The following is a 114,729-nucleotide window of genomic DNA, read 5'->3' as shown; positions in this document are numbered from 1 at the left end:
AATTACCAGGCACTTGCTAAGTTGGGATTACGTTTATAAGAGGCTTAGGTCTGAAAATATAGAATATGAGGAGTCAGGTTGGTACGATGGTCAAACATGGGAAAAGACAATAGAAATGAGAGAAAAAGATCTTTTAACTGCTCAACATGATATCAAACCTATCATACAATTATTGAAAAAATCAATAATAATTGCCAGTAGTTTATTTATCCTTGTATTTGGCATGTCTGAAATCCTTTCAATAACATTTAGATAAATAATAAAGTGAATATAATTAATAAAATAAAACCAATTAAGGTTCTTTTAAAAAGAGGTTCATCTACTGAATCTGTTCATAATGCTCATGCTGTTGTTTGTGACATAAAAGGTAGAAAACTTATGGGTTGTGGAAACTCAGGTTTTGAAACATTTATACGTTCATCATTAAAACCCTTTCAAGCACTTCCTTTTATTACAAGCGGAGCATTAGAAAAATTAAAAATCGGGGATAAAGCTTTAGCAATTGCATGCAGCTCCCATCAGGGAAGCTCACAACAGGCAAGAGAGGCTTTCAAAATCATTTGGACATCGGTGAATGAAGTAAAAGATCTACAATGCCCAATTCCAAAGGGTCGAGTAAGCAAACTTCAACATAATTGCTCAGGTAAACACGCTGCATTTCTTGCTACTTGTAGAAAAATGGATTGGCCTATTTCTACTTATTTATCCAAAAATCATCCCATTCAAAAGGAAATTTGCAGAAGAATTGGAGAAATACTTGAAATACCCCCAGAGGAACTTATTGCAGCCAGAGATGATTGTGGTGCTCCTACCTTCCTTCTGGAAATAAATCAAATGGCACATCTCTACGCGAGCCTGTGTGGATCTAACAATCCAGATTTCGAACAGATAGTAAGAGCAATGATCAAACATCCTTCGCTTATCTCAGGAGAGGGAGGATTTGACACTGAATTAATGAAAAGATCTCATGGTCAAATCATCAGTAAGGGAGGCTCTGAAGGAGTGCAATGCATTGGAAGAGTAGGGGAAGGACTGGGGCTTGCCATAAAAGTTGAAGACGGATCAAAAAGAGCTAAACATGCCGTAGCAATTCACTTACTCAAACAGCTTGAATGGGTCACTCCAACTGGTCTTAAAGAAGTTGAGGAAAGTGTGTTTCGATTAAGCCCTGGTGTTGAATTGGAAGTAATCGGGGGCTTAAATTTTCAAGAAAACGAAATACAAGCCTAGATAATATGCAGTAAACATGTATCCTTAATAAGTCGTCGCGGGGTAGAGCAGTCTGGTAGCTCGTCGGGCTCATAACCCGAAGGTCGGGAGTTCAAATCTCCCCCCCGCCACCAATTAAAACAATTTAAGTAAATTTATAAAGTAACTTTTTTCATATTGTCTTCAATTCTTTTGTAAAGTAGTTAGGTTATTAAGCTATGAGCACTGTAAATATTATTAAAATATTAAGACATAAATAAAGTCATTCCCAATTTAGGATTGATACATAAATCCAAGGATATTGAGAATATACAGAATACATAAAGGAGATTTTTTTTCTAAATGTAAATTATTATATTTATTTTTAAATTCAAAATTAATAATTTTAATTATAAATAATCATAATGGTAATTGTTTATTCTCTAGGGTGTATTTTAAAAGATGTCCATTTCAAAGCTTATTGTACAATCTCATAATTCTGAAAAACAATAACTTCGGTCAAAGCTTTCAATTAGTTTAGTTTGATATCGGTTACTCTAATAAGTAAAAGATCCTTAAAAGATCAATATTTACTTGCGAATGCAGGTATAGATAATTAAAAATAAAAGTTCTTACAATTTATATTTTAATAAAAATAAACTAACAAATTTCTCTCTATATCATTACCATGTTTTTACAGAAAATAAAATCACAAAATAATCTAAATAACTAATCAGTCAATTTTTTAACTTCTAATTTGCTATTTTTTTCAGAAAATTCCATGTTTCGTATTAGATTAAATTTTTCCTGATGTTATTTATAAATTGTGATCAAGAAACTAATTACTGTATCCAATCAATAATTGAAAGATTCTCATAAAAATTAGTAAAATATAAAGTTTATTATGAAGATTCAGAAAAAACCTGCCAATCGATAAGGCTTGCTGAGATATTTAGCATTTATACCTATTGCAAATGCAATCTCATGGATGCATTTTTAATGTAAATCATTAAAAGAATGAGTCCACTCCCAGAACTAGTAAAAGCAACCCCATCAGGAGGAACTATCCACAAATATAGTCTTACGGGTGGGAAAAGTAATTTCATGAGATTCCTCGGATGCTATATGGGCTCTTGCAAATTCTGTAATGATATTGAAGAAGCAGACGCATACGTAAAAAGCCAGGAAAGCCAGGTTTTCGTAAAATAACCAAGCTTCTATACACTAAAAGCTTAAATAAAATTTAACTCTATATCTCTCCATACATTTTGTAATACCTTTAGTAACGTTGTGATAAAAGTGCTTGTATAAAAAAACCAGTCAATGCTAGATATGAATATGCCACAAAAAGTAATCCACTAACACACACCTGGTTTTTTTATCTTATTTTAATGGACCAGCTTGCTGTTAAAGCAGGATTAATTTTATGAGTACAGAAGGATTTAAAAAATTAGACAAAGTAAAGTTTGCTAATAAAGCTACTTTGAATACTGAATTGAATGAAAATAAATCATTAAAAATAAAAAAAGAGACTTCTAAAAGACCATCCAACCAACTAAAAGGCTCATTACTTGGTTGGTACTCAGTTTTAAGCAGTGATTCTCTTTCAAATAGTCAATTATATTCCTTTACAATGTTTAATGAACCTCTTGTGATCTACAAAGACAAGGAGGGAAAAGTTAAGTGTATTAAAGATCTATGTCCACACAGAGGTGCGTCATTCATTCAAGGTCAAATAATAGAGGGGGAACTAGTCTGCCCTTATCACGGAGCAAGATTTTCACCAAATGGCGAATGTACGAATATTGACAGAATTACATGCAACCACATAGTTGACACAAACTACGATAACTATGCAAAAAAAATTCACCTATACCAATATCCATGTATTGAAAGAGCTGGTTATATTTATATCTATTACACAGGGACCGCAAAAACAAACCTAGATGAATTCACAATAAATTCAAAATTAGAAGAAGCTCTACCAGAAACCTACGGTTTTGATATTCCTGACTATAAATATGAAGAAGTTACAGTAGATTTTAAATGTGATTGGTCTCGAATTATAGAGAATCATCTTGATATCCTACATATTTTTTGGGTACATGGTGATACAATTCCAGATAAAGACGTAAGCAAAAATGTTATTACAAGTTTTGATCAAGAAATCATAAGAGATGAATATCAAATAGAAAGCAAATACAACCATAAAGATAAGGCTAAGGGAGAGTTCATTACAATAAAATTTATTCCACCAGGAAGAGTAATAATTTATAAAGGCACACCTAATACAGCACGTTATGTTCAAGTACTTGATCACATACCTCTTGCAAAAAATAAAGCAAGGGTAATAGTTAGGCATTATAGGAAATTTCTTAAGAATAAGATTTTTAATAAAATAATTCTCTTTAAGCAGTTACAACAAAGAATATTTTATAAAGTCTTTAAAGAGGATTATATGATACTTAGGACACAAACCTTTAATCAGCAAATGGGGTATATAGAAAAAGATAATGTTAAACTACTTGGAGAGGATAAAATGGTTCAATATTATTGGGACTGGTTGCAAAATGCCCTAAATAAAGATAAGCCATGGGAATTACATCCAACAACAAAAGATACCAATACGATTCATGATGATATAGGTATGCTATATCCACCTGAAAATCCAATTTTAGCTGACAAAAATATAAAATCAATTCGTTTCAACCTAATATTGAGAGCTTTAATACCTGTGGGTATAGTTTTATTGATAATATAAATTTTTTAAAGATTTAGAATAGAATTTTGGATCAAAAAAAATGGTTAGAAATAAAAAATCTTTCTGTTACAAGGAATAATAATTTTCTCATTAAAAATATTAATCTGGAATTGTTCACAAATGAGATAGTTACTATCTTAGGACCAAATGGTTCTGGCAAGTCAACTCTGCTGAAATTAATTACGAGAAGTATTCATCCAATAGTTAAGAAAGATGCAACTATAAAAATATTTGGACGTGAGAAAATAAATATATGGGACCTTCGAAGAAAAATATCTATTGTAAGTGATGAAATTAATTTAAGAATAAAAAAACATTTAACAGTAAATGAAATAATAATGTCGGCTTTATATGGAACAGTTGGATATTCAAATAAATTAACTCCATCTAGACAAGATCTAGAGAAACTAGATAATCATTTAAAGCTATTTAATATTAGTTCAATTGCCAAAAAAAAATATTCTGAACTTTCAGATGGTAAAAAACGCATAGTATTAATTTCGAGAGCTTTAATAATAAAACCAGAGATCTTAATTCTTGATGAACCAACTATAAACCTAGATTTAAAATCATATTTTGAGTTGTACGAATTTTTGAATAAATTGTATTATAATGGAACAACTATAGTAATGGCAACAAATAAATTAGAGAGTATTTTAAAGAATACTACAAGATTGATCTTTATAAAAAATGGAGAGATAATAGATAATGGAAAACCAGAAGAATTATTAAAAACAACAAAGATAAACCAATTATTCAACACGAATCTTGAATTAATTAATATTAAAGGTAACTTGAGATTAATTCCCAAATAAATCTAAGTGAATAAAATTATAATTATGAAAACAATTAAAAATATTAAAAGATATTTTACCCTTTTATTTTCAAAGACATTAATATGGGAATTATTATAAAAGGAATTATCGCTTGGTCTTCCACATTTTCTGCAAATAAGTTTTCCAGCTAGAGCCCGATCTGATATCAAACCATAACCTCCACAAAAGCGACATCTATTATTCATCAAATTAATTAAATAACATTATGCAATTTTAAAAATTTTAAAGGCTCTTCCATTGTTTCAGAATAATTGAGTAAACTTTGTGGAAAAAATTTATAAATCAGTTCATTTTCTGCATTGAATAAAAATGTACCTCCTCGCTGGGGAAGAAAATTAGTGTTTCCAACATATATTCTCCAACTTCCAATTATTTCCACCATGTTTATTAGCCTGAAAGTTGCCAGCTCAAAAGGAGCTAAATTATTTTTATGATTAAAGTTTCTAAATAATTGTCCTTTAAATTTGGGCAAAATACCAATTTTTATTGTCTTATCATTTGAAAAAATTGGTTTGGCCTTTCTATCACCAAGATAACCTCTGAAAACTTCCTTCAAAGTTCCAGGTGAATTAATACCTGCACACATAAGTAAAAGATTTAGAAGTCCTCCGCAATAAAATTTATTTCCGTCATTTAAACCCAATGAATTGTGAATTTTGTTGTCCTCTACGGAGTTAATAAAAATTTCAGGAAAACCAGTGAAATCAGAAAATCTTTTCTTAGAGTCCTTGCCTCCAATACCAATAATTCGAATACTTACGCCATTAATTTCTAGCAAATCAAAATGTTCAGCAAGAACCTGTGCATATTCAAAGCTATCGAAATCAGCAAATGAACCCACAAGAACTACTAGCTTGAAACCTTTTTTATGAAAATCTTTTTTGCAATTAATATTATTCTCAAGACATTTAAGGTAATTCATTCTTGATTGTTATTTTCTTAAATTTCATTGTCTCAGATTGGAGTTTAGCAATAATTATTATCGATTTTTTTTAACTTGTGAGTTCCTTACCAGAACAAGGAACAAAACAAAGTGATTTGTAACAACATTTCAAGTAACAGATGTAGCTTGAAATATGTACAAAACCTACAAATTTAATAAGCATTGTGAAGGTATCTCGTACTTCCGTAACTATGAAATATCCTCATAAGGCCCTTTTACGTTCTTTCTCGTGCAGACCTACGGGAATCCTAGCGTTACCTATGACTGGTACGCGGGTAATTCAGGAACGGCCAACCGCTCAGGAAAATTTATCGCTGCGCATGCTGCCCATGCTGGCTTGATGATGTTCTGGGCAGGTGCGTTCACACTTTTTGAGCTAGCTCGTTACGACGCTTCTGTCCCCATGGGGAATCAGAATCTAATTTGCTTGCCTCACCTTGCAACTCTTGGAATTGGTGGAATCGAAAACGGTGTCATCACTGAGCCATACGGTTGCACAGTAATTGCTGTTCTTCATCTAATTTTTTCTGGCGTTCTAGGTGCCGGAGGAATCCTTCACTCAACAAGATATGACGGGGACCTCGGTAACTATCCAGCTGGAAGCCGTCCCAAAAAGTTTGACTTTGAATGGGATGACCCTGACAGATTGACATTCATTCTTGGACATCACCTAATTTTCTTGGGTCTTGCCAACGTTCAATTTGTTGAGTGGGCTCGAATTCATGGAATTTGGGATAGCGCTCAGGGTGTTACTAGAACTGTTCAGTACAACCTTGACTTAGGAATGGTTTGGAACCATCAAGCTGATTTTCTCCAAATAACAAGCTTGGAGGATGTCATGGGTGGCCATGCTTTCCTTGCCTTCTTCTTGATGATTGGTGGAGTTTTCCACATAATCACTAAGCAATTTGGTGAATACACCGAATTCAAAGGAAAAGGACTTCTATCCGCAGAAGCAGTTCTCTCATACTCCCTAGCAGGCGTGGGCTACATGGCCATCGTTGCTGCTTTCTGGAGTTCCACAAACACAACTGTTTATCCAACTGAGTTCTTTGGGGACGTCCTAAAGCTCCAGTTTGATTTTGCTCCCTATTTCATTGACACTGATTCATCGCTAGCAGCAGACGCTCATACAGCGCGTGCATGGTTGGCTAATGTTCATTTCTATCTTGGCTTCTTCTTCATCCAGGGACACCTCTGGCATGCTCTCAGAGCCATGGGATTTGACTTCAAACGTGTTGGTAAGGCGTTCGACAACATGGAGAACGCTAAAATCACTGGAAATTAAGCAATTAATTTTTCCAAATCACAAGAAAAAGCCCCGTTTTTCGGGGCTTTTTTTTTTCCTTATCACAAACAGAACGCAAAACAATAACAACCGATCAATAAAATGTTGAATTACTTACATAAAAGACCCATAATCGTATATTTTGCTACTAAAAGTTGAATCATCTAGACAAATAGTCTCAACAAACTTATTGTTATTGAGAATCGCTTGCAAAAAGACCCTCTCAATGTGTAAGTTATCAACAGTTAACAAGCTCTAACAGGCTGAGTAAATGAGCTTCCGCTTCCTAACTGACACATCATCTGCTGTAAGGATGGCGACGGGACAGTCCGTTCTTATAGATCCCTCAGCACGTTCAGGGAATGCTTGCCTAGAAGTTATTGAAGGCATTGCGAGGGTTTACTGCCCATGTGAGGAAACTGAGGGAATGACGCTTGCATTCCTTCAAGCTGGAGATCAACTAAGAACAGACAGATTGTGCAGTGAAGGTGTCTGTGTAGAGGCTTTAACATCACTTTGCTTCAGAAGTGATGCAGAAATAAATGAAACTGGTGGATTTGATGCTGTAAATGAATGGACACTTCAACTACTACGAATAAGACATTTAGGCAATGCTGAACAAAGATTGCAAGCACTATTTGCTTTACTCGTAAATCGACTGGGTAGACGCTGTGGAAATTGGTGTCAGCTACCTTTCCGATTGACTCACGAGAGAATAGGTGAGCTTATTGGCTCCACTAGAGTTACATCAACCAGGTTGATTTCTCGCCTGAGATCTGCAAATTTATTAGTAGCGCCATCTGGAGAGCAGACCTTAAGCCTTGCTCCAACCTTTATAGAATCATCTCCTTTAACAGCATAATGATTGAGTCACTTCCATACTCAGATTCTATTATCGCTAATCTTTGTGCTGAGCTCGATTTTATAAATAATCGGATTAACTATATTCATAATGCATTAAAAACCTCCAAAAACGCATCACTAATTAACCGTTTAAAAAATGAGCTTTATAGTCATAATTTGAGAAGAAATAGAATAAATAAAATTTCAAAGACAATAATTGATAGCAGTAATTCATTAACTTTGTCTATGCAATTTCTTCAAGAAATCCTAGTTAGGTCCTACAAAAACGCAAATAATGTTAAAAATTTCAACTGAGCCGAGCCAATCATCATCGGTCAAGCAACTCTTTGTCGATAATGAATAATGCGGAAGGGTTATCAGCAGCTAATTTAATTTTACCAATTAAGTAAGCAAACTCATCCTCTGATTTTATTTGATCTTCTATTACTGGATCTAAAAAAACATTTGTTCGCGTGTCATTAGCTCTTTCTGCAAGTGAATAAAGTTGTTGCACTGAGGTTGTTACATCAGCTTCCATTTGAAATGACTCAGTAACAACATCAAGGGCGGATGCAAAGTTCAATTTAGGAGCTGGAAGCTTGTCTAAACTGACAGATTGACCTCTCGCAATCAAATATTTTGAGAAATTACTGGCGTGTTCTTGTTCATCCTTAGATTCATGCTCGAAGAATTTTGAAAACCCGCGTAGTTCTCTTTCTGCAAACCATAATGCTTGAGCGAAGTATTGGGCGCTTGCTAACCTTTCAATAGTGATGTGCTCAGAGAATGCCTCGAGTATTGCTTCATCCATAGGATGGGCAATTGCTCGTCCCGAGGGGCCTTTCAAAAGGTCGATAGAGCGCTGAGTTAATTGGTCCATCTGATTTAATCCACTAAAGAGAGGCTTACGCCTGTATTAAATGATACATCAAATCATATAAAATGGTGCAATTTAGCTAAATATTTCAATCGAGAGTGAGTCTCATTAACCTTAAGTAAAAAATTTAATTAACCCAACATCTATCAACACCAGGAAAAAGTAAGATTTCCTGTTTATCTAAAAAAGAAACCTTGCATGGTTGTCCAATTTTCAAGCCTAGGCCATTATTATGCTTTACTCGCAGAAAGGTTTCATTAACTTTTACAGTGACAATCCATTGATTATTTAGATATTCCAATGATCTAATAACACAATTTGGTGACTCTGAAGTTTCAATCTTTATATTAAAGATATCGAACATAATATACTCGTAATTCTTTTTCATTAAATCCTCTTTTTTAATCGGTATCAAAGTACCAATTTGAGTAAAAATTTCTTGATCTATTATTTCCAAAGGTAGTAAATTTTTCTGAAAAAGAAATTCTCCAATAAATGAATTTGTAGGAGAATTGATGAGTTCATTTGTCGTACCACATTGACAAAGTTCACCTTTGTTAATTACTGCAACTCTGTCACAAATAGCTAGAGCCTCATGGGAATCATGGGTAACAAAAATACCAGTAGCAGAACAAGTTTTTAAAACGCTGGAAAGCTCGTTCCTAAGTCTAATGCGAACTGTTAAATCAAGACTATTGAATGGTTCGTCAAGAAGAATGATAGAGGTGCCAGGTGCAAGAGCTCTTGCAAGAGCCAATCGTTGTTTTTGCCCACCAGAAAGTTCATGAGGATAACGATCCTTAAAATCCTGAAGCCCAAGTAATTCAAGAAGCCATATTGCTCTATTTTTATCATTTGCTCTTGAAAGGCCAAAGCACACATTTTTCCAGGCGTTCAAATGAGGAAAAAGAGCATAATCCTGGAAAACCATTCCAACATCTCTTTTTTCAGGAGGCACGACCTTAATTGGAGCTGAGATTTCTCTCCCATTAAGTGAAATACTTCCCTGCGAAGGTTTTTCTAATCCTGCAATAAGCCTGAGCAAAGTGGTTTTACCACACCCTGAGGGGCCTACAAGGCCTAAAAGTTCACCTCCTCTTACGGATATATTTATTGATTTCAAAGTAAACTTATCTGCATTTCTTGATCCATATTTATGCCAAAGATCTTTTATGACTAGATGATTATCTCCCACAAGAGTTATACTGAATGTAATTTATTATTATAGGATTCTAAAGAACACATATTAAAATAAAATTATAATTTAAACATCATAAATCAATGAGTGTAACTTATTATACTTATGAGAACACCTTAATACAGTTTTGAAATTAAAAATGAAGAAAAGTGAGAGAGCTATTCTAATAATAAAACGATTAGAAGAACTTTATCCAAAAACCCCAATTCCTTTAAACCACATAAATGATTTTACATTCCTAATAGCTGTATTACTTAGTGCTCAAACAACGGATAAAAAAGTAAATGAAGTATCTAAGGATTTATTCCAAAAGGCTCCAAATCCAAGAAAAATGATTGAGCTTGGTCAATCAACAATATATAATCATATTAAACAACTTGGTCTAGCCAAAACAAAAGCTAATAATGTTTATAAACTATCTAAAATTATTTATACAAAATTTGATTCAATAGTTCCATCAAGTTTTGAAGATTTAGAATCATTGCCTGGAGTTGGTCACAAAACAGCAAGTGTTGTGATGGCTCAAGCCTTTGATGTACCTACATTCCCCGTTGATACCCATATTCATAGATTAGCTCAAAGATGGGAGTTAACTAGAGGAGAAAATGTAAAGCAAACAGAAAAAGATTTAAAAAATATTTTTCCAAAATCAAAATGGAACAAGCTTCATTTACAAATAATTTTTTATGGTAGAGAATACTGTACTGCGAGAGGCTGCAATGGGAAAATTTGTTTTTTATGTCGGGAACTTTTTCCTAATAGAAAAAAACCCAAAATATGTAAAAAAGCATAGTGCACAAATAAATTATTTTAAAAATAATGCAATTATTAACAAGATGAGCTATAAATAACAAAAAGTATTTATTACTAATGAGGATAGGAGTTTCAGGGGCTTCAGGAAAAACAGGCTACAGAATAGTTGAAGAAGCTTTGGTAAAAGGTTACGAAGTCGTGCCAATATTTCGTAAAAACTCCTTGATACCTAAATCATTAAGAACGCTTGATAAACGATCAACCTCCCTATTTGATAAACATGAACTTGATGAAACGTTAAAGGGGCTAGATATTTTAATCATCGCAACGGGTGCAAGACCATCTGTAGATTTAATATCTCCAGCAAGAATAGATGCATTTGGAGTCATAAATCAAGTCGAAAGTTGTAGGAGAGTTGGTATAAAAAGAGTGATATTAGTGAGTTCTTTATGCGCTGGGAAAATTTTTCATCCACTCAACCTATTTGGTTTAATACTTTTTTGGAAAAGAATTGGTGAACAAAAACTTGAAAGCAGTGGATTGGACTGGACAATTATCAGACCTGGAGGTCTAAGTGATAAAGAAGAAAATTTAGATAAAGAAGGAATTATTTACTCAGGTATGGATACTCAAAATGAAGGATCAATCCCAAGAAGACTTGTTGCACGATGCTGCATTGAATCAATCGATACAGACAAAGCTGTAGGTAAAATCATTGAAATCACAAGTAATACAGAACACCTAAATAAATCCTTAAAAAGTTCGCTTTGAATCTATAGTTAAACTATTGACTCCATTTTAAAATATGAAAACCAACGCAAAAATTGATGCGTTGCAATTAATGCTTACAGATTTAAGAACTCGCAATGAATCAGTTAGGCATAAAGCAGCTTTTAGGGGGTGTCAGCCAGAATTCCAATTATTGGTAACAAAGTTAATACATCAATTGGAACTGGAATTAAAGCAACAAAAGAACGAATTAAAGTAAAAAAAATGTAGAAAGGAGTTTGACAATATATTCTCAGCCAAGTTCTAAGCATGCTAATCCATATACTTGATTCATAGAAACCTTGGGCTTATTCCCCCTATACATGCGATATGTATGAGAAATTTCTTTAAACCCAAAACCCTTTAACAAATATGTTACGTATGGATTTGAACCTGGAGCATCAAGGAGAATTTGCCCAGAATGTGAAGTCAACAAATCACTTAGGATAATTTCTGCCAGTGGTGGAGTATCAGCAAGAAGAGGTCCAATTCTCCAGCCATTTTTCTCAGAAAGTAAACAAGGTCTTATTCGACCAAATCCATGGCAATTTTGATTATCGTCAACCAGAACTGATACATTGCCCTCAATGTGATCAAGCCAGTCAGATAAAAAATGAGGTCTCGGAGAAGGCTCCCTGTTTGCATCATAAAGCTGAACATTATTTGACTTAACTGATTTACCATCAAGAATTCTCAGATTCTCAAAATGCTCATCTTCATAAATCTTTTTAGTACCACATTCTCCAGAAAAATTACATTGCCAACGAGTCGTAATTGAGGAAATCCTAAATCCCCAATTTTGATAATCTTCTATTCGGGAGGTGGCCGCTTCCAAACCAATCAAAGGAGTATTTTTTAAATATTCAAGAGCATGTTTCCAAAGTTCTAACCCATAACCTTTACCTCGATATTCCCTCCTAACAATAAAAAGTCCAATAAAACCATAGTTAGGGTTATAACGCACACCCGCGATACAACCTATGGGAATGTCATCTAAGCACCCAATCCAAATACCTTGTTTATCAGTATTTCTGTAAATATTGACATCTCCCACTCCTGGAGCAAAACCCTCTGTTCTTGCCCACTCGGTAATTATAGGTATATCTATTGATGATATTGGTCTTATCTGAAATAAGGGATTCACAAGCGAAAAATCAAATTTTTTAACATATACACAATAATTACAAAATAGAAAATATGTTGATTTGCAAGGGAAAAAATTTAAATTTAAAATGAGATATTATTTAGTTACTTAACAACTAAATAAGTTTTCCATCCTCAGAAAGTTTAATCAAATTATCATAACCACCTATAAATTTATTATCAAAAAATATTTGAGGGAACTTGTAGTATTTACTTCTTTTATAAAGAGTTTTAAAATCATCATCATTGTTTATTTCATGAACATCAAATTTAAGACCTAGATTATTAAGAAACCTTATAGCTCTCTTTGACCAAGGACAATTTTTCAAAATGTAAACTTCGATAAATACTTTTTGATTGGTTATTGAAGAATGCTCAGCTTGAAAAAAAGAAACATTTGAAACTGAATAATCACAACCCAGTAATATATCAACATTTTTAGCTACAATAGTTCCTTTTAAGATATGACCTCCAAAAGCCTGACAATTAGAATTAGAAACACATAAATGTAAATGAGCCTTGTCATTAGTAATAAAACCATTAAGACTTAAAATTTCCAATTCCTCCTCAACTATTACAGGATCTTTTTGACCAGGACATTCAAAAGTTGCTCTTGATAAATTACCAACAATGCTAAGAACAAAAAAGTCTTTGTTCTCGTTTTTTGATATAGTTAGTAAAGAAGACAAAAGATCTCGACCTGAGGATATTTTGAAGGAAAGTGATTGCATTTCTCTTAAATTAATATTTCCATAAGAAAAAGTATTTATTAATAACTATGACTTATCCAAACGTTTAACAATATAACTCATCGAAACTAAGGAAGCTAAAAAAACAAGCAGTAAGAAATAAGTCACAGGAATAATATAAATATTGACTATTATTACACTATTCTGTAATTTTATCAAATAGGTTTATTTGTTGTATTATTTTAGAATATTTATATACTAATATAGTTTTAAATCCTCAATTTTTTAAATCATTACATAATGTTTAACTATGCGATATTTTCTAACTAGAAATAAAATTTCATTATCAAGGCAATTAGCAAATATTATTACTATGCTTCGCCTATTTTTAGCATTACCATTAATTTACTCTTTTTATAGAGATAATCTAAGTCTTGCGTTTATATTAATTATTGTAGGAGCTTTTTCAGATATACTTGATGGATATTTTGCAAGGAAAGCCGGTGGAGGCTCTCAGTGGGGGGCAAAACTAGATCCCCTAGCTGATAAGATCTTAATTTTTATTCCAATAATTTGGCTTACAGAGAGTGGAATTATACCTTTTTGGGCCACTTGGCTTTTGTTTAGCCGAGAGCTCATAATTTCAACCTGGAGAGCTCAGCAAATTAGCGGTGGGCCAGCTTCATTGTTTGGAAAATCAAAAACAGTATTACAATTTACTAGTATATTATTAATGATCTGGCCCTCTACTTTAGGTGGCTATTATTACTCTAACATACTTAATAATCTTGGTTATATATTATTTTGGCCCTCATTATTATTGGCAATTGTATCTGCAATTAAATACCTAGATTTGAAAATATCTCTTCATCGCGACTGAAATCTGGATCAACAGTTGGATTTTTTTTATAATCATTTAAGTAACTATCTTTAAATCCATCTAATAAATTAAATTCAGGTTGCCAACCCAGATCTTTCTCTAGGGAGGCTATGCTTGTGTAGAAATTCTCTATCCTCAGAGGAAAAACTTTTCGTTCTTTAGAATTTAGTTTAGATGGATCGAAATAAATAAATTTCATGTTGTCAATATTTTTATTGCATACCTTACATGCAATCTCAACAATTCCATTAAAAGTTATTCCTTTCTTCCCAGAACAATTATAAATTTTATTTTTGGTATTTTCTTGTCTTAATGACAAGGCCATTGCAGAAGCAAGATCATTTACATGGCCAAGTTGTGTTATGGTTTCTCCATTGCCTGGAATTGGTATAGGTCTATTATTAATAATTCGATCAAAGAACCAACGTTCAATTGGATTATAATTACCAGGACCATAAATATATGTTGGGCGGAAACTTGTAAAGGGAATATCATTTTTGTATAGCCAATTTTCTGTCTCTGATTTTCCTATGTGTCTACTTTCAGGATCAATCTCAGAATCTTCTTCTAAGGGAATTTCAGAGCTTTTTTTATAAACACCTGCAGAACTAACATAAATGAGTCTATTAGTTGGAACTTTTGCAGATTCAATTAACAATTTTGTATCCTCAAGACTTCTTCCAGATGTATCAATAATTACGTCAAAATTATTTCCAGATAATAATTTAAGATCATTGTAGTTCTTTCTATCTCCTCTAATATGTTTAACACTTTTGGGTACTGGAAGTTTTCCTCTAGTAAAAAGAATTAGTTCATGACCATCTGCACGCAATTTTTTAACGAGAGACTTCCCAATGAATCGGGTCCCTCCCATGACGAGAATTTTCAAAGTTTTAAAGCGACACCTATATTGAAGCAATTAATGGGAACACCCATTAAAAACATTTACATGAGATTATTAATATGAGAACTAAATTATCTGGAATGGATGTTATCCCTGCAATAGATCTTCTTGATGGTAATTGTGTTCGACTTGAACAAGGCAAATACGACAAGGTATCACAATTCAATAGTGATCCAGTATCACAAGCACTTACATGGCAGAGGAAAGGGGCCAAGAGATTGCATCTAGTTGATCTTGATGGAGCAAAGACTGGTCAACCCATAAATGATGCTTCAATTAAAGCTATATCCAAAAATATCGACATTCCGATTCAAATTGGAGGTGGCGTTCGTTCTATTGAACGAGCACAGCAATTATTGGATTATGGAATTGATAAAGTAATTTTAGGAACGATAGCAGTTGAGAAACCTATTGAAGTAGCTCAAATTGTTGAAAAAAACCCAGGAAAAATAATTATTGGGTTGGATGCAAATAATGGGAAGGTTGCAACGAGAGGATGGACTTCAGAAAGTTCAATTAAAGCTGTTGACATGGCTGCTAAATATTCAAAACTACAAATTTCATCGATAATATCAACTGACATATCAACAGATGGTACCTTATCTGGTCCAAATATTGAATCACTTAGATCGATCGCAAATTCAAGTAAGAAGCCGGTCATAGCTTCTGGCGGCATAGGGTCAATTGCTGATCTTTTATCACTTTCTATTCTCTCTGAATATGGTGTAACAGGAGTAATAGTAGGTAGAGCCCTTTATGAAAGGAAATTTGAATTGGAGGATGCTATTGAGGCCTTATCAAATATTGATATCCAAGATTCCAATCAAAACAATGATTATATAAGTTGAGATTTAGATTCAATAACAAATCTCCACACATATCTGTTTTACTACTGGATTACTCAGAGAGAAGTCGTTACATTTATATTTAAGGATTACTTGGTGACTTGTTTGAAAAATGAAGAGGCAAAACAAATACTTTTACTTGCACCAGCACTATTGGGTGAATCATTAGAGTCTCAATTAGAAAAATCAGGAGAAAATATACAGGTGTCATTATCGGCTGAGCAATTAATAAGGCACCCAAACTTGGTTATTTGGTACTTCGATAACAACGAAATCCCTGCTTTTATCAATGATGAATTAATTCGTCTTAAAGAGAAATGGTTTCCTTCTCCAATACTTTTAATTCTTCCAAAAAATCTGAATCTTAGAACTGAACAACTTTTAGATTTAGATTGCAAAGGTATTATTCAAGAGCCAAGTCTAAAAGTTCTAAAAGAAACTATAGAGTTATTAATCAATGGTGGAAGAGTGGTAAAGCTCAATGAAAACAAAAATGAAAATGACAAATCCAATAAACTTAATGTAGGACTAGGGCAATGGCTTCTATTATCGGGCGTTTATCAAATCAATGAAGAAATATCAATTATAAATAATCAATTAACAATAAAATCTAACAATTTTTTTAAGGAATTTATATTAGAGGGGAGAAAAAGGGAACTTAATCAAGCAAAGAATCTTCTACATATATTTTGGGGTAATACGAAATATAATATGAGCAACAATAGGCAAGATAAAAAATTAAATACATCATTCGGTTACAAAACTGAAATAACAATAGATATAGAAAATCCCTATGCAGTACTTGATCAAATATCTAGCAGAGTAAACTCATCAATAAAAAAAGATCTTATTAATAACTCTGGCAACTTATTAGCCCTAGAAGCATTAAGACCAAAACATAAGTCAAAACTGCTGATTTCTATTTTTGAGCAATTTGAATTATTAATTAAAAAAATTAAATCTAAAAACAATACTGATATTGATAGTGTTCTTATCTGGGAAGAACTTCAGACAGAACTTAGAAAAGAATCAATAAGAAATTTAATAGGTCAATATGTGAGAATTAATTTTGAAGGTGAGGATGTTAGTTTCGATGAAAAGATTATATCAATGATTGACTTAACTGCCTCAGACGAAGAGTTACCGAAGCCCGTTCAGATGATTTCTGGTTTAGTAAACAATAAACCAATTGTCGTTAATGGTATTAACTTACCTCCTGAGGACCCAAGAGCACTTATTCTTCTTGAAAAATTGGTTATTAACTGGTTAGTAAGAACAGCTGAAATCATAAGCGCTGAATTTATTAATGCAAGTGCAGAATGGCCTGAAATAAGACAATTAATACTTTCAGATGAATTTATCTCAACGCGTGAATTAGACAGATATCGAAATCAGCTTAATAGTCAAGCCCAATTACAGAATCTTATACAAAGACCGATAAACTTATATGAAAGTAAAAGAGGACTCTTCACTTTCTCAAATAATGAGATTAAAGTAATTTATATCAATGAAGCAAGAGATAAAGAACTTGAGGAATTGTCCTGGATACCTAAGCAAGTTGCACTTTTAATTGAATTAAGAGATGCCCTTTCACCTCAAATACAAGCATTAGTTAAATATATAGGAGATATTATGGTAATAATCCTTACCAAAGTAATTGGTAGAGCTATTGGCTTAATAGGAAAAGGAATAGCTCAAGGTATGGGTAGAACCCTTTCAAAAGGATGAAATTGAATAAAAACTTCCCATACAATCCAAATTAAATTAAAACAAATTCATGAAACTAATTTTTAAAGGATTAATCACAGTAATTTTGATAATTTTTTCATTTTTTTCGAGAGTAGATGCTGCTCTTGATAATGACGATTATGAAGGCAATATATTTACAATAGTTACAGGTAATGGTGCTTTAGTTCCTCCTCAAACAACTTTAAAAGAAGCGTTACAAAACAAAAGAACATCAGTTTTAGTATTTTATTTAGATGATAGTAGAACAAGTAAAGCATTCGCACCAGTTGTATCAGGAATAAAATTACTTTGGCCTACCCAAATTGACTTAATACCTTTAACAACAGATGAACTACAAAATCAAAGAACCAAAGATAATTCTAATCCAGCGTATTATTGGAAAGGGAAAATCCCCCAAGTAGTAGTACTTAATGGAGAAGGTGAAATTGTTCTTGATGAGGAAGGTCAAGTACCAATTGATAAAATTAATGATGCAATATCTCAATCTACTGGACTTGAAGCACCTAACTTTACTGTAAGTATAAAAAGTTTTAATGAATACAATAGTGAAGCAGCAAAAGATGGTTATGCTGATCCAAGGAAATAAACTATATAAATATATAAATGAAGGTATGATTAATAATAAATGATAGAAAACTCCTCCTTTTCTTGAGAATATGATTATCTTTATATTATTATTAATTCTTATAGTTTTTTTTAGTTTTCTTGAGGTCTTTCATAAACTCAAACCAAACTCTCCTCTTCTATTATCTCCAAAGAACTGGTCGATGGATGAAATGAATAAAGGGATAAAGATATTTGGTTATTTAGAAATTATTAATCCACATAAGAGAATGGAGGTTATGATTCCATATATTGAACTTAAAGCTACTATTTTAGGAAAAAAATCATATATAATAAAAAATATAAATGTTAGATTCATACCAGATATTGACAAAGAACTCATAAGAAATGATAATTATTTGACCTCATTTATTATAAAAAGCAACTCAAAAGTTAATATAAAAGTTGAAGCAGATATTGAACTTGATTTTTTTATTGATGAGCAAAAGTACGTAGATTGTGTTTGGATTGATATCAACTGGCAAAACTACGGCCCCTTTGGTTTACTTAATCGTGAATTTAGTTTTGCTATCCCAAGTGAAATTGATATTAACAATACGGATATGGATCAACACAAATGGATTGAATTAAATGGTTTGAAAGTTCTACCTATTAAAACTCACTTACTAGGAATACTTGATGATCCAGTTGATGTAGTAAAAAACTACTGTAAAAAAATTATTCAACCTGGAGACATCATTACCATAGCTGAAACTCCATTGGCAATAATGCAAGGTAGATATTTATCACCCACAAATATCAATATTTCATTGTTAGCAAGAATACTATGTCAATATTTTCATCCTACTAGCAGTCTTGCCACGGCATGCGGAATGCAATCATTAATAAATATAATAGGTCCTTCAAGAGCATTGGTTTCATTTATTATTGGAGGCCTTTTTAAAATAATTAAGTTGAAAGGTGTTTTTTATATTTTAGCTGGAGAACAAGCAAGATTAATAGATGACATAACAGGAACAACCCCTCCCTATGATAAAAGAATTGTTCTCGGACCAATCAAACAAAATCAGATATGCTATGAATTAACTAAAACATTAGGTATTGCATCAGCAATAGTAGATGTTAATGATCTGGGAAGAATCAAAGTACTTAATAGCAGTAAAAATTGCGATGTATCTATCATAAAAAAAGCATTGAAAACAAATCCTGCGGGAAATGCCAACCAAAAAACTCCACTAGTTTTAATTAGAAAATCAGATAATCATTCACAAAAACTTAAATAAAGGAATAGATTTACATGAAGAGAAGAAATGATTTTGTTTAATTCTGAAAACAATTTTCTAAATATTGAACCACTGAGGGCCAAGCATTTGCCAATGCTGGCCTCAATTAAGCAATCAAAAAGAATGGGATGGATGCAAATCATGTTACTAAGGACCTGGTTAGCAGAAGCAGAGGACAAATTACAAGGGTTAGTTCCAAAGCGCCAGCCAAAATGCATTGTGGCCACTGAAAAAGATAATTTAATCGCTCTAGTTGTAATCCAGCCAAATAATCCAAGAGGAACTTGTTGGTGTGTAAGTTTGCCTGAATTTATAAAAGAACCAACTGAATCATCAAAAGGTGAAGTGCGTAAATTACTTTTAAAAGAAGCAATGAAAACAGAGAATAATATCGCGAAAAGTTGGATAGTAAGATGTCCATCTTTAGAGTCAGATCAATTAAGTCTTTTAAGAGAGTTGGGTTTTCAGCCGTTAAAAATAGTTAAAAATTGGAACTTTATAAATGATAGATTTTTAAATATCTCACTCTCAGATGACAAAAACTCTAGATGTTGGGACTCACTAAATAAAACAAATGCACCGGCATTGTGGAAGCTTAAGAAAAGATCAGAATCCGTACTAATTCGCGAAATACTTGATGGCCACTGGACAGACTTACTTTACAAGAATGAACCAGAGAATATTGTTTTACTTAATAACGACAAATCAAGAAGAGATGCTTTTCTGGGGTTTATTCAACCGTTATGTTCTGAAAATATTGTTTCATTAGAAATCATCCGAGATATTGCATGGGATGAAAGATTAAATAAAATTATACCTATTATTTTAAATTCACTTTTTAAAATTCAATCTGAAATTACATTAGAATCATCAACTGATGATGATCAATTAAACAAAATACTTAAGAATTATTGTAAAGAAGATTTAAATGAGTTTGTAATATTGGGAAAAACATTACTAAAAAGAAAATCAACAAGCAAATTAGCCTCACGGAGCAATTCATTGGAGTCAATTCTTGAGGGCTTAAAACCAAATCAACCGCCTCTACCAACACCTACAAAATAATGAAAAATATTTCAAAACCAAAACCTAAATCAGTACTGAGTTTGGATATTGGCAAAAAACGCATTGGAATCGCAGCCTGCGATCCACTAGGAATAACAGTCTCTAGGCTGCCGGCTCTTTTCCGAAATAATTTTGACCAAGACCTCAAAAAATTGAAATGTCTTTGTAACAGAAGAGATGTGCAAGGACTTGTTATTGGTCTTCCTTTGGATGAAAAGGGAAAATCAACAAATCAATCAGAATTTTGCAAAGAGTATGGAACCCGTTTAGCTTTGTCTTTAAAATTACCAATAGCTTGGGTAAATGAACATTCCTCAACATGGCAAGCAAAACAAAATCTATCTGTAAAAAACGATCGTTCAGGCAAACTAGACAGTGAGGCTGCTGCTCTGTTACTAGAACAATGGCTCCTCGAAGGGCCTGAATTTAGAATTGATAGATAGAGGGCATCCATACCTTCATTTCAATTTTTACCAGCTCAAACCCAAATAAAGGACAACACTAAATGTCTAATTCAGACTCAACAAACAATAACGATCAAGTCCCCACTCTTCTTCTTAAGGACAGCACAGGTAGTGATTTATTATGTTTTCTTGAGCAAATTGTTCCTATTGAAAATACTGAGTACGCACTTCTAACTCCAGTCGACACTCCCGTATCTCTTTTTAAGTTAAAAGAAGATAGTGACCCAGAACTTATTGAAACTATTGAAAAAAGTGAACCTATTCTTGAGGTTGCTGACGTTGTTTTACAAGAATACGATCTACAATTAATTCGATCAGCTCTAACACTTACTGTCTCAGGAGAGTTGGAAGAACCAGAAGCTGAAGAATTTGATGAAAATGAAATGAATGATGAATCTGAAACTTATGAACTTCTTGTAAGTTTCAAGGTAGAAAATGAAGAATATGGCCTTTACATACCTCTCGATCCTTTTTTTATTGTAGGGAAGATTGAAAATAATCAAGCAAAACTTGTTGAAGGAGATGAGTTTGACAGAGTTCAAGGAAAAATTGAAACTGAACTTGAAGAAAGAGGTCTTTAATCTTTATGTATAATTATCTTTTTAAGCCTGACTGGGATACTCATTTACTTTTAAATGAAATTTCTATTTCTCATTTAACTAAATTAAATTTAAAATATTTAATATTGGATGTTGACAATACAATATTATCTAGAAGAACTTTAATCATTCCCCAAAAAGTTAAACATTGGATTTTTGACTCCAAAAAATATTTCAAATTGCACTTAGTAAGTAATAATCCATCTGAGAAACGAATAAGAAATATTGCTAATCAATTAGAATTAGATTTTACTCATAGAGCATCAAAGCCCCGCAGAGATTCAACTTTAAAAGCATTAAAACGAATGAATTATCAAGAAAAAGAAACCTGTATAATTGGGGATAGAATTTTTACAGATATAATTTTAGGTAACCGATTAGGTATATACACAATTTTAGTTAAACCAATAAAAAAAGATGGATTGCCTAATAACAAAAGTATTACACAATATTTAGAAAGATCAATCTCATCATTATTATCAATCATTTAAAATGAGCGTTTGGGTTATAAAAATAGGTACAAGTCTTCTTAGAGGTGCTAATGGTTTTAGCACAGCAGAAGTCATTGAGAATATTTGCAGAAACATCGCAGAAACTAAAAACAATGGGCACAAAATAGTTGTTGTATCCAGTGGTGCAGTTGGTCTGGGATGTAGTCTTTTATCAATAAATGACCGCCCAGAGGAAATAGTTTCTTTGCAAGCGGCGGCTGCAGTAGGACAAGGTTATTTGATGAGCTTGTACGATAAATCAATGAAAAAGTTTGGATTCAATGTAGCTCAAATTCTTTTGACAAGATCTGAATTAAGCACTCAGAGATCTTATAAAAGTGCAACGTTAACATTGAAAAAGTTACTTGATTGGGGCGTATTGCCAGTTGTCAATGAAAATGATTCTGTTTCAAATGAAGAATTGAAATATGGCGACAATGATACTCTTTCAGCCCTAGTGGCAGGAGCAATATCAGCAGATCAATTAATACTTTTAACTGATATAGACAAACTTTATTCATCTGATCCAAGAATTAATAAGTCGGCAAAACCAATAACCGATATTCATCATCCCAATGATTTAAAAGATTTTCAAGAAAACTCAATCCATAAAAGTGATTGGGGTACAGGGGGAATCAAAACTAAACTTGAAGCAGCAAAAATTGCAACACAAAGAGGAATAAAAGTGCATCTTGCTGATGGAAGAAATCCAAATATTCTGAAAGAACTTTTCAATGGATCTAGAGGAGGTACGGTTTTTCATCCAAGCCCAAAACCTATTGGCAACAAAAAAAGTTGGCTAGCCAACGCTTTAAAGCCAGTAGGTTCGATTTTTCTTGACGATGGAGCAACAAATGCAATACAAAATCAAGGCGCTTCATTACTTCTTGTGGGGGTAAAAAAAATAAATGGTGAATTCTCTGCTAATCAACCAGTAAAACTCATTAACACTTCTGGTAAAGAGTTTGCTAGGGGAATATGCTCGTTAAGCAGTGAGCGAATTAAAGAGCAGCAATCGAGTCAACAACTCTCTGTAAAATCTCCGATAGTTATTCATAGAGATGTGTTGGTTCTAACTGACGACAATTTATTTAGATCAACTTAATTATTTTTCCGAAATCTATGCAAATGTATTTCAGCCAACTTATAAAAAAACTAAAACTTGGGGATTCAGGGTACAAATACTCCCAGCATAATTTAGATCCACAATTAAATGAGGGCGCATCAATCAATAATGCATGTATTGGGCAAATTACTTTTTTAGAGTCCGCATCAAATTTAACTGTGGAATTCAATAAAACAGGTGCTTCAGCGATACTAATTCCTGATGATAATAGTATTAAAGATAAGGCTTCGGAGATGAGAATAGCTTGGGCTAGCTTTGAAAATCCGAAACTTGCTTTTGCGGAAGCTTTAGAAATCTTAAAACCCAAGATTCCACCCGATTCAGGTATTCATCCCTCTGCAGTTATTGGTAAAAATGTAACTATTGGAAATTCCATTTATATTGGTGCCAATGTATTTATTGGAGATAATTGTAAAATTGGAGATAATACTGTTATTCATCCTGGTGTTGTTATTTATGAAAAAGTTAATTTGGGTAAATCTAACGAATTGCACTCAAATTGCGTAATTCAAACAGGATCTAATTTAGGGGATAACTGCATAATTCACTCTAATGCTGTGATTGGTTCTGAAGGTTTTGGTTTTGTTCCAACAGAAAAAGGATGGAGGAAAATGCCACAAACTGGGTCAGTTATTATTGAGGATAATGTTGAAATTGGATGCAATTCAAATATAGACAGGCCATCAGTAGGAGAGACCAAAATTGGGTCAGGGACTAAAATCGATAATCTTGTTCAGATTGGGCATGGAGTGGTTATCGGGAGAGGCTGTGCAATGGCATCTCAAGTTGGTATTGCTGGAGGGGCAAAAATAGGAGATGGAGTTATTTTGGCTGGTCAAGTTGGTGTCTCAAATAGAGTTGTGGTAGGCAACAGAGTTGTTGCCAGCTCAAAATGTGGAATACACACAGACATTGGGGAAAATATGGTTATCAGCGGATTCCCTGCAATTCCGAATAAACTGTGGTTAAGATGCTCGGCTAATTTCAAAAAGCTACCTGAAATTGCTAAGACATTACGTAAACTAAACGAAAGTTTTAATGCTAATCAACAAAACTAAATTCACTCAATGAAGAAATATTCAATAACCGTTCTTTCTGGAGATGGAATTGGACCAGAGATTACAGAAGTGACCACAAATCTTTTACTTAGCTTATGCAAAAAACATTCTTTTGATATTAATTTCAACTACAAACTTCTTGGGGGTGTTGCAATTTCAGAAACAGGTTCTCCACTTCCAGACGAAACTCTTAAAGCTTGCAAAGAAAGTGATGCAGTCTTAATGGCATCAATAGGGGATCCAAAATTTGATAATAATCCTAGAGATAAACGACCTGAGACTGGTCTTCTTAAATTAAGATCAGGTCTAAACCTATTTGCAAATATTCGGCCAGTAAAAATTCATAATGCTTTAATTGATTCAAGCTCACTTAAATCAGAAATAATAAAAAATGTTGATTTAATGGTAGTTAGAGAACTTACTGGAGGAATTTATTTTGGAGAACCTAAGGGAAGAGTTAAACACAAAGATACAGAAAGAGCTTTTAATACAATGTCTTATTCAACACCAGAAATAGATAGAATTGCAAAAATTGCTTTTGATTTAGCCACTAATAGAAAGAAAAAAGTTTGCTCCGTAGACAAAGCAAATGTTCTTGACGTAAGTCAACTTTGGAGAGAGAGAGTTAAATCAATCGCAAATGGTTTTCCAAGCATAGAACTCTCAAACCTATACGTAGATAATGCTGCTATGCAGCTAATAAGAGACCCCTCTCAATTCGATGTTATTTTGACTGGAAATTTATTTGGAGACATAATCAGTGATGAAGCAGCAATGCTTACAGGATCAATTGGTATGCTTCCCTCTGCCTCACTAAGCGAAAAAGGTCCAGGTTTATTTGAACCAGTGCATGGATCTGCCCCAGACATAGCCGGAGAGGATAAAGCTAACCCCATCGCCATGATTCTCTCGGCAGCCATGTTATTGAGAGTTGGTCTAAGTGAAAACGAGGCGGCTTTGGATATTGAGAATGCAGTAGAGGAGGTACTTGCTGGTGATTTCAGGACACCAGATATTGCCTCAGAAAACTCGAAAAAAGTTGGTTGTAATGAAATGGGTAAACTAATAACCCAAGCCCTTTCAACTTTGTAACAGTACAAAAAAATTAAAGTGTCTACTTTATTTGAAGATTTGGACATGTGACCTGCGAAGATCTTTAGGTCTGATTTCAAAGAATAAATGTCCAGGTCACATCCAGTTGTTGCTGTCACCGGTTCCTCAGGAGCAGGAACAAGCACTGTAAAAAGAGCCTTCGAACACATTTTCGCACGTGAGGACATTGTCCCCGCTGTTGTCGAGGGTGATAGTTACCATCGCTTCGAGAGAATGCCGATGAAAAAAGCTATGGCAGATGCCCTAGCTAAAGGTGAGAATTTTTCTCACTTTGGCCCTGAGGCTAATCTTTTCAATAAACTAGAGGAACTTTTCAGAACTTATGGAGAATCTGGCACGGGACAAAAGCGTTATTACTTGCACAGTCAAGAAGAGGCTGATGAACACAACTCTCGACTAGGAACATCTTTAACAGCTGGTCAATTCACCCCGTGGGAAGATATTCCAACAGGTACCGATATTCTTTTTTATGAAGGACTTCATGGTGGAGTTGCAGGCGATGATTATGACGTAGCGTCTTTAGCGGATTTATTAGTTGGAGTGGTACCTATAACAAACCTTGAATGGATCCAGAAAATACATAGAGATAATGCAGAGAGGGGTTATTCAGCTGAAGCAATTGTCGACACGATTTTGAGGAGAATGCCTGATTACATAAATCACATTTGTCCTCAATTCAGTAAGACTGATATCAATTTTCAAAGAGTTCCAACCATAGACACTTCAAACCCTTTCATTTGTAGAAATATACCCACACCAGATGAAAGTTTCGTAATTATTCATTTCAGAAAAGGTGCAAGAGAAAAATGGGGAATTGAATTCCAACACTTACTAGGAATGATTCATGATTCCTTCATGTCAAGTCCTACAAGTATTGTTGTAAACGGTGGAAAAATGGGATTTGCGATGGAATTAATACTTACCCCAATTATTCATAAAATGATTGAGGATAAAAAAAAGGGTTGCTGAAATAAATTAACCAGATTAATGTAAATAATAAAAGCCAATACTAATAGGAGTTTCTTGCTGAAAATATACTTGGAGATTATATTTATAATATTAATTACAAAGATATCAATAGACGATATTAAAAGATTATCAATAGCTGAAAAAGATTGTAATATGGGCATTTTTATTGGGTTTTTATTTCTTTATTCGAATATAAATGAATATAATTGGTCATCTTTTTCATCAGAAATTATAAATCATCTGATTTATTCAATTTCAATTATCCTTCTAATGATTTCAATAAAGGAAATATCCAAGTTTTTTACTAATAAAGAATGCTTAGGTATTGGTGATGCAAAGTTAGCTTCAATGTGTTCAATATGGCTGGGTCTTCAAGCTGTTTCTTTGGTATTGATACTGTCCTTTATCTCAGCTGGCTTATTTAGTTTTATCAGAATGAGCTTTTTTAAAACAAAACCATTTAGTGCAATTCCATTCACACCATTTATTTCATTTTTTTCATTTTTAATGTTGCTTTTAGGTGAAAATTGGTGGATTCGAAGCTGGGAAGCCCTTTGGGGGCTTTAAATAGAAAAAGATATATTTTTATCGTGTCTCTTTTTGACTGGTTTGCAGATCGACGCAAGGGCCAATTCGTTGGGAAGGTGATTCAGGAAACTGATGAAGGCGACGGGCTTTGGGGTAAATGCCCAGAATGCAGCCAAGTCGTTTATAGGAAAGATTTAGCGGCTAATGCCAATGTATGCAGTAACTGCGGCCATCACAACCGAATAGACAGTGCAGAAAGAATTAAATTAATTGCAGACCCAAATACATTTATCGCAATAGATCAAGATCTGTCACCAACTGATCCACTTGGCTTTAAAGACCGCAGAGCTTACGCTGATCGTCTTAGAGAAAGTCAATCAAGCACAGGAATGAAAGATGGGGTTGTTACGGGAACTTGCAAAGTTGAAAACATCAAAATCGCTTTAGCGGTAATGGATTTTCGTTTTATGGGCGGATCTATGGGATCTGTTGTGGGAGAAAAAATAACTCGATTAATTGAGAAGGCTACTCAAATGAGAATTCCATTGTTAATAGTCTGTGCCTCTGGAGGAGCAAGAATGCAAGAAGGGATGCTGAGTCTCATGCAAATGGCAAAAATATCTGGAGCACTTGAGCGTCACAGAGAAGCCGAATTACTTTATATGCCACTTCTTACCCATCCCACAACAGGGGGAGTTACTGCTAGTTTTGCAATGCTTGGAGACTTGATCCTTGCTGAACCAAAAGCCTTGATAGGTTTTGCAGGTCGAAGAGTTATTGAACAAACCTTGAGAGAAAAATTACCTGAAAATTTCCAAACGGCTGAGTACCTTCAAGAGCATGGTTTTGTTGACACAATTGTTCCGAGAACTCAATTCAGGAAAATATTTACCAAAATATTAAAAATACATGGAAATCATCCACTAGAGGATAAAAATTAATGACCTTAATAAAAAAACATTTGGATACTGTAAGAAATTATTTCCTTATATTTCTTTGCATATGTTTCACTATATTTTTTCAACAAAGTTCAGTAGAGGCAATCACCAACAATTGGGTTTATGTTCCTAAGAGTGAATTTGGTAGACAAGCCTGGGATAAGAACAGCTATAAGAAAAATCAAGATGGAATAATTAGAGTTTTGAGTAAATATGAACCTAAAGGTAGTGAAATTACAAAAGAAATTTTATACACAATGGCTATTGATTGCCCAGGAAATGCCTTTAAAGATATTTCTGTCAATGAAATAAATAACAACTCCTCTGAATGGAATAGTCCAAATGGAGATCAATTAATACAAGATGTAATAGACCAAGTTTGTACCTTTAAAAATTAAAATGGAACCAAATCAAGAAGTAGGAGTAGGGATTGCAGGATTGGGATTTGGAGAATCGGTTCACTTACCAGCATTGAGAAGCAACCTGTTGTTGAATCCAATTGGAATTTGGCACCACAGGCACTCAAGACTTATTGAATCTTCAAAAATCAACAAACTCATTGCCTACAAAAACTGGGAAACTCTTCTCCAAGCAGATGAAATAAAAGCAATCATTATCGCAACACCACCAGCAGCAAGATTTGAATTAGCCAAAAGTGCTCTTGAGGCTGGCAAACATCTATTGCTTGAGAAGCCAATTTCCTTAAATTCTGCGCAAGCTGAGGAGCTAGCACGTTTAGCAATTAAAAATAGACTTTCTGTTGCTGTCGATTTTGAATATCGAGCAGTACCCCTTTTTATGCAACTAAAAAAAATAATCGAAAATAATAAACTTGGAAAAATATGGTTAGTAAAATTCGATTGGATAATGAGCAGCAGAGCAAATCCGAAAAGAGAATGGAATTGGTATTCAAATAATGAGGAAGGAGGGGGTGTAACAGGAGCTCTAGGTACTCACGCTATTGATATTTTGCATTGGCTGATTGGTCCTACAGAAAATCTTTCATCTCAATTCTCGACTTCAATTTCTGAGAGAATAGAGAGTTTTACAGGAAAACCTAGAAAGGTTTCCAGCGAAGACACATGTCTTGCTCAACTCGAATTATGCCAAGCTTCGTCAAATTCCTTGGTTCCCGTTCAATTAACATTGTCTTCAATTTGCAGACATGGACGTGGATGTTGGATTGAAATTTACGGAAGCGAGGGGACTGCGATTCTTGGTAGTGATAATCAAAAAGATTATGTACATGGTTTTGGTCTGTGGACCTCAGATAAAGAGGGGCCTTTAAGACAAATTTCGCCGGACAAAGATTTTCTTTTTAAAAGAAGCTGGTCAGATGGAAGAATTGCTCCTGTAGAGAGAATTCAAAACTGGTGGGCAGAAAGTATCATTAAAGGCACTCCCGTCATCCCAGGACTAGCAGAAGGAATTGAGAGTCAAAGAGTTTGCGATGCCATTTATGAATCCGCCAAAAACGAAGTAAAAATAAACCTAAATAAATTCATAACCTAAATAAAGACTATTTCTTCGACATAAAATTCCTCAAGAGAGCAAAGGTTTTACGACGAAGGATACAAAGCAATGTAATATTTTATACTTAAATAAAAGTCATTCTATGGAAAGATCTTAAGGAAAATTTTCTGGCAGAAATGGCACTTAGTTACTACGCGGAAGAGCTCAAAAAAACAGCGTCAACAATAGCCCGTCCAGGCAAAGGAATCCTGGCAGTTGACGAATCAACCAAAACAGTTGGTAAAAGATTAGCCTCAATAAATGTTGAGAACTCCGAAGACAACAGAAAAGCTTACAGAGGAATGCTTTTCACAACTGAAGGTCTTGGAAACTTTATAAGCGGAGCAATTCTCTTTGAGGAGACACTTTTTCAAAGTCATCCTGACGGAGAGCCTATGGTGAAAAAATTAGAAAAACTTGGAATAATTCCAGGTATTAAAGTTGACAAAGGCCTACGCCCACTTGCAGGCGGTCATGATGTAGAAACATTTTGTAGCGGACTAGATGGTCTTGTTGAGAGAGCTGCTGACTATTACGAACAGGGAGCACGTTTTGCTAAGTGGAGAGCTGTTCTTCAAATTACAGATGATGGGTGTCCAACAAATCTATCCATTCAAGAAAACGCCTGGGGGTTAGCGAGATATGCTAGATCAGTTCAAGAATCTGGTTTAGTGCCAATTATCGAACCAGAAATACTGATGGATGGAGCTCACAATATTGAAAAGACCGCTGCCGTTCAAGAGCAAGTTATTAAAACCGTTTATAAAGCTTGTCAAGAGAATGGGGTACTTCTTGAGGGTACTCTCCTTAAGCCATCGATGACCGTGCCAGGGGCTGATTTCACTCCCAAAGCTGATCCTCAAAAGGTTGCAGAAATGACAATCAGAACAATGGAACGTTCTGTTCCTGCAAGTGTTCCTGGTATTGTTTTTCTTTCTGGTGGCTTGAGTGAAGAGGCTGCTTCAGTTTACTTAAATCTTATGAACAAGATTGAGCGAAAGGCTAAATGGAATGTTTCTTTTTCATACGGAAGAGCTCTTCAGCATTCTTGCCTAAAAGCATGGGCAGGTTCCAATAACGATGCTGGACAAAAAGCTCTCATTGCCAGAGCACAAGCCAATTCAGAGGCCTCAACCGGTTCCTATGTGCCCGGATCACAGCCTTCATCAGACGAGGCGCTTTTCGTAGCAGGCTACAAATATTAAATAGTAAATAAGAGGTGATTCAAAACAAAATCACCTCTTTTTACTCAATCAAAAACTTAAGTATTCCAACACCATCGGTTGATCCAATTAACGGATCACATGCACGTTCTGGATGAGGCATTAAACCCAAGACATTTCTCTTTAGATTAGAGATCCCAGCTATGGCGTTGATTGACCCATTAATGTTCTGATCATATCTGAGAGCTACCAAATCATTATCTAAGAGAAATTTGAGAGTGTCTTCGCTGCATTGATATCTACCTTCACCATGAGCAATGGGCAAATTTATTCCAGTTTTATCTGTGTAGTTATTAAACCAGGGCAAATAATTACTTGAAATTGATAGAGACACATCCTGACAAATAAAATTAAGATTTTTATTTCTAGTAAGTGCGCCAGGGAGTAAACCAAGCTCTGTGAGAATTTGAAATCCGTTGCAAATCCCAATAACTTTTCCACCCTTAGCAACAAAATCTGGCAGGCATTGCAAAACAGGAGCAAACCTGGCAATAGCTCCACATCTTAAATAATCTCCATAACTAAACCCTCCTGGCAGCACCAATGAATTTATTCCATCCAAATCCCTACTTTCGTGCCAGAGATATTTAGTTTGAACTCCTAAGCATCCCTCTAGAGCCCATTGAACATCTCTATCGCAATTTGAACCAGGGAAAACAACAATACCAACCGTCATAAACTAATAATTAATTTGGGTTTTTCGGAGAAAGTTCCAAGGACCAGTCCTCAATAACGGTGTTAGCAAGCAACTTATCGCTGAGCAACTCTAAATTTTTTTTGGCTTCAGTTTCATCCTTTGCTTCTATCTCTAGATCAATAATCTTTCCAATACGCAATTTTTCTATCCCTCTAATCCCCAACTTGCTAGCAGCAGCTCTGCTAGCCTCACCAGCTGGGTCCAGTACTGATGATCTTAATCTGATAAAAACTTTTGCTTGAAAAATTTGCAATTTACATAAAAGGATAGAAAAACTGAGTCAAAACATATCCTGAAGTATTTTCGGTAAAAGATCCAAGAAAATCAAAGTGTAATTTTTTCACTGTTTAAAGTGAATCCTCTACCAAAACAATCAAGACAAGTCCGATAACAGTTAGGATTTGATTTAGTGTATCCACTACCACCACACTTGGTGCAATTGGAATGCTGTTTTTCTGAATCCTCCATTTTTAAATAGGTAGATTGTTCAGAGAGGGAGGTGCTCACAACAGTTGTAATCAAGAGAGACTTGGCGATGGATCTTGTGTTGAATTCCTCATCGCCCCTATACGTTCGCTGGTAATACAAAAATAAACAACCCGAAGTTAATATAAATTTTTAACTTTCATAAATTTTATACATATCAAATTTTTTGCTTAACTCCTTTTGAATCCCAGACCTGAAACTCAAAACAATAAGTTCCAAGCCAGCATCCTGAGGTTTCCAAACATAATCAGGAGCTTTTTCATACCAACAATTAAATCTAGACCCAACCATTTGCACCTGTTGTGGATATATTTTTCCTTTAACCCAATTTCTCCCTTTTATTCTGATTATTTGGTACTCTTCGACAAGTGATATTAGTAATTCTTTTAGTTCAGTTGAATCAAACGAAAAATCCTTTTTAAAATGATAACTAAAAACGTCTAAATGATTATGATGATGGGATTCTTCTGGCTTTACTCGGGTGTTATTAGAATGCTGTAAACCGATTAATAAGCTTGGTTCTATTTGTCCATTTTGCATGGGTAATATTTGAACTTCAGGCTTAACTATTTTTGAAATTTTTACCTTTATATCATCGAATAACTTTTTAGAAATAATATCTGACCTACTAATCAAAACCAAATCAGATTCCAATAATTGATCATTAAATAATTCATTAAGCGGGGTTTTGTGGTCAATATTTTCATCTTCATCTCTTTGTTTTTCAAGGGCAACTAAATCCCCAACTGGACTACCCAAAGATAAGGCCTCTCCATCAGCAACGGTAATAAGTCCATCAACATATATTTGTGAACGGATTTCAGGCCAATCTAAAGCCTTAAGCAATGGTTGAGGCAAGGCAAGTCCACTGGTCTCAATAACAATACCTTCGATATCGTTATTTAATGACAAAAGTTTTTGCAAAGTGGGGAGAAAGTCTTCTTGAACAGTGCAACAAATACAACCGTTATTTAGCTCTACAAGTCTTCCCTCTAATTCACTTTCAGGGCAAAAACCACAACTCTCAAATAGAGCACCATCTAATCCAATACTTCCAAATTCATTAACAATTACAGCAAATTTACTCTGGCCTTTTTGCAAAAGATGCCTGATAAGTGTGGTTTTACCTGATCCCAAAAATCCAGTAATTATCGTTACTGGCAACCTTTTCTTTTGTTGATTCATATATTCGGCTAACAACCAAGACTATAGGTAGTTTCTACTCCTGTTGACGAATTAGTTCCCTCGGCAATTGAACAAAGTTGTTTTTGTTGAATCCTACTGATAACAGCATCCGTAAAGTCAGCACCTGATATTTGAGAATTTGTAAAACTGCTCTCCATTAAAAGTGCTCCATTAAAATTAACATCACTTAAATTTGCATCCTCAAAATCACTTGCATAGGCAAGTGCGTCACTCATATTTGCTCCATGCATATCAGCTCCTTTTAACTTGCTGTTATTGAATACAGCTCCAGTTAAGTTTGATTCACTAAAATTGATCCCTTTCAAATCAAATTTTACGAATTCATTACCGCTGAGATCCTGACCATGCATATCTTGGGTAATCTGGAGTTCTTCCTGATTTCTTATTTCTGGAGGCCTTTTTGCTGAGACATCAGGGGTGTTGTAAAAAAACAAACCCACAAATATGAGGGAAAGGGAAAACCTCAAAAGAGATTTAAAAAATGAAGCTGTTTTTGCCATTTGCATAAAAGAGGCCATGAGCCAGTAATTTATTTATTTACGTTATGGCAAATATTTGCCAATACGCGATAAATGACTATGACATTAAAAATAATTGTCCCACCTCATCCGCTGGTTGGTCACTGGTTAACAATTTTACGATCTGCATCAACGCCTTCTCCTATTTACGAAACAGGTCTAGTCCAACTAGGCAAATGGTTGACCTATGAGGCCATAAGAGATTGGTTACCACTAAGAAATGAAAAAATTGAATGTGCGCATGGACTAACCGAGGGGAAGGTAATTGAAACGCGTGTTCCTTTGCTAGCAATCGCCAATATTCCAGCAGGTGTTCAATTATGGCAGGGTGCAAAAGAACTCCTCCCTAATGCAACTCTATCTATTGGAGAAGGAGTCCCCATAGCAATTGAAGAAAATGCGGGAATAATTATTTACTTTGATCAAATAACAACAGGCGAGGTGCTCATTAAACAACTAAATATTCTCCAAAAACAGAACATTCACCCAAAAAGAGTAAGAATCATAACTTGTCTGGCCTGCAGTCTAGGATTGAAAAAAATAGGAGAATTATTTAAGGAGATAACTATTTACGCTGGGTGTATTGATCCTGAATTGGACAAAGAGGGAAATATTATTCCAGGAATTGGAGATCCTGTTAAACGAATTAACACCAGAATTACTCCACCGAACTAGGATTTGAATATAGATATTTAAAATTATGAGTCCGTACAAAGAATCTGCTCCAAATAGTTTCGGCTCTCTGATAAGTGGAGCTATTCTTGGTGCTGCAGGCCTAGCTTGGTGGCTACTGTCTGAGGCAGAGCGAAGACAGGAGAATAGGAAACAAAAAGCAATGCTTTATGCACCTAGGATTCAGGATGGATCAGAGGCCCTAGAGACAATTCAATCAACAATTAATGATAAAAACAACGAGAATCTTGAACAAAGAGTTGAGCAATTAAATTCCGCTATTGCGGATGTAAGAAGGCAACTTGAAGAACTTGGAGAAAAAACATGAACTTATTTTTTTTTACAAATAACTTTGAGAAAACATGCTGAGATCAAGCGCAATAACAAAAGGAATTCAACGATCACCAAACAGGGCAATGCTTCGAGCAGTTGGCTTTGGTGATAACGATTTTAGCAAGCCAATTATTGGAATAGCCAATGGATACAGCACAATCACGCCCTGCAATATGGGACTCATGGGGTTAGCTCGCAAATCAGAAGAGGCATTGCGTAACGCAGGTGCAATGCCACAACTTTTTGGAACCATAACGGTAAGTGATGGAATATCTATGGGAACTGAAGGCATGAAATATTCTCTTGTCTCACGCGAAGTTATCGCAGATTCCATAGAAACCGCTTGCAATGCTCAAAGTATGGATGGGGTACTTGCTATTGGTGGATGCGATAAAAATATGCCTGGTGCAATGCTCTCAATAGCAAGAATGAACATTCCATCAATTTTCGTTTATGGAGGAACAATAAAGCCAGGCAAACTCGATGGAGCTGATTTAACTGTTGTCAGTGCTTTTGAGGCAGTTGGTCAACTCACTAGTGGAAAAATTGATGAAGAAAGGCTGCTTGCAGTTGAAAAAAATGCGATCCCTGGTGCTGGTAGCTGTGGGGGAATGTTTACGGCCAATACTATGTCAGCAGCAATTGAAACTATGGGACTAAGCCTCCCTTACAGCTCAACAATGGCCGCTGAGGACGAAGAAAAAGCCACAAGTGCAGCAAAAAGTGCGGAGGTTTTAGTTGACGCTGTCAAAAATAACATCAGACCTCTGGATATACTGACCAAAAAAGCTTTTGAAAACGCCATCAGTGTAATTATGGCCGTTGGTGGATCTACCAACTCAGTTCTACATCTTTTGGCAATTGCCAGGACGGCAGGGATAGATCTTTGTATTGATGATTTCGAGAGGATACGACAAAAAGTACCTGTAATTTGTGACTTAAAACCAAGCGGTAATTACGTAACAGTTGACCTGCATAAAGCTGGCGGAATACCCCAAGTAATGAAGCTTTTATTGGATGCAGGTCTCATACATGGAGATTGCTTAACTATTGAAGGAAAAACCATTGAAGAAAATTTAAGAAATATTCCTTCAGCTCCAATGGATAATCAGAAAGTTATTAGACCTGTGAATGACCCTATTTATAAAAAAGGTCATCTCGCAATTTTAAAGGGTAATCTCGCCTCTGAAGGAAGCGTCGCAAAAATAAGTGGTGTCAAAACTCCTGTACTTACAGGTCCTGCAAGAGTTTTTGAAAGTGAGGAAGAATGCTTGTCTGCAATTTTAAATAATAAAGTTAATGCGGGAGATGTAGTCGTAGTTAGATATGAAGGTCCCGTGGGTGGTCCTGGAATGAGAGAGATGCTTTCTCCTACGTCCGCTATCGTTGGACAAGGCCTAGGAGAAAAAGTTGCTTTGATAACTGATGGAAGATTTAGTGGAGGTTCCTATGGACTTGTTGTAGGACATGTAGCTCCAGAAGCGGCTGTCGGTGGAACAATTGGTCTTGTAAAAGAGGGCGACAGCATAACGGTAGATGCTCATCAAAAACTTATTCAATTAAATGTAGAAGAATCTATTCTTGAGAAAAGAAGACTTGAGTGGAAAAAACCCACTCCTAGATATAAAACTGGAATCCTTGGAAAATATGCACGCTTAGTAAGTAGCTCAAGTAAGGGTGCTGTCACAGATCAAATAAACGATTAATCATTAAGTATCCAGGAAAATCTTGATCTCAATCTTCTAGCAAATGCCTCAATCTGAGGTGCTCTCTCTGGAGCAGTATTACATCGCTTACCTGAATTTGGTTCCATCCAAACAGAGTGTTTCCCCTGCCAAAGGATTGGCATAGAGTGGCTGGAATACCAACCAATTGTGATATTTAATTCATCGCCGCTCCGATACATCTCTAATTCCAAATCATTCTCAAAAAAACGTTCTCCATTAGCATCTCTACATTCAATTCGAAGTGTTAAGTCAGAAAAAATATCAAGGCCATCAATTTCTGGGAAAGCATCGCTAGACAACAAAACAGAATGTCTCCAAGGTTTTAAGCATAAGTCTGCAGATTTTGCGACCTCAGAGGTTATTTCATCGAAAATATTATCCATAAACATCAACATACCGCAGAAGAATAGTTATTGATCCAGGCTTAAATCCATAATTAAGTTCTCCTGGTAGAGCAAATTTAGAATGAAAAATTTGAAAGCGAGTTATGGACTCAGACAAAAAAATACAGAATAAAACCTTTTTTGCCCCATAGCCCTACAAGATACTAATAGAGCCTTGAAAGGATTTTTTACAGTTGTTGCCCCTTTTTTTCTTTGTGGGAAAGCAAGCGACCCATTTAAGACCATGAGGAACATGTTCAAAAGATTGCGATCTATTCCAACAAGTAACCGGCGCTTTAATGTCAGTCCATACCAATCAATAAAAAACTTGAATCCCTAAAAGTTTTTTTAAATTTAAAGGGGGACAGAATATTGGCGAAAGACAACTTACAAATCCACCCTCACCTCACAAATTTCACCATTAAGAACCAACCCAGCAGATATAACTTCACATCCTGCATTACTGGATCCTCCAATTTTGTTGTCATTGGGGTTTTCCAATCAAAAAAATCTTTATGACAGATTTTTTTAAACCCATCTAAAAGCCTCACTGACAGATAAAAAAAATTTTAATAAGGTAGTTAAACAGCATCTAAATCGGTCAATATCAAAATTTCATCTTTTGGCCTAACTAATTTCGCAGGTGTTCTAGCATCAGACTCGGATGGATCTAAAAGTCTTTTAAGGGCAATTTTTTTTGATTTACCACTTACTACAAAAATAACTTTCTTTGAGGCACTTAGTACCGGGTGAGTCATTGTTATTCGTTCTTGGTTATTTCCAACGCCAACAGCTGTCCATTTGTTTTTAATTTTTATTGCTTCACTTCCAGGAAACAGGGAAGCAGTATGACCATCATCGCCAAGTCCAAGAACCAATAAATCCAGTGAAGGTGGAGATCCAGAACATTTCTTGAGTAGGAGTTCTTCAAAGAAATTGGCACTTTCCTCTGGATTTGCCAAATCAGTAGTTGGAACAGTATTAAAAATTGCTTGTGAACCAGGAGATTTTGCCAGAAGTGTGTTTCTGATCATTTTTGTATTACTCATATCACTGTCATGAGGAACCCATCTTTCGTCTCCTAGAAAAACATCTACTCTTGACCAATCAATGCAGCTTTCTGAAAGAAGCGAATAGATTGTTGAAGGAGTCCTTCCTCCTGACAAAGAAATCTGAACCCTCTCTTTTGTATTTAAAATATTTTTTAAATAATCAGTAATTAATGTTGCTGCAAAAAAAGACAATTCACTTTTATCTTTAAGAGTTTTCAACTTGTAATTTGTCATAAAAATAAAATTTCAATCAATCCATTCAGTATGAAAAGAGCCTTCCATATCTACTCTTTCATAGGTATGTGAGCCAAAGCAATCTCTCATTGCTTGGACTAAGTTTTGGGGCAACCTCGAGGTTCGATAGCTATTTAGATAATCAAGTGTGCTACTTAGACAGGGGACAGGTATTCCTGCATTGACTGCACCAGAGACAACAGCGGTCAATCCAGGCAATCGATCATTTACTTGTTTGGCAAACCAAGGGTCAACTACTAAATTTGATAATTCTGGATCGATACTGTAAGCATTTTGAATATGCTTTAGTAATCGAGACCGTATTATGCAACCTCCCTTCCAAAGCTGAGCAATGGATTTCATATCCAATTTATAGTCATACTCTTTTGAAGCAAGATTTAGAATATCCATTCCTTGAGCGTAAGAGGCAATAGTTGCTAAAACTACGGCATCCATCAAAAGTGGCATACCATTCTCTGGAATACCCATATCGAAACTTATTGATTGCTCTGATTTGATTATTAGGGCAGCTTTTTGTCTTTGATTTTTCATCGAACTCATCACACGCCCATTCAAGGAGGCATATATGGTTGGAACAGATGCTCCCAGTTCAAGTGCACTGATAACCGTCCATAAGCCAGTTCCTTTTTGGCCTGCTTTATCCATAATTTTTTCGACTAGATCTTTTCCATCTGTTGGGTCCTTTGTTCTTAGACATGCTTCAGTAATTTCAACTAAGTAAGAATTAAGCTCTTCAGTCTTATTCCAAAAATTAAATACATCAGCCATCTGATCGCCATTCATCCTCGAAACTCTTTTCATCAAGTCATAAGCCTCTGCGAGTATTTGCTCTATCCCATATTCGATTCCGTTATGGACCGTCTTTACAAAATGTCCCGACCCTCCCGGTCCCACATATGAAACGCAAGGACCATCTTCTACTTTTGCAGCCATTTTGTTAAGGAGACTTTCTATGGCGTCATAGGAGGCCTTTGTACCGCCTGGCATCATACTTGGTCCTTCAAGAGCTCCCTTTGCTCCGCCAGAGACGCCCATACCTATATATCCAAAACTTTTACTCTCTAGTTCAGAAACTCTTCTCTCAGTGTCAGAAAACAGAGAATTACCTCCATCTATGAGTAAGTCTCCCTCTTGAAGGTAAGGAGAAATACTCTTGATGACTGCATCAGTAGCACTACCAGCTTTGACCATCATTAATATTCGTCTGGGACGCTCAAGCTTGTCTACAAACTCCTGAAGATCTCTTGCACCCTCAATTGACTTTCCATAACCTCTGCTAGACAAAAAATCTTGTGTTTTTGAGTAAGTACGATTGTAAACAACACTTGAGAAACCATTCCTTTCAGCATTGAGTACTAAATTCTCTCCCATCACTCCAAGACCTATCAAACCAAAGTGTGCCTTGGACATCGTTTCATAAATCTTTTACTTGAGTAATTGTGCCGATTGATGAAACGATGCGCTTAATTTAATGGCTCAATGTCAGGAATGAAAAATTAATAAAAAAAAATAAGATTTTTCTAACCGCTCAAAAACCTTGACTCCACTGCTAAAAGTTAAAAAAGACTTAAATCACAGTTCCGTCGGGAATGCTCGCATTTTTTACTATCACAACGATTCCGTTCCTAATGTAAAAGCCCTTTTCTGCTCTATCTGCCTCTTCAATGTGATCTTTGTTGACGATATTGACGTTGTTACCAATTCTTGTGTTTTTATCAAGAATCGCTCTTTTGACAGTTGTACCAGTTCCAACACCCAAGGGAATACCACCTCCACTTCTAAGAGCAATTCTTTCTTCTGAAGACTCAAAAAAATCTGATCCCATAACTAAGCAATCCTCTAGGACAACATCACTCTCAACCCTGCTACGGACGCCAAGTACGCAATGATGAATACTGCATGATTTGAGAATTGACCCCTCACAAACAATTGAATTTGTAATTTGAGCATCAACTAATTTCGATGGTGGTAAATATCTCTGACGGGTGTAAATCGGAAATTTTTCGTCATAGAAACTAAATGGAGGTGTTGGTTGTTGAGTTAGGGCTAAATTAGATTCAAAGAAAGCTCCAATAGTTCCAATATCCTCCCAATAATCATCAAAAACATAGCTTTTTAATTTGTCGCCCCTTTTCAAAGCCTCTGGTATAACTTCTTTCCCAAAGTCGGTATATGTAGGATTTTTATTTAATAAATCAAAAAGAGTTGATCTACTAAAAACATATATCCCCATAGAGGCTAAATATGGTCTCTCTATTGCTGACTCTGGCTCTAAACCAAATCTAGATGTATCTACTGCCATTGCTTTAAGCAGGTCTCCTGAGGGCTTCTCTTTAAATTCTTTTATGTTCCCGTCTTCATCTGTCCTCATAAGACCAAAGCCTTCAGCTTGCTGAGCATCAACTGGCAAAGCTGCGACTGTTAAATCCGCGCCACTAGCTCTGTGATGCTCAACAAAAAGGCTGTAATCCATTCTGTAGAGTTGGTCTCCCGAAAGAATCAAATATTCATCAACATCCCACTCTTGAAAAAGCCATTGATATTTTCTAACAGCGTCAGCAGTTCCCTCGAACCATGTAGGGCTCTCAGGTGTTTGTTGAGCCGCTAAGACCTCTACAAACCCTTGTCCAAAAGGAGCGCTCAGATTATAAGTTTGACTAATATGCCTATTCAAAGAGGCACTGTTGAATTGCGTTAAGACATACATCTTTGTGATGTCTGAATTAATGCAATTGCTAATTGGAATATCAATTAAGCGATATTTTCCTGCAAGAGGAACAGCAGGCTTTGCCCTCATTTTAGTGAGAGGATATAACCTTGAACCCTTTCCACCTCCGAGAATGATTGCTAATACTCGCTTCATTCCTTCCTTTTTAATCAGCGTTTCCGTGCAAACTTACTGGACTACGTGCCACAAAGGCGAGAAAAATAGAGATACTTTATAAGACTCGTGAGTTTTGAAATAAGACAGAATATTTTTTAGCTCAAAAAAAAACACCACAACGCTAAAGATCAAAGAGGTTTTCGACTATTTTTAACGACTCCAAACGATCCGACCTAGATTGCGGAGCCCTTAATTTAGTTACAGGCTCATGCAATATTTTATTGATAATACCTTTACTAAGAGCCTCAACAACTTTACGTTCTCTGGCTGAGAAATCAGGTCCCATTCTGCTTAGAGCTTTTTGTAATTCCTCCTTACGAATAGATTCAAGCGACGATCTGAGGGAATTAATTATCGGAACAGCCTCTAAGCTTTCCCACCATTCAAGAAAAAGTCTTCCTTCCTCTTTAATCAAACCCTCAGCTTGGAGTGCAACTTTCTGCCTCGCTTCTTGATTACGAGCTACAACTTCTTGAAGATCATCAACATCATGAGATTCAATACCAGAAATACTTTTGACGTCAGAGGAGATATTTCTAGGTACTCCAATATCAATCAAGCGAAGATTTCCACCTAAGGAGATTGTCTTCAACCTCGAAGCGTCAATAATGGGTTTGTCTGATGCGGTGCTTGTAAAAACCAAAGAAGATTCTGACAAACAACGATCTAGATCATCCATCAAACGGCATTCAATGTCTAATGCTGAAAAATCAGCAGCAAGTTTTAAGGCTCTATCTTTTGATCTATTGACTAAAGTTAACTTCGAACAACCTTTTGACTGTAAATGCTGAATCAATAATCTACTCATTCTACCTGCTCCAACTATTGAAACCTTCTCACTTTCAAGATTGGCCAAGTGATCTCTTCCTTGAGATTGACCTAATTTAAGTTGAGCAAGTTCTACAGCGGCTGAACTGATAGATACCGCTCCGGTTCCTAAATTCGTTTCGCTTCTTACGCGTTTTCCAGTGCTCACAGCTTGAGTTAGTAGCCTATTTAAGATTGGACCCATGGATTTGTTTTCTTGACCCAATCTCATCATTTTTTTTACTTGAGACAAAATTTGTCCTTCACCTAGCACCAAACTATCCAGCCCAGACGATACTCTCATCAAATGTGCAACTGCCTCTTCTTGATTGAAATTAAATAAATGAGGAAAAAGAACATCTTCATCCAAACCAGAATAATCTCTAAGAAATTCCTTGATAGCTAAAACGCCTTTATCCTGCTTTTTAACCAAAGTATATATTTCTAACCTATTGCAGGTACTTAAAATTGACACTTCAATTACCTGCTCTCTTTCTTTAAGAGAGTTGAAGGATTCTTCAATTTTTTGCTCGGAAATACTAAGTTTTTCTCGGACCTCAACTGGTGCCGTTCGATGACTTAGACCGACGACAGCAATGTGCATAAATCTCTCTTGAATTTTTTTACATCAAGTTCAATTTAAGCCGATGCTTTGAGCACCTTCTTTAATATGAACTGTGTTTGTAAAACGGGCAGAATTGTCAAGTGTACTAATAATTAGGCTACTTGTTCTCGTGCAATCAGGTTCGAACTTAACTCCGTTAAACAAAAGTCCATCTGTTATTCCACTACCAGCAAAAACCACATTATCTCCGGATGCAAGTTCATTTGATTCATAAATCTTGTCCACGTCAGTTATTCCCATTTCGTTCAGACGCGAGATATTACCTTCTTTTGTGTAATCTGCCCACTCTGTGGTCTGAGCAATAGCAGGATCGTAAACCAATTGTCCTTGAAAATGTCCTCCAAGGGCTCTCATAGCAGCTGCTGAAATCACTCCCTCGGGAGCTGCTCCAATGCCCATAAGGCAATGAGTTCCAGTGCCTGCAAATCCACAAGCTATGGCTGCTTGAACATCGCCATCAGATATAGGCTGAACCCTTGCACCAGTTGAACGAATCTCACTGATTAGTTCTTTGTGTCTTGCTCTGTCCATTACAACAATGGTCAATTCATCAATTGATAAACCCAGACAATCGCTGAGGATATTTATGTTTTCCGTTGCAGACTTTCTAATGTCAACCTTACCTTTAGCAGCTGGGGGGGCCGCTAATTTTTTCATGTAAAAATCTGGGGCATTGAATAAGCCTCCTCTATCTGAAGCAGCTAAAACGGCCATAGACCCGCGCTGGTTATTTGCACATAGGTTTGTTCCCTCACAGGGATCAACAGCAAAATCAACTCCTGGGCCATTACCTGAGCCAACCTCTTCTCCAATGAAAAGCATTGGAGCCTCATCTCTCTCTCCTTCACCAATGACAATTCTGCCTTTCATCTCTATCTGCCCCATTCGTTTACGCATTGCTTCAACGGCGGCAGCATCTGCCTCATCTTTTTTGCCAAGACCAGTTAATTGAGCCGAAGCTATTGCAGCTTGTTCTACGACTTCGAGGATTTCTTGAATGAGTGTGCGATCCACTGAAAAAGGGGGTTTAAGAAAATTACAACCTCAATAAGATTTAAAAATACGAAAAACCGTAAAATTTAAATCAGTCGAGGCGGGGACAACTTTATCAGTGCAGCCTCACATAATACGAAGGTCCTTCAGATTTATAGAATCTGTATACAAGATTTTTATTTTCGATGAGCACGTCAAATCAACCTTCAAATTCCACAAATCACCGACCAATACAAATAATTCCATCAGTCTTGCCAGCAGACTGGGCAAATATGGGTAAATGTGTAAAAGATCTTGAAGATGCTGGCGTTGACAGGATTCAATTTGATGTGATGGACGGAAATTTTGTCCCTAACCTCACCTTTGGTCCTGAAATGATCTCAGCTTGCAGAAATTACTGCAAAGTTCCTTTTGAGACTCAACTTATGGTTAGTCAATACAACTGTGAAACAATGCTTGAGGACTACGTAAAGGCGAGTAAGGGCCCTAATGGAGAACCTGGTGTTGTAATTGCGCATGTTGAAGCAAATGTTCACTTGCACAGGATTTTGGGACGAATCAGACAGCTTGGAGGATCTCCATCAGTTGCTCTCAATCCACACACTCCAACAGAATTAGTAAAAAATATTCTTGATATGGTTGATCATGTTCTTGTAATGACGGTCAATCCGGGGTTTGGGGGGCAGGCTTACATACCAACGATGATCAATAAAATAAAAGAGATTAGAGCAGAGATCATCAAAAATAACTACGACGTAGACATTGAGGTTGATGGTGGTATTAAGGCTGACTGGACAATCTCTGAATGTTGTGCTGCTGGTGCAAATTGCTTTATTGCTGGCAGTGGAATGTTTGCATATCCATCACTAAAAGAGGGTTGTGACGCATTAAGAAAAGTTGCTCAAGAAGCTCAAGCAGGAAATATTTTAAAGAGAAGTTAGAAAAATTTATTGAGATTTAGCTCAAAAACCACCCATAACTGTGTAGCCCAACACCAAGAAGATTGACGCCTATGTAGCAAATAACAATTACAAAAAGACCAGAAACAGCAAAGACAGCTGGTTTTTTACCTTGCCAACCTCTAATAAGTCGGACATGAAGATATGAGGCATAGACCAGCCAACAGATTAAAGCCCATGTTTCCTTTGGATCCCAACTCCACCAACTCCCCCATGCTTCATTTGCCCAGACAGCTCCACTGATTAAACCAACTGTAAGAAGTAAAAACCCTAAGGAAATTGTTCTATAACTCAATGAATCAAGCTCTTCAGCTGTAGTTAATACTTGAGGCTTTTCAAAAAGTAGTGAAGTTGAGTTTTGTTTATTAACTAAAGGTATTGAAGATTTCAAAGTGCCAACACCCATAGAATTGCTTCTTATTTGTAAATCTTCACCAGTATTAGTAAGCAAAACAGCAAGGGAAAGTAAAGAACCAATAATTAAAGCAGCATAACTACACATAATTACACTCACATGCATGACTAACCAACTTGACCTCAGTGCAGGAACTAAAGGGGAAGCAACCTTCAATTGATCTGGTAAAACAAAGTTTGCGAACCCAATCAAAAGGAGAGAAAGCGGAACTGAAAGTGCTGAAGGGTAAGGCGTGGGCCAAGATCTTTCCATTAAAAGCTGGATTAACAAACAAGCCCATGCCAGAAAACAAAGAGATTCATATAAATTACTTATTGGAAAATGACCAGAATTCCACCATCTTAATGTCAATAATGTTGCCAGAAAAAGATTAGAAATAGCAACAAGTGTTGTAACTAGACTTGACTTATCTTTAACTATTAATGACCAAAATGAAAAAGGTAAAGCAAAAACAAGGGAAAGGAAAGACAAAAGTCCAAAAAAGAGTTCGGGTTGTTCTAAAAGTTTTATTTGTGTAACTAATTCCATAAAATTAATACATTACTTATCAGCTTTTTTGAGTAGCAAACCACCACCAAAAAGAGAAATAAAAACAGGAGACCAGGCTGCAATAAATGGGTTTAAAGAACCAGTAACCCCCAAAGAACTAAAACTAAAACTGAGAATATAATAAAAAAGAATCAAAAGAATACTCAAACCAAAACCCTGACCTTGAGATGATCTTGAGTTTGGTTTTGACCCTAAACTACTTCCAATTAAACCAAAAACTATGCAAGCTATGGGCAATGTATATTTTTCTTGAATTCTTACTTTCATTCTTCTTTCCTCTTTAATATTACCAGTTTGTTTGTATAAAGATTGTGCTTTTCTAGCCTGGCTAATAGTCATATTATTTGCATCTTGAGGTAGCTCTGCTATATCTTTGGGACCCGAATCAAGAGGATATATATAACTATCAAAACCTACAGAAGTAGAACTGTTATTAGGAGCAAGAGTGAGTATTTTCCCTTTCTCAAACTCCCATTTTGCTTCTTTTTCTCTCCAAAATGCCTTTTTAGCTACAAGCATTTGAGTATATCCAACTTTTGAAAAATCTAAAAGAGTAACTTCTCTCATTTGACTATTCTGAAATTCTTTCGCATAAAACAAATGCGTCAATCCATCCCTTGAAGAATTATTTTTAGGATTAACTATCTTTCCAAATCTCGAATACATTATGTCGGTACCATAATCGGAATGCATCGCAACCTGAAGTCCTTTTCTTAATGTTGCTTCTGCCGCTCTATTGGATTTAGGTACAACTACATCATTAAAAATGAAAGTTAATATTGTCATAAATAATCCCAGAATCAATGCAGAGACAACCATCCTTTTTGATGAAATACCAATACTTCTTAGTGCTTTAATTTCGCTATTTGAAGATAATCTGCTGTAAGCAAGTAGCGAAGACATAAGCATTGCCATTGGGAAAGAGATAACCAAAAAACTGGGCAATTTAAGGATTAAAACTTTTATAGCCATCTGAAAAGGCAATCCTGATTCAACTATCTTTCTGACTAAATCAAACATTACACCTAGAGAAAGAGAAACTGTTGATAAAGCAGCAACTGCAAAAAGTAATGGTGGAATAAGTTCAGAAAGTAGCCATTTATCTAAAAGAGGAATATTGTTAAATAAAGAAATTAAACTATATATTATTTTATTTGAACTAAGGATTTCAGAGAAATTTTTTTTAGGGTAATTTTTATTCAAAGCTTAAAACCCTCGCCAAGATAATTTTTTCTTACAAGCGGGTCATTAGCAACCTGACTTGATAAGCCTGAAGAGAGAATACTCCCTTCACTAAGAATGTACGAGTAATCAGTGATGGCAAGAGTTTCTCTAACATTGTGATCTGTTATCAATATTCCCATACTTTTCTCTCGCAACTTATATATCAAATCTTGAATATCTGATACGGCCATTGGATCTACCCCAGCAAAAGGTTCATCAAGAAGTAAATACTTGGGACCAATAGGGCCCACTGCTAAGGCTCTTGCGATTTCGCATCTTCTACGTTCTCCACCAGACAATTGATAGCCAGGTCGATCAATAAATTTATTCAAATGGAATTCATCAATTAATTCCTCCATTCTTACTCTAGAAAGAGGGCGGGACATAAAACTTTGGGATAAGGCTATCTCAAGATTTTCCCTTACTGTTAATCTCCTGAAAACACTTGGCTCTTGTGGCAAATAGCCAATGCCTAAACGAGCTCTATGAGGCATTGAAAAATTACTAATTTTTTGTGAATTTAAAAGAACGTTTCCCAGATCAGGCTTTAATAATCCAATCAATAAATTAAAAGTCGATGTTTTTCCTGCCCCATTAGGACCAAGTAAACCAACCACCTCGCCAGGACCAACAGATAAGGAAATGCCATCAATTATTGAAATCCCACCTAATTTAAGAGAGACGTTATTAAGACTTAGCCTCATGGTAAAAGGAGGACCTGATGATCAGAAATTAATCCAAATAATTGATCTTTGAAAGCGAAAAACAAAGATTAATTTTCCTTGAACAATAACATTTGGATTGTAATAAAAAATCCGAAACTATGAGGCAAATAATAAAACTTATTAACTACAATCTCTCATAAAGCTTTTATGAATTCTTAATGATTCTATTCAGTAATAGAAATCTTCATTAAGAATAAAGATAGATTCAGTGCTTTTTATTCAAAACGGGTTGATTACATAGATTTGGATCTTCATTTTTTTGAAGAAGTGATAATCTTTGTTTTACTATTAAGCAAAGGTTAGTTATGTCATATCCCAAATGCGGAGAGGAAAAATCACTTAATCGTCCAAGTCCTTCTCCATAAAGTATTGTTGCACCTTTAAAATTTCCATTTTCAAGATGAAGTTGAGCAACAGCTATTTGCAAAATACCTTGAAGAGTTTTTCTCTCAGGTCCGATAGTTTCGTGCCATAATTCTTCGAATAAATCATGAGCTGGATACCATTTATTAGAATTAAACAGATCAACAGCCTCAATAAATCTTTTGTCTTGAGTAATTAAGTTAGTATCTGAAATTGAAAATTCACTCATTTCTTGGAAGATTTGCGATTTTTAAGTTTTCTGAGTCTTATTGATTCTGGAGTGACTTCAAGCATCTCATCAGATCCAATGTATTCCAAAGCCCTCTCCAATGTCATCTCAATTGGGGATTGAAGAGTATCAAGTTCTTCAGCGCCTGCTGACCTCATATTGGTCAATTGTTTTGTCTTGCAAATATTTATCTCTAGATCTTGAGGTCGATTATTTTCACCAATAATCATGCCTCGATAAACTCTTACTCCAGGTTTTATGAAAAATTGTCCACGATCTTCAGCATTTTTCAAAGAGTAAAAAGTAGAAACACCCTCCTCAAATGCAATCAAAACTCCATTTCTTCGAGAATCAAAATCACCCATCATCTTTCGATATTCGAAAAATGAATGACTCATTATGCCCTCACCTCTTGTTGCTCTAACAAACTCACCCCGAAAACCTATTAGTCCTCTTGATGGAATAATAAATTCTAATTGAGTCCGCCCATCTGCACCAGTCTCCATATTTTGCATTTCGCCTCTTCTAGAACCAAGTTTTTCAATACATGCTCCAATGGATTCAGCCGGAGCATCAATTACAAGTGTCTCTACAGGTTCACAAAGTATCTCATCAATTGTTCTAAAAATTACCTGTGGTTGAGTTACTTGAAATTCATAACCTTCTCTTCTCATTGTTTCAATCAAAATACCTAAATGAAGTTCACCTCTTCCGCTAACAGAGAACCGATCAGGAGAGTCAGTTTCCTCAACTCTGAGGGCGACATTTGTAAGAAGCTCTTTGAATAATCGATCTCTCAATTGTCTGCTAGTTACGAACTTTCCCTCTTGCCCAGCAAATGGGGAATCATTCACTACGAATGTCATTTGCAAAGTTGGCTCGTCAACTTTGATCAGAGGCAAAGCCTTTGGTTCATCAGGACACGCAATTGTCTCACCTATATTGATTTCATTAAAACCAGCTACCGCAACCAGATCCCCTGCAACTGCCTGACTTATCTCAATTCTTTGAAGTCCTTGAAATCCTAATAATTTACTAATTCTTCCCTTTTTTACAACTCCATCTTCTTTAATTAGGCAGGCATTTTGGCCATTTTTAATAATTCCATTATGAACTCTACCTATGACTATTCTTCCCAGAAAATCAGAGTAATCAAGGGTGGTAACTTGAAGTTGAAGAGGTTTATTTTGATCGCCAACAGGGGGGGGGACATGTCTGAGAATAGCCTCAAAGAGAGGTTTCATATTTTGACTTTCCTCAACCATTTCATTTTTTGCAAAACCTCCTAAACCACTTCCAAACAAATAAGGAAAATCACATTGATCATCATCTGCACCAAGCTCAAGGAAAAGATCAAGGACCTTGTCTAAGGCTGTCTCAGGTGAGACCCTTGCTCTATCTATTTTATTTACAAAAACAATTGGCCTCAACCCTTGTTCAAGGGCTTTCTTGAGCACAAACCTTGTTTGAGGCATTGGCCCCTCATTTGCATCAACAATAAGTAAACATCCATCAACCATCCCCAAAACACGTTCAACCTCACCACCAAAGTCAGCATGACCAGGGGTGTCGACTATATTGACTCGGGTATCTTTGTAATTAACAGCAGTATTTTTGGAAAGTATAGTAATACCTCTCTCTCTCTCTAGATCATTTGAATCCATTACACAGGTTGGGACAGATTCATTTTCACGAAATATCCCAGACTGAGAAAGTAGTGCGTCCACAAGGGTTGTTTTGCCATGATCTACATGAGCAACAATTGCGATATTTCTGATTGATTGAGTTTGTAAACTCATTTTTATGGATGACTTAAAGAAAAAAGTTACGAGACAAGGTTTTAAAGGCTATCTCAGCGAGTGCACTTTTAGATAATGTTGACCTTTAGAATTCAGTGCTTGATTAGTAAAATTATTTTAAAACAAGTTTAAAATTCAATCTTAATAAGATTATTTGATAAACATACGCACTCTGTTGGTGGGTTCAAACTGCTTGAGTGCTTCAACTGTTCCCTCGTATCTCCAGTGCCAAGGTTCATAACTAACATTTTGATGATTATTTCTTGGAAAAGACATCACAAAATGATACCTAGCAGCATTCTTTTTTAGCCATTTAAATGCTGGCGTTTGCTCAAAAGAAGGCTCAAAATCAGTTTCACGATAGTTTCTATCCCCGATATCAACAGCAAAGCCTGTACTGTGCTCTGAATAGCCTGGCGGGGCTGAAACCCTTGCTCTTTCAAGAGCAATCTGATTCCTAGCAGATTTATTTTCATAAAAAATTTGCTCTTGCAATTTTATTGAACGAAAACCACTTAAAAACACCAATTCAACCCCCTCTATTAAGGCAGCATCTCTCATCTCCATGAGAGCTTTAAAGGTATCTTTCTGAAGCTTGAAACCTGGATAAAGCTCAACCAATTGAGATTGATCTATCTCTGGATATTTGAAATGTCCTAGTAGTTGCTCTTTTTCATTGTTGCTTGATGAACCATCTATCGAATTTTTTTGAGTAATAGATGTTGGTGAAATAAAACCTAAAAGTAAGACTGTTACTGAAATACTAATAAATACTGAAGATATGACAATTAGCCTAAAACGATCGAAGCGATACCTTCCTGGAGTAACAGTCCTGTATGCAAGCGGGATTTCGGGGTCCTTATCGAATCGAGCTTTCACGCCTTAAGACAAAAATAATATTAATCAGATGTTTCGATCGTAACGACCTTGGCAACTCATTACGTACTTACACTTATTTCGATGTAGGTTTTTAAATATAAATACAAAGTTCAATCACTAAAAATGTTGCGAGTAGCAGTTATTGGTGGCGGTCCCAGCGGATCATGCGCGGCAGAAATTCTTGCTAAAGCAGGCATTCAAACATGGTTATTTGAGAGAAAACTGGATAATGCCAAGCCCTGTGGTGGCGCTATCCCCCTATGCATGGTCTCGGAATTTGACCTTCCTGAATCGATTATTGATAGAAAAGTAAGGAATATGAGAATGATCTCACCATCAAATCGAGAAGTTGATATCAGACTTGACAAAATTTACGGAGAAAGTGACAAGGAATATATTGGAATGTGCAGAAGAGAGGTTATGGATGCCTTCATGAGAAACAGAGCATCCGAACTGGGCGCAAACCTAGTTAACGGTCTTGTCAATCACATTGATACAGGCAAGAACAAGCAAGGTCCATACACACTTACTTATTCTGATTATTCCGATAAAGATGCAAGTGGATCAACAAAAACTCTTGAGGTTGATCTTCTTATTGGAGCTGATGGTGCGACAAGTCGCGTAGCAAAAGCAATGGATGCAGGTGATTACAACTACGCCGTAGCCATTCAGGAGCGAATAAAGTTACCCCCTGAGGAAATGAAATATTATGAGGACAGAGCTGAGATGTATGTCGGAACCGATGTCTCACCAGATTTTTATGGTTGGGTATTCCCTAAATTTGACCATGTAGCCGCAGGTACCGGCACTATGAAAGTAAATGGAAGTTTAATCAAAAGCCTTCAAGCAGGAGTCAGAGAAAGAGCTAAAAAGAGATTGGTTAATGGAGAAGTTATAAAAATTGAAGCACATCCAATCCCGGAACATCCACGCCCTCGAAGAGTCGTTGGAAAAATGGCTCTTGTGGGAGATGCCGCCGGTTATGTAACCAAAAGTTCAGGAGAAGGTATTTACTTTGCAGCCAAAAGTGGCAGGATGTGTGCTGAGCAAATAGTCGAATCAAGTAATGGCGGCAAAATCATTCCTAGTGAGAAAGATCTAAAAAAATATTTAAAAAAATGGGATAAAAAATATGGAGCTACATATAAAGTTCTAGACATTCTTCAGCGTATATTTTACACAAGCGATTCAGCTAGAGAAGCATTTGTAGAAATGTGCGATGATATGGATGTACAAAGAATGACCTTTGATAGTTATCTTTATAAAACCGTTGTTGCAATGAAACCTCTTCAACAACTTAAACTGACATTTTTAACTATTGGATCAGTTCTAAGGGGGGGTGCTTTGGCCCCCAAGACATACAAACCTGTACCAAGTGCCGTAAGAGAAGAAAAAGAAGTAAATGCAATGCTAGCTGCCAGTTCATCTAATAAAGAAAAAGCGCTAAAATAGAAATTTAGTCAAGACTAATATTTAATATAATTATTGTTTGCTTTTATTGTTTAATTCTGAGAAATCTGCCAATAATAAGGCATAGTTACTTATAAGTCTAAGTAAGTTTAATCGGTTATTCCTTAGATCTAAATTATTGCTCATTACCATAACGCTATTTTCACCATCAAAAAATTCGGCCAGGTATTCTGTACTTGATACTAATAATTTTGCGAGTTTTTCATAACGACTTGCTGATTCATCTATACAAATTGGCTCTAATAATTTTATTAAATTAAACAAATTTATTTCACATTTATTTTGGAGAAGACTTTCATCAATAGATCTTTCAGAATACATCTCATCTTCTGATAAAGTACTTTTCTCAGCAAGTTTTGACGCTCTATTAACTACAAAATTTAATTTAGATAGTTCACCTTTTTTTCGCATATCTGAAAGTAAATCTATCCTTAAAATAATATCTGCTGGATCAGCTAAAAGTTTTTGGACTGGTATATTTTTTCCTGCAACACTTTGAATTAAATCCATTTCAATTCCTTTGTCCTCAAGATAACTAATAATTCTCAATCTAAAAAAAACAGAAAATTCTTGCAGAAGAAAATCTGGTTTAATATTTAATTTAGGTAGAATGTGATGCCAATATTCGATGGCCTCTTTAAGAAATTGGTTAAGGTCAACTTTCCATTTCAGAGTGAGCAAAATTTGAAAGATTCCATTACCAGCTCTCCTTAATGCATATGGGTCAGAGGAACCTGAAGGTCTTTCACCTTTTGCAAATATTGAAAGGAGTAATTCAAATCTCTCGGCTAGTGCAATCAATGCCCCCGTGTCAGTTTGAGGAATAGAGTCTGATGAACCTCTTGGCATATACTGTTCAGCTACCCCTTCAGCTACGGCTCTATCTTCACCTTGTAAAAGTAAATACTTAGCACCCATAACTCCCTGAAGTTCGGGAAATTCTCCAACAATTTGACTAACTAGATCATGCTTACAGAAAAAGGCAGCTCTCAATGAATGTTTTTCATCTAATTTAGGTCCAGATATCTTTTTCAATAACAGTGAAGTAATCCATTCTATTCTCTTTACACGATCATATAGTGATCCCAAACCATCAGTAAAGGCTACTTGCTTCAATTTTTCATTTCTACTTTCAGAACTAACCTCAGTATCCGCTTTAATAAAAAAACATGCGTCAGATAGTCTTGCCTTCAATACTCGTTCATTGCCAATTTGTATAATCTCCTTTGAATTCTCTAATCCATTACTTATACAAAGAAACGAAGGCAATAATGAATTCCTTGAATCAAGTATCAAGGGGTCTTTCTGAGATTTCTCTTCAAATGAAAGGGGAACATATCTTTGATGTTTCTTCATTACATTTGTTAGCACTTCAGGAGGAAGCTCCAAAAAAGATTTATCAAAATTGCCTTTTATTAAAAATGGCGCTTCAACAAGGTCAGTTAATTCATCTAAGAGAACCTCATCAAGTTCTGGAATTGCTTTTAAATTTGAAGATGTTTGTAAAATTAAGTTTTTAATAAATATTTTTCTGTTCTCTCTATTAACTTGAACGCCAGCTTTTTCTAAAGTTTCGAAATAAGTTGATGCTGAATCTACCTTAATATTAGGCTGGTAAAGACGATGTCCTTTGCTTTCATTACCAGAACGAATTTGAGGTTGGCAATCAGTTATTTGAATAGGAATCAATACATCATTTAAAAGGCATACTATCCACCTAATTGGACGTGAAAATTTTCTACGGCCATTTCCCCATCTCATAAATCTCCTTCCTTGAATACTGGAAATCCAATCAGGAACCAAAGATGCCAGTAATTCTTCAGCAGATTTTCCCCTAGTGGTAAGAGGATAGAAAAGGAAATCCCCCTTAGAGGTTGTCTTTATCTCCAGATCTCCAACCTCTACTCCACAACTCTTTGCAAAACCCAAAGCAGCCTTAGTGGGTTCTCCATTTTGAAAAGCCTGGGCGGATCTAGGTCCTTTTCGTTCTTGGACAAAATCTCTCGCATTGCCAGAAAGGCTCTCTATGGAAATGACTATCCTTCTGGGAGTACTGAAACAGGCAATTTCACCATGATCAATGCGCTGATCATCAAGATCAGTTTTTACCCTTAAAGAAAGACTTTTTAGTACAGAGTTAGAGAAATCCGCAGGAAGTTCTTCGGTGCCGATTTCAAGTAAGAAATTATTCATACATTAATAGATTTACCAAAATCTCTATTTGTTGATAACTAACCTAATTAATGACTGTAATTTTAGCTACGCTAGGTTAGGAAAAATAAGACACCGTGACCAAAGGAGAGAGTGAGTTAAAAAAAAATAGAGCCTCAAGAATTGTCCCTTGCATTGCCAACAGCTCTGAGAGGGTAAAATTTGAGCAGTTTAAAGCTGACAGCCAATATTTATTAGAGCCCCTTTTAACGGAATTAAAAAATGATTCAGATCATTTTACTAATGATGCTGTCCAGCTTTTAAAATTTCACGGGAGCTATCAACAAGACAATAGAGAAACAAAAGGTAAAGACTGGCAAATGATGTTAAGGCTTAGATGCCCTGGTGGAAAGATAAGTCCCTCATTATTTCTTGCCCTAGATGATTTATCCAATCGTCTTGGGAATGGCACTCTTCGAGTTACTACAAGACAAGCATTTCAAATGCACGGAATTCGTAAAGAAAAACTTGAGGAGGTCATAAGCACGATTATCAAGTCAATGGGGTCAACACTTGCTGCTTGCGGGGACATAAACAGAAATGTTATGGCGCCTGCCGCGCCGTATACAACTGGATCATATCCAGCTGTCAGAGAACTTGCTAACGATATTGCAGACGTCTTAAGTCCAACCAAAGCAGAGACAACTTATTTAGAACTATGGGCAGACGGAGATTTGACTTACAAAATCAAACCTTCAAAATCAGTACAAAAAGCTCGTAAGAAGCAATTCGCAAATGGTGTATTTAGCGGTGATAGTAATGAACCACTTTATGGCACAACATACATGCCTAGAAAATTCAAATGTGCAGTAACTGCTCCAGGAGATAATTCAGTCGATCTTCTCACACACGATATTGGACTAGTCGCATTTACTGAAACCAATGGAAAACTTAAAGGGTGTAATGTTTATGTAGGTGGAGGTATGGGCAGGACACATAATCTAGAAGAGACATTTGCAAGGACTGCTGATCCTCTAGGTTACATAGATGGAAGTAACATCCTTGAATTAGTTCAAGCAATACTTGCCCTACAAAGAGATTACGGTAATCGAAAAACTAGGCGTCTTGCTCGCATGAAATATGTGTTGAACGATATGGGCATTGATTGGTTCATCAATGAATTGCGAAGCAAATATTTCTTTAAACCTATTAAACCACTCAAATCAGAACCAGAATGGACATTAGAAGACTATTTAGGATGGCACAAGCAGTCCAAAAACATGTGGTTTGTTGGCCTACCTCTATTATCAGGAAGACTGAAGGATGACCTGAAGATTGGTTTAAAAAATCTTATCAAAAAGTTCCAATTAGAAATTCGGTTGACACCTAATCAAGATATTTTACTTTGCAATATTGGCACATATCAGAAGACGAGCGTCATAGAAGCTCTTAAAAAAATGGGAATTATTAACCCAAGCAAACCCCCATCACTGACAAGACACGCTCTAGCATGTCCTGCACTACCTCTTTGCGGTTTAGCGCTAACTGAGGCAGAAAGGACATTACCAACAATTCTTGAGAGAATTGACATTCAATTAAAAAAACTATCCATTAAAAAGCCTATTTTGATCAGAATGACAGGATGTCCCAACGGTTGTGCTAGGCCTTACATGGCAGAATTGGCTCTTGTAGGTAGTGGTAAAAATCTATATCAATTATGGTTAGGTGGTAGCAATAATTTAAAAAGACTTGCAAAACCTTTCCTTCAGCGAATGAACATAGATGATCTAGAAACAACACTAGAGCCCCTTCTTCTCAATTGGAAACAATCAGATGATGATTATTTCGGGGACCACATTATAAGTCTTGGTGATCAAAAAACACTTGAATTACTAACTCCGTCGTAGTTACCATAAATAGCTTTTTGAATTCCTTTTTTCCACGCCCATAATTGGTCGCCGTAGCTGAAATGCCACCATTCGTTTGGATGTTGAACGAATCCTGAAAGATCCATAATTTCGAACAAAAGCTTTCTACGATTGGCATAGACTAATCCCATTTTTCCTTTGATATTTTCATTATTGGAGTAATACCCCGGGCTTGAAATCTCGCCAAGTTGATCGATTTCGCCTCCCATATCTAATGGAATACCATCTTGATCAGCAAGCGTAATATCAAGAGCAGCCCCAGTACTGTGTGGAGGTGGCATTTGAGGGTTTTTACTTGGCGGGGCCCAAAATTTTTGCACCTCTAAAACTACACCTCTTAATTGACTTTCATAGTCAGTGTTTTTTTCAGATATCCCTTTTAATCGAAGTTGATGTTCAATAGTATGTTTAATCATAAATTCTTGCACTGAGATTGGCCTCCAAGCATCAAACATCGCAATTCTCAGCCTTGGTGCTCTTGTTGCGAGATGATTTTGAGATCGAGTAAGTCTATTAATAACGTCTATTCTTAATTGCCATGGGTTACAACCCTTGCCATATGGTGCACCTAGAGAAAGATATGGATGAGGCATAAGTCGATTAATCTCGATTGGGACGGAGATCATCGATTCACGACATTCACATACTTCTACTTTGTACCAATCTCTCATAGGAAATTATTAATTTAAATGAACTTGATTGAAGAACTTATCATAATTTTCATGAAGCCATTCTTTGAGCCTAAGATGAGAATCAAGAGTTGGATCATGATCAATAATTTTTTCAGCTTGTTGACGAGCTATTTCAAGTACATCTGCATCATTAATTAAATTAGCCAATGCGAAATCAGGCAATCCAGATTGCTTAGTACCTAATACTTGTCCTGGACCTCTTAATTTCAAATCAATTTCCGCAATTTCAAAACCGTCATTTGATTTTGATAAAACCTCTAATCTTGCTTTACCGCTATTTCTATTGTCGTCACAAACCAAGAAGCAATTTGATCTGGCAGATCCACGCCCAACACGACCTCTTAACTGATGAAGTTGGGACAAACCAAACCTATCGGCATTATCAATCACCATAACAGTTGCATTTGAGACATCAACACCTACTTCAATGACAGTTGTAGAAACAAGAATATCAAATTTTTTTTCTATAAATTCTTGTATAACCCTTTGCTTTGAGGCTCCAGCCATCTTTCCAAATAATAAACCTACTTTTAAGTTAGGAAAAATATCCTCAGATAATTCCTTGTGAACCTTAATCGCAGAGCGAAGTTCAAGCTTTTCAGATTCATCTACTAGTGGTAAAACAAAATAAGCTTGTCTTCCTTTTGCGATCTCGTCTCTAATAACTGAATATACTTTATTAATTTGAGCCCTCTCAAAAACACGAGTTTTTACAGGTGTTCGACCTGGAGGAAGTTCATTTATTTGACTGACATCTAAGTCACCATGTATTGACAAAGCAAGCGTTCTAGGTATAGGTGTAGCTGTCATTGTAAGAAGATGGGGTTGCAATCCCTTGTTTAAAAGTAAGTTTCTCTGCCTTACTCCAAATCGATGTTGTTCATCGACAACAACAAGACCTAATCTGTTGAAAGATACAGGGTCCTCTATTAGTGCGTGCGTGCCAACCAATATATTTAAATTTCCAGTTGCAAGATTATCTAAGATATCTCGTCGTCTAGATTTACGCGTAGAGCCAGTAAGTAGCTCTACATTCACATGAAGAGGTATTAGCCATTGACATAAGTTCCTATAATGTTGCTCTGCTAGAACCTCAGTTGGCGCCATGAGAGCACCTTGCCACCCAGCCTCGACTGCATACAATAATGATGCTATTGCAACAACAGTTTTACCACTTCCAACATCTCCTTGAAGTAATCTTGCCATTGGCTCGTTCTTCTTGAGATCATCGTGAATCTCAGTCAATACTGTTCTTTGCGAAATTGTTAAAGAAAAAGGTAAAGACTTAAAAAAAACCCCTACCAGACCATTCTGAGTAGTTGATATTTCAAGTTTAGGCGCGGAGTCTTTCTTAAACTTTAACCTTCTCAGTAACAATGATAATTGGAAAGAAAAGAATTCATCAAATACCAATCTCCTTTTTGCACGTTGAAGCGTCTTCTTATCATCAGGAAAATGTATGTCACAGAGAGCTTTACTCTTTGAGGGTAGATCAATTTCTTTTAAAATATTTTCTGGAACAGGATCCTGCCAGTGATTGACAAGCGGTAAAACTGACTTAACAAAACCTCTAAATTTCTCAGCTGAAAGCCCTTCACATAATGAATATATAGAAATTAAGCGCCCAATTGAAGTTGATTTTACTTGAGAATTAGAATGATCTAAAATTTCTAAAAGAGGATCATTAAAACTCCTTCCATATTTTCCATCTTTTACAAGTCCACTTACAGCAACTTTAGAGCCCACAGGGTAAAGTCGCTCTTGCCCCTTTAAAAAAGACCTTGAACTAAACCGACGTCCCGCATAAAATTTGGTAACTTTGATACGGCCACTTTTATCTTGCAATTGTAATTCTAATATTGACAAATTTGGATTTCTTGGGCTAGTAAAAGACGAACATCTTCTAATTGTCGCAACTATAGTAGACGTCTCACCAGGTATAAGTTCATTTATACGCTTTAAAGATGAGTAATCTACATAGTCTCTTGGATAATACGTAACAAGATCTTTTACTAAAAGAAGTCCAAGGCCAAGCAGTTTCTCTCCAAGTTTAGCGCCTATCCCAGGAACCTCAACAAGTGGACTCATAAGTGAAATCGATCCAGGTAGGTTAGATGAGTAGTTATTAATAGTTGAGCTTCTTTTTAAAAAAGGTTTACTCTCTTGTTCAGGATTAACAAACTCAGTAGAAAGCTGATGAAGATATCGTCGTAGATCAATAACCAATCTACGTTTTAAGGATTCTGATTTTTCAGAATAACTCCTAAATTTCATTGAAAAATCATCTAGGCGATTTTTATCAGTTCCTGTCAAAAATTCTGGATAAAGTTGAAGTTGTCTTTCTACAAATTGATTAAAAAATTCATTTCTTCCTTGAATATTTTTAAAATCTGTCTCTGCTTCCAATGATAATGACGTTTTTAATGGTCTAGCCCAATGTTGAAAAGCCCTTACCCTATCTATAGTCAGGGCTTCTTTGTTGTATTGATTTGGTTGCTTTTTAGAGGTTTTTCGAGCCATTGTTGACTGATTTCATTTGCCAGTGATTTATTAGTCCAATGGCGATATTGTCTCACCATTTTGAGCAAAGTGCTTCTTCTATTTTTTAAGGATAAACGACATTCCCTTAGGGAGTAATGATCAAATTCAAGCTCAGAAGGTCTAATAAATACACAAACCACTTCAATACCCTCTTCAATATAAGCTCCATTTAAAGGTACGCTAATCCTTAAAAGATTTGATGGAGCATCTTGTGTATTTATTTGACCACTAATTACAGCGTCGAGAAGCGATAAGGGCATTATGTTATTAATCAAACCAACTGATAATAATTCAACATTAATTGAGTTAGAGAGATTTCTTAATTCTCTGATTAACCCCATATCAATAGAGGTCAGCCAATTAAATAAATCGAGCGGATTGTCTGGAACACAATCACTTCCCTGAACCTGATTTGTTTCATTAGATATATTTTCGGAGGTTATATCTTTAGATAAAATTCTTTCATTAGTGATATCGGAGTTATTATTCAAGGAAAAATTACTATTAAGTCTATTTGATGAGATTTTAAAAAAATTCTTAATAGCTTTTAAAGCTTTGTCTTGTGAACTTCGCAAAACTTTTCTTGAACTTTGATCCGTCTGGGTTTTTGATGTATTGATTGTCTTTTTTTTATCAAAATAATCAGACTTAAGGTTTAGGCTTTTTGAAAATGGTTCTTGCGGGCTAAAGAACCTTCTCGACAATATTTTGGAATCCTCAAGAGGAGAATCACTGCAAATTCTTATTGATTGATTATCAACTCCTGGAGGGATATTATTGTCTTCTTTTAATATTTCCAAGTCATTAATTAATTTCTTCTGACTTTGTTTAATTTTAAGATTTTTTTCTTTTTCAATATCATCGGAAATATCAATCAAATTTTTAATATTAATCCTTGATATTGATTTATTTACAAGTATATCTATTTTTTCTAAGCATACTTTTTTATCTCCTAAAGAAGAAATTTCAATATTTTGTCTATCCATATCTGTTATTAGATTGAATACAGCTTGTCTCACATCGGCTTGCAAATAGGATCTTATTAATTCCAAATATTTTTCTTGAGTTTCATATAGTTTTGGAGTAATGCGTTGACATTGCAACTTTAATAAATCAAGTTGCTTAATAGGATCAAATCTTGATTTATTTTCCTTGTTGACTATCAATTTGAATTTTCAGTAATAGAAGCAACCTCAGTTGCAAAATCAACTTCTTCAAGATCTATTCCTTCCCCGAGAGTGTATCGAGTGAAGCGACGAACCTGAATATTCTCACCTATTTGGCCAGCCACTTCTTTAACAAGCTGGCCAACTGTAGTGGAACTATCCTTGATATAAGGCTGATCAAGAAGCGCTAATTCTTTAAGTCTTTTAGATATTCTTCCTTCAACAATCTTTTCTTTTATTTGATCAGGTTTACCAGCCAAATCATCTCTTCCCAATTCAATATTTTTCTCTTTATTTGATATATCCTTTGGAATTTCCTCTACAGAAACATACTCAACATTTGGACAAGCAGCTATTTGCATAGCGAGATCTCTTAGTAAGGATTGGAATTTATCTCCTCTGGCCACAAAGTCTGTTTCACAATTCAATTCTAAAAGCACTCCAACACGAGCCCCTGTGTGAATGTAGCTACCAATTGCACCTTCAGCAGCCACACGGCCAGATTTTTTTTCAGCACTTGCTATGCCCTTTTGTCTTAACCACTCAATAGCTTTTTGAACATCGCCAGAGGTTTCAGAGAGAGCTTTCTTACAGTCCATCATTCCTGCACCAGTCTTTTCTCTAAGGTCTTTGACAAGCTTCGCGGTTATAGCCATTGTTTTAAAATCGAAGAAAAGTGAAAACCAAGTGAATTATTATAGGTAATCACTTGGTAAAAAAGTTAATAAGATTGAAAATTATCTTCTGTTACCCTCAGAGCCCCTATTATCATTTGAACCATGGCGGCCTTCATTAATTGCGTCAGCTAATCTTCCAAGTATTAATTGAACTGACCTAACAGCATCATCATTGCAGGGTATAGGCACTTCGCATAAATCAGGATCACAATTTGTATCGAGCATTGATATGAGAGGAATATCAAGTTTTCTTGCTTCTAAAACAGCATTCGTCTCCCTTCTTTGATCAACCAAAACAACAACATCTGGCAATCTTTTCATGTTTTTAAGGCCACCAAGATATTTCTGAAGTCGCTCTAATTCTCTCCTAAGAACAGCTCCTTCTTTTTTCGGCCTCATGGCAATTGCGCCACTAGATTCCATTCTCTCAAGATCTTTTAATCGATCTATACGAGCTTTCATTGTCGTCCAGTTTGTCAACATTCCTCCAAGCCATCTTTGATTTACGTAGGAGGCCCCGCACCTGTTTGCCTCTTGAGCTATTACCTCAGAGGCTTGTTTTTTGGTCCCAACAAAAAGAAATCTCTTTCCTCCTTTTGCCGCAGATCTGGTCCATTTATAAGCAGAGTTCATGCAAACTGCCGTTTTTACAAGATCAATAATGTGAACTCCATTTCGAGCACAGTAAATATACCGAGACATTTTGGGGTTCCATCTTCTGGTTTGGTGTCCGAAATGAGCACCAGCCTCCATCATCTCTGAGAGAGTTACAACAGCCATAATAAAAAAGATCTCAAGTTAGCCTCCACCTGACAAAAGTCATTGAATACAATTCAATAACCTACCTGAGAAGGTCAAGTGTGTGTTTTTTGTTTACCAGAGTAATTTATCAAAAAATTTGCTCAATTTAGCCTCATTAATGTCGCTTCTCTATATATTTGCCGAACACCAATAAGATTCAAAGGTAATCTCAAAATCTGCATAGCAAGGCCCGATTGCCCCTTTCTTATGAGAAAAGCCAGAATAGGTCTAAGATTTTTCTCATTAAGAAATCCGCCTAAAGTGAGAAACTCCCAAATCAATCTGTGAAAAATCGTATATTGAATAATAAATCTAACTCTCAAAGTTGGGTGCTTTTTATAAAAAACCAAAGCCATTTTTGCTCTTTCCCTCTCAACTCTTACAAGGTTGGGGATTTTTTCTAATGTCAAAGCAGGATGCCAATGGTAACCAACTGCTTTGGGACATTTAATAAGCTTGACACCCATCTTTCGCAGCCTTTCCCCCAATTCCAGATCCTCCCAACCATAAAGATTAAAAGAATTATCAAAAAGGCCCGATTTCTCGAGTACTTTTTTGTCAATAGCGACATTTCCCGTAGCAAAATAAGCCCAAGACAAATCACTTAATTTGTGGGGTTCAGAGGATGGATTCTCAAAATTTGAAGTATTGATAACGGAACCATAAGTAAAGCAGAGCTTACCTTTATTTAGTCTCCACTCTGAGATCAAACACCTTACGTGTGAAATAAGAAATTTCCTTGTAACAACTAGATCGCTGTCTATGAAAATAATAAGATCTCCCTGGCTGGAGCGAACTCCTTTATTACGAGCCTCCGCAGGGCCACAATGTTCTTGCTCGATGAGTCTTACGTGAGGGAAAATTTTCGCCTCGTTCTTTAACCATGCTTGAGTTCCATCAGTCGAACCATCATCGATAACCATTATCTCAAAATTCTCAATCTCAGGAATAATCTCTTGAGATTCGAGTGCCATTAGGCATTTTTCAAGAATTGGTCTTCGATTGTAGGTAGGTATAACAATACTTATAAACATGGAATGCCTTGAAAAAGTAATTGCATTTTATTTTTGAATGCATTGAGGACTTTTAATCAGCAGCTCCACCATTATTTGCTGTGCCCGTAACACCATTGCCTGCACCTTCACCTCTTCCATCATTACGAAGCTTACGCTTTTTGAATTTCCTTGCATAGGCACGATTTCTCTCTTGTTTTTCTTTTTTTAAGTTTCTTCTTTTAGCCATTTTGAAGTACCTCTGAATTTGTCTTTGACTAATTTACTCAATTGAGGAGATTAATTTACCATCTTCCATTTTTAAAAGGCGATCTGCAATATCAAGAATCCTTGGATCATGCGTCACCATTAAAACTGAGCAGGACTGCTCGAGTGCCAACTTTTTGAGTAAATCCACAATTTCGCGTCCAGTAACGCTATCAAGTGCCGATGTTGGTTCATCTGCAAGCAATAGTTTCGGCTTTGCTGCTAGGGCTCGAGCAATTGCCACGCGTTGTTTTTGTCCACCTGAAAGATCGTGAGGTAATTTACTCATTTCATTCTCAAGCCCGACTGCTCTTAGCCACTCACGAGCTTGATCTCTTCGGGCTTTATATGAAAATCCATTCAATAAATCTGCTCCCATTTGTACATTCTGCTCGGCGGTAAGACATCGAAGAAGATTATGCCCTTGAAAAATCATTCCTATTTTTCTTCGGATTTTTTGCCTTGTATTTCTTGAAGAATTAAATAATTGATTACCAAAAACCTTTATGCCTCCCTTTTCAATTTTTCTTAAAGCGCCTATTAAAGTCAACAAGGTGGTTTTTCCACATCCTGATGGGCCTGTTAAAAGAACAACTTCTCCGGGTGCTATTTCCATTGAAATAGATTCAAGTACCTGTCTTCTCATGTTCCCACTGCCATACCAATGTGAGAGTTCATTAATTTTTACTGTTGAGGAATTGGAATTTTCGAAATAATTTTTGTTCATGGTTGATAAGAATTAACTAAAAGATCTCTGCAGGATCAGCATCAGACAAACGTCGCATCGCAATAAGAGCTGAACCCATACACATAACTAATATCAAATTGAAAACAAGTGTTGCTCTCTCAAACGTCATTACAACAGGTAATTTAGTGGAATTTCTAACCAGTAAGTAAAGTATTTGACCAGAAAAATAAGCTGGAAGATACCCCATCAAAGTCAATAGAATTCCTTCTCTTGCAACTACCCCTAAAAGTGTTTTCAGTGGGTATCCCATAGCCATGAGGGTTGCATACTCTGCGAGGTGATCACTCACGTCACTGTAGAGAATCTGATAAACAATCACACAACCGACGACAAACCCCATTGCCGCTCCGAGAGAAAAAATAAAACCAATCGAGGTGCTATTTCTCCAATAACCTTTTTCGAATTCAATAAATTCTTGCAACGTTAAAACCTTGACGTCACTGGGAAGACTCATTTGGATTGATTTTGCAACCTGATCAGAGTTTGATCCAGGTTTTAATCTAACTAGACCAATTTCAATACTGCCTGCAGGAATACTGGGCAATAATTTTAAAAATGTCTCACGACTAGTGATTAAGTTGCCATCTGCCCCAAAAGAGGGGCCCAAACTAACAAGTCCTGTGACACGAACCCTTTTTCCTGCAACCTCGGTTTCAACAACTTTTCCTTCACGAAACCATTCAGGAATCGGCCCAAATTCATCTCTAGAAAGTTCATCAAATAAAACTCTGCCTGGATTAGTAAGCGTCTTTGCCTTGGATGTAAATCCAGAGTCAGTTAAAAGGGGATCAGTCGGCTCGAATCCAAGAGCTAATATTGATCTAGTCTGAAGCGTCTGGGGATTTCTCCAAAGCACAAATGTCCAATTCACTGGAGTGGTCCCTACTACGTCCTTATGAGCCATTGCTTGAATAAGCCTTCTCCGTGGAAATCCACTCATACTTATTGAACTTTTGGATCTTGGACTAATCAAAACAACATCGGCATCGAATAATTTATGAACAGTAACGCTCGTATCAAAAAGACCATCTCTAAAACCAAGCTGCATAAACATCAATATCCCTGCGAAACAAATACCAGCTATGGCAACAAACAATCTTAGTGGTTGTCTAGTTAACAACAACCAAGCTAGAGGTATACGTCTTTTGGTCCAAAAAGTATATTTCAAAGTGGATCAAATCTTGCTATGACTTTAATCCCAGTAAGCCGACTTACAGAATCAGCGGATGTATCTGAGAGTTTTACCAAAACTTCAATGACTCTTGCATCAGCGTCCCCAGTGGGATCAGTAGATAAAATATTCCTTTGTCTAACTTGGGGGCTGATTCTTAAAACGGTTCCACTAAGGATAGATTCAAAACCACCATTTTCGCTTATCATAGAAACCTTTTGTCCCAACCTAATTCTGGATATGTCCGATTCATAGACCTCAATTAGAGCTTGCATTCGTTGACTTGCCCCCACCTCAAGGACTCCATCTACACCAGATCTTTCACCAACTCTTGTATGAATACGTAGAACGGTACCATCAATCGGACTTTTAAGCTCGCTATCGTATAAATCGGATTTAAGTCCTAGTATTTGAGCTTCAGTCTCAGCAAATTTTCCTCTGAGAATAATTAGATCTTCTTTTTTTTGGTCAAGCAAAATTTTGGAGGTTGCCCCTTCTAAAGACGTTTTTTCATAACGGGAAATTTCCTTTATTTTCATAGATATTTCCATTTTCAAAGTTTCTAAACGTGCTCGACTAGCGGCTAAATCTGAATTAATTTTTGGTTGATTGTCAAAAACTGCAAGAAGTTGTCCTTTTTGTATTTTGTCTCCTTCTTCAACAAAAAGTTTTGATATCCTTGGAGTCCCTCCAAATCCACTTACAGGAGCTGCAAGTTTTCTAATTTCTCCTTGAGGGGATAATTTCCCAAGTGCAGCTACCGCTTCAACACGTTGTATTTCTTCAATAGGTTTTTGAATATTTTGGTTTACCTGACGACCACATCCTGTAATGCCGCTGCAAAGAAAAATACCCGCGCAGGTTATAAAAAAAGATTTACGGAAGATTAATTGTTTTTTAGTGGCGGACATTCGAACAGGATTACATCGATGTACCTATCTGCCCATTGAGGACTAAACATTTTGGCAAGAACATTTTTAGTTTTGTCATTTCGCTTCTGTTGATAACAATAACATTCTTGAAATTCATATCTTCTTATAGTTTTCTTTGAATTATAAGAATCTGGCTCTATTTTCGTGGAATAAGTCATAAGTGATTTTATAAAGATTTCTGTGATTTTCTGAAATTTTTTTTCCTCTGTCTTTGACTCAGGCCTGATAAAACAAACCCTATCGGAAAATATTGTTCCCCATTCAGGAAGTTTCTTGGGAGACTTAAATTCATTGAAACCTAAATTACAGATTTCTCTCTCAATTTCAGGAGGTAGAGATTTATCTACTGGAGATAAATCAACGATAGCTGCCGATATACCTGTTGGTAGAGCAATCAAATCCACCCCAAAAATGGGAAGATCATATCTTGGGTCAGGAAAAAATACACAATGCAATATCTGGAGAGTGGACTCAATGAGCGCAAGCTCAAGATGTAGTTTTCTAAACCCCTTGGCTTTATGAAGTTCGTTAACTATTAAAAGATCATTTCCATCAACTTTTTTATAGATATTCTTAAATTCAGGATTCAGATCTAACAAAATTAAATCTTGAAAACTTTTTCTAGAGACTCTAATGAGATTAGCTGTCTCCTCTATGAGTGGATGAAGACCTTTCCCATTGATTAAAGAAGAGAGCAGCACAATTAAGATAATGAATAGACTGAGCTTTTTGAGGTCAACTGATTAATTTAATCCAAGCGCCAAAACTTGAAATTGTGACTTTCCGAGAAAGTTATTCTGGTGTTATGGCAGAAATGCCAAATGCAACGTTGACTTGCATTGATTTTTGGATTAAGGCTGGGAGTGTGAATGAATCCCCTGAGGAAGAGGGAATTGCCCATTTCCTTGAACATATGGTTTTCAAGGGTAGTAAAAATCTAGAGGAAGGTGATTTTGACAGGGAAATTGAGGAGCTTGGTGGCAGTAGTAATGCGGCCACAGGTTTTGATGATGTTCATTTTCATGTTTTAGTTCCTCCTGAAAATTCGGAAAAGGCTCTTGATCTCCTTTTCAATCTAGTTCTAACTCCAGCATTTGAATCAAATGCTTTTGAAACCGAGCGAGAGGTAGTACTTGAGGAAATAGCTCAATACAATGATCAACCTGATGAAAAAATCTTTCAACAGCTTCTTGAAATGAGTTGGCTAGGCCACCAATATGGAAAACCAATTCTTGGTTCTAAAAAAAGTCTTAACAAACTCTCCCCAAAAAAAATGAGGATTTTTCATGATCATCTGTACAACAAAAACAATATTGCGTTATCAATTGCAGGAAAAATCCCCAAAAGACTTAATAACTCACTTCTGAGATCGGTCCTTGTTGATGAGAGTAAAAATAGCGTTGGATCGTCAAACGATAACAAATCATTAGTATTCCAAAAGCAAAGAAAAGAAATACGTGTTGAGAGGATAGAGGCCTGTAGATTATTAATGGCATGGCCAATACCACCAGCAACAGAGCAAAAAAATGTCATTGGATACGATATAGCTACAACTTTGCTCGCAGAAGGGCGAAGAAGTCTACTGATACATCACTTAAGAGAAGATCTGCAGATAGTTGACTCTATTGATATGGATATTACTTGTCTTGAACAAGGTGGAATTGCAATTCTTGAAGCAAACTGTTCAGAAGATAAACTGAATTTAGTAGAAAAAGAAATCTATAAAATCTTGAAGCAAATAATTAATAAACCATTAAATGAAAAAGACTTTAAAAGAGCTCAAAAAATTGTTAAGAACAGCCTTTGTTTTGGATTAGAGATCCCTACAAATGTAGCCTCAATAACTGGTTCACAATTACTGTGGGGCAGGCACCAATCTTTATTAAAACCCCTGAAGGATATAGATTATTGGGAGCCTGAGACATTGATAAATTTAATTTTGTCAGAATTACAACCAGATAAATGTTCTGTTCTAATTGCAAAACCAAAGTAAATGCAAATTTACCCATTCAAGCCACTCCTACAGCAATTGGATTCGACAAGCGTCGTGGCAACTAAAATTTGGATTCATGGAGGGAGTAAGTTAGACCCAACTAATCAAAGGGGGATACATCAACTGCTAGGTTCCTGTATGAGTAGGGGATGTGGGCCATATGACTATCTTAAACTTGGTGATCTTGTGGAAGGATGTGGAGCAGGAATACACTGCGATACCTACGAAGATGGGATGCTAGTAAGCCTGAAATGTTTAGAAACAGATTTTGAAAAACTACTCCCAGTGCTTGCTTGGATGATTTCAGATCCACACCTTGATTCTGAGCAAATAAAAATTGAGAGAGAGCTTACACTCCAAGCATTAAAAAGACAAAAAGAGAATCCATTTTATGTAGCCTATGATGGCTGGAGAGAGTTGGCTTTTGGCCAAGGAGGCTATGGTCATGACCCCCTTGGTGAAATTCAAGATCTAAGTAATTTAAGAAAGCAGGATATAGATTCATTGGCAAATTCATTACCAAGTCGAATCAAAGCATTAGTAATATCCGGATCTTTTTCAAAAGATTCAATAGACAATATTTTAATAAATGAGCCATTTATCTCCTTGTTCAACAGTAAAAAAAATTTATCTTTTGGGATAACTCAAAATAAGGACATCTCCCAAAAAGCATCTTTTGAAAGAGGTTTACATCTAAATTTTGAAAAAACTTCTCAAGTTATAATTATGTTAGGTAATACAACTATTGGTCACAATGATAAGGACGCATTATCACTCCAACTTTTAAGTTGTTATCTAGGCTCAGGTATGTCCAGTAAATTATTTGTTGAGTTAAGAGAGAAACATGGTGTTGCATATGAGGTAGGTGTATATCACCCAACAAGAGAATCTAATGCACCTTTTGTCATTCACGTTTCTACCACTGAACAAAAAGCAAGTTTTGTACTTAAGCTATTAAATGAAATTATAGAGACAATTAAAAATACATCATTAACTGACAGAGAGTTAATCCGAGCTAAGACGAAATACAAGAGTCAGATCGCTCACTCTACACAAACAGTTTCACAAAAAGCTGAAAGAAAAGCACAATTATTAGGACTAGATTTGCCGCATGATTACGATTTTACAAATATTGAAAAAGTGGAAGCTATAAATCAAAAAGATCTAATCAAGGCAGCAAACAAATACCTTGCGAATCCTCTACTCAGCTTATGTGGTCCCAGAGTTACCTTAGAAAAACTCTCACAAGAATGGGATTACTAATCTAATCTTTATTTTCAACGGCGACTGAAAGTTTTTCTATTGGAATCAAAAAAGTTCCTCGTCTGAACTTAACCTCGACAGTATCAACTCCTTTTAGTGCTACGACCATTCCAGCCTCCTCTACAGAAACGAGATCTGGTGGCCTTAACATTGGCATTGGATCACTTGTCTTCAAAAAAGGTAGTGGAGAGTTTAAAAAAACCTTAGTACCAACATTGATATTCATAAACTTAAATAAAATGAAAGTCTTTAAAGGGGAAGATTTTTATTATCTAACATTTTAGAAAAGTCTGCATTATGAGCCTTTCAAAAACTTTTAAAGTCATATAACCATCCACTAGCATAACGCCCATAACTATCGCAATATAGTTTGTGACGTGGAATTTTCCGTGCAAAAACTTAGCATCCTCAGTTGCGCAGTTGCCGGATTATTGATCATTTTATTAGGAACCTTTATTTCAGGCGCAATCTATTTACCCAGTCTCAGTTCATTCCTAAGTTTAATCGATTTAAAAAGTACCTTTCAAGTGCCTTCAGTATTAATGTGCTCAATTGTTTTTGGTCCCGAGGCTGCACTAATATCGGTAATAGCATATATAACAATCGGTCTATTTTACCTTCCAATCTTTCATGGAGGGGGAAGTATAGGTTACTTACTATCTCCATCATTTGGATATGTTATTGGTTTTATTCCTGCTGTATTTATTTGTGGTTCTTTCACGAAGTCTCCAAAAACCAACAAATTTATAACTAATTTCCTTGGAGCAACACTTGGTCTAGCTGCCGTTCATATGGTCGGTATATTTTTCTTAATTTTAGCTTTATTGACCTCAGTAATAGATTTAAACAATTTCTATGGACTTATACTTAATAATAGCCTATTACCAATCACCCACCAATTGCTCATTGTTCCTGCTATTGCAATAATGAGTATAGCTCTCAAAAAAATACTTTTCATAAAATGAAGTTTTTTTTCAGAAGACCAATTAATATTTTTTTGATCTCAATATTGATAGCCTTTATTGATCAATGTTCAAAATACTGGGCCATAGTAAATAGTACTAGCTTAAGCAATAAAATATTGTTTACAAAATTATTGAAGTTTCAATTGACTCGGAATAGCGGAGCAGCCTTCAGTATTTTTGAGGGGAACGCATTAATACTTGGTATAATAAGTTTGCTTGTCTCAATAACAGTAGTATATTTATTATTTTCTTTAAAAGAATTCACTTTTTGGAATAGCTGGGCTTTTATATTTTTTCTTGGTGGTACTATCGGAAATTGTATTGACAGATTCAGACTAGGTTATGTTATTGATTTTATGCAACTTATACCCATAAATTTTCCAATATTTAATTTTGCAGATCTTTCTATAAATATTGGCCTAATTTTCTTTGTTTATGGAAGTTTTTCCAATAATTCAAAAAAAAGCATTATGTAAATAAATTATATTTAACATGAAAATCCTACCAAAACCTAAATTTCATTAGCTCATGAAAAGGAAAACAATTTTAATAGCTTGTTTAATTCTCACACCTTTAATCCTTATAATTAGTGGTATAATAGGTGCTTTATTGAGATTAATTAATTTACAAGCAATAGTAATTACAATTTTAATTTTGATTTTTTTTATAAGGAAAACAAAATCAAAACTTCTTAAAAAAATTCTGAGATTTTTTTATTACAATAATAACAATAGATATTTATATACTAAGCAATTAGGTTCAAAGAAAGAGGCCGCCCAAAAAAGTCTCGGTAGCATCCAAAAATTAATTGATCAAATTCAATATGATGTTGCTTCTAGAGGTCTGAGACAAGAAAAAGAAAGAGTTGAGAAGGAATTTTCTCGTGGAGATTTAGAGGTGGTTGTTTTCGGAACGGGCTCAAGTGGTAAAACATCATTAATAAGGGCGCTATTAAAAAAAATTGTCGGTAATGTAGGCCCATCAATGGGTTCTACAACTGGACATAATTCATATCGTTTACTACTAAAAGGTTTACCTAGAGCTATTCAAATATTTGATACACCGGGAATATTGGAAAGTGGAGAAAAGGGAAATCAAAGACAAAAAGAATCAATTTTGAAAGCAAGTCGTTCAGATCTAATTATTGTTGTCGTTGATGCCGACTTGAGAGAGACTGAATTCAACATAATTCAAGACCTCATTAAAACTGGAAAAAGAATTATTCTAGTCCTCAATAAAAAAGACCTACTAGGAATTGAAGAAGAGAAAAAGTTACTAACAAAACTCAGAAGCAGGATGATTAATTTAATTGATCCTGAGAATATTATTGCCACAACAGCATCACCACAAACAATTCCTCAACCAGGGGCATATCCAATTCAACCTCCTCCTCAAATTGAGTTATTAATAACAAGACTTGCAAATATTCTCTATAAGGAGGGAGAAGAACTAATGGCTGAAAATATTCTCATGCAATGCAGAAATCTAAGTGAGTATGGAAGAGATATACTTAATGCACAACGTAAAAAACATTCGATAAAGACTATCGATAAATACACATGGCTAAGTAGTGGAGTTGTTGCTATTACACCTCTACCAGGATCTGAATATTTAGGAACAGCCGCAGTCAATGCTCAAATGGTTATGGAGATAGGGAATGCCTATGGAATCAAACTAACAAAACAAAGGGCGAAAGATCTAGCTTTATCAGTAGCAAAAACTCTTGCGGGATTAGGAGTTGTACAAGGAGGGATGAATATTATCGGGGCAACCATGTCAACAAGTATCCCCGGAATAATAATCAGCAAAACAATTCAAGGCATCACCGCAGGGTGGTTAACAAGAGTTGCTGGTTACAGCTTTATTACCTTTTTTCAACAAAACCAGGATTGGGGAGATGGAGGTATACAAGAAGTCGTATTACTTCAATATGATTTAAATAAAAAAGAAGAAAGTTTAAGAAGGTTTGTAAAAGAAACTTTCAAAAGAATTACAGAGCTTCAAACTCAGAAAAAACAACGAGAGTTGCCACCTCGTCAAATGCTTCAGGAGGAGGAGGAATCATCTGACCTCTAAAATCCAGAGCGGCTATTAAAAGTAGGTAAACTAATCCTATCAGTATTGATAGAACAGCTGTTGTTAAGGCTATGATTTTTTTTCTTGTTGAATTGTCAGACATATATTTTATTTAATGGAATTATTCAAGAGCCTTGACAAAGAATCTAGGTGTTTATCTGTTGTATATGGATTACCTAGAACAATCTTAAGATAACAACGATTCTGATATGTCGGTTTAGATAGCATGAAATTATTCTTCAAGAGATTTTCTCTTGTTTTCATTGCCCAAATCTCACTAGCCTCAATGTCATAATGCTTTGGAGTCAACGCAATTAAATGGAGTGGGCCGCTGATTATATCGAAATTATCTAAATTAAGTAGACTATATAAATACTTACGCCTCCTTAATGAATTATCAAGAAGTTTTTGAATCCCTGATTGTCCCAATTGTCTTAGCCCTAACCATAGCTTGAGGACATCTGCAGGTCGAGTTCCTTGTAAGCATATTTCTCCTCCATTGAAATTATCACCATCCATAGATTCAAGATATGGCATTTGTGTTGCAAATGTCTTAAGAAGATCTTCTCTGCTCTTTACAAGTAGTAAGGAGGAAGTCTTTGCTACACCCAAGAGTTTTTGGGGGTTGATCGAGATGGAGTCAGCTTTAGATATTCCTGACAAAAGAGAACGAGTACTTTCTGACAAAGCAAAAACTCCTCCGATTGCGCCATCAACATGAAACCAAAGTTCTCTCTCTTTACAAAAATTAGATAAATCATCCAAATTATCTATTGCACCTCGAATAGTAGTACCGGCTGTAGCTACCAGAGCAAAACATTTACGTCCATTTTTTTTAATCATTTTCATTTCACTCTGAAGGCAATCGATGGATATTTCTCCTCTATCGTTGGTTGGAACTTTATGCAAAGCTTCCTTAGGCAACCCCATTATTGTTAAAGCCTTTGCAAGTGAAACATGTGCATCAGCGCTGGCAAGAATACTAACTTTTGAATCATTACTCATATCAGCCTTCCCTCTGGCAATGACAAGCGCCATTAAATTACTGATTGTTCCACCACTTGCCATTACACCCCCACTGTTCTGGGAAAGACCAATCTTCCTTGCCATCCAGCAACAAAGATCTTTTTCTAATTTTGAGAGACTTGGAGAGAGTTCATACGCCAACAAGTTGTTGTTAAGTCCCGCACTGATCAAGTCTGCAATTATTGAAGAGGAGATTGCTGGTGGATCAAGATGTGCGAGGGCTCCAGGATGATAAGGCCTATAGGCTCCATCCATAACAAATTCAAGGTCCCTGAGTAGTTCATTTCTATTAAGTCCTTTATCTCTTGGAGCAATCTCTGTAAAATTCCGAGCATCTGGTAGAGGTGAAGAATTGCTCGTAGAAGCAAGCCAGTCGCACAATTTATCTGTCGCCTCCTCTAAAAAAGATTTCAACTCTCTATCGAGTTGATCTGTAGAAGGGAAAAGATCCAATGTAAAGGTGAACTATGGTTTGGTTTGAGTTATTCTTAAAAATTTAAATCCTCACAACCCCAAGAAGGGCTTATTTGATCATTTGATCAGATTCAAACTCTAAAAGGAACTTTGAAAAATCTATTTAATCTCACCAACGAGCAAACTGAAAGATGGATGAGAATTCTACTTAATAGGTCCAACGAAGTTGGAAGACTTGGAGAAGTTCCCGTTTCTGCAATAGTTCTTGATGGTAAAGGACGATGCATAGGCCATGGAAGCAATAGAAAAGAATGGGATAAGAATCCATTCGGCCACGCTGAAATTATCGCCATAAAACAAGCCTCGTTAATTAAAAAAGATTGGCGGCTAAATGACTGCACATTAATTGTCACACTTGAACCATGTCCAATGTGTGCTTCAGCAATAATTCAAGCAAGAATTGGGAAGGTAATCTACGGGGCTTCAGATACAAAGAGAGGTGGTCTTGGGGGAACTATTGATCTTTCGATTCATAAGAGCGCTCATCACAAAATGATCGTGCAAAAAGGCGTTTTAGAGGATCATGTTTCTGTGCAGTTAAAACGATGGTTTAAATCCAAAAGAGTTAACTCCTGAATTTTGGTAATTCTGTTTCGAATAAGTTTGATATTTTTTCTACATTTTCAGCTTTTGAATTAAATCCCATTAGACCAATTCTCCAGACTTTTCCAGCCAAATCTCCCAAACCACCACCAACCTCTACTCCAAAATTATTGAGTAAATGCAGTGAAAAGGCTTTACCATCAACATCATCTGGGATGCAAACTGTAGTCAAAGTAGGGAGTCTTAAATCAACAGGAACATGCATGCTCAACCCAATGCTCTCTAAATTAGACCATAGTTTTTCAGCATTAAGCCTGTGTCGGGCCCAAGCATTTTCGAGGCCTTCCTCACTGATAAGTCTTAAAGATTCTCTTATACCAAAATTCATATTTACGGGAGCAGTGTGATGATAAACACGATCACTACCCCAATATTGATTTAGTAAAGATACATCCAGATACCAATTAGGTACTTTCCCTTCCCTACGAGACAATTTTTCCTCTGCTCTATGATTCATTGTGAATGGCCCCAATCCAGGGGGGCAGCTCAAACCCTTTTGACTACAACTGTACGCAAGATCCACTTTCCATTGGTCAAGATAGAGAGGGACTCCGCCAAGAGATGTAACCGTATCAAGCAGCAAGAGAGTTCCATGTTCACGACAGAGATCACCAATACCTTCCATTGGCTGGCATACACCTGTGGAAGTTTCAGCATGAACAATTGCTAAAACATCAGGCTTATATTTTTTGAGGCCAGCTTCAATTTCCTCAAGTGAAAAAGCTTCCCCCCAATTCTTATTGATAGTTTTTACATCAGCTTGGTATCTTCCTGCCATATCAGCAAGGCGATGTCCGAAGTATCCTTTTATCCCGATCAGTACAGTATCCCCAGGTACAACAACATTCGCAAGAGTTGCCTCCATAGCGGCGCTACCTGTACCACTCATTGGAAGTGTAAGCCTATTGCTGGTTTGCCATGTATATCTGAGTAGCTCTTGAACTTCTCCCATCAAAGAGATGTAAAACGGATCAAGATGTCCTACAGGATTTAAGGAGAGTGCATCCAGCACAGCGGGATGTGCATTTGAGGGACCAGGCCCCAATAAAAGCCTTTCTGGAACTGATAAAGCTCCAAAATCTTTTTTATGGCAATTATCTACGGTTGGAAGAATTTGTGTACTCGTCAAGTTGCGAATATTCTATCTCCTTAAGAGCCTAAACATAAAGGTCGACTTGAGGGGAATTTTTCCTCGGATTGCAATAGCCTCTAAAAATTTTTAATGATTTATGCTTCGAGATCAAGAAAAGAGTGCCAAAAAGTACCCGTTGATACAAAACTAGAAAGGGACCGTAATTACGTTCTATAAAACAAAACAAACAAAAGTTAAAGATCCATGGCAAAAACACCCCAAGATGTACTTCGTCAAATAAAGGATGAGGGTATCGAGCTTGTTGATCTTAAATTTACTGACCTTCACGGAAAATGGCAGCATCTAACAGTCACGACAGATCTTATAGAGGAGGATTCATTTGGGGAAGGATTGGCTTTTGATGGCTCATCAATTCGTGGATGGAAGGCAATAAATGAGTCTGACATGGCAATGGTTCCCGATCCAAATACTGCCTGGATTGATCCTTTTTACAAACATAAAACACTCAGCTTGATCTGTTCCATACAAGAGCCAAGAAGTGGAGAGCCCTATGCAAGATGTCCAAGAGCTCTTGCGCAGAAAGCTCTGGGTTATTTATCTCAAACTGAGGTCGCCGATAAGGCCTATTTTGGTCCTGAGCCAGAATTCTTTCTCTTTGATGATGTCAGATACAACTCAAGTGAAGGAGGATGCTCTTACAGCGTTGACACAATAGAAGCCCCTTGGAATACAAACCGAGAAGAAGAAGGGGGGAATTTAGGCTATAAAATTCAATACAAAGAGGGATATTTCCCAGTTGCTCCAAACGATACTGCTCAAGATATTCGTTCGGAGATGCTTCTTCTGATGGGGCAATTAGGAATTCCTATTGAAAAGCACCATCATGAGGTGGCTGGAGCAAGTCAACATGAACTAGGAATGAAATTCGCACCGTTGATCAATGCTGCTGACAACGTGATGATTTACAAATATGTCGTTCGAAACATAGCTAAAAAATATGGAAAAACAGCGACTTTTATGCCTAAACCAGTTTTTAACGATAATGGTACTGGTATGCATGTCCACCAAAGCCTTTGGAAAGGGGAACAACCTTTATTTTTTGGTGAGGGAACATATGCAAACCTATCCCAAACGGCAAAGTGGTACATAGGAGGAATCCTTAAACATGCGCCATCATTCTTAGCATTCACCAACCCCACTACAAACAGCTACAAGCGTCTTGTACCCGGCTTTGAAGCACCCGTAAACCTTGTTTATTCTCAAGGAAATAGATCTGCGGCAGTTCGTATCCCGCTTACTGGTCCAAGCCCCAAGGCTAAAAGACTTGAATTTAGATCCGGTGATGCACTGGCTAATCCTTATATTGCTTTTTCAGCAATGATGATGGCAGGACTAGATGGAATTAAAAATCAAATAGACCCAGGCGATGGGGTCGATGTTGATTTATTTGAATTACCATCAAATGAGCTCGAAAGTATTAAAACTGTACCCTCCTCATTGAATGATGCACTAGATGCTTTGAGAGCAGACAACCAATACCTAAAGGAAGGAAATGTATTCACGGATGATTTCATTGATAATTGGATTTCTTTGAAATATGAGGAGGTACAACAGTTAAGGCAAAGACCTCATCCCCACGAATTCTTTATGTATTATGACGCATAAAGAATTTAATTTTATATCAATCCATTTAATTTATGTTTAAACTTTTGGATTAAATTGTTTTTTATTTAATACAATATTATTTCTAAATTTCTATAAAATATATTCTAATTTATCAAATTTATAGTGATTTTTATTAAAAGAAATCTGATAATTTTTGTTTTCAAATTTACGTTTATTAGATAAACAAAAAAATTCCAATTAAATTAAGTCTTAAGACATTGCTAAAACGATACCCCCTTCAGAAAAAATTTTTTAGATTTGTCAGTAATTTTTGCTTTTAGTCTCAGAAAATGATTATTTCTGTTGAAATAGTGTCATTGAGCTGAAGATCATGCCATCAACTAATCTTACAAAAATCGCTTACAGAACTTTACAGCAGGGCAAAAGCATAGCTGGTCTTGCTCACAAAGGTATAAGCACAAAACTAATGGAGCTTGTTTTTCCTGAAAGTGGATCAACCGACTTTCCCCTTCAAAAAGAACTTTTTAATGAGTTAAGAAAATCTATGAGTCGACTGGAAGAAATTGACTGGGCAGATGCAGAAGATGGTTATTACCCAAAATCTCAACTGTTTGAAGCTCCCTGGTTGGAATGGGCAAAAAATTATCCTTTAGTCTGGTTTGACATGCCTCTCACCTGGAATAGACGAAAGAAGAGAAACACAAGAGATATTCCTAAAGAAATTGATAAGGAACTATATCCAGATTATTATTTGCAGAATTTTCATCACCAGACAGATGGTTACTTAAGTGATCATTCTGCAGAACTATATGACATACAAGTAGAAATTCTTTTTAACGGTACAGCTGATTCCATGAGGAGAAGAATCATCCCGCCTTTAAAAAAGGGTCTTCTGAATTTCGAGAATCGATCACTTAACAAACTTAAAGTACTTGATGTAGCAACTGGAACGGGCAGAACTCTTCAGCAAATAAGAAGTGCTCTTCCATCAATTGAATTATTTGGGCAAGATTTATCAGGAGCATACTTAAAACAAGCCAGCAAGTACTTAAGCTGCCGGAAAGGGGATATGGTCCAATTAACCCGTGGTAATGCTGAGAAAACTGCTTTTGATGATAATTACTTTCAGGGAGTCTCTTGTGTTTTCCTACTTCATGAGCTACCAAGGAAAGCTCGCCAAAATGTAATTGAAGAATGTATGCGAATACTTGAACCTGGTGGAGTTTTTGTGTTAGCCGACTCTATACAAATGTCTGATTCCCCAAAATTTAGGGCAGTAATGGATAATTTCCACAAAGTTTTTCATGAACCCTACTACTATGACTACATAAATGACGATATTAACAAAAGATTATCAGAGGTAGGTTTCGAAAATATTTCTGCAGAATCTTTCTTTATGACTAGAGTTTGGTCGGCAAAGAAACCATTAAGTTAATTCAATGGAAAATGAAATCTGCTAAATCAAAATGGAGTGATGAATCAAAATCAAGCTTAAAATCACTTCACAATGAACTTTTAATAAACAATAGAGATTGGCATAAAAATAAATCAGACCCAGATAAAAGAGCTGCTGAATTATTAATTAGTGCGCTATCACAATTACTCAATGAGGGGGATAAAAAATATGTCATTGAGCTAATTCAACAAGCATCCAAATGGCTCAAAAACGAAGTTAAGGATCCTGGTTGTCCAGGTCATTAAGGTTCATCTTTTATGCGCGACCTGCAATCTATTCCCCTGCTTACTCCATCTCACGTCATCAAAGCACTGATGGATCAAATATAATCCTCTTCCAGTCTCAGCATCTAATCGGCTTGGGAGCTTATTTGTTCTAGCAAACAAGGGTATTCCATTCCCTTGATCTTGAATTTGAAAGACCAACCAATTGGGAGTTAAAATCCTCCGAACCCTTATTAATTTTTTCCGATCAAGAGAGTTACCATGCTTAACTGAATTAATCAGAGCTTCATGAAGTCCAAGTTGAAGTTGATCAATTGTGTGGTTATCTTTGACCGGTTCTAAAAGTAATTTTACTAAAGGTTTTAAATGTAGTGTGGATGGAGAAATAAACTCCATCCACTTGGTATCACGTTTCAAAATATTTTTTATTTTGAAAATTTTTTTTATGTAATTGAATGAGCCTCTGCTCATTTCAGAAAAATATCATCATTTCAGAAATCATAAGAAAATAATTCAAGATCATGATTTCATTTGCGAGATTGTAGTCCTGGATGATTAAGGATTGAATCCATCAATCGAACGCCTCTTAATTGGTTAATTAGAGGCATATGTCCATCTGGGGCGTTTATTGACCAATCAAATGAGCCTGGATACCTTGTCCAAACACCTTCATTTTTCCACCCAATCTTTGGCCAAAGCAATTCATATCGTCCATTCAGAGTTTCTAAAATTTTTGATTGAATTGAGAAACCAAACTTACCCTGGGAATAAGTCATCCAAAGTCGATCAATAGAAATTAAATCAATTTGGGGAATATTATCAACTTCTGAGAAATACACATAACCTCTTTTTTCAGCAGCAGGCCCTGCTAATTTCCTTAACGTCGCACTTGTAAATCGATCAGCCTCCTCAAAATTTTCATGAAGGAGGTTTTGTTGCAATATGGAATAATCTATTTCACGTTGTGAATTTACGTTTAACCATCCTTTGGGAAAATTTTGTAGTAACTCATCTAAATAATTTGGTTGATGTCGGTAAAGAATTTGCATTATCCACCCCGGGATCCAATCATCTCCATCGGGATCAAACCTGCTCAACCCAGCAAGTTGAAGTTCGGTAAAAGCCTCAGCTCTTTGCTCAATTTCAGAAATTAACGATTTTTTTTTCCTGGTTGATGCACCAGACAAAAGATCAATCAACTCATCAATGCTTAAATTAGAAGTGTCGGATTTTTGAGTTGGCATAACTTACATGTTTCCTCTGTTTTAAAAGCTTTATTCACTATGTCAGATATAGGGATCAATCGAAGAATTAGCTTCGAGGATTTTCGCAATACACAAGGGCCCCTTATTGATATTCGTAGTCCAGGGGAATACCTTCAAGGACATTGGCCAAGTGCAAAAAACCTTCCCTTATTTAATAATAGAGAACGAGAGGCTATTGGATATATTTATAAAAAAAAAGGTTCTCTTGAAGCAATTACACAAGGTCTTAAGGTAATAACGCCAAAATTAAGCTTTCTGAAAAATAGTGCCCGAGAAATTCAAAGAGATTCAATGGATTCAGATAGTTTGAAAAAATCAAATTTTTTAAGGGTGTATTGCTGGCGTGGTGGGTTGCGGTCTAAAAGTTATGTCTGGTTATTGAGCCAACTTGGCTTTAATACTGTTCAACTTATTGGTGGTTATAAAACATATCGAAAATGGGTTATTAATCAATTTGAATTAAATTGGAACCTAAATCTGATTGGAGGAAAAACTGGCTCTGGGAAGACTGAAATACTTAAATCATTAAGGGAAAAAAACATTCAGATAATTGATTTCGAGGGTTTAGCAAATCACCGTGGCAGCAGTTTCGGAGGGTTGGGACTCCCAAAACAGCCTAGTTGTGAACATTATGAAAACTTAATTTGTGAAAGCCTTCAAAAATCTAAAGCCAAAAATAAAGATCAAAAAATATGGGTTGAGGATGAAAGTCCAAATCTCGGTAAATGCAGAATACCTAATGCACTTATTAAACAAATGAAAGAAGCTCCAATGCTTGAAATACAAAAAAATAAAAATGAACGTATATCTGAATTGGTTAAAATTTATAGCTCAAATTCTCAAGAAGAATTGAAAGCAGCTACCCTACGAATACAAAAAAGACTTGGCCCGCAAAGGACAAAGATTGCGTTGGAAGAAATTCAAAAAAAGAATTGGGGTGGAGCATGTTCGATCATTCTGGATTACTATGACCGAGCCTATCAACATCAATTAGAAAGAATACCCCAAAGAAAATCTGTTGATCTTACTGGACTTGATTATGAAGCAGCTGCATTTAAACTATTAGAGGATGGATATGTTAATTAAATAGAAATCACCAAAAATACAAAAAATTATCAGAATTTCAATGATCAATAAACCTAACAAAGCCACATTAAAATTCAATGGAGAATATACCTTGAAAATTAAACCTAAAATAAGACTAAAGCGAGATCAAGATGGGAAAAAAGGAAAAGCAATTTTTACATTTAACTCAATAGATCAAGAAAATAAAAATTTATACGAGTCATTTAAGTACATGATAATGGAGGACCAAAATGGTCAAATAATCGCAAAGGAACTGACCTTAAAATCAATAAAAGAAGAATATTCGATTGAGGTTGTTCATCGATGGTCAAATCAAGATGAGTTTGAAAGGTTTATGAATTTTGCCACAAATCTCTCGAACACAAAGAAAATGAATACAATTAAATAAAGGGAGGTATTAAATTGAAATTTTTCAATTGGATCTCATTAATATTTTTATTTTTTGCTTTTATTATTCTTTGGACCCTTAAAGAAATATTAATTCAAATTTTTGCAAGTATTGTATTAGCATTATTATTCTGCTCAATAATTGGAGCAATTAAAAATAAACTAAAAATACCTAGAACAGCAGCTTTCTTATTAACGATATCTGGAATTATACTTTTCTTTACTCTTACTACAATACTAATCGTACCTCAATTTAGTAATGAATTTCAACAATTATTAAATCAATTACCCTCTGCTGCTATCGCTTTATGGAACTTAATAGATAAATATTTAAATGAATTATCCTTTCTGGTTTATGGTAAAAATACGGGGAGTTTTATAGAAAAGAGCGTATTAGAGGAACTTTTCCTCTCAATACCTGATGGTGCAACCATAGCAAATGGAATAACTGAAAGTATAAGAAATCTGCTTAGTTTCGCTGGTGACTTAGGAGTTGGTTTCCTTCAACTATTATTTATATTATCAGTAAGTCTTATGATTTCGGCACAACCAAATTCATATATAGAAGTATTTATTTTACTAGTACCTTCTTTCTATAGAAGAAGAGCTAGATTGATTTTAAAAACTTGTGGTGATGACTTAACCCATTGGATGCTTGGAGTACTTATTAGTTCAACTTTTGTAGCCATTTTAGCGGCAATTGGATTATATTTATTAGGAGTAAAACTTGTAATTGCAAATGCTTTAATAGCTGGTTTTCTAAACATCATTCCAAATGTAGGACCGACAATCAGCACAATATTTCCAATGTCCATGGCTTTACTTGATGCCCCATGGAAATCAATTGCAGTACTAGGTACATATATATTTATTCAAAATCTAGAAAGTTATATAATCACACCATCAATAATGCAAAAGCAAGTACGCCTTCTTCCTGGCCTAGCGTTAACAGCTCAGTTTGTTTTTACAATAATATTTGGTCCAATTGGCTTAATAATGGCACTACCACTTGCAGTGGTTGTACAAATTATAGGAAGAGAAATACTAGTTAAGGATATATTGGAAAGAAGGATAAAAAAAAATTAGATACTAAGCGAAAATAAAATTTCCTGAGAAATGTTTATACAAAAAAATGAGTATTAAAACTCATTTAAAAATAACTATCTAAGGCTGATATTTATAAAAGATCTCAAAAACACTATGTTAAAAATACTTTTTCGAGGTTTGATGGAGGCATCCAATGCATACTATGGAGATTCACTTGGATATAACACCTTTGGAAAAATAAAAACTGAGAAAAAGCAACCCTATAAAGTTAATGAATTTTGGGAGGAAGACTGCAAAATTCATCCATCTAGAGTCGCATGCTTAAATTACGATAGTTAAGAAGTTCAATCATCAAACTCAGGTTTGGGCTTTTTCTTAACCTTACCTGCCAAAATTTGATACAGAGCATCCAGAGAATTATAAATTTCCTTAAGTTCAGTTAATTCTGGCAATAGCCCGTCCTGATTGAGCATTTGATCTAAATCTCTTAGTTCCTGCCGGATATAACGAAGGTGAGAACTAACTTCTTCTCTCTTGCTGGTTGACATTAAAGGAAGTATGAATGTGTTAAGCCTTTCAAATATTAGAAAATAAGTCGAAAAAAAGAAACCTTTTAAATCGAAGAGTTTTCATAAATTGATTTTAAAGGACAACTAAAATAAAAAATTGTTCCTAAGAATTCAAAATCAACAATATTAAAAAGCTAATTCTAGTTTACTGCAAAAAGCATTTTGAAATGGATTAATTGAATTGTAGTTATACCAGAAAATACTTTCTTGTAAAATAAAGGTGTACTATTGTAGGCATTTATTAATTTCAGTTCCTCAAGGTAGATTTTTATGTCGAAATACAAAATTAAAAAATTGAAGCCCTGCTCAATAGATACTAATTGTAAGTTGATAAAAATATCAGCACCTGATTTAAATAATTCATTTTCAAAATTAGTTAAAATAGCAGAGTCTTTACCAAGAACATCAGTCATAACGTCAACAGATGAGTATTGGCATGGTATATGTAGAAGCTTAATTTTTAGATTTCCAGATGACTTAGAAATATTAAAAATAACCTCAGAGGGGATAATTCAAATCAAGTCAAGTTCTCGATTTGGTGTGTCTGATTTAGGCGTCAACAATTATAGAATTAAGAAAATTCACAAAGAATTAAGGCTGGCCACCGAAGAATAACATTGTTAATTATTGCTATAAGAATGTAAGAGACATTAAAAACACAGATGAGTTTATCTAAAAGAGATGATTTAAATTTAAAACTTGGGAATTTAATGCTTGCTATATGGCTTGCAACTGTTCCAACTGCAATAACCTATGGTGCACTCAGCTTGCATGGCCTCAACATTTGCAACTCATTGAGCACCAAAGTTGAGGAGAAATTAAGGCCTGACCTAAAGATTTCATGTGATCAATCTGCCTGGGAAACCACTCGAAGCTACATATTTTTAATTGGTTTTTTCATAACCCTACCTACATGGCTTTGGTTTTACCTTTCTGTTAGAAGGAAAAGAACAATCGAATCAGAGAAAAGCAGAGGCCTTTGATAAGAATTGTTAAAAAAGCGATAACCGCTGACATATTTCATGCAAATCAGCGAAATTAGTCTTAATATTTCCTTTATATTTGATTATTTTTTTTATTCGTGAGCAGTCCTACTTTACTTGCTGCGACAGCAGCGGTTGGTTTGATTATTATCGCTACTCCAGCCTTGGTAATGACATTAATTAATTGAGAAGGTAAAAAATTAATTACCGTAGATATTCTCAAGCTTAACTGCATAGTCTGATTCATTTACATCAGATGTGGTAGCGACCTTATTATTTAAGTATTTTTTCTTCGTGATTATCGATGAAGAAAAATATTCGTATAAAAGATCTTTTAATAATAATTTGAATAAAATTGTAAAGGCACTTATTAGACGATTAAGAGTTTCAATAATTTCTGAAATGATAGATAATATCTGCTCAGACTTATGGCTATGTAGAGATAGCGCACAAAAGCTCCAAAAAAGAATCGAAACAACAAGAAAAAATAAAATATCAAGCATGGAGATCAAAGTTAATTTTTTTGCAAATAAACTGCATCATTTCTATATTTAGAGAATTAAAAACACTTTGTGTTTAATGGCTTTAAGGGAATTTAATAGTGATTGAAAAATTAACCATAAAAAATTTCTGCTATCTATAGCTTTATATAAATTTAAGAAAAAGCAATAAAAATAAGTAATTTGACTCTAATAAATATTAAAAGTCGTAAAGAAATATATAAAAAGAATATTTACTTATATCAGATATCTTGATTTCCTTAATTAAGAGTAAGAGGAAATATAGTTATTACTTTTCATATCCTGAATTAGAAATAAAGGATAATTTAAAAAAATTATTAATGTTCCAGTTTGTATTATCGGAAATTGTATCAGCATCGTTAGAATTCTTTGCGGTTAAGATATTCCAATCAGCTTCCTCAATAGCAGAAAAAAGCAGTAAAGCAGCGTATATAAAATAGAATACAGTCTGATTACCTATCTGGTTAAAGCTATTGGTAGAACTAGATGAGTTATTAGACGAAAAATTAACTATCTTATTATATGCTGCTTTACCAGTGGTTCCATTTAAATAATCTAATTCTTTAGGAAAGGCCATTAAAACTCATGTTAAGAATCGATCTAATAATGCTTTATTACTTAATTTATGCAAGTAAGATAATTAATTTACCTTGAAATGCAAACCTTAGTTGTATCTAGATGTGCAGTAAAGGTTAAAAGGTTATTTACTCTTTAAAAAACAGAGTTGACTTTAGCAATGCGTGGGTTAATTTGAAAAAAATAGGTATACATCGGTCGTCATGTTAAAAGGAATAGAGGACTCCATTGTTGAAAGTCTAGCCAATGTTTTATCAAGGTCTTCTAAAATCAACAAAAAAGATCAGCTCGCTCTTCAAAAAGAATATAAAGAATGGCTAGATGGATCATCAATACAAGAGGAAATACTAGTTATAGATGAGCACACCTTTCAAAATCATGATATGTAGCTATTTATCCCTTTTTTAAAATATCTATAACTTGATCAGCATTAACGTAGAAAATAAGTCCCGTATCTATATCTTGAACTTGAAAAATAGTATTAACTTTTGAATTACTTGATCCTCCTACTGAAAAAAGAACTAAACCAAAACATAGATTTTGCTTTGATGTAGATTCAATTTCTGATATAAGAACTATATCCCCTATAGAAACATCAAGAAAAACTTTATTTTTTGAATTATCTAAATGCATAGATTTGTTTTTTGATATTTTAGTAAAATTACAGATTGGATAGTGAAAACTATTCTAAAAGATTATTTTATTAGAGAATTATTATAATTTATTAATAAACTCAACTTGTAAAACGTATAATAATTATTTAAGAAACATGGTTGGATGTAAATATAGAATAACAATGATAAACTAAGTTAATATGATTTTTCTTCAAATCACAAATGCCTCAGAAGTGGTGAGAGCAAAGGCAGGTAAAATATTTGAAAAAATGACTCCTGATCAAATTGATCAAAAATTAGTTGAAACTCAAGTTATCCAAACGATGATAGAACAATTAAAAGCTGAGGGGCTTAAAGGTGAAATTTCAATAGTGAAAGGTTTAGAAATTAAAGACGATACTCTTTTAACTAAATCAAACTTCAACATAAAAGAAACTAAAATTTTCTAAAGTTACCATAGCATCACCAAAATGAATGAGGCTACAAGGAGAATATTGCCACCTTGGATGCAAAGAGTTAAATCAGGATTAAAAAGAAATGGGAAAAATACAAGTTCAAAATGGATACAATTGGCCACCATCTCAAAAACAAATAAACCAAAAGTAAGAACTGTAGTATTTAGAGGGTGGAATGAGATAAATCAACTTAAAATCTTTTCAGATTCAAGGAGTGAAAAAATTTCGGACATAGAAAACTGCAAAGATGTTGAGATATGCTGGATCTTTAAGTCTGCCAAAACACAATTCAGATTTATTGGAGAAGCAGATTTTGCTTCTGAAATTATTTCAAAGAGAGAATGGGCAAACCTCAATACAAATTCAAAGTCTCTGTGGTTTTGGCCCAATCCTTCAGCAAAATTCTCTTTAAATTCAGAATTCCCTTTGAGCGTGAAAAGCAATGTTGAGATGCCAGACAATTTTTTAGTTATATTGGTAAAAATTAATTGTGTTGAGGAACTCAATCTTAGTCCATTACCACATCACAGATACAGGTGGAGAATTGAGAATAATTGGGAAGTGGAAAGGATTAATCCTTGATAATGAATGAAATATTTAATTATCAAAATAACTATTATAACAATATAAAATCTTAAATATATACGATGATTGAAATTTTAATTATATTTAAAAAAATAAGTTGTATGGAAAATACAATAGTAATAAGTCTATAAAATCAAAGATGATGAATTTATACTAGAGTGTATATGCCTTTTTAAATCTGGTTGAAATTAATAGTATGATTAAAGATAAAAAGGTGAAGCTGGCCGATTACTCTCCCTACCCATTCGCAATACCTGAGATATCACTTGATTTTTGTATAAAGAAAAAATTGATAGATATTACTTCCTCTATGACCATTAAACCAAAGAATAATTGCGCTAAATCATTATTACTTAAAGGCGAGAATATTATTATTAAATCATTGAAAATTGATAGTATACTTATTGACAAAGATAAATACACGGTTAATGGAAGCGAGCTAGAGATAAAAAATATACCAGAAAATATTTTTAAATTAGAAATAAAAAGTGAATTAGACCCATATAATAATGCATCGCTTGAAGGATTATATTCCAGTTGTGATATTATCACTACTCAGTGCGAGGCTGAGGGGTTTAGACGTATATGTTTCCACCCTGATAGACCGGATGTTCTTAGTAAATATACAGTAAGGATTGAGGCAGATAAGAAAAAATATCCAATTCTATTATCAAATGGGAATAAGATCTTTGAATCAAAGTTAAAAGATGATCCAACTAGGCATGAAGTAGTGTGGGAAGATCCATTTCCCAAGCCATCATATTTATTTGCATTAGTAGCTGGGAAACTAAATAAAGTATCATCAAGTTACAAAACAAAATCAGGGAAAATAGTTGAGATTTTCATATATGTAGAGCCTGGAGATGAGAAATTTACAGATCATGCAATTAAGTCGCTGAAAAGGGCTATGAAATGGGATGAGGAGATATACAAATTAGAGTATGATTTAAAAATTTTTAACATAGTTGCCATCAGACACTTCAACATGGGAGCCATGGAAAATAAGAGTTTGAATATATTTAATTCAAAGTTAGTTTTAGCCGATTCATCTATAGCAACTGATCCCGAATTAGAAAGGATAGAAAGTGTAATAGCACATGAATACTTTCATAATTGGACAGGAAATAGGATAACTTGTAGAGATTGGTTTCAATTATCTCTTAAAGAAGGACTAACTGTCTTTAGAGATCAAACATTTACATCAGATATACACTCAGAATCAATTAAAAGAATAGAGGATGTATCTCTATTACGTAATATTCAATTCAAAGAAGATAGTGGGCCCACATCTCATCCAGTAAAGCCAAAAGAATATTTAGCAATAGATAATTTTTATACTACAACGATTTATGAAAAAGGAGCAGAGGTAATAAGAATACTTCAAACACTATTAGGTAAAGAAAACTACTTCAAAGGGATAGCAAACTATATAAATAAATTTGATGGAACTGCTTGTACGACAGAAGATTTTGTATATTCTGTTTTTGAAGGCGCTTTAAAAAATGGATATAAAGCTAAGTTTGATATTGAACAATTTATAGAATGGTACAATCAACCAGGGACACCAAGTATCTCAATAAGGAGATTTTGGAACAGCGATTTGGGGCAATTGAAATTATCAATAAATCAAAGTAATGATAATAAATATTCGCATAAAAAAATCCCTTTAGTTATTCCAATTGAAATGGCTATAATATGCAATAATAAAATTAAAAAGGTTGATACGTTAATTTTAGATAAGAAATCAGAAGAATTTACTTTTAAAAATCTTCCCAAAAATAGCGATAAACCTATAATTTCACTATTTCGTAACTTCTCGGCTCCAGTAAACTGGATATCTGATTTAACAATAGATGAGCAACTTTCCTTAATTAGAAACGATAATGATTTATTTACCATTTGGAATACTTTTCAGTTACTTACTAAAAAAGCAATTATTGCTAGAGCAGATGAGGCTCCTGACTCATCTCTAGAAAGTTCAATAATTAAAGCACTTAGTAGTCTTATTGATAGATTCGGAACAAAAAATCCAGGATTTTTATCATTGATTCTTGATATACCAAAAGTTTCAGAGCTAGAACTCTATCAGAACCAAATTAATCCAATTGCACTAAAAGATTCATATGAATACTTCTTATCAAAAATTTCAAGGTCACTTAAAAATGATCTACAGAAATTATTTATAAAATATAAGAGTTTTGAATTATATGAGTGGCCAAAAGGTCAATATGAAAGAAAACTAATTGAAAAAATAATGTCAATTAGAATTCATGAAAATGACGATTCTATTAACAATGAAATACTTGAATTTGTTAAAGGAGAATCTATGACATTAGCCAAAGCATCATTAAATGCTCTGATAAATATTAATTGCAAAGAAAGAAACATAGCCTTAGATATATTTTATAAAAAATGGAATAACAATCCTGTAATTTTAGATACTTGGTTCAATTTAAAAGCAAGAATACCTGAAAATTCGATTTCAGATTTGCAAGATTTAATATCCCATCCTTTGTTTGATCCAATTGCCCCTAACTCAATAAGAGCTGTAATGGGTGGAGTTATACAAAACATATCAGTATTTCACTCTAAAGATGGTTCTGGATACATATTTATTGCAGATCAAATTAAAGAGATTGACAGTAGGAATCCAATTACAGCGTCAAGACTCTTAAAAATATTTAGCAAATGGCAAAATTATAGCCAACCTTATAGAAAACATATGTTTGATGCTTTGATGCAACTAAAAAAGCACGAATTATCTAATAATACAACAGAAGTAATTGAACTTATACTTAAATAAATAATCAACAATATATGAAAAAATAAATATAAACTCAAAAATAATATAATTATTTTGAGAAAAGAAAACTGTTGGGAATTAATACCGTTTATTAGAAAGTAATCTGAGTTTAAGATTAAAAGCTAAAACAATAATGTTTTTAATAGATAAATGCCTCAATTTAGGCAAAATAGGAGAAGAGCAATTTTTAGTTTATGCAATACAAAAATGTAAAAGGCGGTGAATTAGAAACCTGTAATTGCAACCCAATTACAGGTTGGTACCGAGATGGATCATGCAAGACTGATCCATCGGATTTTGGAATGCATACAGTTTGTGCAGTTATGACCGAACGTTTTTTGACTTACAGCAAAGCACAAGGTAATGACTTAACAACACCTATGCCACAATTTGAGTTCCCTGGGTTACAGCCAGGGGATAAATGGTGTTTATGTGCATCACGTTGGAAAGAGGCATACGAAGATGGAATGGCCCCTTTAGTAAATTTAGATGCCACAGAGATAAGTACATTAGAGCTTATTGATCTATCCATTCTTTCAAAATTTTCTTACAAAAATAATAATGAATAATCTTAATAGTCTTAAAAAATATAAGGACTACTGGGAAGGGAAGGAAAACATACCAGGCAATTCAACCTGGGATAGAAAAAAAATTTTAAAAATTACACTTTTTAGATATTCTCTTGAGAAAATTATCAACCTTGGTTTTACAAATCATTCAATCACACTTCAATCCGAACAATTTATTGTAAGGGTAAGAATCCCAAGGAACTACAAGGAGATTAAAAATATAGAAGAAAAAATTATACAAGCTTTGGGTATTAATAAAGATTGGATAATTAAGGCAATGATAGTTAATTCAAATTGTAAATCATCGAACTGGTAAGAGTTAAATTGCATTTTTTATGTAGCTAAGAGACTCCGTTAGGAATATTAGTTCTTGAAAGCATTTAAAAAAAGTATTTACTAAAATTCATTGGATTGCATTAATTCTCATGATCTCAGATAAAAGTGAGCTTCCAGAAATAGAAGAACTACTTGAACTTGAAAAAAAAGCCCGAGTAGAGAGTTCTGGAATTTCTTACGATGATCTAATCGGTTGTTGGAAATTTCACTCTGTTTGGAGCCAAGGGGATAATAAGCAACAATCAATTCCAAGTACTCTTTTACAAGTTTTTTCTGCAAGGCTTGAATTAAATAATCAAGATAATGATGAAAAAAAGGATAAATTTATAATGGTTAATTCTATACAATTTGGTCTTTTAAAAATAATTTTTAATGGTTTTGGTATTTTAGAAAGGAAGCAGCCACTATTGATTTTCTACTTTAGTAATATTAAATTAGAATTCTCCTCTTTTACACTATTTTCAAAAAAATTAGAAATACCCGAGGAAAAAAGAAGGCCATTTTTTGCTCTTATTGCAACTGGTGGAGCTAATAAGAGATGGTTATCCGCAAGAGGGAAAGGAGGGGGATTAGCCCTTTGGTTAAAAGATTAATATCATAAAATAAGTAATAAAAATATTTAGCAAAACTTTCTAAGAAAGTAAATTATTTTCGTTATTTTTTATTTTCCTGAGATTTCTCTTGGCAAATAACCAAACTAACAAAGATAGGGTCCATATCCCTCCGAGTAAGAAAAAGAAGTAGTTATTATCAAGATATGATATGCTCAAAAAATTCTTTGATAACGGGTATAAACCAAAAATAACTGCCAAGATACCAATCAAGTACCAAAAGATAGGCCTAGAATTACTCATCTTATTTTTCCACTTTTATTGATTGAATACCAAAATCATCCTTTGAAAGGGCAAAAAAAGTAAGCCCAATTAAAAAGAACATAAATATAGAAAATACTGGAAGCATAGAAAATTTAAAAATCAAATTTAAATTAATATTATTATTAATTTATTTAAATGAGGAGATTTTCAATAAAAAGAAATATGAATGTAGATTTTCTTAGGAATTGACAAATCTTTTTTTACAAATGAAGGTAAAAAAAACCCAACTAAAATTATATTTTGTTTTTTCTCATAGGTCAGTAACTAAGGTTTAGTAATTAAAGCTAGTTATATTTATAGAACCAATAATTACAATGCCATTTCACTAATAAGAAAAATATTACCTATTTGTGAATATAAACTTTATTTAATAAGGCTTTTAAATAGGACCTTTTCATAAAATAATTTATCCAAATAATGCGTTGGAAATGAAATGGTATAAATTTTTTAGATTAGTTAGATATAAAGAAAATAGGAGCCACCTTGCCGTGAGAACCTCTGCGTTCGACCTGGTAATACCAGAGGGGGATTCAAAGTGGGGCTTCGTTTCCAGAAAAACTGGTATACGTTACCTTCACGACAGTCTCCCCAAGTCGAAAGAGAGTCAGATCAGAGCACAAAAAGGCCTACACCAACAAGGTAGCTTTTAACAATTTAGACCAAAATAGTCAGTTTATGGGCCAAATTTTTCTTATTTTTTCTTTAAGTGCCATCGCTTCATCTCTTCGAGAGGAATGATCTTCGCCATTAAGAAGAAATGTTACGTGGCCCATTTTTCTTCCAACTTTTTCCTCTTGCTTCTCATACCAGTGAACATTTGCACCTTCAATACTTGATATGTCACCCAATCTTTTATTAATAGTTGAATACTTATTGGAAGGTAGCCCTAATAAATTAACCATTAAAGCGCCCTTAGAAATAAGTTCTGGAGAAGGAACATCTAAACCCGCTGCGATGCAAACTTGTTGATCAAATTGACTGCTATTACAGGCCTCTATTGAGAAATGACCTGAATTATGAGTTCTCGGAGCAATCTCATTTACCATTAGTCCCTGATCTCCAAAGAAAAATTCAATAGCCAAAACTCCATAATAATTAAGCTCAGTCATTATCGAAGAAATAACATTTTGAGCCATTAATTCAATGCTATGAGTTACATTGGCTGGTGATAAAGCCCAATCACAAACTTGATTTTTCTGACTTGTTTCGATCAAAGGGAAAGACCTTATTTTTCCCGAAAAATCTCTGCTAGCAATTAAAGAATATTCTTTTTTATAATTAACCCAGTTCTCTAAAAACCAATTTTCATTATCAACACTGTTAATTAAATTTTTAAGTGCACTGAAATCTTTAATGATCTTGGTTCCTTTGCCGTCATAACCTCCCTTTGAAGCTTTTGCCATAAGTGGAAAACTCCAGCCATCTGGCAATTTTTGATCGTTAGAATCCAATATTGAAAGTCTCATCCAATCTGGGCCGAGAATATTTAATTTTCTAAGTAATTTTCTCTGTGAAATTTTATCAATTAATGGCATAAGAGATATAAGATTTGGAACAAAAGAGGTTCCCTGCTCTTCAAGTAAACGCAAAGAGTCAATTTCAATCCACTCATTCTCAAATGTTATAGTTTTACAAATTTTGGACAATTCTCTAGTTGCCTCAAAATCCTTTTGATCTTTTTCTATAACTTTTTTTGCTTTGATTGCAGCTGGATCGGACTTTGAAAAAGTTTGAATTGCAACCTCTATTCCTCTCTTTTGACCGGCCTCAACTAACATCTGAGCTAATTGACCTCCACCAACCACTCCTACCATTGTATTTTTAGTATCACTTGAAGGAGAATATTCAATGGTCATCTTGAGATATTTATTTGAGAGAATGACTTCTAAGCAATCTATATTAAATTATTGCATATAAGGTAAGTGCAACATGTGACTCAGGAAAGCCTATCTTTATATCAAAATATCTCCAGTAAATCATCTAATTAAGTCAACCGAAATAAAAAATTCTGCTTTAAAGTTAATATATAAGTTAAAATCACCTGAGACTAAACAAACCATTGCAAATGAATAAACCCCGAATTATTTCAGTAAACTTATCCAATAATCCTTATGAAATAGTCATAGGTGGAGATGGTATTAATGGGATTGGGAAAGAATTGATGAAAATGAAAGTAAAAAGTTCCACAAAGATATTACTAATAACTAATAAAATAGTAAATGATTTATATGCTAATTCACTTATAAAATCCTTAAAAGAATTTGACTATAAAGTACAAACATTAGTTATAGAAGAAGGCGAAGAAAATAAAAATCTAAGAACCATAGAAAAAATTCATGATGCTGCTTATAGTTACAAACTTGAAAGAGGTTCTCTAATAATTGCTCTTGGTGGGGGGGTAGTTGGAGATATATCAGGGTTTGCTGCAGCAACTTGGCTAAGGGGGATATCTTTTATTCAAATTCCAACAACATTGTTAGCAATGGTTGATGCCTCAATTGGTGGAAAAACTGGAGTTAATCATCCTGGTGGTAAAAACCTGATTGGAGCCTTTCACCAACCAAAATTAGTTCTTATAGATCCCAAAACCCTCCTATCGCTTCCAAAAAAAGAATTCAAAGCTGGCATGGCTGAGGTAATAAAATACGCAGTTATTGGAGACGAAATTCTATTTGAATTACTAGAGAAATCAGATGGCATTGATAGTTTAGAAAATCTCGGCATAGAATTGGTTGAAGAATTAATTGAACGCTCAGCTTTAACTAAAGCGAAAGTTGTTATTGCTGATGAGAAAGAAGGGGGATTGAGAGCAACATTGAATTATGGGCACACTTTCGGTCATGTTGTTGAAAACCTCTGCGGTTATGGGAAATTCCTCCATGGAGAAGCCGTATCCATTGGGATGGCAGCTGTCGGGGAGTTAGCGTTAATAAAAGGTAAATGGACAGTCAAAGACGCAAAAAGGCAAAAGGATTTATTAAAAAAAGCAGGTTTACCAGTTGATTGGCCTGAATTGAATTTTTCGGATGTAACATCAACACTTGAAAGTGATAAAAAAGTAAAAGACAGTAAGGTGAGATTTATACTTCCGACACGCATTGGAGCCGTTGAGATATCAAATGAAATTACAAAGACTGATATCTTAAAATGCCTTACTAGTATTAGTAAAAATTAAGCTGAAGGTTCATTTAGAAAAATAGTATTGATCTGTTTATCTGAAGTACAGATATTTGAATTATTAATTCCAAAAGCAATCCATTTAAAACCACCAAGATTAGAGGGGTCAACTAATCTCAATAATGTTTCCCTTTTATTAAGTGCAATACTTAAATCCTTAGCTTCAAATTTTTGTAGTGAATGTAATTTTTCAGCCAATCCCAAGGCTAATAGCGCCTCCCCTTGTGAAGTTTTACCTTGAAATTCCCAGCCGTATTTATGAGCAAAATATTTCATATGATCAAAGCATAAATGTGCTGTTATATCGCAATCGCCAGGGTTATTTAAGACATTTTTATACGAAATATTGTTTTTATAGGCTAGGATTGTTCCTTCAGATCTAACAGAATTATAAAACTTATCGGCGTCTAAAGAATAATCAACTATTAACATCATTCCCTTTTTAATAATCCTAGATGTTTTTTCAAACCAATTACCATAATCACATTGTATTTCAGAATTCCAACCGTCTTTAATACCTGACGGTGGTATATTTATTTGAATAAAATTTTTCATCTCAAAAATTGATTTTTTAAGTTTATCTGACAAATCTAATTCAGAAAATTTAATCATATAATTATTATTTTTTTTAATTAATTCTATTCCTTGTCTATAAAGCTTATTTTTTTTATAAATAACTCTCTCAACTGGTAAAGCATCTAAAATTTCATGTGCAATAACTACCCCAATTCCCGGCATGAAAGAAGCTTCTTTATATGTTTTCCAGCTAATTCTTTTTAAATCTATATTTTTAAGGTTAACACTCTGAATTCTTCTCATACCTTCATTTGGTTCTATCAAAACTAATTGAAGTTTATTAATTAGATGAGGGGCTTCTTTAGAAATACAGCGAACTAAATCTCTAGCCAAATGCCCCTCTCCTGGACCTATGTCAATTAGATTTATTAATTGATTATCAACTGAATTTTCAATTAATTGATTAAACCAATCGATTATTTGAATGGACAATAGCTCAGCGAAATCGCTGCCAAGCGAAGGAGAAGTAACAAAATCTCCATCGATTCCTATTTTCAACTTCCCAGCAGAGTATGCACCAAAAACAGGATCATTAAGACACCAGTCCATAAATTGATGGAAGCTAATTGAGCCGCCCTTGTCCCTGATACGATTTGAGAGCCACTCAGGGCTTATCGCGCTATAGCGATCCATTCGAGAGAATAATCTTGGTTTTTTACAAGAAAATGAGATCTCAACGCACAATAAAAGTTTTTTCAGGGATTTTGGCTTTTTTGATTTCTTTGGTAATCACAACTCCAGCAATTGCAGCAAATAATCCGGAGTTACTACCAAGCTATCAAACTCCTGTAATTGACCTGGCAAGAACATTAAGTCCAACGCAAAAGGAAACTTTAGAGAAATCACTTAATGAATACCAAGAAGAGTCAGGGTGGAAAATCAGATTTTTATCTCAATATGAAAAAACTCCGGGTTTGGCCGTCAAGGAATATTGGGACCTTGATGAAACAAGCCTTCTTATAATTGCTGATCCACGTGGTGGAAACCTTCTTAATTTCAATGTAGGTGATGCATATTTTGCACTAATGCCCAGAATTTTTTGGGTGGAATTGCAAACAAGATTTGGAAATCAATTTTACGTAAGAGATCATGGGGAGGACGGTGCTGTGCTCGATGCAATAGCTTCTGTCAAAACATGCCTAGACAGAGGGGGGTGCGAAGTTGTTCCAGGGCTTCCTCAAGAGCAATGGATATGGACTCTTGCAACATCTCTTCTTGGTGGACTAATTGCTGGTTTTGCCTCTGCACCTAGAAAAGAGGGGCAGATAATAGCTTGGGGGTGGCTTCTACTTCTTTCTCCTTTATGGATCATCCTTTTTGGAGTCTTTGGAATAGCTCCAATAGTAACCAGAACAAGCGAAATACTCCCCCTAATGAGGAATGGAGTCGGGTTCCTCGCATCAGCAGTAATTGGTTATGTCATAGCCCAAAAAACATTAATGAAAAAAACTAATACTGATGAATAAAAATATAAGTAATTCCAACTAAAGAATTTATTCATACCTTTTGAACAAAACATCCTCATAAGCAATTCGAGCATCGTCTGCGTACCATCTATGCGATGCAAAAACCAATTGGTTTTTTTCAAACTCTACCCAAGAGAAATGTCCCAAATAATTTCCTTTAGAATCTATGCCTCTTCTCGGAACACAAGCCGAATTCATATAAGCAGTACCCCATGAATCAAATAAAAAAGTTTGCCTTTGCCCATTTTCTCTCCTTAGCTGATGATGAGTATGACCAAAAACGACTAATTCTGGTTTTTTTATTTTTCTCAGAGTATCGATCGCGCATGAGAGATCTTTGTCACCCCAATCAATAGAGGGTTTTTTCCAGTCCCGTCCGCAAATACTCTTAGCTTCTGATCCCAATCCAGAGGGACCTGAATGGGCCAAAATAATTAAGGGATAGTCTCTCGAAGCTTTTTTCCCCGCTAAAACTATTTTGTCAATTGATTGCTGCAAAGAAACTGGTCCAAAGACCGATTGAACCTCTCTTGAAATATAAAATCCACCTCCTGCACTACAAGGCCGGGCACCAACAACAGAAAATGATGGATTTGTCCAACGGTGTAATTTCCAAGAGCAGTCAGTTTTTCCAAGTATTTCCAATTGTTTTTTTAACACAGACCCAGTACGGTCTCGGCCATGATCATGATTACCAAGTATTACTGATTTGTTAATAGGAATTTTTTTTATTGTTCTAGTGATAGAGAGATCTCCGTCACTGAGATCTCCAACAAAGAGAACACCGTTAGGATTTGATTTAACTAGCACATATTCATCAACCTCACTCCATGCCCCATGAAGATCACCAGCAATAGCGAGACTAAAATTTGACAGCCCCAAATTTGATGCAACCCCTATAATGCCTAAATTAGCTTAAAGAAAACTGATTACCGCCTACGAGACGGTTTTGCCCTCAACTCAAGAGAGGCAAAAATTAATTGACGAAATTGCGAAACTCTGTAGAGATCGCAATGCGGTAATTCTTGCTCACTATTATCAAGAACCTCACATACAAGACATAGCTGACTTTATAGGAGACTCTCTGGAACTCTCTAGGAAAGCAGCTTCAACTCAAGCAGATGTAATTGTTTTCTGTGGAGTTCATTTTATGGGAGAAACTGCAAAAATACTTTGTCCCAACAAAACTGTTCTAATTCCAGATATTGATGCTGGCTGCAGTCTCTCTGATGATTGTCCCCCAGATGAATTCAAGCTGTTTAAACAGAGGCATCCTGATCACTTTGTTGTCAGTTATATAAACTGCTCGGCAGCTGTTAAAGCTCAAAGTGATTTAATTTGTACTAGCAGTAATGCTGTTGATTTAGTCAGAAAACTTCCAAAAGAAAAACCTATATTATTCGCACCTGATCAAAATTTAGGCCGATGGGTGCAACGTAATAGTGGGAGGGATTTGACTCTATGGCCAGGGAGATGCTCCGTACATGAAGCCTTTAGTGAAGAAGCCTTATTAAAACTAAAATTAAAACATCAAGAAGCAGACATTATTGCTCACCCTGAATGTCAGCCAAATATTTTAGAATTTGCTGACTATATAGGTTCAACTAGTAAGCTTCTAAAGTATACAAAAGAAAGCAAAAAATCTGAATTTATAGTAATTACTGAACCTGGTATTATCCATCAAATGAGATTATCAGATCCGAATAAATTATATCTAGATGTTCCAGGAATTGATGGTTGTGGATGCAACGAATGCCCCTACATGAGACTTAACACCCTTGAAAAAGTTCTGGATTGTTTAAAATATATGAAACCCGAAATAGAATTAGATTCAGAGGTGATAAAGAAAGCCTATACCCCTATCAATCTTATGTTAGAAATGAGTTAATTACTGATAGTTAAAATAAGAAATCATCCAAAATGAAAAGTAATTTATTTTTAGTTGTTCTTGGTGGGAGAACAAAACAAAGTCACGTAGAATTACATGATGTGAGATGGGTAATTGGGCATAAAATAGAAGATACCTTTCAGAAATTAAGAGATGAGTGGTTTGGTGAACAATCTGGATTGCATATTGATAGTTATGTGAAAATTAATTACATAGATGGCTACATAATCGAAGTAATAAATAAATCTGATAAAAAATTAAAAGCTAATAAAGGAAATTCTCTTTGGTTTGTAAATTTAGGAGGATATGACCCAAATAATCTTGCAGAACTCCATCAATTTGGATTATTTATAGCTAAATGCTCCAAAGAAGCCAAGAAAAAAGCAAAAGAAAAATGGCTGAAGAACATTATCAAAAAACACCATGATGATTACTCAAGAATTGAAAGTTCGCCGAATATTGATGATTGCCATAATATTAAATTTGATGATCATTGGGAAATTAAATTAATTCCTGATAAAGAAACTTATGCTACTGAACTCAAACCTGACTGGTTCGGATACATGAGAATTGATAATGCATAGAAGAAATTTAATTAATAATTTTTAAAGCCAATTCATAGTTACTAATTCTTGGATTATAAGTTGTTTTTTTACTTTTTATCAGGAATTTTTTTAATAAGATTTTCTCAGCTGCAACATATTGAATATCTTTATTAGTACCCAGATCTCTGCTTGTAAAACCCTTTATTTGTTTAGGGAATTTAACTAATAGATCTGGCATAAGACCATATTTATTAATGTCGATTCCAGCGGGTGTCAAATACTTTGCAATAGTTACTGTTAAGCCTGAACCATCTGAAAGAGCCCTTACAGATTGAACTAGACCTTTACCAAATGTCTTTTCCCCAACGAGGAGACCGCGCTGATTATCTCTTATCGCACCAGAAAGGATCTCACTTGCACTTGCGGAACCTTGATTAACAATTAAAACAACTGGCTTATTAGTAAGAGCTCTTCCCCTCGCCATTCGAACATCATTTATACCATCTTTAGTTTGTGTACTCACTATTTTACCTTTATCAATCCATTGTCTCGCTATTTCAATGCTCGCTTCTAGCAAACCGCCTGGATTGCCTCTTAGATCTAAAACATATCCCCTAACATTTTTGTCTTCTAAATTCTTAATTGAATTTTCCATCTCTTTAGCAGCATTTGCGTTGAATTGTTTTAATCTTATGTAACCAATATTAATACCTAAATCAGTTTTATTTACCATACTAATTACTGTATTTATTTCAATTTTTTCTCTTATAAGAATTAACTCTAAAAGTTTACTTTCTCTTAATAAGCCTATTTTTACTTTAGTATTTTTGGGGCCTCTTATCATTTTAACTGCATCATTAATATTCATACCATTTGTTGTTTTTCCATCAATAGATACAATTATATCCTTAGGTAGAACACCTGCTTTTGATGCTGGCGAACCATCAATTGGTGATACAACAATGATTTTATTAGTTATTGGGTCAGAGGTAATTTGAATTCCAACCCCCATCAATTCACCTGAAGTATCAATTCTCATTTCCTTGAATTCACTTGGTGTCAGGAAACGTGTGTAGGGATCATTCAATTTTGAAAGCATTTCCCTTATTGCTAGATAAGAATCCTCAGTGTCTGCATATTTATTGGAAAGGATCATTTTTCGCAGCTTAATCCATTCATCAGAATTGAAATCTCCCGAAGAATCTAAATACTCTCTATATATAATTTGCCATACCTCATCAATGACCTCTTTAGGATTGTTTCTGATAATTGAACTATTACTACTTTCAATTGCTATTGATGGTAATGAAAAGATAATAAGATAAGAAGATAAATGAAGTAATTTAAAAAAATTTTTTTTTAAATTAGCCCTTTTATCTAAAATATTTCTTATTGAAAAAATATTAAAATTATTCATCTACGGATCAACCCATTTGCCATCCTCTTTAATTAAATCTACTAACGCTTGCACACCCTCATCTTCTGGGACTCTCTTGATTTCGTCCCTATTTCTATACAAAGCAATAGTTCCTTTACCTTTGCCAACATAACCATAATCAGCATCAGCCATCTCGCCGGGACCATTAACGATACAACCCATCACTGCGATATCTAGGCCAGTGAGATGACTTGTTGCCTCTCTTACTTTCGCAACAACTTCCTCAAGATTAAATAGAGTCCTCCCACAGCTAGGACAACTTATATATTCAACCATTGTTTTTCTTAAACCAACTGCTTGCAATATTGAATAACAAACAGGTATTTCTTTCTCTGGAGCTTCTGTTAACGAAACCCGAATAGTATCTCCTATGCCCTCAGATAATAAAGTCCCAATACCAGCGGTACTTTTTATTCTGCCGTAATCTCCATCACCTGCTTCAGTAACCCCTAAATGAAGAGGATAGTTAAACCCTTCTTTATCCATTGTGTCTGCCATCATTCTATACGCAGCCAGCATCACAGGAGGCCTTGAGGCTTTCATTGAAATAACAATATTGTGGAAATCTAAGGAATCGCAAATCCTTACAAATTCCATAGCAGATTCAACCATTCCAAGGGGCGTATCACCATAAGCAAATAACATCCTCTCTGCTAAAGAACCATGGTTTACTCCTATTCTCAAAGCCTTATTTTGCGCTTTTAAAGTATCAACAATGGGCTCAAATTTTTGAACTATTTTATCTTTTATGGCATTAATTTCTTCTTTACTGAACTCAGTCCTATTAGGGTCTGGTCTTTCAAACACAAATAGGCCTGGATTTATTCTAACTTTATCAACATGCTTTGCGACTTCAAGCGCAATCTTCATTCCGTTGTGATGAACATCTGCAACTAAAGGGACGGGCATGTAGGTTTGATGCAATCTATTTTTTATTTCTCCTACGGCCTTTGCACTTGCAAGAGTAGGGACAGTAACACGAACAATTTCGCAACCTATCTCATGTAATCGACGTATTGCATCAGTAGATCCATCTATATCCATGGTATCTTCATTAATCATTGACTGAACCCGCACCGGATGCTCGCTACCCATTGCAATATCTCCAACCATTACGGTGCGTGTCTCTCTTCGCAAAATTTGAGTGCTATAGCGTCTCGTGAGAGATTCTTGAACCAAATTTTGACTAGCTGTAGCTGTCATAAATTGTCAGTCCTTTGTTGTGAGTTTGACAGAAGCATCGACTAAGAAAGCAACTGAAGAAGCTTTTTTTTCACTTTTAAGAAATCAGAGGTAGTTAAAGAAAGAGGTTTACCCTTTTCTGATGAGGGATTTCTCAAAAGATAAGAAGGATGAAATACTGGCATTACTAATTTCCCTTCCCAATTCTGCCATGTCCCACGCAGACTATTCATGGGGCTCTTAATTCCTAATAATGCTTCAACAGCAGTTGCCCCTGTTAAAACGATAATGAAAGGCTCGATTAGTTCAATTTGTTGATAGAGCCAGGGCATATTATTTGCTATTTCTGACTTGAGTGGTTTTCTATTTTTCGGGGGCCTGCACTTAACAATATTGCACATGTAAGTATCTAAGTGAGGGTCCAAGTTCGATTTAATCAATAATTTATCCAGGAGTTTGCCTGCCCTGCCAACAAAAGGTAAGCCAAATTTATTTTCTTCTGCGCCGGGAGCCTCTCCCACAATTAAAATATTTGCTTTTGGATTTCCTCTACCTACAACAACCTTTACTTGTTGAGAAAGTCCTGAACATGATGAACAAACTGCTTTTATTGTCATAAAATAAAACTACATCATTTTCAATTAACTTAAGTTAATTGTTCTTTTGCAGTATCAATATTAAAAATTGATTTCCCTCTGGGTCTCTCAACCACGCTTCCGCTCCAAAATGTTCCATTCTGGGTTGCTCATCGACAAATCCCCCACTAAGTTTGAGCTCTTTAATCCACTCTTGGAGAGCCAAATAGGGATCACAATCTACATAACGCTCAAAACAAATTGAAATCACCCTTCCTCTAGAAGGCCATTTTCTTTTTGATGATGGTTCGTAAAATTGAATCCTGCAACCACCCTCAGTAGTCAAATAAAAATGATTTTCACTCAATCCCCTATTAATTTGTGAGTTAGTTAAACCAGAATAAAAATGAGCTAAAGATTTGGAATCTTTAGCTGCAATGAGCAAACTGCTTTCAATACGAGACATTCAAAATCTAAATTAAATAAATAAAGGTTGTTTAATGGCCATCATCAGCCAGGATGTGTTTTTTAAGACTAACTTAAAGATAAGGGCCTTGAAAAATCACAACTCTTCATTTTTATCAAAAAGAGCATTGGCGCTGGAGCCATCTCTTACTCTTGAAATCACAGCCATGGCTAAGGCTTTAAAAGCGCAAGGTAAAGACATTTGCAGTCTAAGTGCGGGTGAACCTGATTTTGATACGCCTCAATTCATTGTGGAGGCAGCTCGTAAAGCTCTTGCAGATGGCTTAACAAGATATGGTCCTGCTGCAGGTGATCCTGAGCTAAGAAATGCTATTGCTCGAAAACTCTCCGAGATAAACAAAATACCTACCAACCAAGAAAATGTATTAATCACTAATGGAGGTAAACAGGCGATTTACAACCTTTTTCAAATTATCCTTGATCCCGGCGATGAAGTTCTCATTCCCTCTCCCTACTGGTTAAGTTATCCACAAATCGCATCATTAGCAGGAGCAGTGCCCAAAATTATTGAATCTGAATTTTCTCAGAGATTTAAAATAGACATCGATAAGTTAGAGAAAAGTATTACTGAAAGGACAAAATTATTGATATTAAACACTCCAAACAATCCTTCTGGCCTCGTATTAGAGAGAGAAGAATTAGAAAGCATAGCTGAAATTCTTCGGAAACATCCAAAAATATTTGTCCTTTGCGATGAAATCTATGAGTATCTTCTCGCTGAAGGGAAAAATCATTTCAGTTTCGCTTCTATTGCTTTAGATATGAAAGAGAGAATTTTTACAGTCAATGGATTTGCTAAAGGTTGGGCAATGACTGGATGGAGAGTAGGTTACCTGGCAGGGGATGAGTCAATTATAGAAAAAGCAACAGCGCTGCAGAGTCAAAGTACAAGTAATGTTTGTAGCTTTGCCCAAAGAGGAGCCTTGGCTGCTGTGAATGGATCTCATGATTGTGTAAAAGATATGGTCTTGAAATACAACCAAAGAAGATCTCTTCTCTCGGAGGGGCTAAACAAAATAAGTGGAGTTGATTTAGTAAACCCTCAAGGAGCTTTTTATGCTTTCCCAAAGATTGAAAAAGATACTCTAACCTCAGTTGAATTTTGCAAGAGGTCTCTTGAAGAAGTTGGCTTATCTATGGTTCCCGGAATTGCGTTTGGGAATGATAATTGCATAAGAATTTCATGTGCTGTTTCTAGCAAAACAATTCAAGATGGTCTTGATAGGCTCAATCAAATGATGTCAACTTTTTAATATAAAAAATGAAATTTATTAAACCCAGCTTTAGGCAATTAACTTTCTTTTTATTTTTTATTATTTTTACTCAGTTCTTTCTCTTAACCAAAACTATTTTTGGGAAAGAAACACTTATAATTAGTGGTATCCCAGATCAGAATCCAGAAAAACTCAACCGTTTATATAGTCTCTTATCAAAAGAGTTAAGTATTTCGTTGAAAATTCCAGTGATTTATAAACCTGTGATTAATTACTCGGCTGCTGTAACTGCATTTAGAACAGGTGATCTAGATGTTGTATGGTTTGGAGGATTAACAGGTGTTCAGGCTCGACTACAAAAAAAAGGGGCCGTTTTAATTGCACAAAGAGACATAGATTCTAATTTTAAAAGCGTATTTATTGCTAATCATAAAACTAATTTAGAAAAAATTATTGACATATCCGATTTAAAAACGTTAAAGGGAAAAAGATTTACATTCGGCTCTGAAAGCTCAACCTCAGGGAGACTAATGCCTCAATATTTCTTACAGAAAGCAGGGGTAAAACTAAAAGACTTTAAAGGTGGAAGATCTGGCTTTAGTGGAAGTCATGATGCAACTCTTGCATTAGTTCAAAGCGGAGCATATGAGGTGGGAGCTCTAAATGAACAAGTGTGGTTATCAAATTTAAAACAGGGCCGAGAAAATAATAAAAAAGTAAAAGTCATTTGGAGAACCCCTTCATACAATGATTACCACTGGTTGGCACAACCTGATCTTGATGAAAGATTCGGGAAAGGTACAACATTAAAGCTTAAAAAAACATTATTGGGATTTAGCAAGTCTTCTCCGAATCAAGGCAAAATTTTAAAGCTATTTGGAGCTGAAAATTTCATAAGTACTAAAAAAGAAAACTATGAAAATATTGAATTAATAGGGCGGCAATTGGGAAAAATAAAATAAAGGTATGATTGAATTAAAAAACATAACTATTAATAATGGGTCCTCATATCGTTTACGAAATATTGATTTGAGCATCCAGAAAGGTGAAAGAGTAGCTCTATTAGGCAAAAGTGGCTCAGGTAAAAGTACTCTACTATCTGTTGTTAATGGATCACTTCCTCCAACAATAGGACAGGCAAAACTAAATGGTCTCAAGATAAGCACCTTAAATAGATTACAAAAAAGGTCAATTGGAACTCTCTGGCAAGACTTAAGGCTTATTGAAGAGCTGAATGTTAGACAAAATATAAACGTAGGCGCTTTAGGTAGACATAGTTTACTCTGGTCATTAAGAAACCTATTTAGTGACATTGATAGCGATAGATGTCTATCCTGCATGAGTCAAGCAGGTCTCCAGAAAGGTCTTATATCTTCACCAGTAAGTCAGATTTCTGAAGGACAGAGAAAAAGAGTCGCGATTGCTAGGTTAATCAGACAAAACGCAAGCATAGTTTTAGCTGACGAACCTCTTTCTAATCTTGATCCACCATTAGCTACTGAAATACTAAATTTAATTTTAGGAAATAAAACGCATAATAAAAAATATTCCGAATCTAATACCTTCTTAATAAGCCTCCATCAACCTGAGTTTATTGGTTACTTCTCAAGAATTATTGGGCTGAAAAATGGTGAAAAAATCATTGATACCATTTCTAATGATTTTTCCCAAAAAGACTTACAAAGACTCTATTCAGATTAGTGAGATTAAGAGTAACATCTACAGTTATTAGTCTTTTACCTGCCTTAGCAATTATCCCAGTAGGTATAGAAATCATACAAAACCTACATTGGGGTGGTATGGATATATTTTTTAGTTTTTTTACTGCAGCGTTTAGACCTTCAATCGACCAAGTAATTTTAAATAGTGCCTTAAAGGGTTTAAGGTTAACGATAAGCACAGCATTAATAAGCTGGTCAATAAGTATTATTTTAGGGCTTATTCTTGGAATATTAAGTTCAAAGATATTTTCAAAAGTATGTTTTGGGAATAATTGGCTCTCTCTGATCTTTAAAAATATACTGGCTCTCCCCAGATCTATTCATGAACTAATATGGGGCCTTATTTTATTACAAATACTTGGATTAAATCCAATTGTAGCAATTTTGGCAATGATAATTCCATACTCATCAATGGTTGCCAAAGTAATTTCAAATCAATTAGATACATTAAAATATGATTCATTATTCGCAATCAAACAATCAGGTGTTAATGGATTTACCGCATTTTTCACAGCATTATTTCCACCTATAACACCTATCCTAATTACATACTTTGGATACAGACTTGAATGTGCGTTAAGAAGCGCAACTCTTTTAGGAGTCTTCGGCCTGGGAGGAATAGGAACTGAACTTCAATTAACACTTCAATCACTTAAATTTAATGAAATGTGGACTTCACTATGGTTATTATTTATTGTTATGTTTACTCTAGAGAGATCATTAAACCTATTAAGAGAAAAAAATATTTCATGGTCAAAACTACAAAGATTTAGACACAGAAACTTTGCTTTATTTTTTATATTAATATTACTAGCCTTTTCTTTTCTCGATGTGGTTAATTTAAAAGATATAAAAGAATTAAAGTTTTATCCCATAAGCTTTGCATCTTTTGATCAGATTGTTGATGAAATAAGTCTTTTACCACTTTTCGATTTGATTAAGTCAACATTACTTTTAACTATTCTTTCAGCTGGTATTGCAATTGGAATACCACCGCTTGGATTATTGCTGTCTCCAGAAAAACTTATTATGAATCTCCAAGCAGTGCTATGGATTTTTCTTAGACTAATTCCTCCTCCCCTGATGGCATTACTATTACTTTTTTTTAGTACCCCTTCCATTTCACTGGCAGCACTTACATTAGGCCTTAGTAACATTGGAGTTATGGGAAGAATTCTCAAGGAAAATATTAAATATCGAGACAATTCAACACACATAAGTATTAAATCCGTGGGAGCATCGAGTCAAGTCTCTTTCCTTTACGGGAAACTAACCCCGTATAGTAAAAGTTATTTATCTTTTGCAGCCTATAGAGCTGAAATTATTTTACGTGAAACGGCAATTGTAGGCATTGTTGGAGGCGTGGGTCTAGGATGGCAACTACAGGAGTCGTTGAGTTCTTTCGCTTGGAGCCAGGTAATTCTTATCACTGTAGTTTATGCAGGCCTAACATTAACCGTAGAGTATATTAGTGATCAAATAAGGGAATATCTGAATAAATCAACAAGTGATTTTTCGCTTTGTTATTCTTCACTTCATTAGGATAGAAATGATTGAAAAACCAAAACAATTAATAATCCTTGGCGATAGTAGTGTATACGGATGGGGAGACTTGGATGGCGGGGGGTGGTCGGAACGGCTTAGAAAGACCTGGATGGCTACGCCTCAGGCTCCTGTTGTTTATCCATTAGGTATTAGGGGGGATGGCTTGGAAAAAGTTGCGCAGCGATGGAAAGATGAATGGACTTGCCGAGGAGAATTACGACGAAAACTACCCGATGGCTTACTTTTAGCGATAGGTCTTAATGATACGGCGCGGATTGGTAGGGAAGATGGTCGTCCTCAACTAACACCTGATGCTTTCAGGTTTGGACTCAAAAGGCTACTTGCTGAAATGAAAGGGAAAACATACGTTTTAGTTTTAGGCTTAACTCCCGTAAATGAGAGCGCAATGCCTTTTTCAGACTGCCTTTGGTACTCAAACAAGGCCTGCTCTGACTATGAAAATCAAATTGAACAGGCCTGCCTAGACTTGAATATTCCATTTTTACCTACTTATAAACCTTTAGTTAGTCAGGATAATTGGATGTCTTGTATCTCTTCTGATGGAATTCATTTGAATAGTAATGGCCATAAATGGATTTACGAGAGAGTTACACGATGGAAAACTTTAATAAGCTGGGCGAGTATCTAAAATGGATAATTTTCTTAAGAGATCAAAAACGCTATGAGAATAGATAAAAGGCAAGCAAAAGAAGTTTGAACGGCATTTATCAATTCGTTATTAAGCCAGGTAATTCTATTTTGAATTGTTGCCCCTAAAAAACTTTCTCCAATCGTTGCGATAAATCCAGACAAAATCGCAATAAGAAAAAACGAGAAATTTTGCAATAAAGATAATGAAGCCATAATTGATGCCATTAAGAGGCATCCGAAAAGACTTGCCAGGGTCCCCTCTATGCTGATCGCTCCCTCTGTTCCATTTGGAACTAATTGAAAACTTGTTATTAGATATGTCTTTTTCCCCCACCTCTTACCAATTTCACTCCCGAATGTGTCGCCTAATTTGGCAACAAAACTTGCTGAGAAGCCCAAGAGTAATAATTCAATCGGCTCAAAACCAAGACTTATCATCAACACCATAAAAGTTCCTGTTGCAGCAGAACCCCACACATTTTCAGGACCACGTTTACCTCCTCTAGACTCAGCAATTCCAAGCGAATTTTTAAATTTATATCCAATTTTTGTAACTGCATAACCTAATACCAAATAACTAACTACAGCTAACCAAGCATTCCATCCCACTCCACCCAAAAGGATTGTTCCAAGTGCTCCTGCATGAAGCCATCCTTTATTTGTCAATACAGGGGCTTTTTGGGCAAAAAGTATCAAAAAGAAATTAAATAATAGAGCTATAAACCAATCAACTCCACTTATATTGATCGAGTTCATTTTGGATATTTGTATTAATAAGAAATATACATCTAGCTCTAAATTAAAGCCCTCTACTCATGAAGATTTACCAAGAGTATTCCTCCATGAAACAAGGTTATAAGAGGCTATTATTGCCGCGGTTGATGTCCTGAGAATATTCTCCCCTAAATTCACAAATGTTACTCCAGCATTAATCGCTAAGTGAATTTCTTTTTGATCCCATCCTCCCTCAGGTCCAATCAAAACACAAACATTTTTAGATTTATCATTGACATTATTCAACCAGGTTTTCATATTTTTCAAACCTTTCTCTCTAGTCACAGCCATAGAAAAGTTTGAGGCATTTGATAGTTGGGTTAAATATTCTTCTATCATTAATGTATTTCTTAATTCAGGAAGCCACAACCTTTCTGATTGCTCATGAGATTCTCTTAAAATCGCCTCCCATCTCTGAAATTTAGAGTCGATATTGCCCTTATAGGCAATATATTTTGAGTTCAAAGGTTGAATTACATCTATTCCAATTTCACAACTCATTCGCAAGATCTCCTCAAATCCATTTTTTGGTGGGACAACCGCAAGCCATGTTTGCAAGTGATTTTTTGATTCAGAAGTTTTGGGAGTTAAGTATGACTCCAGCTCTAATGAATAATTATCAAGTATTTGCGCATCCCAAAGATGCCCCTCTCCGTCAACAATGCTTATAAAATCTCCCTGTTTTAGACGAAGCACTTTTTTTAAATAATGGACCTCTTTTTTATCTAGTAATAGTTCATAAGAGGAACTGTTCAAGGTATTGAGGCGAGTGCCCGAGATAAACAAGCGTCTTAATTCCTTCACCTTTATGATTTTTCTGGGGAGGGGAATACTGAATCAGGATGCTCATCAACTGGCCATTCCTCATTTTCTCCTCCAATTAAAATTTGATTCAATTCAACTATGTCATTGTCAATTTGTTTAAATGAATTGATCAAGATGTCAAGCGATATGGGATCGCAAGTTCCAAGATCAACCCAACACCTTGCCCAGTCATCCTTGTATTCAAGCTCTCCCATGTTGTGCATTAATGCAGCCATTGATGAGTTGGAATGTTCATTGTCATATGTCATCCAACTCAGATCTGTCCCCACGTCATGAGCCTGCAAATTCTCAGAATTAAAACCTCCTAATCGACCAATGACATACCAGCTATCAAAAATGCCATCAACATAACTCATTTCCGCTTTGCCGGGAGTCTCCACAAAATGAAGCCAAATCCAGCAATTAAATGGATCAATTTCTCTAAAACGAACTTCCATAGTTGAACGCGAGAGGCGTTAAAGTGAAACAATCTTATATTGATATATTTCTAAACTAATGTCAGATTTTATAAGGTCAAAATCTGTCAATCCATTCTGTATTTAGAGAAATTTCAAATGCTCGAATTGAACAATATTTCATATCATCCATCAACAGCGGAGAAAATAATTCTTGATAGTGTCAACTTAACTGCTCGGATTGGGAAACCAACAATTATCAAGGGAAGTAGCGGGAGTGGGAAAACCAGCCTTATTGAAGTGATCAGCGGTCTTTCAGGTCCCAGGAAAGGTTCAATAAAATGGGAGGGCAATGATCTTAATAATCGTCAACGCAAATGGTTGAGCGGAGTTGTCTTTCAATTCCCGGAACGACATTTCTTAGGATTGAACATAATTCAAGAATTACGAATTGGACATATAAAATTTTCCCAAGAAAAACAATCAAAAATTCTGAAAAAAGTTGGTCTAGAAAAGCTTAATCCACGACAATCTCCTGAGAACTTAAGCGGAGGCCAACAAAGACGCCTTGCTATTGCTATTCAATTAATCAAACGGCCTAAGATATTACTTTTAGATGAACCAACTGCTGGACTTGATTGGTCTGTAAAGGAAGAAATAATAAATTTACTTAAAGATTTAGCAAATGAGCAGGTAATGATTGTTGTAACCCACGAACCACACCTATTTGACGACTTTGAAGCCTCGTGTTATGAACTTGAAAAAGGTAAATTGGTCAAATTAAATTAAAAGTTAAAAAATATGCATGACCAACTTATTAGAGCTACTGCTGCAAATGCAAGTATTCGGCTAGTTGCCGTATCAACTACTAATGCGACTAAAATCGCCCAAAAACTGCACGGTCTCTCTTTTTTAACCACTGCACTTATGGGAAGAGGAATGAGTGCTGCTCTTTTATTAGCAAGTTCTATGAAAGTTTCTCAAGGTAGAGTAACCCTAAAAATAAAATCTGATGGTCCCCTGAATGGTTTACTAATTGACGCTGGTAGGGATGGAACTGTACGAGGTTACGTTGGAAGCCCAGAACTGGAATTGGAATTAATAAGAAATAAGGAAGGGAAATACTCTTTTAATTTTGCTGGTGCAACTGGGAAAGGTTATCTCCATATCGTAAGAGACCAAGGTTTTGGAGATCCTTTTAGCAGTACTGTTGAATTAGTCAATGGGGGAATAGGTGAGGATATTGCATCTTATTTACTTCACTCTGAGCAAACACCATCAGCAGTTTTTGTTGGAGAGAAAATAAAAAATGATGAAATTATTTGTTCAGGTGGTTTACTTGCCCAGATATTGCCAAAAGCCGAAAGAGATTACTCTCTTATCAAATTACTTGAGGATAGATGCAAATCAATTTCTTCATTCAGCGAGAGACTTGAAGCTTCAAAAGGAAACTTATTCTCCCTTTTAAAGGAAATATTTCCTGATCTAGATAATAAAAATAGTGAAACATCAGATAACATTGATATAATTCAATTCAAATGTAGATGTTCAAGAACTAGAAGTATTAATGCTTTAAAATTACTTGGCAAAGATGAGCTTCAGGAGATTTTATTAAAGGATAAAAGGGCTGAAATGACCTGCGAGTTCTGTAAAAAGGTTTACATTATAAATGAGGAAGAATTGAAGCAAATAATTGAATATTAATCTAAAAATATTGCTCCAAGCCATAGAAGTATTACAGCAGGAATTGACTCAAGCTTTTGACTTGAAATCAAAGATAAATTTTCAGGTGATAACCCTGTTTCTTGAGCTAAAAGTCCACCAATAATTAATCCTATTGATAGTAAAACAACACTCCAACCAAGAGATGATAGTGGCCTTCGCCCTCTTTTTATTTGACTTACAAATAAGGCTATTGTTGAAAAAGAGAGAATAAGTTCTAAGCTTTGATCTGGAGAAATCAACACTAGTACAAAAAACAAAGCACCTATTGCAAGACGCAAAGTAAGACCCTGCCCCGAAGGCATACTCAAAGTAGGTAAAAGATTTCCATTGCTTGAGTCAGAATTGCCAAAATTTACTCCTTTCAATCTTGTTAATAGTGTGCTGCCGATTCCACCAATTTCCTTAGAGGATACTTTTTCACGTTCTGAGGCATTCGCTGCAGCGTTGCTTACTTTCCCAAGCTGTCTTTCCTTCAGGCTGACCATTAACAATGAGTCATAGGCTGCTTCAATTTTGGCTTTTTTGATAGCGTCATTTCCTGCTTCAGAAACTTTCTGCTCCTTAGCAGCTTGTATTTCATCAAAACTAGCGCCCGCTTGGAGACCTAACAATTCATAAGGGTCATCTTGCGAACCACCATTAAATTTAGAGCCTTGTTCATCCAGCATGGATATTTGGAGTTCGTCTGATTGTATTGTTAATCATTATAGAACGAACTGATTTACAGGTTAAGCGGATCGACCCCACTAACTACCGGCGCAACAGAACTCAATCTGAGCTCAGGCTGATCTTCTATTAGTTGATTTAAATTCCACTGATTTTTAAAAAGCAAAACAGGTCTTCTCCAAGCGTCTTGAACTATTTTGCAATTAAAAATTCTGCCAAGGCTTTCTAATTCATTCCATCCCCCCGTAACCCATCTTGCGACTTTATGCTCAAGGGGATCCAATCTGGTCTCAACTCCATATTCGTTTTCTAGTCTATGCTGAACAACCTCAAGTTGGAGTTGGCCAACTGCAGCTAATATTGGATCCCTCTTACTTTCATCTTTGTCATAGAGAATTTGCACTGCCCCTTCCTCTCTAAGTTGATTTACTCCTTTTTTAAAATTTTTAAAGGCAGATGGATTGGGGTTCCGCAACCAGCTAAAGATCTCCGGACTAAAACAGGGAATACCCTCATATTCCAGTTTTTTTCCGACGTATAGAGTATCCCCAATAGAAAACATCCCTGGATTGTTCAACCCGATTACATCTCCGGGATAAGCATCATTCACAACTGATCGATCTTGTCCAAATATCTTTTGAGGCCGTGATAATCGTATTGCTTTGCCAGTTCTCGCATGTTGCACAGTCATATCCTTCTCAAATCGTCCACTACAAACTCTCACAAAAGCCACTCGATCTCTGTGACGAGGATCCATATTCGCCTGTAATTTGAATACAAAGCCACTGAAATTCTCATTTTTAGGGTCAACAGGGCCAGTACTACTTTTTCTGGCAACTGGAATTTGAGCCATATCTAAAAAATTATCCAAGAAAGGTCGAACACCAAAATTTGTCATCGCAGACCCAAAAAATACGGGGGTAATTTCACCTGCTCTTATCAGCTCCAAATCTAATTTGGATCCAGCCTCATCTAAAAGCTCAATCTCCTCAAGAGCCTTATCCAATAAATCATCCTCGACAATCTCTCTTAATTTCGGATCATTTATATCAATTTCATTTTCTATTGATTGCTTTCCCCTCTCTGCTCTGCTGAACAAAATAACTTTTTGATTTTGTCTATCTATTACACCTCGAAAATTATCCCCACTTCCAATTGGCCAATTAACCGCCCAAGTGGATAAATCCAGTTCAGCCTCTATTTCATCAAGAAGAGCTAATGGCTCTTGCCCAGGCCTATCCATTTTGTTGATAAAGGTGAAAATTGGTATAGATCTCATTCTGCAAACTTCAAAAAGTTTCCTTGTTTGGGGTTCTAGGCCTTTAGCTGCATCTTCGAGCATAACTGCGTTATCAGCAGCAGCGAGAGTTCTATAAGTATCCTCTGAAAAATCTTGATGCCCTGGAGTATCGAGTAAATTAATTGTTTTTTTTGAATACTCAAATTGCAATACAGTTGAAGTTATGGAAATGCCTCGTTGCTTTTCAAGTTCCATCCAATCTGAAGTAACCTTTCTTTGTTCTCCTCGAGCTTTGACTGCTCCTGCTTGCTGAATCGCTCCACCATATAAAAGTAATTTTTCAGTAAGAGTAGTTTTTCCAGCATCTGGATGGGAAATTATTGCAAAATTCCTTCGATTACTAACAGCATCTGAGAGAATTTGTCCAAGAACAGGTTCCTTTTTTCCTTCAAAATCATTCCTAGTTTTCTTTTCATTGACCATTTTAATTTGATTGCCTTAATTATGTTTTAAATCTATTGAAGGATACCAACTACCTCAAGATAACGATCATCGTATTCATAAACATCGAAGTCTTCTAGATGAACATCATTAAGCTGTTTCTTTATTTCCGCTACCGTAAAAGCAGCATGAAGAGATGCAAGAAAGTCCCTTGCAAGTGGTTCGGGAGAACTTGATTGGTATTTTTCTCTTATCATTTCCGCTTTTTCTCTAGAAGCAGGTCTTCTGAGATCTCGGTTGAATGTTAAAGAACCATTTTTCCCAAGCTTTTTTAACAAAATCCAAAAATCATTAGGATTCTCAAGATGATGCAAAACACTATTGCTTACGAGGAAATCTGCAGATGAGACAAGGTTGCTTTTTTCTTTAATTAATTCATGAAAATTTTTCTGAACATACGAAAGATTGCAACATTTACCTTTATTTTTTTTCTTTTCCAATCGATCATTTGCTACCAAGAGCATTTCCTCAGCCCCATCAATCCCTAAAACAACACTTGAGGGCCAGGATTCAGCTAAAAGCTCTGAAATATTTCCAGGGCCACAGCCAATATCCAAAATTAAAGATTCTTTTTTTAAATTGATTCCTAAGTCATCCAAACATATTCGGATATTCGATATGAGACTCTGATCACTCTGTGAGAAGTCAGCCTCTGAATAAGCTTTGACTTGCTCGTACTCATTCATAAGCTCTGGTTCAGTTACGCGTTTCACAAGATCTTTTTTTTTATTTATGCATCATATTCCCATCTCAAC

The 114,729-nt window shown here is 35.3% G+C and carries 123 protein-coding genes, 1 tRNA gene and 1 other RNA gene (1 of these 125 cut by a window edge); 67 read left to right on the top strand and 58 right to left on the bottom strand.

Annotation, left to right across the window (positions count from 1 at the left end):
- The 3 genes from AC6EJA_RS01205 to AC6EJA_RS01195 all read left to right on the top strand — a co-directional run.
- Positions 1–256 carry the 3' portion of a CGLD27 family protein gene (locus AC6EJA_RS01205; RefSeq protein WP_498502712.1) on the top strand. Its footprint begins 251 nt before the window's first position, so only the last 256 of its 507 coding nucleotides appear in the window; its start codon lies off the left edge, out of view; it ends in the stop codon at positions 254–256.
- A 14-nt stretch (positions 257–270) separates the two neighbouring features.
- The gene (locus AC6EJA_RS01200; RefSeq protein WP_498503520.1) at positions 271–1,230 is read left to right on the top strand and encodes an asparaginase; all 960 of its coding nucleotides are present in this window, start codon (positions 271–273) and stop codon (positions 1,228–1,230) included.
- 36 nt (positions 1,231–1,266) lie between these two features.
- Positions 1,267–1,343 (top strand) — tRNA-Met (locus tag AC6EJA_RS01195).
- An 810-nt stretch (positions 1,344–2,153) separates the two neighbouring features.
- Here the strand turns inward: AC6EJA_RS01195 and AC6EJA_RS01190 are convergent.
- The gene (locus tag AC6EJA_RS01190) at positions 2,154–2,294 is read right to left on the bottom strand and encodes a hypothetical protein (RefSeq protein ID WP_498502711.1); all 141 of its coding nucleotides are present in this window, start codon (positions 2,292–2,294) and stop codon (positions 2,154–2,156) included.
- A 320-nt stretch (positions 2,295–2,614) separates the two neighbouring features.
- On the opposite strand from AC6EJA_RS01190, the gene AC6EJA_RS01185 reads away from it, so the two are divergent.
- Both AC6EJA_RS01185 and AC6EJA_RS01180 read left to right on the top strand, forming a co-directional pair.
- On the top strand, positions 2,615–3,949 hold the full coding sequence (locus AC6EJA_RS01185) for a Rieske 2Fe-2S domain-containing protein (RefSeq protein ID WP_498502710.1): 1,335 nt from the start codon (positions 2,615–2,617) through the stop codon (positions 3,947–3,949).
- Between the two features lie 26 nt (positions 3,950–3,975).
- Positions 3,976–4,764: an ABC transporter ATP-binding protein gene (locus tag AC6EJA_RS01180; RefSeq protein ID WP_498502709.1), complete on the top strand. Its 789-nt coding sequence runs from the start codon at positions 3,976–3,978 to the stop codon at positions 4,762–4,764.
- Positions 4,765–4,978: 214 nt separating this feature from the next.
- Here AC6EJA_RS01180 and AC6EJA_RS01175 read toward each other — a convergent pair whose 3' ends face one another.
- Positions 4,979–5,707 (bottom strand): AhpC/TSA family protein, encoded by a 729-nt coding sequence (locus tag AC6EJA_RS01175; RefSeq protein ID WP_498502708.1) that lies wholly within the window; start codon positions 5,705–5,707, stop codon positions 4,979–4,981.
- 250 nt (positions 5,708–5,957) lie between these two features.
- Between AC6EJA_RS01175 and AC6EJA_RS01170 the strand changes: the two genes are divergently transcribed.
- Positions 5,958–7,016, top strand: coding sequence for a chlorophyll a/b binding light-harvesting protein (locus tag AC6EJA_RS01170; protein ID WP_498502706.1), 1,059 nt, complete (start codon positions 5,958–5,960; stop codon positions 7,014–7,016).
- Between the two features lie 271 nt (positions 7,017–7,287).
- Positions 7,288–7,878: a Crp/Fnr family transcriptional regulator gene (locus AC6EJA_RS01165; protein WP_498502705.1), complete on the top strand. Its 591-nt coding sequence runs from the start codon at positions 7,288–7,290 to the stop codon at positions 7,876–7,878.
- 309 nt (positions 7,879–8,187) lie between these two features.
- On the opposite strand, the gene AC6EJA_RS01160 is transcribed toward AC6EJA_RS01165, so the two are convergent.
- Entirely contained in the window at positions 8,188–8,739 is a 552-nt protein-coding gene (locus AC6EJA_RS01160; protein ID WP_498502703.1) for a ferritin, read from the bottom strand.
- Positions 8,740–8,863: 124 nt separating this feature from the next.
- Positions 8,864–9,931 (bottom strand): ABC transporter ATP-binding protein, encoded by a 1,068-nt coding sequence (locus tag AC6EJA_RS01155; protein WP_498502701.1) that lies wholly within the window; start codon positions 9,929–9,931, stop codon positions 8,864–8,866.
- Positions 9,932–10,073: 142 nt separating this feature from the next.
- Here AC6EJA_RS01155 and nth point away from each other — a divergent pair, with 142 nt between their 5' ends.
- From nth to AC6EJA_RS01140, 3 genes are all read left to right on the top strand, one after another.
- A complete protein-coding gene (nth, locus tag AC6EJA_RS01150; protein WP_498502699.1) occupies positions 10,074–10,727 on the top strand; it encodes an endonuclease III in 654 nt (217 codons plus the stop codon).
- Positions 10,728–10,804: 77 nt separating this feature from the next.
- Positions 10,805–11,458: an SDR family oxidoreductase gene (locus AC6EJA_RS01145; RefSeq protein WP_498502697.1), complete on the top strand. Its 654-nt coding sequence runs from the start codon at positions 10,805–10,807 to the stop codon at positions 11,456–11,458.
- A 34-nt stretch (positions 11,459–11,492) separates the two neighbouring features.
- Positions 11,493–11,675, top strand: a complete 183-nt coding sequence (locus tag AC6EJA_RS01140; protein WP_498502696.1) for a hypothetical protein — start codon at positions 11,493–11,495, stop codon at positions 11,673–11,675.
- Between the two features lie 33 nt (positions 11,676–11,708).
- Here AC6EJA_RS01140 and AC6EJA_RS01135 read toward each other — a convergent pair whose 3' ends face one another.
- On the bottom strand, positions 11,709–12,599 hold the full coding sequence (locus AC6EJA_RS01135) for a GNAT family N-acetyltransferase (protein ID WP_498502695.1): 891 nt from the start codon (positions 12,597–12,599) through the stop codon (positions 11,709–11,711).
- A gap of 115 nt (positions 12,600–12,714) precedes the next feature.
- Positions 12,715–13,329: a PCC domain-containing protein gene (locus AC6EJA_RS01130; RefSeq protein ID WP_498502694.1), complete on the bottom strand. Its 615-nt coding sequence runs from the start codon at positions 13,327–13,329 to the stop codon at positions 12,715–12,717.
- Between the two features lie 268 nt (positions 13,330–13,597).
- On the opposite strand from AC6EJA_RS01130, the gene AC6EJA_RS01125 reads away from it, so the two are divergent.
- Positions 13,598–14,167 (top strand): CDP-alcohol phosphatidyltransferase family protein, encoded by a 570-nt coding sequence (locus tag AC6EJA_RS01125; RefSeq protein WP_498502693.1) that lies wholly within the window; start codon positions 13,598–13,600, stop codon positions 14,165–14,167.
- Here the strand turns inward: AC6EJA_RS01125 and AC6EJA_RS01120 are convergent.
- Positions 14,127–15,041: an NAD-dependent epimerase/dehydratase family protein gene (locus AC6EJA_RS01120; protein ID WP_498502692.1), complete on the bottom strand. Its 915-nt coding sequence runs from the start codon at positions 15,039–15,041 to the stop codon at positions 14,127–14,129. The genes AC6EJA_RS01125 and AC6EJA_RS01120 overlap by 41 nt on opposite strands.
- A 110-nt stretch (positions 15,042–15,151) precedes the next feature.
- Here AC6EJA_RS01120 and hisA point away from each other — a divergent pair, with 110 nt between their 5' ends.
- The 17 genes from hisA (at position 15,152) to AC6EJA_RS01035 (ending at position 30,580) form a co-directional block, all read left to right on the top strand.
- Complete coding sequence (gene hisA / locus AC6EJA_RS01115) at positions 15,152–15,919, top strand: 1-(5-phosphoribosyl)-5-[(5-phosphoribosylamino)methylideneamino]imidazole-4-carboxamide isomerase (RefSeq protein WP_498503519.1); 768 nt, start codon at positions 15,152–15,154, stop codon at positions 15,917–15,919.
- A gap of 93 nt (positions 15,920–16,012) precedes the next feature.
- Positions 16,013–17,644 (top strand): DUF3685 domain-containing protein, encoded by a 1,632-nt coding sequence (locus tag AC6EJA_RS01110; RefSeq protein WP_498502691.1) that lies wholly within the window; start codon positions 16,013–16,015, stop codon positions 17,642–17,644.
- Between the two features lie 49 nt (positions 17,645–17,693).
- The gene (locus AC6EJA_RS01105) at positions 17,694–18,251 is read left to right on the top strand and encodes a thylakoid membrane photosystem I accumulation factor (RefSeq protein ID WP_498502690.1); all 558 of its coding nucleotides are present in this window, start codon (positions 17,694–17,696) and stop codon (positions 18,249–18,251) included.
- 181 nt (positions 18,252–18,432) lie between these two features.
- Entirely contained in the window at positions 18,433–19,512 is a 1,080-nt protein-coding gene (locus AC6EJA_RS01100; RefSeq protein WP_498502689.1) for a F420-0:Gamma-glutamyl ligase, read from the top strand.
- Between the two features lie 27 nt (positions 19,513–19,539).
- A complete protein-coding gene (locus tag AC6EJA_RS01095; RefSeq protein WP_498502688.1) occupies positions 19,540–20,577 on the top strand; it encodes a hypothetical protein in 1,038 nt (345 codons plus the stop codon).
- A gap of 8 nt (positions 20,578–20,585) precedes the next feature.
- Entirely contained in the window at positions 20,586–21,020 is a 435-nt protein-coding gene (ruvX, locus tag AC6EJA_RS01090; protein WP_498503518.1) for a Holliday junction resolvase RuvX, read from the top strand.
- Positions 21,021–21,082: 62 nt separating this feature from the next.
- Positions 21,083–21,622, top strand: coding sequence for a DUF3727 domain-containing protein (locus AC6EJA_RS01085; RefSeq protein ID WP_498502687.1), 540 nt, complete (start codon positions 21,083–21,085; stop codon positions 21,620–21,622).
- Positions 21,623–21,627: 5 nt separating this feature from the next.
- On the top strand, positions 21,628–22,131 hold the full coding sequence (locus AC6EJA_RS01080; RefSeq protein WP_498502686.1) for a YqeG family HAD IIIA-type phosphatase: 504 nt from the start codon (positions 21,628–21,630) through the stop codon (positions 22,129–22,131).
- A gap of 1 nt (position 22,132) precedes the next feature.
- Entirely contained in the window at positions 22,133–23,236 is a 1,104-nt protein-coding gene (proB, locus tag AC6EJA_RS01075) for a glutamate 5-kinase (RefSeq protein WP_498502685.1), read from the top strand.
- 23 nt (positions 23,237–23,259) lie between these two features.
- Positions 23,260–24,315: a UDP-3-O-(3-hydroxymyristoyl)glucosamine N-acyltransferase gene (gene lpxD / locus AC6EJA_RS01070; protein WP_498502684.1), complete on the top strand. Its 1,056-nt coding sequence runs from the start codon at positions 23,260–23,262 to the stop codon at positions 24,313–24,315.
- Between the two features lie 9 nt (positions 24,316–24,324).
- Positions 24,325–25,407 carry a 3-isopropylmalate dehydrogenase gene (gene leuB / locus AC6EJA_RS01065; RefSeq protein ID WP_498502683.1) on the top strand — a complete coding sequence of 361 codons (1,083 nt, stop codon included), beginning with the start codon at positions 24,325–24,327 and terminating at the stop codon, positions 25,405–25,407.
- A gap of 87 nt (positions 25,408–25,494) precedes the next feature.
- Positions 25,495–26,397 (top strand): phosphoribulokinase, encoded by a 903-nt coding sequence (locus AC6EJA_RS01060; protein WP_498502682.1) that lies wholly within the window; start codon positions 25,495–25,497, stop codon positions 26,395–26,397.
- A gap of 54 nt (positions 26,398–26,451) precedes the next feature.
- On the top strand, positions 26,452–26,964 hold the full coding sequence (locus tag AC6EJA_RS01055) for a prepilin peptidase (RefSeq protein WP_498502681.1): 513 nt from the start codon (positions 26,452–26,454) through the stop codon (positions 26,962–26,964).
- A gap of 23 nt (positions 26,965–26,987) precedes the next feature.
- Positions 26,988–27,866 (top strand): acetyl-CoA carboxylase, carboxyltransferase subunit beta, encoded by an 879-nt coding sequence (accD, locus tag AC6EJA_RS01050; RefSeq protein WP_498503517.1) that lies wholly within the window; start codon positions 26,988–26,990, stop codon positions 27,864–27,866.
- Entirely contained in the window at positions 27,866–28,261 is a 396-nt protein-coding gene (locus AC6EJA_RS01045; RefSeq protein ID WP_498502680.1) for a hypothetical protein, read from the top strand. The genes accD and AC6EJA_RS01045 overlap by 1 nt, the downstream gene beginning before the upstream one ends.
- Position 28,262: 1 nt before the next feature.
- Positions 28,263–29,375 carry a Gfo/Idh/MocA family protein gene (locus AC6EJA_RS01040; protein ID WP_498502679.1) on the top strand — a complete coding sequence of 371 codons (1,113 nt, stop codon included), beginning with the start codon at positions 28,263–28,265 and terminating at the stop codon, positions 29,373–29,375.
- Between the two features lie 137 nt (positions 29,376–29,512).
- Complete coding sequence (locus AC6EJA_RS01035) at positions 29,513–30,580, top strand: class I fructose-bisphosphate aldolase (protein ID WP_498502678.1); 1,068 nt, start codon at positions 29,513–29,515, stop codon at positions 30,578–30,580.
- A gap of 40 nt (positions 30,581–30,620) precedes the next feature.
- Here AC6EJA_RS01035 and purQ read toward each other — a convergent pair whose 3' ends face one another.
- The 4 genes from purQ to AC6EJA_RS01015 form a co-directional block, all read right to left on the bottom strand.
- Positions 30,621–31,274, bottom strand: a complete 654-nt coding sequence (purQ, locus tag AC6EJA_RS01030; protein WP_498502677.1) for a phosphoribosylformylglycinamidine synthase subunit PurQ — start codon at positions 31,272–31,274, stop codon at positions 30,621–30,623.
- Positions 31,275–31,284: 10 nt separating this feature from the next.
- Positions 31,285–31,548, bottom strand: a complete 264-nt coding sequence (gene purS, locus AC6EJA_RS01025; protein WP_498502676.1) for a phosphoribosylformylglycinamidine synthase subunit PurS — start codon at positions 31,546–31,548, stop codon at positions 31,285–31,287.
- Between the two features lie 365 nt (positions 31,549–31,913).
- Positions 31,914–32,966 carry a GTP-binding protein gene (locus tag AC6EJA_RS01020; protein WP_498502675.1) on the bottom strand — a complete coding sequence of 351 codons (1,053 nt, stop codon included), beginning with the start codon at positions 32,964–32,966 and terminating at the stop codon, positions 31,914–31,916.
- Positions 32,967–32,974: 8 nt separating this feature from the next.
- Positions 32,975–33,487 carry a pentapeptide repeat-containing protein gene (locus tag AC6EJA_RS01015; protein WP_498502674.1) on the bottom strand — a complete coding sequence of 171 codons (513 nt, stop codon included), beginning with the start codon at positions 33,485–33,487 and terminating at the stop codon, positions 32,975–32,977.
- Between the two features lie 72 nt (positions 33,488–33,559).
- On the opposite strand from AC6EJA_RS01015, the gene AC6EJA_RS01010 reads away from it, so the two are divergent.
- The 3 genes from AC6EJA_RS01010 to ilvD are packed head-to-tail and all read left to right on the top strand — an operon-like array spanning position 33,560 to position 36,216.
- Positions 33,560–34,180, top strand: a complete 621-nt coding sequence (locus AC6EJA_RS01010) for a uracil phosphoribosyltransferase (RefSeq protein ID WP_498502673.1) — start codon at positions 33,560–33,562, stop codon at positions 34,178–34,180.
- 25 nt (positions 34,181–34,205) lie between these two features.
- Positions 34,206–34,505, top strand: coding sequence for a hypothetical protein (locus AC6EJA_RS01005; RefSeq protein WP_498502672.1), 300 nt, complete (start codon positions 34,206–34,208; stop codon positions 34,503–34,505).
- A gap of 34 nt (positions 34,506–34,539) precedes the next feature.
- A complete protein-coding gene (ilvD, locus tag AC6EJA_RS01000) occupies positions 34,540–36,216 on the top strand; it encodes a dihydroxy-acid dehydratase (RefSeq protein WP_498502671.1) in 1,677 nt (558 codons plus the stop codon).
- Here ilvD and AC6EJA_RS00995 read toward each other — a convergent pair.
- The 6 genes from AC6EJA_RS00995 to glpX form a co-directional block, all read right to left on the bottom strand.
- Positions 36,213–36,620, bottom strand: a complete 408-nt coding sequence (locus tag AC6EJA_RS00995) for a DUF8659 family protein (RefSeq protein WP_498502670.1) — start codon at positions 36,618–36,620, stop codon at positions 36,213–36,215. The two genes, ilvD and AC6EJA_RS00995, sit on opposite strands and share 4 nt — an antisense overlap.
- A gap of 581 nt (positions 36,621–37,201) precedes the next feature.
- Positions 37,202–37,906, bottom strand: a complete 705-nt coding sequence (gene pgl, locus AC6EJA_RS00990; RefSeq protein WP_498502669.1) for a 6-phosphogluconolactonase — start codon at positions 37,904–37,906, stop codon at positions 37,202–37,204.
- A 12-nt stretch (positions 37,907–37,918) separates the two neighbouring features.
- Positions 37,919–39,337 carry an NADP-dependent phosphogluconate dehydrogenase gene (gnd, locus tag AC6EJA_RS00985; protein WP_498502668.1) on the bottom strand — a complete coding sequence of 473 codons (1,419 nt, stop codon included), beginning with the start codon at positions 39,335–39,337 and terminating at the stop codon, positions 37,919–37,921.
- Between the two features lie 157 nt (positions 39,338–39,494).
- Complete coding sequence (locus AC6EJA_RS00980) at positions 39,495–40,790, bottom strand: glucose-1-phosphate adenylyltransferase (RefSeq protein ID WP_498502667.1); 1,296 nt, start codon at positions 40,788–40,790, stop codon at positions 39,495–39,497.
- Positions 40,791–40,932: 142 nt separating this feature from the next.
- Positions 40,933–42,222: a glutamyl-tRNA reductase gene (locus AC6EJA_RS00975; RefSeq protein WP_498502666.1), complete on the bottom strand. Its 1,290-nt coding sequence runs from the start codon at positions 42,220–42,222 to the stop codon at positions 40,933–40,935.
- A gap of 30 nt (positions 42,223–42,252) precedes the next feature.
- Positions 42,253–43,257 carry a class II fructose-bisphosphatase gene (glpX, locus tag AC6EJA_RS00970; RefSeq protein ID WP_498502665.1) on the bottom strand — a complete coding sequence of 335 codons (1,005 nt, stop codon included), beginning with the start codon at positions 43,255–43,257 and terminating at the stop codon, positions 42,253–42,255.
- 164 nt (positions 43,258–43,421) lie between these two features.
- On the opposite strand from glpX, the gene rpe reads away from it, so the two are divergent.
- A complete protein-coding gene (gene rpe / locus AC6EJA_RS00965) occupies positions 43,422–44,177 on the top strand; it encodes a ribulose-phosphate 3-epimerase (protein ID WP_498502664.1) in 756 nt (251 codons plus the stop codon).
- Positions 44,178–44,193: 16 nt separating this feature from the next.
- Here the strand turns inward: rpe and ccsB are convergent, their stop codons facing one another.
- The 6 genes from ccsB to AC6EJA_RS00935 all read right to left on the bottom strand — a co-directional run bounded on the left by ccsB (position 44,194) and on the right by AC6EJA_RS00935 (position 50,378).
- Positions 44,194–45,138: a c-type cytochrome biogenesis protein CcsB gene (ccsB, locus tag AC6EJA_RS00960; RefSeq protein WP_498502663.1), complete on the bottom strand. Its 945-nt coding sequence runs from the start codon at positions 45,136–45,138 to the stop codon at positions 44,194–44,196.
- A gap of 12 nt (positions 45,139–45,150) precedes the next feature.
- Positions 45,151–46,308 carry an LptF/LptG family permease gene (locus AC6EJA_RS00955; protein ID WP_498503516.1) on the bottom strand — a complete coding sequence of 386 codons (1,158 nt, stop codon included), beginning with the start codon at positions 46,306–46,308 and terminating at the stop codon, positions 45,151–45,153.
- A 50-nt stretch (positions 46,309–46,358) separates the two neighbouring features.
- Positions 46,359–47,087 carry an LPS export ABC transporter ATP-binding protein gene (lptB, locus tag AC6EJA_RS00950; RefSeq protein ID WP_498502662.1) on the bottom strand — a complete coding sequence of 243 codons (729 nt, stop codon included), beginning with the start codon at positions 47,085–47,087 and terminating at the stop codon, positions 46,359–46,361.
- 226 nt (positions 47,088–47,313) lie between these two features.
- Positions 47,314–47,700, bottom strand: coding sequence for a DUF309 domain-containing protein (locus tag AC6EJA_RS00945; RefSeq protein WP_498502661.1), 387 nt, complete (start codon positions 47,698–47,700; stop codon positions 47,314–47,316).
- Positions 47,697–49,499 (bottom strand): translational GTPase TypA, encoded by a 1,803-nt coding sequence (gene typA / locus AC6EJA_RS00940; RefSeq protein ID WP_498502660.1) that lies wholly within the window; start codon positions 49,497–49,499, stop codon positions 47,697–47,699. Before typA ends, AC6EJA_RS00945 begins: the two co-directional genes overlap by 4 nt.
- Before the next feature lie 150 nt (positions 49,500–49,649).
- Complete coding sequence (locus AC6EJA_RS00935) at positions 49,650–50,378, bottom strand: M15 family metallopeptidase (protein WP_498502659.1); 729 nt, start codon at positions 50,376–50,378, stop codon at positions 49,650–49,652.
- A gap of 123 nt (positions 50,379–50,501) precedes the next feature.
- On the opposite strand from AC6EJA_RS00935, the gene chlP reads away from it, so the two are divergent.
- On the top strand, positions 50,502–51,830 hold the full coding sequence (gene chlP / locus AC6EJA_RS00930; RefSeq protein WP_498502658.1) for a geranylgeranyl reductase: 1,329 nt from the start codon (positions 50,502–50,504) through the stop codon (positions 51,828–51,830).
- Positions 51,831–51,860: 30 nt separating this feature from the next.
- Here the strand turns inward: chlP and glyS are convergent, their stop codons facing one another.
- Positions 51,861–54,041 carry a glycine--tRNA ligase subunit beta gene (gene glyS / locus AC6EJA_RS00925; protein ID WP_498502657.1) on the bottom strand — a complete coding sequence of 727 codons (2,181 nt, stop codon included), beginning with the start codon at positions 54,039–54,041 and terminating at the stop codon, positions 51,861–51,863.
- Between the two features lie 95 nt (positions 54,042–54,136).
- Between glyS and AC6EJA_RS00920 the strand changes: the two genes are divergently transcribed.
- Complete coding sequence (locus AC6EJA_RS00920) at positions 54,137–55,906, top strand: NADPH-dependent assimilatory sulfite reductase hemoprotein subunit (RefSeq protein WP_498502656.1); 1,770 nt, start codon at positions 54,137–54,139, stop codon at positions 55,904–55,906.
- Here AC6EJA_RS00920 and AC6EJA_RS00915 read toward each other — a convergent pair.
- The 11 genes from AC6EJA_RS00915 to AC6EJA_RS00865 all read right to left on the bottom strand — a co-directional run bounded on the left by AC6EJA_RS00915 (position 55,873) and on the right by AC6EJA_RS00865 (position 66,615).
- Positions 55,873–56,598: a M15 family metallopeptidase gene (locus tag AC6EJA_RS00915; protein ID WP_498502655.1), complete on the bottom strand. Its 726-nt coding sequence runs from the start codon at positions 56,596–56,598 to the stop codon at positions 55,873–55,875. The two genes, AC6EJA_RS00920 and AC6EJA_RS00915, sit on opposite strands and share 34 nt — an antisense overlap.
- A 9-nt stretch (positions 56,599–56,607) precedes the next feature.
- On the bottom strand, positions 56,608–59,139 hold the full coding sequence (recG, locus tag AC6EJA_RS00910; protein WP_498502654.1) for an ATP-dependent DNA helicase RecG: 2,532 nt from the start codon (positions 59,137–59,139) through the stop codon (positions 56,608–56,610).
- Positions 59,085–60,326, bottom strand: coding sequence for a hypothetical protein (locus tag AC6EJA_RS00905; protein WP_498502653.1), 1,242 nt, complete (start codon positions 60,324–60,326; stop codon positions 59,085–59,087). The genes recG and AC6EJA_RS00905 overlap by 55 nt, the downstream gene beginning before the upstream one ends.
- Positions 60,323–60,982, bottom strand: coding sequence for a translation elongation factor Ts (gene tsf, locus AC6EJA_RS00900; protein WP_498502652.1), 660 nt, complete (start codon positions 60,980–60,982; stop codon positions 60,323–60,325). Before tsf ends, AC6EJA_RS00905 begins: the two co-directional genes overlap by 4 nt.
- A gap of 81 nt (positions 60,983–61,063) precedes the next feature.
- Entirely contained in the window at positions 61,064–61,783 is a 720-nt protein-coding gene (rpsB, locus tag AC6EJA_RS00895; RefSeq protein ID WP_498502651.1) for a 30S ribosomal protein S2, read from the bottom strand.
- 122 nt (positions 61,784–61,905) lie between these two features.
- Complete coding sequence (locus AC6EJA_RS00890) at positions 61,906–62,838, bottom strand: glycosyltransferase family 2 protein (protein ID WP_498502650.1); 933 nt, start codon at positions 62,836–62,838, stop codon at positions 61,906–61,908.
- A 52-nt stretch (positions 62,839–62,890) separates the two neighbouring features.
- Positions 62,891–63,046: an Asl3888 family RNA-binding protein gene (locus AC6EJA_RS00885; protein WP_006171625.1), complete on the bottom strand. Its 156-nt coding sequence runs from the start codon at positions 63,044–63,046 to the stop codon at positions 62,891–62,893.
- A gap of 33 nt (positions 63,047–63,079) precedes the next feature.
- Positions 63,080–63,790 carry a DevA family ABC transporter ATP-binding protein gene (locus AC6EJA_RS00880; protein ID WP_498502649.1) on the bottom strand — a complete coding sequence of 237 codons (711 nt, stop codon included), beginning with the start codon at positions 63,788–63,790 and terminating at the stop codon, positions 63,080–63,082.
- Between the two features lie 16 nt (positions 63,791–63,806).
- Complete coding sequence (gene devC, locus AC6EJA_RS00875) at positions 63,807–64,979, bottom strand: ABC transporter permease DevC (RefSeq protein ID WP_498502648.1); 1,173 nt, start codon at positions 64,977–64,979, stop codon at positions 63,807–63,809.
- Positions 64,976–65,893: a lipid ABC transporter permease gene (locus tag AC6EJA_RS00870; protein WP_498502647.1), complete on the bottom strand. Its 918-nt coding sequence runs from the start codon at positions 65,891–65,893 to the stop codon at positions 64,976–64,978. Before AC6EJA_RS00870 ends, devC begins: the two co-directional genes overlap by 4 nt.
- A complete protein-coding gene (locus tag AC6EJA_RS00865) occupies positions 65,869–66,615 on the bottom strand; it encodes a phycocyanobilin:ferredoxin oxidoreductase (RefSeq protein WP_498502646.1) in 747 nt (248 codons plus the stop codon). The genes AC6EJA_RS00870 and AC6EJA_RS00865 overlap by 25 nt, the downstream gene beginning before the upstream one ends.
- A gap of 74 nt (positions 66,616–66,689) precedes the next feature.
- On the opposite strand from AC6EJA_RS00865, the gene AC6EJA_RS00860 reads away from it, so the two are divergent.
- Positions 66,690–67,907, top strand: coding sequence for a M16 family metallopeptidase (locus AC6EJA_RS00860; protein ID WP_498502645.1), 1,218 nt, complete (start codon positions 66,690–66,692; stop codon positions 67,905–67,907).
- A gap of 54 nt (positions 67,908–67,961) precedes the next feature.
- A complete protein-coding gene (locus tag AC6EJA_RS00855) occupies positions 67,962–69,170 on the top strand; it encodes a M16 family metallopeptidase (protein ID WP_498502644.1) in 1,209 nt (402 codons plus the stop codon).
- 1 nt (position 69,171) lies between these two features.
- On the opposite strand, the gene AC6EJA_RS00850 is transcribed toward AC6EJA_RS00855, so the two are convergent.
- Positions 69,172–69,396, bottom strand: coding sequence for an NAD(P)H dehydrogenase assembly family protein (locus AC6EJA_RS00850; RefSeq protein WP_498502643.1), 225 nt, complete (start codon positions 69,394–69,396; stop codon positions 69,172–69,174).
- 163 nt (positions 69,397–69,559) lie between these two features.
- Between AC6EJA_RS00850 and AC6EJA_RS00845 the strand changes: the two genes are divergently transcribed.
- Genes AC6EJA_RS00845 through AC6EJA_RS00835 form a run of 3 tightly spaced genes read left to right on the top strand, consistent with a single transcriptional unit; the run spans position 69,560 to position 72,211 of the window.
- The gene (locus tag AC6EJA_RS00845; RefSeq protein WP_498502642.1) at positions 69,560–70,135 is read left to right on the top strand and encodes a biotin transporter BioY; all 576 of its coding nucleotides are present in this window, start codon (positions 69,560–69,562) and stop codon (positions 70,133–70,135) included.
- Positions 70,132–70,611, top strand: a complete 480-nt coding sequence (lspA, locus tag AC6EJA_RS00840) for a signal peptidase II (RefSeq protein ID WP_498502641.1) — start codon at positions 70,132–70,134, stop codon at positions 70,609–70,611. The genes AC6EJA_RS00845 and lspA overlap by 4 nt, the downstream gene beginning before the upstream one ends.
- Before the next feature lie 52 nt (positions 70,612–70,663).
- Complete coding sequence (locus tag AC6EJA_RS00835) at positions 70,664–72,211, top strand: YcjF family protein (protein ID WP_498502640.1); 1,548 nt, start codon at positions 70,664–70,666, stop codon at positions 72,209–72,211.
- 108 nt (positions 72,212–72,319) lie between these two features.
- On the opposite strand, the gene AC6EJA_RS00830 is transcribed toward AC6EJA_RS00835, so the two are convergent.
- Positions 72,320–73,690, bottom strand: a complete 1,371-nt coding sequence (locus tag AC6EJA_RS00830; RefSeq protein ID WP_498502639.1) for a pyridoxal phosphate-dependent decarboxylase family protein — start codon at positions 73,688–73,690, stop codon at positions 72,320–72,322.
- A 156-nt stretch (positions 73,691–73,846) separates the two neighbouring features.
- Between AC6EJA_RS00830 and AC6EJA_RS00825 the strand changes: the two genes are divergently transcribed.
- The gene (locus AC6EJA_RS00825; protein WP_498503515.1) at positions 73,847–74,287 is read left to right on the top strand and encodes a nucleoside deaminase; all 441 of its coding nucleotides are present in this window, start codon (positions 73,847–73,849) and stop codon (positions 74,285–74,287) included.
- On the opposite strand, the gene AC6EJA_RS00820 is transcribed toward AC6EJA_RS00825, so the two are convergent.
- Positions 74,277–75,428: a pyridoxal-phosphate-dependent aminotransferase family protein gene (locus AC6EJA_RS00820; RefSeq protein ID WP_498503514.1), complete on the bottom strand. Its 1,152-nt coding sequence runs from the start codon at positions 75,426–75,428 to the stop codon at positions 74,277–74,279. The two genes, AC6EJA_RS00825 and AC6EJA_RS00820, sit on opposite strands and share 11 nt — an antisense overlap.
- Before the next feature lie 222 nt (positions 75,429–75,650).
- Here AC6EJA_RS00820 and glnA point away from each other — a divergent pair, with 222 nt between their 5' ends.
- The 3 genes from glnA (at position 75,651) to AC6EJA_RS00805 (ending at position 78,734) form a co-directional block, all read left to right on the top strand.
- Entirely contained in the window at positions 75,651–77,072 is a 1,422-nt protein-coding gene (glnA, locus tag AC6EJA_RS00815; RefSeq protein ID WP_498502638.1) for a type I glutamate--ammonia ligase, read from the top strand.
- Between the two features lie 331 nt (positions 77,073–77,403).
- Positions 77,404–78,468, top strand: a complete 1,065-nt coding sequence (locus AC6EJA_RS00810) for a class I SAM-dependent methyltransferase (RefSeq protein ID WP_498502637.1) — start codon at positions 77,404–77,406, stop codon at positions 78,466–78,468.
- 11 nt (positions 78,469–78,479) lie between these two features.
- Positions 78,480–78,734: a DUF6439 family protein gene (locus AC6EJA_RS00805; RefSeq protein ID WP_498502636.1), complete on the top strand. Its 255-nt coding sequence runs from the start codon at positions 78,480–78,482 to the stop codon at positions 78,732–78,734.
- A gap of 3 nt (positions 78,735–78,737) precedes the next feature.
- Here the strand turns inward: AC6EJA_RS00805 and AC6EJA_RS00800 are convergent, their stop codons facing one another.
- Together AC6EJA_RS00800 and AC6EJA_RS00795 are read right to left on the bottom strand one after the other, a co-directional pair.
- Entirely contained in the window at positions 78,738–79,130 is a 393-nt protein-coding gene (locus tag AC6EJA_RS00800; RefSeq protein ID WP_498502635.1) for an ATP-binding protein, read from the bottom strand.
- A 110-nt stretch (positions 79,131–79,240) separates the two neighbouring features.
- Positions 79,241–79,957, bottom strand: a complete 717-nt coding sequence (locus AC6EJA_RS00795) for a GUN4 domain-containing protein (protein WP_498502634.1) — start codon at positions 79,955–79,957, stop codon at positions 79,241–79,243.
- 39 nt (positions 79,958–79,996) lie between these two features.
- Between AC6EJA_RS00795 and mnmH the strand changes: the two genes are divergently transcribed.
- From mnmH to AC6EJA_RS00775, 4 genes are all read left to right on the top strand, one after another.
- The gene (mnmH, locus tag AC6EJA_RS00790; protein ID WP_498502633.1) at positions 79,997–81,064 is read left to right on the top strand and encodes a tRNA 2-selenouridine(34) synthase MnmH; all 1,068 of its coding nucleotides are present in this window, start codon (positions 79,997–79,999) and stop codon (positions 81,062–81,064) included.
- A gap of 91 nt (positions 81,065–81,155) precedes the next feature.
- On the top strand, positions 81,156–81,452 hold the full coding sequence (gene psb28, locus AC6EJA_RS00785) for a photosystem II reaction center protein Psb28 (RefSeq protein WP_498502632.1): 297 nt from the start codon (positions 81,156–81,158) through the stop codon (positions 81,450–81,452).
- A gap of 14 nt (positions 81,453–81,466) precedes the next feature.
- On the top strand, positions 81,467–82,537 hold the full coding sequence (locus AC6EJA_RS00780; RefSeq protein WP_498502631.1) for an AI-2E family transporter: 1,071 nt from the start codon (positions 81,467–81,469) through the stop codon (positions 82,535–82,537).
- A gap of 114 nt (positions 82,538–82,651) precedes the next feature.
- Complete coding sequence (locus AC6EJA_RS00775; RefSeq protein ID WP_498502630.1) at positions 82,652–82,837, top strand: hypothetical protein; 186 nt, start codon at positions 82,652–82,654, stop codon at positions 82,835–82,837.
- A gap of 5 nt (positions 82,838–82,842) precedes the next feature.
- Here the strand turns inward: AC6EJA_RS00775 and AC6EJA_RS00770 are convergent, their stop codons facing one another.
- Positions 82,843–83,046 carry a DUF8635 family protein gene (locus tag AC6EJA_RS00770; RefSeq protein ID WP_498502629.1) on the bottom strand — a complete coding sequence of 68 codons (204 nt, stop codon included), beginning with the start codon at positions 83,044–83,046 and terminating at the stop codon, positions 82,843–82,845.
- A 291-nt stretch (positions 83,047–83,337) separates the two neighbouring features.
- Here AC6EJA_RS00770 and AC6EJA_RS00765 point away from each other — a divergent pair, with 291 nt between their 5' ends.
- Positions 83,338–83,682, top strand: a complete 345-nt coding sequence (locus tag AC6EJA_RS00765) for a DUF1499 domain-containing protein (RefSeq protein ID WP_498502628.1) — start codon at positions 83,338–83,340, stop codon at positions 83,680–83,682.
- Positions 83,683–83,729: 47 nt separating this feature from the next.
- A complete protein-coding gene (locus AC6EJA_RS00760; protein ID WP_498502627.1) occupies positions 83,730–84,050 on the top strand; it encodes a hypothetical protein in 321 nt (106 codons plus the stop codon).
- Positions 84,051–84,123: 73 nt separating this feature from the next.
- On the opposite strand, the gene AC6EJA_RS00755 is transcribed toward AC6EJA_RS00760, so the two are convergent.
- The gene (locus AC6EJA_RS00755; RefSeq protein ID WP_498502626.1) at positions 84,124–84,297 is read right to left on the bottom strand and encodes a hypothetical protein; all 174 of its coding nucleotides are present in this window, start codon (positions 84,295–84,297) and stop codon (positions 84,124–84,126) included.
- Between the two features lie 542 nt (positions 84,298–84,839).
- Positions 84,840–85,148 carry a hypothetical protein gene (locus AC6EJA_RS00750; RefSeq protein ID WP_498502625.1) on the bottom strand — a complete coding sequence of 103 codons (309 nt, stop codon included), beginning with the start codon at positions 85,146–85,148 and terminating at the stop codon, positions 84,840–84,842.
- 202 nt (positions 85,149–85,350) lie between these two features.
- On the opposite strand from AC6EJA_RS00750, the gene AC6EJA_RS00745 reads away from it, so the two are divergent.
- Complete coding sequence (locus tag AC6EJA_RS00745; RefSeq protein WP_498502624.1) at positions 85,351–85,536, top strand: hypothetical protein; 186 nt, start codon at positions 85,351–85,353, stop codon at positions 85,534–85,536.
- A gap of 4 nt (positions 85,537–85,540) precedes the next feature.
- Here AC6EJA_RS00745 and AC6EJA_RS00740 read toward each other — a convergent pair whose 3' ends face one another.
- Positions 85,541–85,780: a DUF3104 domain-containing protein gene (locus tag AC6EJA_RS00740; protein WP_498502623.1), complete on the bottom strand. Its 240-nt coding sequence runs from the start codon at positions 85,778–85,780 to the stop codon at positions 85,541–85,543.
- Positions 85,781–85,961: 181 nt separating this feature from the next.
- Between AC6EJA_RS00740 and AC6EJA_RS00735 the strand changes: the two genes are divergently transcribed.
- The 6 genes from AC6EJA_RS00735 (at position 85,962) to AC6EJA_RS00710 (ending at position 91,102) form a co-directional block, all read left to right on the top strand.
- Entirely contained in the window at positions 85,962–86,210 is a 249-nt protein-coding gene (locus tag AC6EJA_RS00735; RefSeq protein ID WP_498502622.1) for a DUF8653 family protein, read from the top strand.
- Positions 86,211–86,231: 21 nt separating this feature from the next.
- A complete protein-coding gene (locus AC6EJA_RS00730) occupies positions 86,232–86,798 on the top strand; it encodes a pyridoxamine 5'-phosphate oxidase family protein (RefSeq protein ID WP_498502621.1) in 567 nt (188 codons plus the stop codon).
- Between the two features lie 199 nt (positions 86,799–86,997).
- Entirely contained in the window at positions 86,998–89,604 is a 2,607-nt protein-coding gene (pepN, locus tag AC6EJA_RS00725; RefSeq protein ID WP_498502620.1) for an aminopeptidase N, read from the top strand.
- A gap of 194 nt (positions 89,605–89,798) precedes the next feature.
- On the top strand, positions 89,799–90,173 hold the full coding sequence (locus AC6EJA_RS00720) for a DUF2237 family protein (protein WP_498502619.1): 375 nt from the start codon (positions 89,799–89,801) through the stop codon (positions 90,171–90,173).
- A complete protein-coding gene (locus AC6EJA_RS00715) occupies positions 90,166–90,489 on the top strand; it encodes a hypothetical protein (protein WP_498502618.1) in 324 nt (107 codons plus the stop codon). Before AC6EJA_RS00720 ends, AC6EJA_RS00715 begins: the two co-directional genes overlap by 8 nt.
- Before the next feature lie 109 nt (positions 90,490–90,598).
- Positions 90,599–91,102 (top strand): hypothetical protein, encoded by a 504-nt coding sequence (locus AC6EJA_RS00710; protein ID WP_498502617.1) that lies wholly within the window; start codon positions 90,599–90,601, stop codon positions 91,100–91,102.
- Positions 91,103–91,855: 753 nt separating this feature from the next.
- Here AC6EJA_RS00710 and ssrS read toward each other — a convergent pair.
- Together ssrS and AC6EJA_RS00700 are read right to left on the bottom strand one after the other, a co-directional pair.
- Positions 91,856–92,033: non-coding RNA, 6S RNA (gene ssrS, locus AC6EJA_RS00705), on the bottom strand.
- Positions 92,034–92,052: 19 nt separating this feature from the next.
- On the bottom strand, positions 92,053–93,240 hold the full coding sequence (locus AC6EJA_RS00700) for a 5-(carboxyamino)imidazole ribonucleotide synthase (RefSeq protein WP_498502616.1): 1,188 nt from the start codon (positions 93,238–93,240) through the stop codon (positions 92,053–92,055).
- 209 nt (positions 93,241–93,449) lie between these two features.
- Here AC6EJA_RS00700 and aroB point away from each other — a divergent pair, with 209 nt between their 5' ends.
- Positions 93,450–94,559 carry a 3-dehydroquinate synthase gene (gene aroB, locus AC6EJA_RS00695; protein WP_498502615.1) on the top strand — a complete coding sequence of 370 codons (1,110 nt, stop codon included), beginning with the start codon at positions 93,450–93,452 and terminating at the stop codon, positions 94,557–94,559.
- Here aroB and AC6EJA_RS00690 read toward each other — a convergent pair.
- Positions 94,556–95,770 (bottom strand): class I SAM-dependent methyltransferase, encoded by a 1,215-nt coding sequence (locus tag AC6EJA_RS00690; protein ID WP_498502614.1) that lies wholly within the window; start codon positions 95,768–95,770, stop codon positions 94,556–94,558. The genes aroB and AC6EJA_RS00690 overlap by 4 nt on opposite strands.
- Before the next feature lie 32 nt (positions 95,771–95,802).
- Between AC6EJA_RS00690 and AC6EJA_RS00685 the strand changes: the two genes are divergently transcribed.
- A complete protein-coding gene (locus AC6EJA_RS00685) occupies positions 95,803–96,603 on the top strand; it encodes a TPM domain-containing protein (protein WP_498502613.1) in 801 nt (266 codons plus the stop codon).
- Positions 96,604–96,630: 27 nt separating this feature from the next.
- On the opposite strand, the gene AC6EJA_RS00680 is transcribed toward AC6EJA_RS00685, so the two are convergent.
- Entirely contained in the window at positions 96,631–97,485 is an 855-nt protein-coding gene (locus AC6EJA_RS00680; RefSeq protein ID WP_498502612.1) for a TIGR04168 family protein, read from the bottom strand.
- Between the two features lie 67 nt (positions 97,486–97,552).
- On the opposite strand from AC6EJA_RS00680, the gene nadA reads away from it, so the two are divergent.
- Entirely contained in the window at positions 97,553–98,491 is a 939-nt protein-coding gene (gene nadA / locus AC6EJA_RS00675; RefSeq protein WP_498502611.1) for a quinolinate synthase NadA, read from the top strand.
- Positions 98,492–98,523: 32 nt separating this feature from the next.
- A complete protein-coding gene (locus AC6EJA_RS00670; protein ID WP_498502610.1) occupies positions 98,524–99,075 on the top strand; it encodes a DUF1543 domain-containing protein in 552 nt (183 codons plus the stop codon).
- 7 nt (positions 99,076–99,082) lie between these two features.
- Here AC6EJA_RS00670 and AC6EJA_RS00665 read toward each other — a convergent pair whose 3' ends face one another.
- From AC6EJA_RS00665 to AC6EJA_RS00650, 4 genes are read right to left on the bottom strand one after another with little or no spacing between them, the layout of a single operon-like run.
- The gene (locus AC6EJA_RS00665; RefSeq protein ID WP_498502609.1) at positions 99,083–100,453 is read right to left on the bottom strand and encodes a S41 family peptidase; all 1,371 of its coding nucleotides are present in this window, start codon (positions 100,451–100,453) and stop codon (positions 99,083–99,085) included.
- Positions 100,454–101,677 (bottom strand): (E)-4-hydroxy-3-methylbut-2-enyl-diphosphate synthase, encoded by a 1,224-nt coding sequence (gene ispG / locus AC6EJA_RS00660; protein WP_498502608.1) that lies wholly within the window; start codon positions 101,675–101,677, stop codon positions 100,454–100,456.
- Positions 101,678–101,718: 41 nt separating this feature from the next.
- Complete coding sequence (locus AC6EJA_RS00655; RefSeq protein WP_498502607.1) at positions 101,719–102,273, bottom strand: uracil-DNA glycosylase; 555 nt, start codon at positions 102,271–102,273, stop codon at positions 101,719–101,721.
- 34 nt (positions 102,274–102,307) lie between these two features.
- Positions 102,308–102,697 carry a VOC family protein gene (locus AC6EJA_RS00650; RefSeq protein ID WP_498502606.1) on the bottom strand — a complete coding sequence of 130 codons (390 nt, stop codon included), beginning with the start codon at positions 102,695–102,697 and terminating at the stop codon, positions 102,308–102,310.
- 166 nt (positions 102,698–102,863) lie between these two features.
- Here AC6EJA_RS00650 and AC6EJA_RS00645 point away from each other — a divergent pair, with 166 nt between their 5' ends.
- The 5 genes from AC6EJA_RS00645 to AC6EJA_RS00625 are packed head-to-tail and all read left to right on the top strand — an operon-like array spanning position 102,864 to position 107,846.
- Positions 102,864–103,970 (top strand): pyridoxal phosphate-dependent aminotransferase, encoded by a 1,107-nt coding sequence (locus AC6EJA_RS00645; RefSeq protein WP_498503605.1) that lies wholly within the window; start codon positions 102,864–102,866, stop codon positions 103,968–103,970.
- 8 nt (positions 103,971–103,978) lie between these two features.
- Entirely contained in the window at positions 103,979–104,893 is a 915-nt protein-coding gene (locus AC6EJA_RS00640; protein ID WP_498502605.1) for a putative selenate ABC transporter substrate-binding protein, read from the top strand.
- Positions 104,894–104,897: 4 nt separating this feature from the next.
- A complete protein-coding gene (locus tag AC6EJA_RS00635; protein WP_498502604.1) occupies positions 104,898–105,632 on the top strand; it encodes an ATP-binding cassette domain-containing protein in 735 nt (244 codons plus the stop codon).
- Positions 105,632–107,194 carry an ABC transporter permease subunit gene (locus AC6EJA_RS00630; protein ID WP_498502603.1) on the top strand — a complete coding sequence of 521 codons (1,563 nt, stop codon included), beginning with the start codon at positions 105,632–105,634 and terminating at the stop codon, positions 107,192–107,194. Before AC6EJA_RS00635 ends, AC6EJA_RS00630 begins: the two co-directional genes overlap by 1 nt.
- 7 nt (positions 107,195–107,201) lie before the next feature.
- Positions 107,202–107,846: a GDSL-type esterase/lipase family protein gene (locus AC6EJA_RS00625; protein ID WP_498502602.1), complete on the top strand. Its 645-nt coding sequence runs from the start codon at positions 107,202–107,204 to the stop codon at positions 107,844–107,846.
- Positions 107,847–107,860: 14 nt separating this feature from the next.
- Here the strand turns inward: AC6EJA_RS00625 and AC6EJA_RS00620 are convergent, their stop codons facing one another.
- From AC6EJA_RS00620 to AC6EJA_RS00610, 3 genes are read right to left on the bottom strand one after another with little or no spacing between them, the layout of a single operon-like run.
- On the bottom strand, positions 107,861–108,604 hold the full coding sequence (locus AC6EJA_RS00620; protein ID WP_498502601.1) for a TIGR00297 family protein: 744 nt from the start codon (positions 108,602–108,604) through the stop codon (positions 107,861–107,863).
- 57 nt (positions 108,605–108,661) lie between these two features.
- The gene (locus AC6EJA_RS00615) at positions 108,662–109,378 is read right to left on the bottom strand and encodes a 16S rRNA (uracil(1498)-N(3))-methyltransferase (protein WP_498502600.1); all 717 of its coding nucleotides are present in this window, start codon (positions 109,376–109,378) and stop codon (positions 108,662–108,664) included.
- A gap of 50 nt (positions 109,379–109,428) precedes the next feature.
- Positions 109,429–109,884 carry a DUF3531 family protein gene (locus AC6EJA_RS00610; RefSeq protein WP_498502599.1) on the bottom strand — a complete coding sequence of 152 codons (456 nt, stop codon included), beginning with the start codon at positions 109,882–109,884 and terminating at the stop codon, positions 109,429–109,431.
- A gap of 117 nt (positions 109,885–110,001) precedes the next feature.
- Between AC6EJA_RS00610 and AC6EJA_RS00605 the strand changes: the two genes are divergently transcribed.
- Together AC6EJA_RS00605 and hslO are read left to right on the top strand one after the other, a co-directional pair.
- Positions 110,002–110,631 carry an ABC transporter ATP-binding protein gene (locus AC6EJA_RS00605; protein WP_498502598.1) on the top strand — a complete coding sequence of 210 codons (630 nt, stop codon included), beginning with the start codon at positions 110,002–110,004 and terminating at the stop codon, positions 110,629–110,631.
- Between the two features lie 12 nt (positions 110,632–110,643).
- Positions 110,644–111,546, top strand: coding sequence for an Hsp33 family molecular chaperone HslO (gene hslO, locus AC6EJA_RS00600; protein ID WP_498502597.1), 903 nt, complete (start codon positions 110,644–110,646; stop codon positions 111,544–111,546).
- Here hslO and AC6EJA_RS00595 read toward each other — a convergent pair.
- Genes AC6EJA_RS00595 through AC6EJA_RS00585 form a run of 3 tightly spaced genes read right to left on the bottom strand, consistent with a single transcriptional unit; the run spans position 111,543 to position 114,687 of the window.
- A complete protein-coding gene (locus AC6EJA_RS00595; RefSeq protein WP_498502596.1) occupies positions 111,543–112,235 on the bottom strand; it encodes a CPP1-like family protein in 693 nt (230 codons plus the stop codon). The genes hslO and AC6EJA_RS00595 overlap by 4 nt on opposite strands.
- Positions 112,236–112,288: 53 nt before the next feature.
- The gene (locus AC6EJA_RS00590; RefSeq protein WP_498502595.1) at positions 112,289–113,956 is read right to left on the bottom strand and encodes a peptide chain release factor 3; all 1,668 of its coding nucleotides are present in this window, start codon (positions 113,954–113,956) and stop codon (positions 112,289–112,291) included.
- 32 nt (positions 113,957–113,988) lie between these two features.
- The gene (locus tag AC6EJA_RS00585) at positions 113,989–114,687 is read right to left on the bottom strand and encodes a class I SAM-dependent methyltransferase (protein WP_498502594.1); all 699 of its coding nucleotides are present in this window, start codon (positions 114,685–114,687) and stop codon (positions 113,989–113,991) included.
- Between the last annotated feature and the right edge of the window lie 42 nt (positions 114,688–114,729).

Source organism: Prochlorococcus sp. MIT2309, from assembly GCF_059772305.1.
The sequence above is the reverse complement of the archived record's forward strand: the minus strand, read 5'-3'. Positions and strand labels throughout refer to the sequence as shown.

Bases quoted from the DNA above. Each gene is read 5' to 3' on its own strand.
- AC6EJA_RS01190 (WP_498502711.1), bottom strand. From the start codon at position 2,294: ATGAAATTACTTTTCCCACCCGTAAGACTATATTTGTGGATAGTTCCT.
- AC6EJA_RS01185 (WP_498502710.1), top strand. From the start codon at position 2,615: ATGAGTACAGAAGGATTTAAAAAATTAGACAAAGTAAAGTTTGCTAAT.
- AC6EJA_RS01175 (WP_498502708.1), bottom strand. From the start codon at position 5,707: ATGAATTACCTTAAATGTCTTGAGAATAATATTAATTGCAAAAAAGAT.
- AC6EJA_RS01165 (WP_498502705.1), top strand. From the start codon at position 7,288: ATGAGCTTCCGCTTCCTAACTGACACATCATCTGCTGTAAGGATGGCG.
- AC6EJA_RS01160 (WP_498502703.1), bottom strand. From the start codon at position 8,739: ATGGACCAATTAACTCAGCGCTCTATCGACCTTTTGAAAGGCCCCTCG.
- nth (WP_498502699.1), top strand. From the start codon at position 10,074: ATGAAGAAAAGTGAGAGAGCTATTCTAATAATAAAACGATTAGAAGAA.
- AC6EJA_RS01145 (WP_498502697.1), top strand. From the start codon at position 10,805: ATGAGGATAGGAGTTTCAGGGGCTTCAGGAAAAACAGGCTACAGAATA.
- AC6EJA_RS01140 (WP_498502696.1), top strand. From the start codon at position 11,493: ATGAAAACCAACGCAAAAATTGATGCGTTGCAATTAATGCTTACAGAT.
- AC6EJA_RS01130 (WP_498502694.1), bottom strand. From the start codon at position 13,329: ATGCAATCACTTTCCTTCAAAATATCCTCAGGTCGAGATCTTTTGTCT.
- AC6EJA_RS01125 (WP_498502693.1), top strand. From the start codon at position 13,598: ATGCGATATTTTCTAACTAGAAATAAAATTTCATTATCAAGGCAATTA.
- AC6EJA_RS01120 (WP_498502692.1), bottom strand. From the start codon at position 15,041: ATGGGAGGGACCCGATTCATTGGGAAGTCTCTCGTTAAAAAATTGCGT.
- hisA (WP_498503519.1), top strand. From the start codon at position 15,152: ATGGATGTTATCCCTGCAATAGATCTTCTTGATGGTAATTGTGTTCGA.
- AC6EJA_RS01105 (WP_498502690.1), top strand. From the start codon at position 17,694: ATGAAACTAATTTTTAAAGGATTAATCACAGTAATTTTGATAATTTTT.
- AC6EJA_RS01100 (WP_498502689.1), top strand. From the start codon at position 18,433: ATGGATGAAATGAATAAAGGGATAAAGATATTTGGTTATTTAGAAATT.
- AC6EJA_RS01095 (WP_498502688.1), top strand. From the start codon at position 19,540: ATGATTTTGTTTAATTCTGAAAACAATTTTCTAAATATTGAACCACTG.
- AC6EJA_RS01085 (WP_498502687.1), top strand. From the start codon at position 21,083: ATGTCTAATTCAGACTCAACAAACAATAACGATCAAGTCCCCACTCTT.
- AC6EJA_RS01080 (WP_498502686.1), top strand. From the start codon at position 21,628: ATGTATAATTATCTTTTTAAGCCTGACTGGGATACTCATTTACTTTTA.
- proB (WP_498502685.1), top strand. From the start codon at position 22,133: ATGAGCGTTTGGGTTATAAAAATAGGTACAAGTCTTCTTAGAGGTGCT.
- lpxD (WP_498502684.1), top strand. From the start codon at position 23,260: ATGTATTTCAGCCAACTTATAAAAAAACTAAAACTTGGGGATTCAGGG.
- leuB (WP_498502683.1), top strand. From the start codon at position 24,325: ATGAAGAAATATTCAATAACCGTTCTTTCTGGAGATGGAATTGGACCA.
- AC6EJA_RS01060 (WP_498502682.1), top strand. From the start codon at position 25,495: ATGTCCAGGTCACATCCAGTTGTTGCTGTCACCGGTTCCTCAGGAGCA.
- AC6EJA_RS01045 (WP_498502680.1), top strand. From the start codon at position 27,866: ATGACCTTAATAAAAAAACATTTGGATACTGTAAGAAATTATTTCCTT.
- AC6EJA_RS01040 (WP_498502679.1), top strand. From the start codon at position 28,263: ATGGAACCAAATCAAGAAGTAGGAGTAGGGATTGCAGGATTGGGATTT.
- AC6EJA_RS01035 (WP_498502678.1), top strand. From the start codon at position 29,513: ATGGCACTTAGTTACTACGCGGAAGAGCTCAAAAAAACAGCGTCAACA.
- purQ (WP_498502677.1), bottom strand. From the start codon at position 31,274: ATGACGGTTGGTATTGTTGTTTTCCCTGGTTCAAATTGCGATAGAGAT.
- AC6EJA_RS01020 (WP_498502675.1), bottom strand. From the start codon at position 32,966: ATGAATCAACAAAAGAAAAGGTTGCCAGTAACGATAATTACTGGATTT.
- AC6EJA_RS01015 (WP_498502674.1), bottom strand. From the start codon at position 33,487: ATGGCAAAAACAGCTTCATTTTTTAAATCTCTTTTGAGGTTTTCCCTT.
- AC6EJA_RS01010 (WP_498502673.1), top strand. From the start codon at position 33,560: ATGACTATGACATTAAAAATAATTGTCCCACCTCATCCGCTGGTTGGT.
- AC6EJA_RS01005 (WP_498502672.1), top strand. From the start codon at position 34,206: ATGAGTCCGTACAAAGAATCTGCTCCAAATAGTTTCGGCTCTCTGATA.
- ilvD (WP_498502671.1), top strand. From the start codon at position 34,540: ATGCTGAGATCAAGCGCAATAACAAAAGGAATTCAACGATCACCAAAC.
- AC6EJA_RS00995 (WP_498502670.1), bottom strand. From the start codon at position 36,620: ATGGATAATATTTTCGATGAAATAACCTCTGAGGTCGCAAAATCTGCA.
- pgl (WP_498502669.1), bottom strand. From the start codon at position 37,906: ATGACAAATTACAAGTTGAAAACTCTTAAAGATAAAAGTGAATTGTCT.
- gnd (WP_498502668.1), bottom strand. From the start codon at position 39,337: ATGTCCAAGGCACACTTTGGTTTGATAGGTCTTGGAGTGATGGGAGAG.
- AC6EJA_RS00980 (WP_498502667.1), bottom strand. From the start codon at position 40,790: ATGAAGCGAGTATTAGCAATCATTCTCGGAGGTGGAAAGGGTTCAAGG.
- AC6EJA_RS00975 (WP_498502666.1), bottom strand. From the start codon at position 42,222: ATGCACATTGCTGTCGTCGGTCTAAGTCATCGAACGGCACCAGTTGAG.
- rpe (WP_498502664.1), top strand. From the start codon at position 43,422: ATGAGCACGTCAAATCAACCTTCAAATTCCACAAATCACCGACCAATA.
- ccsB (WP_498502663.1), bottom strand. From the start codon at position 45,138: ATGGAATTAGTTACACAAATAAAACTTTTAGAACAACCCGAACTCTTT.
- lptB (WP_498502662.1), bottom strand. From the start codon at position 47,087: ATGAGGCTAAGTCTTAATAACGTCTCTCTTAAATTAGGTGGGATTTCA.
- AC6EJA_RS00945 (WP_498502661.1), bottom strand. From the start codon at position 47,700: ATGAGTGAATTTTCAATTTCAGATACTAACTTAATTACTCAAGACAAA.
- typA (WP_498502660.1), bottom strand. From the start codon at position 49,499: ATGAGTTTACAAACTCAATCAATCAGAAATATCGCAATTGTTGCTCAT.
- chlP (WP_498502658.1), top strand. From the start codon at position 50,502: ATGTTGCGAGTAGCAGTTATTGGTGGCGGTCCCAGCGGATCATGCGCG.
- glyS (WP_498502657.1), bottom strand. From the start codon at position 54,041: ATGAATAATTTCTTACTTGAAATCGGCACCGAAGAACTTCCTGCGGAT.
- AC6EJA_RS00915 (WP_498502655.1), bottom strand. From the start codon at position 56,598: ATGAGAGATTGGTACAAAGTAGAAGTATGTGAATGTCGTGAATCGATG.
- recG (WP_498502654.1), bottom strand. From the start codon at position 59,139: ATGGCTCGAAAAACCTCTAAAAAGCAACCAAATCAATACAACAAAGAA.
- tsf (WP_498502652.1), bottom strand. From the start codon at position 60,982: ATGGCTATAACCGCGAAGCTTGTCAAAGACCTTAGAGAAAAGACTGGT.
- rpsB (WP_498502651.1), bottom strand. From the start codon at position 61,783: ATGGCTGTTGTAACTCTCTCAGAGATGATGGAGGCTGGTGCTCATTTC.
- AC6EJA_RS00890 (WP_498502650.1), bottom strand. From the start codon at position 62,838: ATGTTTATAAGTATTGTTATACCTACCTACAATCGAAGACCAATTCTT.
- AC6EJA_RS00885 (WP_006171625.1), bottom strand. From the start codon at position 63,046: ATGGCTAAAAGAAGAAACTTAAAAAAAGAAAAACAAGAGAGAAATCGT.
- AC6EJA_RS00880 (WP_498502649.1), bottom strand. From the start codon at position 63,790: ATGAACAAAAATTATTTCGAAAATTCCAATTCCTCAACAGTAAAAATT.
- AC6EJA_RS00870 (WP_498502647.1), bottom strand. From the start codon at position 65,893: ATGTCCGCCACTAAAAAACAATTAATCTTCCGTAAATCTTTTTTTATA.
- AC6EJA_RS00850 (WP_498502643.1), bottom strand. From the start codon at position 69,396: ATGAATATCAATGTTGGTACTAAGGTTTTTTTAAACTCTCCACTACCT.
- lspA (WP_498502641.1), top strand. From the start codon at position 70,132: ATGAAGTTTTTTTTCAGAAGACCAATTAATATTTTTTTGATCTCAATA.
- AC6EJA_RS00835 (WP_498502640.1), top strand. From the start codon at position 70,664: ATGAAAAGGAAAACAATTTTAATAGCTTGTTTAATTCTCACACCTTTA.
- AC6EJA_RS00825 (WP_498503515.1), top strand. From the start codon at position 73,847: ATGAGAATTCTACTTAATAGGTCCAACGAAGTTGGAAGACTTGGAGAA.
- glnA (WP_498502638.1), top strand. From the start codon at position 75,651: ATGGCAAAAACACCCCAAGATGTACTTCGTCAAATAAAGGATGAGGGT.
- AC6EJA_RS00810 (WP_498502637.1), top strand. From the start codon at position 77,404: ATGCCATCAACTAATCTTACAAAAATCGCTTACAGAACTTTACAGCAG.
- AC6EJA_RS00805 (WP_498502636.1), top strand. From the start codon at position 78,480: ATGAAATCTGCTAAATCAAAATGGAGTGATGAATCAAAATCAAGCTTA.
- AC6EJA_RS00795 (WP_498502634.1), bottom strand. From the start codon at position 79,957: ATGCCAACTCAAAAATCCGACACTTCTAATTTAAGCATTGATGAGTTG.
- mnmH (WP_498502633.1), top strand. From the start codon at position 79,997: ATGTCAGATATAGGGATCAATCGAAGAATTAGCTTCGAGGATTTTCGC.
- AC6EJA_RS00775 (WP_498502630.1), top strand. From the start codon at position 82,652: ATGTTAAAAATACTTTTTCGAGGTTTGATGGAGGCATCCAATGCATAC.
- AC6EJA_RS00770 (WP_498502629.1), bottom strand. From the start codon at position 83,046: ATGTCAACCAGCAAGAGAGAAGAAGTTAGTTCTCACCTTCGTTATATC.
- AC6EJA_RS00765 (WP_498502628.1), top strand. From the start codon at position 83,338: ATGTCGAAATACAAAATTAAAAAATTGAAGCCCTGCTCAATAGATACT.
- AC6EJA_RS00760 (WP_498502627.1), top strand. From the start codon at position 83,730: ATGAGTTTATCTAAAAGAGATGATTTAAATTTAAAACTTGGGAATTTA.
- AC6EJA_RS00755 (WP_498502626.1), bottom strand. From the start codon at position 84,297: ATGAATCAGACTATGCAGTTAAGCTTGAGAATATCTACGGTAATTAAT.
- AC6EJA_RS00750 (WP_498502625.1), bottom strand. From the start codon at position 85,148: ATGGCCTTTCCTAAAGAATTAGATTATTTAAATGGAACCACTGGTAAA.
- AC6EJA_RS00745 (WP_498502624.1), top strand. From the start codon at position 85,351: ATGTTAAAAGGAATAGAGGACTCCATTGTTGAAAGTCTAGCCAATGTT.
- AC6EJA_RS00740 (WP_498502623.1), bottom strand. From the start codon at position 85,780: ATGCATTTAGATAATTCAAAAAATAAAGTTTTTCTTGATGTTTCTATA.
- AC6EJA_RS00735 (WP_498502622.1), top strand. From the start codon at position 85,962: ATGATTTTTCTTCAAATCACAAATGCCTCAGAAGTGGTGAGAGCAAAG.
- AC6EJA_RS00730 (WP_498502621.1), top strand. From the start codon at position 86,232: ATGAATGAGGCTACAAGGAGAATATTGCCACCTTGGATGCAAAGAGTT.
- pepN (WP_498502620.1), top strand. From the start codon at position 86,998: ATGATTAAAGATAAAAAGGTGAAGCTGGCCGATTACTCTCCCTACCCA.
- AC6EJA_RS00720 (WP_498502619.1), top strand. From the start codon at position 89,799: ATGCAATACAAAAATGTAAAAGGCGGTGAATTAGAAACCTGTAATTGC.
- AC6EJA_RS00715 (WP_498502618.1), top strand. From the start codon at position 90,166: ATGAATAATCTTAATAGTCTTAAAAAATATAAGGACTACTGGGAAGGG.
- AC6EJA_RS00710 (WP_498502617.1), top strand. From the start codon at position 90,599: ATGATCTCAGATAAAAGTGAGCTTCCAGAAATAGAAGAACTACTTGAA.
- AC6EJA_RS00700 (WP_498502616.1), bottom strand. From the start codon at position 93,240: ATGACCATTGAATATTCTCCTTCAAGTGATACTAAAAATACAATGGTA.
- aroB (WP_498502615.1), top strand. From the start codon at position 93,450: ATGAATAAACCCCGAATTATTTCAGTAAACTTATCCAATAATCCTTAT.
- AC6EJA_RS00690 (WP_498502614.1), bottom strand. From the start codon at position 95,770: ATGGATCGCTATAGCGCGATAAGCCCTGAGTGGCTCTCAAATCGTATC.
- AC6EJA_RS00685 (WP_498502613.1), top strand. From the start codon at position 95,803: ATGAGATCTCAACGCACAATAAAAGTTTTTTCAGGGATTTTGGCTTTT.
- AC6EJA_RS00670 (WP_498502610.1), top strand. From the start codon at position 98,524: ATGAAAAGTAATTTATTTTTAGTTGTTCTTGGTGGGAGAACAAAACAA.
- AC6EJA_RS00665 (WP_498502609.1), bottom strand. From the start codon at position 100,453: ATGAATAATTTTAATATTTTTTCAATAAGAAATATTTTAGATAAAAGG.
- ispG (WP_498502608.1), bottom strand. From the start codon at position 101,677: ATGACAGCTACAGCTAGTCAAAATTTGGTTCAAGAATCTCTCACGAGA.
- AC6EJA_RS00655 (WP_498502607.1), bottom strand. From the start codon at position 102,273: ATGACAATAAAAGCAGTTTGTTCATCATGTTCAGGACTTTCTCAACAA.
- AC6EJA_RS00650 (WP_498502606.1), bottom strand. From the start codon at position 102,697: ATGTCTCGTATTGAAAGCAGTTTGCTCATTGCAGCTAAAGATTCCAAA.
- AC6EJA_RS00645 (WP_498503605.1), top strand. From the start codon at position 102,864: ATGGCTAAGGCTTTAAAAGCGCAAGGTAAAGACATTTGCAGTCTAAGT.
- AC6EJA_RS00640 (WP_498502605.1), top strand. From the start codon at position 103,979: ATGAAATTTATTAAACCCAGCTTTAGGCAATTAACTTTCTTTTTATTT.
- AC6EJA_RS00635 (WP_498502604.1), top strand. From the start codon at position 104,898: ATGATTGAATTAAAAAACATAACTATTAATAATGGGTCCTCATATCGT.
- AC6EJA_RS00625 (WP_498502602.1), top strand. From the start codon at position 107,202: ATGATTGAAAAACCAAAACAATTAATAATCCTTGGCGATAGTAGTGTA.
- AC6EJA_RS00620 (WP_498502601.1), bottom strand. From the start codon at position 108,604: ATGAACTCGATCAATATAAGTGGAGTTGATTGGTTTATAGCTCTATTA.
- AC6EJA_RS00610 (WP_498502599.1), bottom strand. From the start codon at position 109,884: ATGGAAGTTCGTTTTAGAGAAATTGATCCATTTAATTGCTGGATTTGG.
- AC6EJA_RS00605 (WP_498502598.1), top strand. From the start codon at position 110,002: ATGCTCGAATTGAACAATATTTCATATCATCCATCAACAGCGGAGAAA.
- hslO (WP_498502597.1), top strand. From the start codon at position 110,644: ATGCATGACCAACTTATTAGAGCTACTGCTGCAAATGCAAGTATTCGG.
- AC6EJA_RS00595 (WP_498502596.1), bottom strand. From the start codon at position 112,235: ATGCTGGATGAACAAGGCTCTAAATTTAATGGTGGTTCGCAAGATGAC.
- AC6EJA_RS00590 (WP_498502595.1), bottom strand. From the start codon at position 113,956: ATGGTCAATGAAAAGAAAACTAGGAATGATTTTGAAGGAAAAAAGGAA.